70 protein-coding genes are annotated in these 83195 nt (G+C 60.2%); 48 read left to right on the plus strand and 22 right to left on the minus strand.

Annotated elements, in window-relative coordinates; all coding sequences use genetic code 11:
* Positions 1 to 128 precede the first annotated feature (128 nt).
* The 3 genes from PHU01S_RS14270 to PHU01S_RS26695 are packed head-to-tail and all read right to left on the minus strand — an operon-like array spanning position 129 to position 3665.
* The gene (locus tag PHU01S_RS14270; RefSeq protein WP_164763071.1) at positions 129 to 1766 is read right to left on the minus strand and encodes a response regulator; all 1638 of its coding nucleotides are present in this window, start codon (positions 1764 to 1766) and stop codon (positions 129 to 131) included.
* Complete coding sequence (locus PHU01S_RS14275) at positions 1741 to 2757, minus strand: sensor histidine kinase (RefSeq protein WP_307721807.1); 1017 nt, start codon at positions 2755 to 2757, stop codon at positions 1741 to 1743. Before PHU01S_RS14275 ends, PHU01S_RS14270 begins: the two co-directional genes overlap by 26 nt.
* Positions 2712 to 3665 (minus strand): hypothetical protein, encoded by a 954-nt coding sequence (locus PHU01S_RS26695; protein WP_246029235.1) that lies wholly within the window; start codon positions 3663 to 3665, stop codon positions 2712 to 2714. Before PHU01S_RS26695 ends, PHU01S_RS14275 begins: the two co-directional genes overlap by 46 nt.
* A gap of 216 nt (positions 3666 to 3881) precedes the next feature.
* Here PHU01S_RS26695 and PHU01S_RS14280 point away from each other — a divergent pair, with 216 nt between their 5' ends.
* The 3 genes from PHU01S_RS14280 (at position 3882) to PHU01S_RS14290 (ending at position 8009) form a co-directional block, all read left to right on the plus strand.
* Complete coding sequence (locus PHU01S_RS14280; RefSeq protein ID WP_048746705.1) at positions 3882 to 4823, plus strand: ABC transporter permease; 942 nt, start codon at positions 3882 to 3884, stop codon at positions 4821 to 4823.
* On the plus strand, positions 4823 to 5785 hold the full coding sequence (locus PHU01S_RS14285; protein WP_232313054.1) for a carbohydrate ABC transporter permease: 963 nt from the start codon (positions 4823 to 4825) through the stop codon (positions 5783 to 5785). Before PHU01S_RS14280 ends, PHU01S_RS14285 begins: the two co-directional genes overlap by 1 nt.
* Positions 5786 to 6512: 727 nt before the next feature.
* Positions 6513 to 8009 (plus strand): ABC transporter substrate-binding protein, encoded by a 1497-nt coding sequence (locus tag PHU01S_RS14290; protein WP_048746707.1) that lies wholly within the window; start codon positions 6513 to 6515, stop codon positions 8007 to 8009.
* Positions 8010 to 8493: 484 nt separating this feature from the next.
* Here PHU01S_RS14290 and PHU01S_RS14295 read toward each other — a convergent pair whose 3' ends face one another.
* The 7 genes from PHU01S_RS14295 to PHU01S_RS14325 form a co-directional block, all read right to left on the minus strand.
* Positions 8494 to 8982: a hypothetical protein gene (locus PHU01S_RS14295; RefSeq protein ID WP_127508117.1), complete on the minus strand. Its 489-nt coding sequence runs from the start codon at positions 8980 to 8982 to the stop codon at positions 8494 to 8496.
* An 80-nt stretch (positions 8983 to 9062) separates the two neighbouring features.
* Entirely contained in the window at positions 9063 to 10397 is a 1335-nt protein-coding gene (locus PHU01S_RS14300) for an MATE family efflux transporter (protein ID WP_127508119.1), read from the minus strand.
* Positions 10394 to 11179, minus strand: a complete 786-nt coding sequence (locus PHU01S_RS14305) for an ABC transporter ATP-binding protein (protein WP_246029236.1) — start codon at positions 11177 to 11179, stop codon at positions 10394 to 10396. The genes PHU01S_RS14300 and PHU01S_RS14305 overlap by 4 nt, the downstream gene beginning before the upstream one ends.
* The gene (locus PHU01S_RS14310; protein WP_021877546.1) at positions 11163 to 11993 is read right to left on the minus strand and encodes an ATP-binding cassette domain-containing protein; all 831 of its coding nucleotides are present in this window, start codon (positions 11991 to 11993) and stop codon (positions 11163 to 11165) included. Before PHU01S_RS14310 ends, PHU01S_RS14305 begins: the two co-directional genes overlap by 17 nt.
* The gene (gene nikC, locus PHU01S_RS14315) at positions 11993 to 12808 is read right to left on the minus strand and encodes a nickel transporter permease (protein ID WP_049868081.1); all 816 of its coding nucleotides are present in this window, start codon (positions 12806 to 12808) and stop codon (positions 11993 to 11995) included. The genes PHU01S_RS14310 and nikC overlap by 1 nt, the downstream gene beginning before the upstream one ends.
* Positions 12805 to 13749: a nickel ABC transporter permease gene (nikB, locus tag PHU01S_RS14320; RefSeq protein ID WP_127508121.1), complete on the minus strand. Its 945-nt coding sequence runs from the start codon at positions 13747 to 13749 to the stop codon at positions 12805 to 12807. Before nikB ends, nikC begins: the two co-directional genes overlap by 4 nt.
* A gap of 1 nt (position 13750) precedes the next feature.
* Positions 13751 to 15100 carry an ABC transporter substrate-binding protein gene (locus tag PHU01S_RS14325; RefSeq protein ID WP_246029237.1) on the minus strand — a complete coding sequence of 450 codons (1350 nt, stop codon included), beginning with the start codon at positions 15098 to 15100 and terminating at the stop codon, positions 13751 to 13753.
* Positions 15101 to 15136: 36 nt separating this feature from the next.
* Between PHU01S_RS14325 and PHU01S_RS26700 the strand changes: the two genes are divergently transcribed.
* From PHU01S_RS26700 to PHU01S_RS26910, 4 genes are all read left to right on the plus strand, one after another.
* On the plus strand, positions 15137 to 15424 hold the full coding sequence (locus PHU01S_RS26700; protein WP_246029238.1) for a hypothetical protein: 288 nt from the start codon (positions 15137 to 15139) through the stop codon (positions 15422 to 15424).
* A gap of 141 nt (positions 15425 to 15565) precedes the next feature.
* On the plus strand, positions 15566 to 16894 hold the full coding sequence (locus PHU01S_RS26345; RefSeq protein ID WP_218032454.1) for a discoidin domain-containing protein: 1329 nt from the start codon (positions 15566 to 15568) through the stop codon (positions 16892 to 16894).
* A 96-nt stretch (positions 16895 to 16990) separates the two neighbouring features.
* A complete protein-coding gene (locus PHU01S_RS14335; RefSeq protein ID WP_048747231.1) occupies positions 16991 to 17329 on the plus strand; it encodes a hypothetical protein in 339 nt (112 codons plus the stop codon).
* A gap of 189 nt (positions 17330 to 17518) precedes the next feature.
* The gene (locus PHU01S_RS26910) at positions 17519 to 17641 is read left to right on the plus strand and encodes a hypothetical protein (protein WP_021877552.1); all 123 of its coding nucleotides are present in this window, start codon (positions 17519 to 17521) and stop codon (positions 17639 to 17641) included.
* A gap of 284 nt (positions 17642 to 17925) precedes the next feature.
* On the opposite strand, the gene PHU01S_RS14340 is transcribed toward PHU01S_RS26910, so the two are convergent.
* Positions 17926 to 19074 (minus strand): DUF4179 domain-containing protein, encoded by a 1149-nt coding sequence (locus PHU01S_RS14340; protein ID WP_127508125.1) that lies wholly within the window; start codon positions 19072 to 19074, stop codon positions 17926 to 17928.
* The gene (locus PHU01S_RS26160) at positions 19071 to 19595 is read right to left on the minus strand and encodes an RNA polymerase sigma factor (protein WP_048747229.1); all 525 of its coding nucleotides are present in this window, start codon (positions 19593 to 19595) and stop codon (positions 19071 to 19073) included. Before PHU01S_RS26160 ends, PHU01S_RS14340 begins: the two co-directional genes overlap by 4 nt.
* Positions 19596 to 19855: 260 nt before the next feature.
* On the opposite strand from PHU01S_RS26160, the gene PHU01S_RS14350 reads away from it, so the two are divergent.
* The 7 genes from PHU01S_RS14350 to PHU01S_RS14380 all read left to right on the plus strand — a co-directional run bounded on the left by PHU01S_RS14350 (position 19856) and on the right by PHU01S_RS14380 (position 27498).
* Positions 19856 to 21463, plus strand: coding sequence for a phospholipase D-like domain-containing protein (locus tag PHU01S_RS14350; protein ID WP_048747227.1), 1608 nt, complete (start codon positions 19856 to 19858; stop codon positions 21461 to 21463).
* Positions 21464 to 21629: 166 nt separating this feature from the next.
* On the plus strand, positions 21630 to 22238 hold the full coding sequence (locus tag PHU01S_RS14355; RefSeq protein ID WP_048747226.1) for a DUF2087 domain-containing protein: 609 nt from the start codon (positions 21630 to 21632) through the stop codon (positions 22236 to 22238).
* Between the two features lie 152 nt (positions 22239 to 22390).
* The gene (locus PHU01S_RS14360) at positions 22391 to 24019 is read left to right on the plus strand and encodes a spore germination protein (protein ID WP_174806370.1); all 1629 of its coding nucleotides are present in this window, start codon (positions 22391 to 22393) and stop codon (positions 24017 to 24019) included.
* Positions 24012 to 25103 (plus strand): GerAB/ArcD/ProY family transporter, encoded by a 1092-nt coding sequence (locus tag PHU01S_RS14365; RefSeq protein WP_048747224.1) that lies wholly within the window; start codon positions 24012 to 24014, stop codon positions 25101 to 25103. Before PHU01S_RS14360 ends, PHU01S_RS14365 begins: the two co-directional genes overlap by 8 nt.
* Positions 25096 to 26316 (plus strand): Ger(x)C family spore germination protein, encoded by a 1221-nt coding sequence (locus PHU01S_RS14370; protein WP_127508127.1) that lies wholly within the window; start codon positions 25096 to 25098, stop codon positions 26314 to 26316. The genes PHU01S_RS14365 and PHU01S_RS14370 overlap by 8 nt, the downstream gene beginning before the upstream one ends.
* A gap of 25 nt (positions 26317 to 26341) precedes the next feature.
* Positions 26342 to 26545 carry a CLC_0170 family protein gene (locus tag PHU01S_RS14375; RefSeq protein WP_049868075.1) on the plus strand — a complete coding sequence of 68 codons (204 nt, stop codon included), beginning with the start codon at positions 26342 to 26344 and terminating at the stop codon, positions 26543 to 26545.
* A gap of 356 nt (positions 26546 to 26901) precedes the next feature.
* Positions 26902 to 27498, plus strand: coding sequence for a spore coat protein (locus PHU01S_RS14380; RefSeq protein ID WP_048747251.1), 597 nt, complete (start codon positions 26902 to 26904; stop codon positions 27496 to 27498).
* A gap of 243 nt (positions 27499 to 27741) precedes the next feature.
* Here the strand turns inward: PHU01S_RS14380 and PHU01S_RS14385 are convergent, their stop codons facing one another.
* Entirely contained in the window at positions 27742 to 28767 is a 1026-nt protein-coding gene (locus PHU01S_RS14385) for a LacI family DNA-binding transcriptional regulator (RefSeq protein WP_048747218.1), read from the minus strand.
* A 340-nt stretch (positions 28768 to 29107) separates the two neighbouring features.
* Here PHU01S_RS14385 and PHU01S_RS14390 point away from each other — a divergent pair, with 340 nt between their 5' ends.
* The 7 genes from PHU01S_RS14390 (at position 29108) to PHU01S_RS14420 (ending at position 36831) form a co-directional block, all read left to right on the plus strand.
* Positions 29108 to 30436, plus strand: a complete 1329-nt coding sequence (locus PHU01S_RS14390) for an ABC transporter substrate-binding protein (RefSeq protein ID WP_127508129.1) — start codon at positions 29108 to 29110, stop codon at positions 30434 to 30436.
* Between the two features lie 16 nt (positions 30437 to 30452).
* Positions 30453 to 31328 carry a carbohydrate ABC transporter permease gene (locus tag PHU01S_RS14395; protein ID WP_049868072.1) on the plus strand — a complete coding sequence of 292 codons (876 nt, stop codon included), beginning with the start codon at positions 30453 to 30455 and terminating at the stop codon, positions 31326 to 31328.
* Positions 31315 to 32154, plus strand: coding sequence for a carbohydrate ABC transporter permease (locus PHU01S_RS14400; protein ID WP_048747216.1), 840 nt, complete (start codon positions 31315 to 31317; stop codon positions 32152 to 32154). Before PHU01S_RS14395 ends, PHU01S_RS14400 begins: the two co-directional genes overlap by 14 nt.
* Positions 32155 to 32181: 27 nt before the next feature.
* On the plus strand, positions 32182 to 33120 hold the full coding sequence (locus PHU01S_RS14405) for a DUF1861 family protein (protein ID WP_053086991.1): 939 nt from the start codon (positions 32182 to 32184) through the stop codon (positions 33118 to 33120).
* 43 nt (positions 33121 to 33163) lie between these two features.
* On the plus strand, positions 33164 to 34225 hold the full coding sequence (locus tag PHU01S_RS14410) for a BtaManbiosPhlase (RefSeq protein ID WP_021877567.1): 1062 nt from the start codon (positions 33164 to 33166) through the stop codon (positions 34223 to 34225).
* A gap of 313 nt (positions 34226 to 34538) precedes the next feature.
* Positions 34539 to 35342 (plus strand): AAC(3) family N-acetyltransferase, encoded by an 804-nt coding sequence (locus PHU01S_RS14415; protein WP_127508131.1) that lies wholly within the window; start codon positions 34539 to 34541, stop codon positions 35340 to 35342.
* Between the two features lie 70 nt (positions 35343 to 35412).
* Positions 35413 to 36831 carry an amino acid permease gene (locus PHU01S_RS14420; protein ID WP_048747214.1) on the plus strand — a complete coding sequence of 473 codons (1419 nt, stop codon included), beginning with the start codon at positions 35413 to 35415 and terminating at the stop codon, positions 36829 to 36831.
* A 71-nt stretch (positions 36832 to 36902) separates the two neighbouring features.
* Here PHU01S_RS14420 and PHU01S_RS14425 read toward each other — a convergent pair whose 3' ends face one another.
* The 3 genes from PHU01S_RS14425 to PHU01S_RS14435 form a co-directional block, all read right to left on the minus strand.
* The gene (locus PHU01S_RS14425) at positions 36903 to 37661 is read right to left on the minus strand and encodes a YqcI/YcgG family protein (RefSeq protein WP_127508133.1); all 759 of its coding nucleotides are present in this window, start codon (positions 37659 to 37661) and stop codon (positions 36903 to 36905) included.
* Positions 37662 to 37737: 76 nt separating this feature from the next.
* Complete coding sequence (locus PHU01S_RS14430; protein ID WP_048747211.1) at positions 37738 to 38361, minus strand: LysE family transporter; 624 nt, start codon at positions 38359 to 38361, stop codon at positions 37738 to 37740.
* A 176-nt stretch (positions 38362 to 38537) separates the two neighbouring features.
* Positions 38538 to 39131: a DUF1989 domain-containing protein gene (locus PHU01S_RS14435; RefSeq protein ID WP_127508135.1), complete on the minus strand. Its 594-nt coding sequence runs from the start codon at positions 39129 to 39131 to the stop codon at positions 38538 to 38540.
* A 201-nt stretch (positions 39132 to 39332) separates the two neighbouring features.
* Here PHU01S_RS14435 and PHU01S_RS14440 point away from each other — a divergent pair, with 201 nt between their 5' ends.
* The 23 genes from PHU01S_RS14440 to PHU01S_RS14555 all read left to right on the plus strand — a co-directional run bounded on the left by PHU01S_RS14440 (position 39333) and on the right by PHU01S_RS14555 (position 65989).
* Entirely contained in the window at positions 39333 to 39797 is a 465-nt protein-coding gene (locus tag PHU01S_RS14440) for an acyl-CoA thioesterase (protein WP_048747243.1), read from the plus strand.
* A gap of 183 nt (positions 39798 to 39980) precedes the next feature.
* Positions 39981 to 41174, plus strand: a complete 1194-nt coding sequence (locus tag PHU01S_RS14445; protein WP_053086990.1) for an MGDG synthase family glycosyltransferase — start codon at positions 39981 to 39983, stop codon at positions 41172 to 41174.
* Between the two features lie 457 nt (positions 41175 to 41631).
* Positions 41632 to 43419 carry a cache domain-containing sensor histidine kinase gene (locus PHU01S_RS14455; protein ID WP_127508137.1) on the plus strand — a complete coding sequence of 596 codons (1788 nt, stop codon included), beginning with the start codon at positions 41632 to 41634 and terminating at the stop codon, positions 43417 to 43419.
* Positions 43416 to 44945 carry a response regulator transcription factor gene (locus tag PHU01S_RS14460; RefSeq protein WP_127508139.1) on the plus strand — a complete coding sequence of 510 codons (1530 nt, stop codon included), beginning with the start codon at positions 43416 to 43418 and terminating at the stop codon, positions 44943 to 44945. Before PHU01S_RS14455 ends, PHU01S_RS14460 begins: the two co-directional genes overlap by 4 nt.
* 91 nt (positions 44946 to 45036) lie before the next feature.
* Positions 45037 to 46365 (plus strand): extracellular solute-binding protein, encoded by a 1329-nt coding sequence (locus PHU01S_RS14465; RefSeq protein ID WP_048746773.1) that lies wholly within the window; start codon positions 45037 to 45039, stop codon positions 46363 to 46365.
* A 64-nt stretch (positions 46366 to 46429) separates the two neighbouring features.
* Positions 46430 to 47305: a carbohydrate ABC transporter permease gene (locus PHU01S_RS14470; protein ID WP_127508141.1), complete on the plus strand. Its 876-nt coding sequence runs from the start codon at positions 46430 to 46432 to the stop codon at positions 47303 to 47305.
* A 19-nt stretch (positions 47306 to 47324) separates the two neighbouring features.
* Positions 47325 to 48200, plus strand: a complete 876-nt coding sequence (locus tag PHU01S_RS14475; RefSeq protein ID WP_021881044.1) for a carbohydrate ABC transporter permease — start codon at positions 47325 to 47327, stop codon at positions 48198 to 48200.
* A gap of 319 nt (positions 48201 to 48519) precedes the next feature.
* Positions 48520 to 49107, plus strand: coding sequence for a DUF5317 domain-containing protein (locus PHU01S_RS14480; RefSeq protein ID WP_021881043.1), 588 nt, complete (start codon positions 48520 to 48522; stop codon positions 49105 to 49107).
* Between the two features lie 862 nt (positions 49108 to 49969).
* The gene (locus PHU01S_RS14485) at positions 49970 to 51193 is read left to right on the plus strand and encodes a bifunctional diguanylate cyclase/phosphohydrolase (protein WP_246029239.1); all 1224 of its coding nucleotides are present in this window, start codon (positions 49970 to 49972) and stop codon (positions 51191 to 51193) included.
* Between the two features lie 158 nt (positions 51194 to 51351).
* Entirely contained in the window at positions 51352 to 52524 is a 1173-nt protein-coding gene (locus tag PHU01S_RS14490) for a serine hydrolase domain-containing protein (protein ID WP_127508145.1), read from the plus strand.
* A 278-nt stretch (positions 52525 to 52802) separates the two neighbouring features.
* On the plus strand, positions 52803 to 53123 hold the full coding sequence (locus PHU01S_RS14495; RefSeq protein ID WP_021881040.1) for a DUF3870 domain-containing protein: 321 nt from the start codon (positions 52803 to 52805) through the stop codon (positions 53121 to 53123).
* A 200-nt stretch (positions 53124 to 53323) separates the two neighbouring features.
* Positions 53324 to 54148, plus strand: coding sequence for a D-aminopeptidase DppA (gene dppA, locus PHU01S_RS14500; protein WP_127508147.1), 825 nt, complete (start codon positions 53324 to 53326; stop codon positions 54146 to 54148).
* Between the two features lie 37 nt (positions 54149 to 54185).
* Entirely contained in the window at positions 54186 to 55118 is a 933-nt protein-coding gene (locus PHU01S_RS14505) for an ABC transporter permease (RefSeq protein WP_127508149.1), read from the plus strand.
* A 2-nt stretch (positions 55119 to 55120) separates the two neighbouring features.
* Positions 55121 to 56041 carry an ABC transporter permease gene (locus PHU01S_RS14510; RefSeq protein ID WP_127508151.1) on the plus strand — a complete coding sequence of 307 codons (921 nt, stop codon included), beginning with the start codon at positions 55121 to 55123 and terminating at the stop codon, positions 56039 to 56041.
* A 224-nt stretch (positions 56042 to 56265) separates the two neighbouring features.
* A complete protein-coding gene (locus PHU01S_RS14515; RefSeq protein ID WP_049869710.1) occupies positions 56266 to 57282 on the plus strand; it encodes an ABC transporter ATP-binding protein in 1017 nt (338 codons plus the stop codon).
* A 230-nt stretch (positions 57283 to 57512) separates the two neighbouring features.
* Positions 57513 to 59126, plus strand: a complete 1614-nt coding sequence (locus tag PHU01S_RS14520) for a peptide ABC transporter substrate-binding protein (protein ID WP_048746780.1) — start codon at positions 57513 to 57515, stop codon at positions 59124 to 59126.
* Positions 59108 to 60106 carry a S66 peptidase family protein gene (locus PHU01S_RS14525; protein WP_048746765.1) on the plus strand — a complete coding sequence of 333 codons (999 nt, stop codon included), beginning with the start codon at positions 59108 to 59110 and terminating at the stop codon, positions 60104 to 60106. The genes PHU01S_RS14520 and PHU01S_RS14525 overlap by 19 nt, the downstream gene beginning before the upstream one ends.
* Positions 60107 to 60141: 35 nt before the next feature.
* Positions 60142 to 61248: a mandelate racemase/muconate lactonizing enzyme family protein gene (locus PHU01S_RS14530; RefSeq protein ID WP_049868056.1), complete on the plus strand. Its 1107-nt coding sequence runs from the start codon at positions 60142 to 60144 to the stop codon at positions 61246 to 61248.
* Positions 61245 to 62258, plus strand: coding sequence for a C40 family peptidase (locus PHU01S_RS14535; RefSeq protein ID WP_127508153.1), 1014 nt, complete (start codon positions 61245 to 61247; stop codon positions 62256 to 62258). The genes PHU01S_RS14530 and PHU01S_RS14535 overlap by 4 nt, the downstream gene beginning before the upstream one ends.
* Before the next feature lie 355 nt (positions 62259 to 62613).
* Positions 62614 to 62934, plus strand: coding sequence for a HesB/YadR/YfhF family protein (locus PHU01S_RS14540; RefSeq protein ID WP_307721806.1), 321 nt, complete (start codon positions 62614 to 62616; stop codon positions 62932 to 62934).
* A 28-nt stretch (positions 62935 to 62962) separates the two neighbouring features.
* On the plus strand, positions 62963 to 64096 hold the full coding sequence (locus tag PHU01S_RS14545) for an N-acetylmuramoyl-L-alanine amidase family protein (protein WP_048746758.1): 1134 nt from the start codon (positions 62963 to 62965) through the stop codon (positions 64094 to 64096).
* A gap of 17 nt (positions 64097 to 64113) precedes the next feature.
* Positions 64114 to 65421: a DNA recombination protein RmuC gene (locus PHU01S_RS14550; protein ID WP_049868051.1), complete on the plus strand. Its 1308-nt coding sequence runs from the start codon at positions 64114 to 64116 to the stop codon at positions 65419 to 65421.
* Positions 65422 to 65437: 16 nt separating this feature from the next.
* Entirely contained in the window at positions 65438 to 65989 is a 552-nt protein-coding gene (locus tag PHU01S_RS14555; RefSeq protein ID WP_048746779.1) for an SLOG family protein, read from the plus strand.
* 96 nt (positions 65990 to 66085) lie between these two features.
* On the opposite strand, the gene PHU01S_RS14560 is transcribed toward PHU01S_RS14555, so the two are convergent.
* A complete protein-coding gene (locus PHU01S_RS14560) occupies positions 66086 to 66445 on the minus strand; it encodes a winged helix-turn-helix transcriptional regulator (protein ID WP_048746754.1) in 360 nt (119 codons plus the stop codon).
* A 141-nt stretch (positions 66446 to 66586) separates the two neighbouring features.
* Between PHU01S_RS14560 and PHU01S_RS14565 the strand changes: the two genes are divergently transcribed.
* Positions 66587 to 67807, plus strand: coding sequence for an MFS transporter (locus PHU01S_RS14565; protein ID WP_048746752.1), 1221 nt, complete (start codon positions 66587 to 66589; stop codon positions 67805 to 67807).
* A gap of 186 nt (positions 67808 to 67993) precedes the next feature.
* Positions 67994 to 68836 (plus strand): aldo/keto reductase, encoded by an 843-nt coding sequence (locus tag PHU01S_RS14570; protein WP_127508155.1) that lies wholly within the window; start codon positions 67994 to 67996, stop codon positions 68834 to 68836.
* 102 nt (positions 68837 to 68938) lie between these two features.
* Here the strand turns inward: PHU01S_RS14570 and PHU01S_RS14575 are convergent, their stop codons facing one another.
* Positions 68939 to 69931 carry a phosphotransferase family protein gene (locus tag PHU01S_RS14575; RefSeq protein WP_127508157.1) on the minus strand — a complete coding sequence of 331 codons (993 nt, stop codon included), beginning with the start codon at positions 69929 to 69931 and terminating at the stop codon, positions 68939 to 68941.
* Between the two features lie 130 nt (positions 69932 to 70061).
* Between PHU01S_RS14575 and PHU01S_RS14580 the strand changes: the two genes are divergently transcribed.
* Together PHU01S_RS14580 and PHU01S_RS14585 are read left to right on the plus strand one after the other, a co-directional pair.
* On the plus strand, positions 70062 to 71279 hold the full coding sequence (locus tag PHU01S_RS14580) for a hypothetical protein (RefSeq protein WP_127508159.1): 1218 nt from the start codon (positions 70062 to 70064) through the stop codon (positions 71277 to 71279).
* Between the two features lie 661 nt (positions 71280 to 71940).
* A complete protein-coding gene (locus PHU01S_RS14585) occupies positions 71941 to 78903 on the plus strand; it encodes a glycoside hydrolase family 3 N-terminal domain-containing protein (RefSeq protein WP_127508170.1) in 6963 nt (2320 codons plus the stop codon).
* Positions 78904 to 79032: 129 nt separating this feature from the next.
* Here the strand turns inward: PHU01S_RS14585 and PHU01S_RS14590 are convergent, their stop codons facing one another.
* The 4 genes from PHU01S_RS14590 to PHU01S_RS14605 form a co-directional block, all read right to left on the minus strand.
* Positions 79033 to 79548 (minus strand): phosphoesterase, encoded by a 516-nt coding sequence (locus PHU01S_RS14590; RefSeq protein ID WP_048746742.1) that lies wholly within the window; start codon positions 79546 to 79548, stop codon positions 79033 to 79035.
* A 155-nt stretch (positions 79549 to 79703) separates the two neighbouring features.
* Positions 79704 to 80660, minus strand: coding sequence for a class I SAM-dependent methyltransferase (locus PHU01S_RS14595; protein ID WP_127508161.1), 957 nt, complete (start codon positions 80658 to 80660; stop codon positions 79704 to 79706).
* Positions 80661 to 80753: 93 nt separating this feature from the next.
* Entirely contained in the window at positions 80754 to 81332 is a 579-nt protein-coding gene (locus PHU01S_RS14600; protein WP_049868041.1) for a winged helix-turn-helix domain-containing protein, read from the minus strand.
* A 37-nt stretch (positions 81333 to 81369) separates the two neighbouring features.
* Positions 81370 to 82650, minus strand: coding sequence for an MFS transporter (locus PHU01S_RS14605; protein ID WP_127508163.1), 1281 nt, complete (start codon positions 82648 to 82650; stop codon positions 81370 to 81372).
* Positions 82651 to 83195: the final 545 nt, after the last annotated feature.

Raw genomic sequence — 83195 nt, forward strand, 5'->3', positions numbered from 1 at the left:
TTCCGCTTAAGCATCCCGCTTAGATTTCGAGTGAGCCCCGTGCTTTCTTGCATTCGGCACTTTGCTTCGAGCTCCGCCCGCATGCAGCATCCAGTCCATATGATTTTCGGCCCCAAGCGGCGGAAGTCCTACACCAGCCTGCGAAATTGGGACGGAGGAACGCCGACGAGCTTTTTGAAATGCTTGTAGAAATGCGCCGTATCCCAGTAACCGACCGCTTTGGCGATGTCATGGGTTTTCATCCCCGTGCCGCGAAGCAGCTCCATCGCCTTGTCGATCCGCACCCGGTGCAGGCAGTCGGAGAAGCTGTGGCCGGTCTCTTTGTGGATGAGCTGGCCGAGATAGACCGGATTGACATGGTAGGCGGCGCCGAGCGTTTTGAGCGAATAGTCGTGCATGTAAGAAGTCTGGATTTCAGCCAGAATCTGGCGCACGACCGGGCTTTGCTCCTGCCTGGCGCCAAGCGCCTGCAAGGCGGTCCGGGCGATTCGCCGCACCTGCTCCTTGAGCTCCGCGAGGGAATTGCAGCGGTACAGATCGGCGGCGGCTCCCTGAAAGGGAGGAAGATCCCCCTGCTGAAGCGCATCCCCTGCCTGCCGCTTCAATTCCAGCACCATCTCCGCTGCACCCAGCCGGACATCCTCGGGCCGGACATGGGAGCTGCCGGCCAATTCATCCAGGTCTCGGCTGATTTTCTCCAGCAAAGCCTCCTCGTCCAGCGCTAGCAGCAGCCTGCCGTACGTTTCGATCTGAATGGAGGGGCGTGCCGGACCGCAAGACGGATCCTCGGAAACGGCTGCAACCTCCTCATAAGCGAGAAGCATCTTCTCCGGATGAAGGAGAGCGTACTCCAGAGAGGTCTGCGCCTTGCGGTAAGAAAGCGGGGCTTGGCCGAAGCCTATCTCCGCCGTACCCGCTCCGATGCGCAGAGGACGGCGGATCGGCGACCCCAGCTCCCGCCTAAGCGCCAGCAGCATAGAATGGGCCTGCCTCAGCGTTCCGGCCTCTGCGTCCGGAAGTCCGAGCAGGATGACAAGGCGGTCGTTGTCGTCGAGGAACAGCAGATGTGGCCTGCCGGTCTGCCCCAGCCAGGCCGAGGCGGCGGAGCGGATATTCTCCGGGGAACAGGCTTCGGGCATCGAGCCGCCGGCAGGTCTGCTTGAGGAGGATGCTGCCGAGGCATCTCCAGCCGCAGCGTCACAGGCCTCTCCTGCAGCGTCCCATGCTGCAACGGCAGCAAGAACGCACGGGCTGTCCAGCTTGAGTCCCAGGAATTCCGCCCGCGCCTCCCATTGCTCGGCGCTGATGCGGCCGTTCATCCAGCGGTACATGATGTTGTCGCGGACAAGCTCCACCTGCTCGCCGGTGAGCGTTTCGATCCGGGCGCGGTTCAGCTTCTCCACCGTGGCGCGCAGCGTTTCGGCCAGCTCCGCCATGTCGATCGGCTTGAGCAGATAGTTTTCGATGCCCAGGCGCATGCCTTCCCTTACGTAGTCGAATTCGCTGTACCCGCTCAAAATGATGCATTTCAGAGCCGGATTCCGGCTGCGGCAGGCGCGGATGAGCTCAATCCCGTTCATCTCCGGCATGGAGATATCCGTGATCAGAATATCGACTGCCGCCTCGGAAGCTTCCATGTCCTGCAGCGCCAGAAGGCCGTCCTCGGATTCGCCGGCCAGCCTCAGCTGCAGGGAAGTCCAGTCGACGAGGCGGGCGAGGCCTTCCAGGATGAACGGCTCGTCATCTACGATCCAGACGTTGTACATGATCTTCCTCCTTTGCATAGAGGGGCAGGCGGAGCGTGATCCGCGTGCCTTTGCCCTTTTGGCTGGCCAGGCTGAGGCCGTAGCCGTCGCCGAATTGAAGCCGGATGCGCTCGTTCACGTTGCGCAGACCGATGGAAGACCCGGCAGCCGGACCGCTTACTGCTGGCGGCGGCGCTATGGACGCCCCGTCGGCGGGAGACGAGTCCACGGCTCCGCCATGCGAGCGTCCCGCGAGCTGCTTCTGGATGGCGAGCAGACGGTCGATCTCCATGCCTTTGCCGTTATCCTCCACCTCGATGATCAGGCAGGACTCGCCGTTCGCCTCTTCCTTCCGGGCGGAGATGTCGATCCGGTTATCCGGCGACTTCGGGTTGAACCCGTGCACGACGGCGTTCTCCGCCAGCGGCTGCAGGCAGAGCTTCAGCAGCGGAGCTTCGCGGAGGCCATCCTCGATCTTGATGGAATAGTGGAGCTTGTCACGATGACGAATGCGATGCAGCTCCAGGTATTGGCGGCAGTAAGCCATCTCGTCCTCCAGCCTGACAATCGTCTCGGGCCGCACGGAATAACGGAAGAGGGAGGCGAGCACGAACGTCATTTCGCCGACGTCGTCGGCTCCCTGGATCATGGCGCGCATCCGGATCGCCTCCAGCGTGTTGTAGAGAAAATGCGGGTTGATCTGCGCCTGCAGCGCCATCAGCTCGGCCTGCTTTTGCCTGGCATCCGACACATAGACCTGATCGATATAGGCGCGCAGCTCCTCCAGCATGCCGTTGAAGGTCGAGGAAATCTCGCCGAGCTCGTCCTGGCTCCCCACCGGCACCCGAATCGAGAGATTGCCCTGCTTGGCCTGCTTCATCGCCCGGATGAGTATCCTTGTTCTGCGCGCGTGCCGGTAGACGGCGCCGTAAGCGAGACCGATCATGATGAGGATGCCCAGAGCGGTCAGCGTGAACAGCTTGAGCTTGAGCCCCTTGTACTGCCGCTCCATCTCGGCGGCCGGCACGATCGCGCCGACGAACAGATTGCTTCGCGGCGTCCAAAGGGCGGACGTATAGGAAGCCCGGTCGAGCTTGGCGTACCCTTGGGAAGCGAGCAGCGGCTGCATGTGCGGATAGCTGCCATGCCACTTGCCGGAGGAGTCGAACAGCACCTGCCCGTTCGGATAGAGGACGAGCTGGGAGCCCATCGCGGTGCCGGGATCGCTGCGCAGCAGGTTTCGAATGCCCTCGGCGCTGTAAGTGACGAGCAGGGCGCCTTCATTTTGCAGCGTATCCGGATCGTTGATATCGAAAGGAAGGTATAATCGCCGCTGCCAAGACCGAGGATCGAGTTCAGCCCGGCCGTTCGGGAGCTTGCCGTCCGGCTGCCGCGCATGGCGTCGATCGCACGCTGAACGTCGTCTCCGTCGCGGCTGATCCAGCTGATTCCCTGCGTGTTGCTGCTGTTGAACACGAAGAAGAAGCGCTGGCTGCGGCTGTACAAGGCGATCTGGCGGATGTCGTCCTTCTTCTTCATCTGGGCCCGGACATAGGTCTCGATGTTCCGGTCCTCCGAGCCGCCGGAGGCGATATATTGGTTCAGCCGGTTCTGGATATAAGAAGGAAAGTCGTAGCGGAGGCAGTAGAGCAGATCGCTCAGCACCGGCTGGTTCTGATAGAGAGTCAGCATGATGTCCTGCGCCTGGTCGAGCCGCTGGTCCAGGTAGCGGCTGACGCTGCCAGCCGTCTCGGCCTGCAGCCCGCGCTCCTTGCCCAGCACGGAGTCCCGCGAATAGCTGTACACAAGCGCTCCCAGCGAGCAGAAGGTGACGATCGTGACGAGGGAAAAAACGAGGATGATGCCGTTGAACAGCTTGGAACGGAAATAGATATGGTAGATTTCGGTCAGTTTGGCCAAGTCCGGTTCCCTCCAGCGTCAGTATGCAGCCAGCCTTACCATAGCATGAAGGGGATAGGCGGGCAATGGAATCGGAGGCGCCGGGAAGCGGCTTGGCGGGATTACCTTTAATCTGTACATCAAAGCTAAAGTATCGTCTCTACTTGGGCGCAAATTTGCCGTGCTACAGTTGAAGGGCCGGTAATACCGAGGCAAACTTCGGAAGGGGGACAACACATGAATAGGCTTGCAACCGCATTCCGGGATCTACGGCGGAACGGCGCGTTCCTCCTGATGGTGCTGCCGGGAGCCGCCTGGTTCATCCTGTTCTGCTATCTGCCGATGCCGGGGGCGATCTTCGCTTTCAAGGAGTTCCGCGTCGATCTTGGCGGCGGATTTTTCGGAGCGATCTTCCGCTCGGAATGGGTCGGATTCAAAAACTTCGAATTCCTGTTCAAAGCCCATGACGCTTATATCATTACGAGAAACACGGTTCTCTACAATCTCGTGTTCATCGTCCTCGGTCTCGTCTGCTCGGTCGCGATGGCGCTGCTGCTCTTCCAGCTGACGCAGAAGCGGCTCGCCAAGCTGTACCAGACGGCGATGTTCATGCCTTATTTCCTTTCTTGGGTCATCGTCAGCTACTTCACGTTCAGCTTCCTGAGCGTGGACAAGGGCGTCGTCAACCAGCTGCTCGGCACGCTCGGCGTCCAGCCGATCGACTGGTATTCCGATCCCAAGTATTGGCCGTACATCCTCGTGTTCATGAACCTGTGGAAGGGAGTCGGCTACTCCAGCGTCATCTATCTGGCGGCCATCGCAGGCATCGACAAAACCTATTACGAGGCGGCGATGATCGATGGAGCGAGCAAATGGCAGCAGACCTTGCGCATTACGCTGCCGCTCATCCGGCCGATGATGATCATCCTCACGATCCTGGCGGTCGGCGGCATTTTCCGGGCGGACTTCGGCTTGTTCTTCCAGATTCCGCGAGATTCCGGAGCGCTCTTCCCGGTCACCAACGTCATCGATACGTATGTCTACCGCTCGCTCAAGGTGCTGGGAGACTTCGGCATGAGCACCGCAGCCGGCCTGTATCAGTCCGTCGTCGGCCTGATCCTCGTGCTGACCACGAACAAGATCGTCAAAAAAATCAATGAAGAGCAGGCGTTGTTCTGATGAGCATGATCCCGAAAACCGCAGGCGCCGCCGCTGTGCCGGCCGGAACGAGCCGCCGCAGCCGCGACTTCCACCGCCTCTCGCCGTTCTGGAACACCATTTTCCATCTCGTATCCGGGGGCTTCGCTCTGGCCTGCGTGTTCCCGTTCCTTTTCGTCGTCATCATTTCCCTGACGAGGGAGCAGTCGCTGCTCGAGGTCGGCTACCGGATCATTCCGGATGCCTTGAGCCTTAGCGCTTACCGCTATATTTTCCAAACGGGCGACCAGCTGCTGCAATCCTATCTCGTCACGATTACCATCACGGTGCTGGGAACGCTGCTTACGGTCGTGATGACGACTCTGTATGCGTACGCATTATCCCGAAAAAGCTTCAAGTACCGCGGTTTCTTCTCGTTTCTGGCCTTCTTCACGATGCTGTTCAGCGGCGGCCTCGTGCCGACGTACATCGTCGTGACGCAGTTCCTGCACCTCAAGGATACGCTGTGGGCGCTCATCCTGCCGATGGCGATGAACGCCTTCAACATTCTCGTGCTGCGCACGTTTTTCCAGACGATGGTGCCCGATCCGATCATCGAGTCCGGCAAAATCGACGGAGCGGGGGAGTTCCGCGCGCTGTTCAGCCTCGTGCTGCCGATCTCGCTGCCCGGACTCGCCACGATCGCCCTGTTCAGCACGCTGGGCTACTGGAACGACTGGTTCAACGCGCTGCTCTACATCGACTCCAACCAGCTCGTTCCGCTGCAGGCGCTGCTGATGCGGATCCAGAACAGTATGCAGTTCATCATCCAGAACTCGTCGCTGCTGAGCAGCGGCCAGAGCAAGGAGATGATCCGCTCGCTGCCGCAGGAGACGTCGCGGATGGCGATGGTCGTGCTGGCCACCGGCCCGATCGTGCTGGCGTATCCGTTCTTCCAGCGGTATTTCATCCAGGGGCTGACGATCGGGGCTGTGAAGGACTGAGCGGCTGCTTCAGGCTGCTCGGATCAAAGGCTGAAGAACGTTTGATGCCGCTCGCGCCGGGGCTGAAGACGGAGTGATGCCGCTCCGCGCCAGGGCTGATGACAACGTGCTGCCGCTCCGCGCCAGGGCTGGTCGGAGTGATGCCGCTCCGCAGGCGGATGGCCGTTCCGATCGCTGTTGAAGTCCGGATTTCCTCGATTAGATGAAATTCAAGGTGGAAATCCGGCCTTCAAAGGCGAACGCTGACGCTTCTCCACGGCCATCTCGCCTGCTCCGGGCATCCGCTTCAGCCCAATAGGCATCGGCCGTCGCCGCGCAGCCCGCTCCGGCTTTACGGATTCGTGCCGCAGCCGTCGTCGCGCAGCCACGCTCCGGCAATAGGAAGCCGAAGCTTATGGCACTCCTCCGACACTTGCACTCTGCCGACCGGAACACAAGGGGCCTTCGCCGAGCCTGTTCCCGGCCGCTATCGGACATACGATCCGCTATTTGGCCGATTCGCACGGAAATGGACTTTTATCGGACATGAGATCCGTTATTTGCCCGGAAAAGGGCGATTTAGGTGCTGGAAGAAGGAAATAGCGGAACGTATGTCCGATAGATTCGGCGTCAAGGGTGGAGAAGCGCCCGAGATCTCGGAAAGCAGCCGATTCAACGAATATTTGCGGCCGCCCTCTGTACCGGGTGTCCCTGAATAGATAATCTTATACTTACGGGGGATGAGAACATGAAGAAACGGATGGGAATCATGGCCCTGCTCCTGCTGGCGGGAGCTGTAGCCGGCTGCTCCGGCGGCAATAGCAATAATAGCGGCGGCAATGCCGCAGCGGGCAATACCGGAGCGGCGGCCAACGCCGGAACGCCGAAGGCGGACGAGAAGCCGGTCAATCTGGTCTGGTACACAATCGGCACGCCGCCGAAGGATCTGGCCGCCGTCAACGATGAAATCAACAAGTATATCAAAGACAAGATCAACGCCACCGTCGAGATGAAGATGCTGGACTGGGGCGATTATTCCCAAAAGATGCAGATTACGATCAATTCCGGCGAAAATTATGACATCGCTTTCACCAGCTCATGGGCCAACGATTATTTCGCCAACGCCAAAAAAGGCGCCTTCTACGAGCTGGACGGCCTGCTCGACAAGCAGGGCGCAGGCATCAAGCAGGCGCTGAACCCGGCCTTCCTCGAAGGCACCAAGGTGAACGGCCACAACTACGGCGTGCCGACGAACAAGGAGCTGCCGCAGCAGCGCGTATTCCGCTTCAACAAGACGTATGTCGACAAGCTGGGACTGGACATCAGCAGCGTGCGCACGATCGACGACCTGGAGCCGCTGCTCAAAACGTTCAAGGAAAAAGAACCGGGCATCGCTCCGATTCCGGCCAAAATCGCGGAGTTCCTGCCTTTCGACCTTCCCGTCAACGATCTGCCGTTCATCGGCGTGCCGCTGAAAACGACGGATTACAAGCTGATCAACGTCTGGGATACGCCGGAAGCGATGAGCTATCTCAAAACGATGCACAAATACTATGAAGCCGGCTACCTGCCGCGCGACGTAGCGACGCAGAAGGATGCAGGCGATTACTTCAAGACGGGCAAATGGCTCGTGGACGTCGCCGACGCCCAGCCATACGCCGACAACCTGTGGTCCGCCGACGCCGGCTACGAAGTCGTTTCGAAGCCGATGCAGGACCCGATTACGTTCAACTGGTCGGTAGCAGGTTCCCTGCAGGCCATCAATGCCAAGTCCAAGCATCCCGAGAAAGCGATGGAGTTCCTGAACCTGCTGTATACGGATGCGAATCTGATCAACCTCGTCGACTTCGGCATCGAAGGCAAGCACTACAAGAAAACGGGCGAAAAGGTGAAGGAGACGATTCCGGACAGCGGCTACGGCTTCCCGGCGTTCTCCGTCGGCAACATGATGCTGACGTACCTGAATCCGACCGATCCGGCCGACAAATGGGAAAAGTTCAAGGAATTCAACGAGTCCGCGACGAACGCTCCGCTGCTCGGCTTCCAGCTCGATACGAGCAGCATCACGACCGAGCTTGCGAACTTGAAGAACACGAAGGAAGCCGTCTACAACGGCCTGTTCTCGGGGACGCTTGATCCGGAGAAGAATATCGCCCAGATCAACCAGAAGCTGAAAGACAACGGCCTCGATAAAGTGATGGCCGAGGTCCAGAAGCAGATCGACGCCTGGAAAGCGTCCAAGTAAGTCCCCTTTATATTCGAAGAGGCGCCACGAAGCTCAAAGGCAGCCATCTCGTGAATGCCAGGAAAGCGTCCAAATAACCTTGCGTAATAAATAAACAGGCGTCCTGAAGCCAAGCTGGCTCGGGGACGCCTGTTTTTTGTCTTCCCAATATTCGCGGCAGAGGTTATAGGGGAGTTACTAGAGAATTCGAGCGGCCGTCGAGGCCGGGTCCGAGGAGCAGGCTGAGCAGCAGGAACCCGAGATTTAAGAGAAAAGGCTGAGCAGCAGCAAGCTTAGCAAGGTTGGGGGCACAGCAGCCTGCCCAAGTCGGGAAGCCAACTTTTTATTTTTTGCGAGCCTCCGGGAAACCGGAAAAAGACAGCTCCCGAAGATGCTAGAGGCTGTCTTTTTTTTGTATGAATCCCTCAAATCCTTAACTCCTCAATTCCTGTTCTTGGTCCTCAGTCTTACCGTCCTTGACTCTCATTCCTACTGTCATTGACTCTCAGTCCTGCCGTCCTCCACTCTCAGTCCTGCCGTCCTTGAACTCCTCCGTCTCCCCGCTCTGAACCCGCCAGTCCACGAGAACCAGAGCGTTAACGATCAGCACATAGACGGGGTATGCGAACATCGCCCCCAGAAGCATCAGCCCGATGGCGGGGTTGGGCTTGTCTCCCGGATCCGCAATCGGGAAGAAAGAGGCGAACGCATAGAAAAACAACGCCGAATAGGGAAGCCACAAAAGCGCGGATATATAGCGGCTGCGCTTTTTCCCGAATTTCCTCCTCGTCCAGACATAAGCGAGCACGGTCACGGCAAGCCAGAGGGCCGCAGGAAAGCCTTCTGTGATAAGACTCATCTGCGACCGGCTCCAGCCGGTGAGCCGTTCGATCCGATAGTAGTTGGCGCCAAGCTCGAAATAGATCGTGAACGGCAGCGCATAAAGCGCGCTGGCCAGGTTGAGCCTCAGGAAGCCCAGAGTGAATCTCTTCATGGCGTTCTCTTCTTTCTCCCTTATATTCCCTGTCAGCATTGACGATTGGGGAGGGGAAAAAGACGATCGGCCAAGCTTTCTCAAAAACGAGAGGCTTCTGCAGGACGCTTTTGCAATCCGGGCAGATACAGGAGCAGAAAGACCGATCGCGCGGCGGCGAAGACGGTGAAGGCCGCCCATAAGCCGTCATTTCCCCAGGCAGGCAAGAAGAGAAGGGAGCCGGCTGCAAATGCGGCCAAGGAGAGCAGCATGGAGTTTCGGATCGGACCCGTCTCCGTCAAGCCGGTAAAGACGCCGTAGAAGGTAATTCCCGCTCCCGCTGCGGCGGGAAACAGCGTCAGCCAGCCGCTATAGGCGAGCGCGCTGCGGATTACCTCGGGGCTGCTGGCGAAGAGAGGAATCAGCGCCTCCTTGAACGTCTGGTAGAGCAGCGTCATCAGCAGCGCCGCCGCAGCTGTCCAGAACCAGGTGAGCCGAATCGTGCGGCGCAGCAGCGCGGCATTGCCGGACCCTTTGGCTTGGCCGGCATACAGGCTCCCGGCGTTCCCGATTCCGTCATAGAGATAGGCCATGAAATAATGGATCTGAAGCAGGATGGCGTTCGCGGCCAGAAATGTCGTGCCTAGAGATGCGCTCGCCGCCGTGAAGCCGTTGATCATTCCGAGCAGGCACAAGGTTCGGATGAACAGATCGGCGTTGGCCCGGAACATCCCCGCCCATCCGCCTGCTCCAAGGGCCGCCGCCGCGCCCGGCAGGCTAAGCCGGAAATGGGGAGAACGCAGCACAAAGGCCAGGCCGAGCAGCAGGGAGCCGCTCTCCGCGATCAGGAGGGCCCAGGCCGCGCCGGCCGCTCCCCAGGACAGCGTCTGCACGAACAGCAGGGCCAGCACGAGATTGAGCATGTTGGCGCCGATTTGGAGGATCAGCGTTTGGCGGATATGAGCCATTCCGAGCAGCCAGCCCAGAATCGCGTAGTTGGCGAGCGTCACGGGAGCGCCCCAGACGCGGATGCCGTAGTATTGCCAGGCGAAGCGGGCGACGTCGGGATCGGGCTTGTACAGTGCGATAAAGCCGGAGAAGATCGGCTTTTGCAGCAGGATGAAAGCGAGGCCGAGCAGCAGGGAGACCGCCAGCGGGCGGATGAGCTGGGCGGAAGCCCGCTCCATGTCACTGCTTCCCCGGGCTTGCGCCGCAAACCCCGAGGTGCTGACCCTCAGGAAGCCGAACAGCCAGTAGAGGGTGTTGAATAAAACGACCGCCAGAGCTGTGCCCCCAAGCACGGCGGGATCCCCGAGGTTCCCGACGACCGCGGTGTCGACCATGCCCAGAAGAGGCGTTGACAGCGTTGCGGCCGTGAGCGGGAGGACGAGCCGCAAGTAAGCGCGGTGTCCGGGAAGGGAAGAAGGGTCGCTCATTCCTGAAAGACCTCCAGCAGCAGCTTCGTGTAGTCGTGGCGGACGTCGTCGAACAGCTCGTTGTTGCGGAACCGGTCGACGATATGCCCGTTTCGCATGACCATCGTCTCGTCGCTCATGAAGTGGACGGCCGCCAGATCATGGGAGATGAACAGGCAGGACAGCGACAGCTCCTTCCGCAAGTCCTTGAGCAGATCCAGAACGGCCGCCTGGGTGGTCATGTCGAGGCTGGCCGTCGGCTCGTCCAGCACGAGGAAGGCCGGAGCCGAGCTGATCGCTCTGGCGATGGCGATCCGCTGCTTCTGCCCGCCGCTCAGCTCATGGGGATAGCTGCCCATGGTCGAGGCAGGCAGGCGCACCAGCTCAAGAAGCGCTGCGGCGGCTGCCTCCCTTCCCGGCGGTACGCCGTCCAGGATTGCAGGGCGGAACCCTCTCCGCTGGTCAAGCGGCTCCAGGAGGGAGTCGATGATGCGCAGGCGCGGATTGAGAGAAGCGGCGGGATTCTGGAAGACGGCTCCCATCTGCGGCCGGACTTGCATGAGCTTGGCTCTGGAGGCTTTGGCAAGCGGCTCGCCCCGAAACGCAATTTCGCCTTCATCCCAACCGCTCAAGGTGAGCAGGCAGCGTGCCAGCGTGCTTTTGCCGCTGCCGCTTTCGCCGACGATGCCGAGGCATTCGCCTTTCTTCAGCTCGAAGCTGACGTCATGCAGCACCGCTTTGCCGCCGTAATTTTTGCGGACGTTCCGGACGGTCAACAGGGGGGCATTATCGTGGATGGTCAAGAGGATCTTCTCCTTCCAGGCCGGCGGAGGCGGCCAGCCGCTCCGGCATCTCGCGCCGCAGCGGGGGAATGGAAGCGATCAGCCGCCGGGAATAAGGATGGGCGGGATGCTCCAGCACCTGGCGGGCGGACCCGGTCTCCACGATGCTTCCCGTCCTCATGACCGCGATCCGGTCCGCATGCCTTCGGGCATGCCTCAAGTCATGGGTGATCCAAATAATCGAGATGCCGAAGCGGGATTTGGCGGCGTCGAGCAGTCCCAGCACTTTGCGCGAGGAGAGGCTGTCCAGCGCTGTTGTAGGCTCATCTGCAATCAGCAGCTTAGGACGCAGCAGCAGGGCGGCGGCGATGGCGGCGCGCTGGAGCTGGCCGCCGCTCAGCTGGTAAGGATAGCTGCCGAACACCCGCTCTGCAGGGAGGCCCGCCTGCTCCAGCTCCTCCAGGCATCGCTGCCTGCGGTCGCGGGCAGCAAGGGATAAATGGGCTTCGAGCAGCTCCGTCAGCTGGGAGCCGATCGTCAGGAACGGGGTGAACGTATTCCGGTAATCCTGGAACACGTAGCTGATTTCGCTGCCGAGCAGCCGGCGCCGAGACTTGGCGTCCAGGCGGAGCAGCTCAAGCCCGTTCCAGAGAATCGATCCGCTGCATGACAGCGGCCGGGGCAGCAAGCCTCCGATGGCGGCTGCGGTCAGCGACTTGCCGCTGCCGCTTTCCCCGGCGAGCCCGAGCCATTCCCCGTCCTGCAGCTCGAGGCTCAGCGAGCGGACCAGCTCCTGGCTTCCGCTGCGGATGGAAAGCTTCGATATCGCGAGCATTATTCCGCTCCTCCTTTGAGCTTGACGTCGTACCGGTCGCGCAGCCGGTTGCCCGCGAAGCCGGCGAGCAGCACGGCGGCCATGACGGCCAGGCCGGGTGCGAGCATCAGATGGGGCGCCGCATGGAAATAGGCGCGCCCTTCGCTCAGCATGGAGCCCCATTCCGGCGCCGGCGGCTGGGAGCCGAGGCCGAGGTAGGACAAGGAGGCCATCAGCAGGATGATCTTGCCGAGATCCGCGGCCGCGAGCGCAGCGACATGGCCCATTGCATGCGGAAGGATATGCTTGAGAACCAAACGGACCGGCGAGAGGCCGCTGAGCAGAGCCATGGCGGCGTAGTCCTTTTCTTTTTCTGCCAGCGCCACGCTGCGTGCGAGACGGGCATAGCGGACCCATTTCACAGCGATGACGGCTATGAGCATGGACATGAGCCCGGGTCCCAGAAGCGCGCTCAGAATGATGGCGGACAGGTAATCGGGAAACGTCATGAAGCCGTCGATGATCGGCTTGAAGATGCTGTCCGTACGGCCGCCCTTCATCCCGGACAGCAGTCCGAGGGGCACGCCTATGGCGATGGAGACGAGCAGGACGGCCAGGCCGATCCCGATGGTGGGACGGGCCCCGGCGATGATTCTCGCCAGCAGGTCGCGTCCCAGATGGTCCGTGCCGAGCCAGTGCTCCGTTCCCGGCGGCAGCAGGCGTTCTCCCATGGAGATCTCATACGGATTCCAGGGAGTGGGAGAAGGAATTGAGAATAGGGCGACAGCCGCTGCGGCAGCAATCAGCATGCCGGCGTTTCGCATGGTTGTGTTCATGAATGGCGAAGCTCCTTTCGTGCCAGTTCGGGATTGGCAAGCCGGCAAGCCGCCTCCGTCGAACGGTTGACGAGAAGGATGAACAAGGCGGCGAACAGCACATAGCCCATGATGACGGGATAGTCGCGGGCAGACACCGCATCGACGATCCATTTGCCGATGCCCGGGTAATTGAACAAGGTTTCAATGACGACCGTTCCTCCGAGCAGGCTGGCCAGGCTTTCGCCGAGCAGCGTCAGCAGAGGGACGAGGCTGTGCCGCAGCTGATGCCGGACAAAGATGCGGAAAGGATGAATGCCGCGAGCCCGCGCCGACAGGATGAACTCCTGGCTCCCGCTTTCGATCAGGCTGGAGCGGATCAGGCCGACGTAGAGGGCTGCCATGGACAGGCCCAGCGTTGCGGAAGGCAGGATGAGAGAGGCGATTCCCTCGCTGCCCATCGGGGGAAGCAGCTGAAGGCGAACCGCGAACAGATCGATCAGCAGCAGTCCGAGCCAGAAGCTGGGCATGGAAGAAACGGCTGCCGACATATAGCGGCTCATCCGATCCAGCCATCGGTTCCGATGCCTGGCGGCGAGCGCTCCAAGCGGCAGGGAGACGAGCAGCATGACGAGCAGCGAACCGGCTGCAAGCGCCAGCGTGTTCGGGAGCTTCTCGGCGAATTCGGCCGCGACCGGCCGTCCGCTCAAGTAGGAGGAGCCTAAGTCCAGCTTAAGAAGCTGGGACAGCCAAATGCCGTACTGGCGGTACAGCGGCAGATCGAGTCCGAGCTCCTTACGGATTCCTCCCATCTGGTCCTGGGTCGCCGCCATCTCGTCCACCCGCAGGATGCCCCGGACGGGATCTCCCGGCACAAGCTTCAGCAGGCAAAAGCTCAGGAAGGTGAGGCCGAGCAGGAATACAAGCAGGCGCAAAACTTTTCTGGCGATGGACGCAGCCATGTCAGCTCGCGACGTCCAGGTCTTTGGTGAGCAGATAATACTCGCTCATCGTCGTTTTCCAGCCTAGGACCTTGCCGCTGTAGACGACAACGATATTGGGATGGACGATGAACGAGTTCAACGTCTCGCTGTCCGCGATAGCCATCGCCTGGCGGCTGCGCTCGAGCCGCTCCGCGGCGTCTACGGTCTCATTGAGGGTGCCGATCGCTGCCTGCAGGCCGGGATGATCGATGTGGCTGTAATTCAGAGCGCCTTCCGGCAAATACCCGCTGTTCAGGAAGTAGGCGGCTTCGCCTCGCGGCGCCGTGACGAGGCTGTAGGTAGCCAGGTCCCAGTCGTCGTTGGCGGAGAGATATTCATCCATGTTCTCCGCCTGGCGTATTTCCAGCTTGATGCCGAGCTCGCCTGCATGGGCTTGGACAAGCTGGGCGATCAGCGGCAGCTCGGCTCGGGAGGAGTAGGTGAGAAGGCGGAAGGAGAGAGGTTTGCCTTGATCGGACACCTTGCCCCCCTCGACGGTAAAACCTGCTTCCCGGAATGCCTCGCGAGCCAGATCGAGGCTGAACGCCTTGGGCCTGTAAGCGGGAGAGAATGGCGCTTCGGCCGGGAAGGCGCCGGCAGCCGGCGTAGCCTGGCCGGCCATGATGTCCTTGGTGATCGTCTCGCGGTCGATGAGATGATCGAACGCTCTGCGCACCTGCTCCTGCGCCAGATGTCGGTTGCGCATGTTGTACATCAGGAGGTGGGTTCTCAAGCCGGACCGGGATTCCACCGTGAGGGAAGGGTCGCTTTGAAGCTGGGCGAAGCTCTCCAGCGGCGGACGGAAGACGATATCGGCGCTCCCGGCCTTGATCGCCATCAGCCTCGCGTTGGCGTCCGAATTGAAGAGAATCTCGGCATGATCAAGCTTGACCGGACCGCCCCAATAGCCGGTGTTCCGGTCGACCTTGAGGCTGCTGCCGGAACGGAAGTCGGCAAGCTTGAAGGGACCGGTGCCGACCGGGTTCGAATCCGTGGAGGAGGGAGCGACGATGGCGGTGTTGGGGTGCACAAAGCTGGAGGGAAGCTCCAGATTGGGGGTTTCCGTCACCAGCTTCAGCAGCTGGCCGTCGGCATGGATTTCGCGAAGGCTAAGCGTGTTCCGGACAGCCGGATTCAGCTCCTGGGCCCGCTCCAGGGAAAGCTTGACCGCTTCCGCGTCGAGCGGCTGTCCATCGTGGAAGGCCGCTCCCTCCCGGATATGGAATGTCCAGTGCTGGCCGTCCTTGCTGCTCCAGTCATCCGCCAGGCCGGGCTGCAGGCCGAGCTCGTCGCTGATGACGACCAGCGTTTCGGCGATGCCGGCTCTCACGGCGATGTAAGTCGTATCGGTATGAGGGTCGATAGCATGGCTCTGGATATTAAAGAGAAGGCGGAGGCTCTTGCCGAAGGCTTGTACCCGTTCGGAGCCGCCTGTCCCGGCTTCCTTGGCATCGGAGCAGGCGGCAAGCAGCAGGAGGAAAAGGATAAGAGAAGGAAAGAGAAAAATCTTTTTGAGCATAAAACAGGCATCCCCTTGCTTGTAATCGTATTTTTTACTATTAAGAATCGCGATGGTTCTCATTATAGGGAGAGCGGCACCCGCTGTAAACCTTTTTTAGCGATATCAACTATCCTTTATACATCGGAGATTTAATTTGGCAACTGGCCGCGCGGAAGATCGGCGGTTACGGTAGAAGAGGAAGGGCAGAGCTCTTCCGCCGCGCTTCAAGCATCTGCAAGCGGTTTCATGAATCGATGGAGATCTGCGGCAAACCCATCCAAAGGAGGAAGATTGATGATGAACAAGCGCATGTTGAACTGGCTGGTGATGGCGGCGCTGCTGCTGAGCCTGACGGCTGCAGCGGCAAGCGTGCCGGCGAGGGCTGCCGCCGCCGCGGGCGGCGAGTCTGTCATCTATGGCGGAGGACCGTTCTACAGCGGCGGAACCGCGACGATGAACGACCTCAAGGCATCCGGCTTCACGACCGTCATGCTGTGGACGATCCACGTCAACGCGAACGGCGACCTCGTCTACAACGATCAGCTGGTGGCATCCGGCGGATCGTACGTAGGCAAGGCTTCCTGGCCGTCCGAGCTGGCCTCGCTCAAGCAGGGGACGACGGGAGTGAAGCGGATCGAGCTGAGCGTCGGCTCCGCGGCGGTGAACGACTTCCACAACATCCAGAGCCTCATCGCCTCCCAGGGAACAGGAAGCGGCAGCATTCTGTACCGCAACTTCGCCGCGCTGCTGCAAGCGACGGGTGCGGATGCGGTCAGCTTCGACGACGAGGATCTGTACGATTCGGGCACGACCGTTTCCTTCGGCAAGATGCTGACCGGATTGGGCGTCGGCATCACGCTCTGTCCCTACAACAACCAGACCTACTGGAAGAACGTCAAAACCGGAATCGGCGCCAAGGTCGACCGCATCTATCTGCAGGTATACGACGGGGGAGCCGGCAACAGCCCCGCTGCCTGGAGCAGCGCGCTCGGATTGACCGTCATGCCCGGCCTCGACAGCAAGACGCCTTCCTATGGCAATACGCCGGCGCAGGTGCAGAGCCGAATGGCGGGCTGGAAGAGCAGCGCCGGCATTGCGGGCGGATTCATGTGGCTCTACGACGATATTCTCAAATACTCGCAGTACGGCTCCGCGGCGGATTATGCGGGCGCGATCAACAGCGCCGTAGGCGGCTCCGCTGGCAACGGCTCGCTGACGGCCGGCGGCACCGCTTCGGCCAGCCAAGGCGGCAGCCCGTCCGGCGAGGACGTGTCCAAGGCGTTCGACGGGGCGAGCGGCACCAAGTGGCTGATCTTCGCCGGCAGCGGCTGGCTCCAGTATCAATTCGGCGGAGGCAATGCCTATGCCGCCCGCCAGTACAGCCTCACCTCGGCCAACGATTTTCCGGCCCGGGATCCGAAGAGCTGGAGTCTCCAAGGCTCGAACGACGGCAGCAGCTGGACGACGCTCGATACGCGCAGCGGGGAGACGTTCGCCTCCCGCTTCCAGACGAAAACCTATGCAATCTCCAATACGTCCGCCTTCAAGTATTACCGGCTGAACGTGACCGCCAACAACGGCGGCGCGGAGCTGCAGCTGGCGGAGCTCGGATTGTACGCCTGATTGTACCTGAACGGGGATGAGAGCGGCGGATGATGGTAGTATTTTGTAAATTCTCCTGATATAGTGGTTCTATCAGACTATAGGGGGAATACCTTCATGCCTGCATCCCGCACCATGAAATGGCTGACGGGGGCCATGGAACTGGTCCTCGGCATTCCGCTTGTCGGAGCCTTCATCGTGATCGGCTTCGGTTATGTGCCTTTATTCGTCATGCTTATTCTGCATATCATTACCTTCGCCTTGTCCAAGAGCAATGGCGAATCGAGCAGCAGCTCCATTCTCGGCATCATCACTTCGCTGATCGCCTGGATTCCGTTTGTCGGCATGTTCATGCATCTGGCGACCGCCATAACGCTGTTCGTCAGCGCGTCCAGGACATTCGTTCCGAATCCGCCCTCGCATCCTCCCGTACCGCCGCCGCCGAGCAGCTTCTAGGCGCGAGGTTCAGCAAGAAACTCCCTTCGGCCGAAGGGAGTTTCTTTTGTTTAAAGCAGCGTCTTTAGAAGCCGGATGGCGGCATCCGTTGATTAGGATGCATGCCTGGAAATCGGAGTTAACGCGGCGGCGGCTTAGCATTTCAGCCTCCCGGAACTACCATCGCTACCATAGAGGGGGGGATGAACGATGAAGCCGATCAGCAGCCGGTTTTCCATAGTAGAGGCAGCCGCCGACGAGGGCCTCTTCAGCTTCCACGACCATCCGAATCCGGCCTGCGAGATCGGCCGTGGCATCGAGGACGCGCTGTAGGCCGAGCTGCGGGCGGCGGCCCAGGCTGCCTTGAAGGGTCGCCTTGCGGCGGTGACCATCGAGGGTTTGCAGGCCAGCATTCTGGACGGGTCTGGTTGACGGCTGTTTCAGCGTATAGAGGATAAAAAGAAAAACGGTTCCCAAGCTGCGGAAGGCAAAAGGTACGGTCAGTGGAATGATAATGGGCGCATGCTAGATGATGAAGATGCGCTAGAATATTGGCTCTGGGCGCGCTGTTTACAAAAAAAACCGGCAGAGCGGCTTCGCTCGTGCCGGACGCATCCCTATTTAAGGTTGATTACTCTACCTGTAATAACGCCTTTTTCGTCTCTGGCAAATTGAAGCGCCATGTAATTGCCGTTCGCCTCGCTGAATTGTACGGCGTCCGAATAGCCCGTTTGGCCTTCAGTAAACAGCATGTCCGCAGATAATGCAGACTTCCAGCCGTCATATTCATAGATCGCTCTGCCTAAGTCGTCATAAGTCACTTCTTTGACGGATTCGGGTATGATCTCGCCATCGGGTATTTTATTCTTCAACTCATCCATTTTTTTGACCATATCCGCTTCAGCGTCATTGGATGCGGTCTCCGGATCCGCTCCGGTTTTTGGGGATGGTTCGTTCCGCATTTTCTTCAGATAGGCCTCGGCCTTGGCGTGATCGGCCTTGGCTTTGTCCAGAGGCAGGTCAAACAAAATGGAAGTCCCTTTATAATCCGCATTAGGCTTCACTTCGCCTGTGCTTTCGTTATACGCGAACGCTTCGCTGTTATAGAAGCTTTCGCCGCTGCTGACAGCCAAATAGACACCTCTGTCGGCGAACATCTCCAATCCGTCGCATTCAATCAATCTGTACATAATCCCGTCTATAACAGTCTCGCTGTAACCGCCATGCATCGTCATGATATTAACCTGCCATGGCTTCTGGCCTTTAATCAAAGGGGATACGAAGAATGGCACTTTGCCGTATTCCGCGTCGCTTGTAGCCGGCATAGGCTTGCCATCCTGTCTGGTGATGGACAAAACCGCATAGGTTCTGGCCGGATTGACGGTTTGTGCAGAGCTGTTCATCTCTTCGAGCCCCGCTCCCGAGACGATCCCGTGCAAGGTGTAGCTGTAGTCGCCGGAAGCGACCGTTTGATTGATTTCGATGGCATCTTTGCTCTCAAACGCTTTGGCCAAAATATCTTTTCCCAAGTGTTCCGCAACCTGCTTGGGGTTGAAAAATTGAGTAGCGGCAACAGCCGTTATCGACATGACCAGCGTGCATACGGCAACCAGCACGGCTATGGAAATCCTTTTTCTGAATACAGGCATTCTTCTGCTTCTCTCCTTTATCCGGTTCAACATTCTTTCATTCAATTCCTCATCGGGCTCCGCTGTCGAAGCCAAAGCTTCCTTGAACAACCGGTCCCACTTCTCGGACTCATTCAAAGGGACTCAACCTCCAACATTTTTTTTACAGCCTCCCGGGCTCTAGACAGCCTGCTTTTTACCGTACCGGACGGAATTCTGAGCGCCGATGCGACCTCATCAATGGACATTTCCGCTGTATAATGCATATAGAGCGGAATTCTCAACCGATCGTCCAGCCTGTCCGCCGCCGCTTGTATCATCCCGCGAAGCTCCTGCGACAGGACAGCATCTTCAGGCGTCTCATTGCTGTAGGGCCAAGAGTGCTTGTCCACAGCCTCATTGAGCTCCGCTATAGGCGCAATTCTCTGCCTTCGAGCCCATTTCCGCCGGTTGTTTTTACGCAATCCAACCGCAATAGAAATCAGAAATCCCTTTGGATTTTGGCTTGCGTCCAATTTGTGGCGCACTTCAATCGCCTTCAGGAACGTTTCCTGATAGAGATCATCCGTGTCTGCCTTATTTCCCGCAAGCTTGTAGCAAAATCCGTATATCGCTTTGCCATGCAGCTGTACAAGATTACCCAGTGCTTCAATATCCAAGTAGCTGCTCCCTTCTGAATGGCCATTCACATCTATATGGTCCTAACAATGAGGCGGGTTCATTATTTATTGCCGACTCATTGAATTTCCACTTTAATCCATGATCATGCACGGGAGAAGCGCCTCCCGCTATCCTTCTGAAAAGTGCTTGCAGGCAAGAAATAATTTCCAAGCCTCTCCGAGCTGGGACAGGTCCCCGATTTCCGTTTAATATTCTCTATCGGCATCCAGGCTCGGCCACTATCGGAGGCGAATAAACGATGGAACAGAAACGAATCGCGGAAAAGGCATGGGACGAAAGACTGCGGCGCGGGATGGTGGATTTCTTCAACTGCCTGCTGTCCGGCAGCTTCGACAACGGCGCCGTGGAGGACGCTGAGGATGCGGCGCGCCTCGCACGGGAACTGCTCGACAGGACCGGGGCCGTGCGCTGGCGGCAGGAGATTCTGGGAGGCTTTCTGACCGAATGCAGCCAGCTGAACCTGCTGCCCGGCGCCACGGAGGATGGGCTGGAGAGAATCGCTTATGAGGTGAGCGGGATGCGGCTTGAGAATCTCAGCCTGCTTGCTCCCCATACGACACAGGGAAACCGCGCCGAGGCGTTCGTGAACGGGCCGGACAGCCTGGAGATGATTCTGGAGGAAATCGCGGGAGCGAAGCGCTACATCCATTTCTCCGTCATGCTCTTCTTCAACGACAAGTCCGGCAATCGGGTAGCTGCCGCTCTGGAGGCGGCTTTGAAACGCGGCGTTCAGGTGCGTCTCATGGTCGATGCGACGCTGAGCGCGTTGGGCTACGACCATAACCTGGAATATGGCCGCTTCCCGCTCCTCAAGGAAAGGCTGGAGGCGGCTGGCGCGCAAGTCGTCAACACATTTGAGAGCTGCTGTCCCAAGGAGGCGTGGCCGGCGAAGCGCAGGGAGCTGGCGGAGAGGGGCGTGCCGGACAGCAGCCTGTATGTCCATGATTTCGCCCAAGCCCAGGCAGAGACGGGGCTCAACATCATCAACCACCGGAAATTCATCGTGCTGGACGGTCATACGCTTATACTCGGCAGCCTCAACGTAGGCGACCAGTACTTGGGCGACACGCCGATCATCGCAGAGGGGAATGTCATTGCCGGCGGCCGTCGGATGGGAATTCCGGGCAGCCCGAAGGAATGGCATGACGGCTGCTTCCGGATCCGGGGAGAGGCGGCATATTCCGCGAACCGGATTTTCGCCGCTCAATGGGGCGTAGCGACAGGGGATTCGTTCGATCCCGGGGATGAATTCTATTGCCCCTCCTCGGCGAACAGACGATATGGAGACGAGGAATGCACGCTGGTCGCCAGCTTTGCCGGCAATCCCGCGAACCTGATCCAACGGTATCATCTTGACCTGCTGAAGCATGCCGGGGACGAGACGGTCATCGTGAATCCTTACCTCATCGACGACGAGTTCTGGAAGGCGCTGCAGAGTCTGGATGAGGAGAGGGCGGCGCATATAGCCATCTGCAACCCGCTCCATGTCAACGATCATCCCACCAATCTCGCTGCCGTCCGAGGCCATATGCGCCTCCCTTTCGAGAAGGGCGTTTCCTTTTACGATTACAGCGGAACGGAACGGTTTTCCCATTGGAAAGTCGCTTACGACCGCAGGTCGGATGCGGTGTTTCACGGCTCCTACAACTTGAACGAGCGCAGCGCCTGCCATGACTTTGAGCTTGGCGTCCTGGTGAGAGGCGGCGCCTTCGCAAAGACGGTCAGAGAGATGATCGGCTACGATCTCGGCGTATCCCGCAAGGTCGAGGATGCCGGGGAGTTTTTCAAGCACCCGGCTCTCCATCCCAGCACCTACCTCAACAAACTCACGAGCAAGTTCGCTTGAACAGTTCATCCGTATTGAAGCCTCCGCTTCGGGCCACATCCTGAAGGAGGCTTTTTTATCGTTCCTGTCCTCGTGGGGAGCTCACCATCAGCTCTTGACGAAGGTAATAAATTCGACTAATATCTAATTAGATTATGATTAAATTACAGGAAAGGAGCTGGTCTTCATGCAGCTGGAGAAAGTGGTCGCTTACCACAAGGCTCTGGCCGATCCGACGCGCATCCGGATGCTGATCCTGCTGGCCGAGGGCGAGCTGAACGGGCAGGCGCTCGCCGAGAAGCTGTCGCTGACGCCGGCGACGATCACCCATCATGCGGCCAAGCTGCGCGAGGCAAGCCTGATCAACGAGCGGCGCGACAAGAACACGATTTATTTTACGCTCAACGACTACTTCATCCGCAGCGGAGCGCAGGGAGCCGCGAGCTTGATTTACCGCCGGACGGCGGACAGCCGGGAGGAGAATCCGATGATGGACGAACGAGCGGAGAAATTCCGCAGCGGGGTGCTGAAGAACTTCTTTGACAAGGACGGCAGGCTGAAGAGCATCCCGGCCCAATTGAAGAAGAAGCTGATCGTGCTGGAGCATCTGGCGGACCGGCTGGAGGCGGGGCGCAGCTACGAGGAGAAGGAGATCAATGCCTTCATCAAGGAGGTTCACGACGACTTCGCCACGATCCGGCGGGAGTTCATCATGCATCAATTCCTGTTCAGGGAAAAGGAAATCTACGAGCGGAATCCGGTCGAGATGTGGCCCAGGTGGGAGGCCTTGTCCTGAGCTTTTCCCCGTTCCATCCTTCCTTCAAGGCTTCGGACAAAACGTCCGAAGCCTTTTTCGGTTCTCCTTCCTTGGCTGGAAAAGGGTACATACCCCGGAATCGGCTGGATATACTACCGGTACTTGCACATTCGGGGAAGGGGAGAAGGGCGATGGGAAGCTGGCAGGGCAAATCCAATCTGTTCAAGCGTACCGCTTCCGTTCAAATCAAAGACCTGACGCTGAGGAAGTATGAGGGCATGCAGGCATCCGCGAGACTCGACGAGATGCTCCGCATGCTCAAAGAGGTTTTCGGGGATACGGACGATATCGCGATCCGGCAGTTCCGCATTTTCGGAAGCTTCAACGCCGCTGCCGTCTTCCTGGAGCCGATGGTCGACCAGGACCGGATCAACCGGGACATCCTGCAGCCTTTGATGACGGCATTGAAGGACGGACAAGCGGAACAGCTGCATGCGAGCCGGATCGCCGATTACGCGCTCCATGATTGTCTGCATGCGGCGGATGCAAGCGCCGAGATTTCGATCGTCCCGATGCTTCTCGCGGTCACCTCGGGAGAAACGCTCATCTGCATCGACGGGAGCCACAAGGCGCTGATCGTCAACACCCGCGACATCAAGAAACGGGCGATCGAGCAGCCCCAGACCGAGCAGGTCATACGCGGCCCGCGCGAAGGCTTCATCGAGTCGCTCGATACGAACATCGCGCTCGTGCGATCCCGCCTCTCGACGACCGACCTCAAGGTGAAGATGGCTCCGATCGGCAGGCGCGGGAATACGAATGTCGCCGTCTGTTATTTGTCGAGCATCGCGGATCCAGCTATCGTCGAGCGCGTGCTGGGCCGGCTGGCCAAAATCGATACGGACGCCATCCTGGACGCCGGTTATATCGAGCAGTTCATCGAGGATCAGCCGTTCTCCCCGTTTCCGCAAATCCAGAACACGGAAAGGCCGGACAAAACCGCGGCGGCGCTGCTGGAAGGGCGGATCGCCATCCTGAGCAACGGCTCTCCGTTCGCGCTCATCGTGCCTTGCTTTTTCAGCCAGTTCTATCAGACGCTGGACGATTATACGGAGCGGTTCCTCATCGGCAGCCTCATCCGGATAATCCGGCTGGTGGCGCTTGTCACCTCCCTCATTTTTCCGGCTCTTTATGTATCGCTGATCTCCTTCAACCCGGAGCTGATTCCGACCGACTTCGCCGTGGCGGTGGCGGGAGGCAGAGCCGGCGTTCCTTTCCCGACGGTGATTGAGGTGCTCATGATCGAAATATCGATGGAGATTCTCCGGGAAGCGACCATCCGTCTTCCCCAGGTAATCGGCGGCGCGCTCAGCATCGTCGGCGTGCTCATCATCGGACAGGCGGCCGTCTCGGCCGGCTTCTCCAGCCCGATCACCGTCGTCATCGTCGCCTTTACGACGATCGGCTCGTTCGCAACGCCCGCTTACAATGCGGCGATCGCCTTGCGGATGCTGAGGTTTCCGCTCATTATTCTGGCCGGCTCGTTCGGCTTGTTCGGCGTGCTGATCGGACTGCTCTTCATCGCGAACCATCTGCTCGCCATGGAATCGTTCGGCGTCCCCTATATGGCACCGTTCGTGCCTGGCAATTGGCAGGGCTTCAAGGATCTGCTCCTGCGCGGCCCTATCTGGTGGATGAGGAAGCGTCCTTCGCATCTGCACACGCTCGATGCCAACCGGCTGCCGCCCGATGCTGCGGACGCGCCGATGCGGAGAACGCTGCAGTATGCCGGCGAGGAGGATACCCGGGCCCATGAGTGATACGCTGTCGATCTCTTCCATTCGAATGGCCGCGCTCGTGACGAGCGCCAATGTCGGCATCGGCGTCCTGACCTTGCCGCGATTCGCCGCCGTAGGGGCCGAAAGCGGAGCTCCGCTGTTGACCGCAGCAGGAATTCTCTGCGGCACCATGTCTCTGCTGCTGCTGGCCTATCTCTGCAGCCGGCATCCCGGAGAGAACCTGATCTTTTTCAGCGAGAAGCTGGTCGGCGCTCCGGTCGCGCGAGTCATGAACGGGCTGCTGATCCTGTATTTCCTGCTCGTGTCCGGCATATCGCTGCGGCAGTTCGGGGAAGTCGTCGTGCTTGTCCTGCTCCAGAAGACGCCCATGCAGATCGTCGAATGCATGCTTTTGCTCGTCGTGGCCTTGTCGGCCCGGCGGGACCTGATCAAGTTTTCGTTCGTCCATTCCTTCTACCTGCCGTTCATTCTGCTGCCGGGCCTCTTCATCGTGCTGATCGCGACCCGCAGCATCGATCCGAACAATCTGCTGCCGCTGATCGGCAACCATCGCGGAGACTGGCCGAACGAATCGGTGAAGATCGCCTCCTTGTCGCAAATGTCCTTCGTGTTCTGCCTGCTCGTGCCGCTCATGAAATTCCCCAAGCGGGCGGCATCGTCCGTCGCGATCGGCGCCGCGGTCGGCGGCTCGCTTTATCTGCTGGTCGTCCTGACGACGGTGGGCATGTTCGGAGCCGAGGAGACGAAGATTCTGACCTATCCGACGCTGGAGACGGCGCGCAGCGCGTCGATGGGCGTCGGACAGCGGCTGGATGCGCTGTTCCTGATCATCTGGGTCATCTCGATCTATACGACCATCTATGCGACCTATTACTTCTCCGTCCATGCCAGCCGCGATCTGTTCCGCCTCGAAGACCATCGCATGCTCGCTTCCTTCTATATGCCGGCCGTGTACGCCGTGTCGATGATTCCGCCCAACATCCATGTTCTATACTCCTTGTGGGACTTGTCCGGGCGCTACGGATTTTTGCTGACGGCAGCGTATCCCTTGCTGCTGCTGGTCATGTCGTTCATCCGGTCGGGAAGGAGGCGGGCCCATGCCTAGCTGGAGGCGCATGCCGGCCTTGGCGCTGGCGGCGGCGATCGCTTTGCCCCTATTGAGCGGCTGCTGGGACCGGCAGGAGCTGGAGGATCGCGCTCTTATTCTCGGCATGGCGATCGATGAGGTGAATGAGGCTGCAGCCGGCGACCACGAGCATACGACTCATCTGCATGAGCCCAAATCGTTGCGGAACCACCGGATTCTGGTGACGGCCCAGATCGCCATTCCCGGCAGGGTGCCGCTCGGTCCGGGAGAGAGCGGCGGCGGCAAGCAGGGAGGGCTGCCCGTATGGGTCGTGAAGGTGACGGGTTATTCCATCGACGATGCGCTCAACAACCTACAGCAGGAAATCGCCAATCCGCGCAGCCTGATCCATCTGCGGATCATCGTCGTCAGCGAGAAGATCGCCCGCAGAGGGATGGAAGACATCAACGACTACTTCCGCCGCAACTCGGAGGTGAGGCGCTCCACCTGGATCGTCGTCTCGGATATCGAGGCGAACAAGCTGATGAACGTGGCGCCGCCGCTTGAGCGGGTCCCTACCCTCTATTTGCTGTCCATGATTGAAAAGTCGGTGGAGATGGGCAAATTCCCTCCCCAGTACTCCGGCAACTTCTGGAGCGCCGAATCGCGCCTCGGACAGGACGAGTTCCTTCCTTACGTATCCATTCGCCAGAAGGAGAACATCCTGCTCAAGGGGATGGCGCTGTTCCGCGGGGGCAAAATGGTCGGCCATTCGGAGCCGATCGAAATCGGCAGCTACATGGCCATCAAGGGGCTCAATCCGGGAGGCTATTCCATCCTCGGGGATGTGCCGGGCATAGGCGCGATCATGCTCAAAAGCAACCGCCGCATCGCCCAGACGAAGGTATCCATTCGGAACGGCAAGCCTCACGCGCATATCGTCGTCCATCTGGACACCAGCATCGAGGAGAAGATCGACGGCGAATCCGAGCGTTATACGGCGGAGGATTTCGACCTGATCCGCAACCACATGGGGAAGGAGGTTTCCTACTTCCTGCTGGAGTTCATTCGCAAAACCCAGCGTTACCGGAGCGATCCGTTCGGCTTCGGGGAAATGTTCCGCGCCCGGGAGCCCGCGTACTGGAACAGCGTCATCAAATCCAAGGAGGATTGGGAGCGGGAGTACGCAGGCATGACATTCGAGCTGGAATGCAAGGTCGCAATCCGCAGGGAAGGGCTGAAGCTCAATTGATTCCGCGCAAGGAGGCTTGGACCGAATGCTCGATTACAACTACAGCCTCGTCGTGTTCGTCATCCTGAGCCTGTTATGCGGCCTGTTCATGCTTACGGCGGATTTGCGGATGTACGAATGGCTGGGCAAAAAGAAGGAAGGCGGCTGGACAAAAGGGCTGGCTTGGATTCAACTCGGCTTTGCCGCGGCCGGAGCGGCCGTCCTGGCGCTGTACCAGCTTCTGTTGTGAGCCTCGGGACAGCGGCCTGAATTCGGTGCCTTTGGGGAGTCGAAGGAATCATGACGCCCGGCTTTCTGGATGAATGGAATGCATCTCAGGCGGGAGGCGGCTCTCCCGAATAGGGAGGATGCTTTTGGCTCATCTTAACCAAGCCTGAATTACACATGGAGGAGGAAATAACCTTGAACAATCAGCCCTACCAGCCTCAGTTCCAGCCCATGAGCCAGCCTGGACAGCCGTCGCAGCAGCATTCGTTCGCGCAGCCGTACCAGCCGCATGCGCAGCAAGGCTATCAGCCGCATGCGCAGCAAGGATTTCAGCCGCAGCAGTCCCAGACCGCTGCGCCTTCAGTCCCTCAGCAGCAGATGAATTTGAACCATGGCGGACATGAGTTTTTCGACATGCATGAAATTTTGTCCGGCATGATCAACGTCCTCGACCAGTTCATGATTTTCCGCGGCTTCGTCAAGGATCAGGAGCTGCTCGGCATTTTGGACCGCCAGTACAATTTCATCCTCTCCCAGTACAACCTGACGGCCGAATGCTTCGCGACGGGTCAGAAGCCGCATCAGGAAACAGGCACGTACATGATGCAGCTGCAGCCGACGAACGTAACCTTCGGCATCAAGCCTTCCCAGCCGAAGAAGCCGAACCAGTCGCTCGCGGACGTCAAGGATGCCGGCATCAGCGGCCACATGCTCGGCCTGATCAAGTCAACCGGGTCCTTGCTGGCCATGGCCTCTCCGGAGATTACGAATCCGGTCGTGCGCCGCGTCGTCGCTTCCCAGATCCAGAACTATGTAGAGATGGCCTTCGAGATTTTCCTCTTCCAGAACAAGCATGCCTATTATCAGGTGCCGCAGCTGAAGCAGAACGACATGCAGTCGATGCTCGGCTCCTACGTTCCGGCTCCCGGCCAGCCTCAGATGCCGGCTCCGAATTCCTTCAGCCGCTACCAGTAGCTCATTCCCGGAAAAGGAAGACGGCTCATGCGATGTCGCATGAGCCGTCTTGCCGTTGGTTCGGAGAGGGATCGGACGTTGAGGGCTCCGGATGCCGGCTTCAACGGCCGGCGAACAGGCTGCCCGAAGCATTCATTCCGTATACGCCGACCAGCAGTAGGATGATGACGCTTGCGGCTGCGGCCGCAAGCAGCAAATAGAAAGGCTTGATTTCGTTCATGGCTTCGGTTCCTTTTGGTCCGCTCAGCGGACGGGAGGATTCCCGGTAGACTCCCGGATGAGCAGCTTGGTATGGAGCAGCGTCTCGGCGTACGGCATGCCGGGATCCTCCAGTCTGGCCAGCAGCCGCTCGACCGCGCACCTGGCGTAGAGCGGAAGATCGACATCAACCGTCGTGATGGGCGGTGTCGCCAGCCGGGACAGATAGCCGTTGTCGAAGCTGACGACGGAGGCGTCCTCGGGCACGCGCCGCCCGAGCTGCTGCAGCGCCGAGCTGACCATGAAGCCGTACCCGTCGTTGACGCAGAACCAGGCGGTAGGCCCGCCGTTCAGCCCTTCCAGCCGCTTGCGGATCTCGTCGCTGTCCTCGGCCGCATCGGTCAGCAGCCAAGCCTCCTTCAACCGCAGGCCGAGCTCGAAGGCTGCAAGCCTCATCCCTTCCAGCCGCTCGTAATAGCTCGGAGAGAAGGAGATGTTCCCGACATAACCGATGTCGCGATGTCCGAGTCCGTACAGATGCCGGACGGCTTCGTAGGCGCTGAACCGGTTGTTGGTCAGGATGCAGTCCGCCTGCAGATCGGGATGATGGTGGTCGATCAGGACGGCGGGAATGTCCGTATCCAGCACGGCCTGGATATAGGGAGTCGTAATATGGGACAGGATGAGCACGCCGTCCACGGCCCGCTGCTGAATGAACGGCGGGAGAGTCAAGGACGCGGCATCGTTCGGGCTGATGGACTGGATGACCAGCTCGCAGCCGATCTTCTTGAGCTCCCGGTCGATGCTCAGGTAGATGTCGCTGAAGAAGCTTTTCATGGAGAAGGCATAGTCGGAAGCGATGAGCGCGATCGTCCGCGGCTTCGCCGCCGGGCCGGCTTCCTCCGTGTTGCCCCTTCGGGTATACGTGTAGCCCATCTCGTCGGCCGTCTTCATGATGAGCCGGCGGGTCTCGTCGCTAACGCCGGGCTTGCCCGTCAAAGCTTGGGAGACCGAGTTCTTGGACAGATTAAGCCTGTCGGCGATGTCCTGCATCGTTATTTTCGATTTCAAAAGGGTCAGCCTCCGTTGTGCTCGCCCTTCGGGCCATATGCCCGACGCGCAGCCGTTCGTCTATCATTGTTTCCGCAGCGGGGCGGGAATGTCAAGCTTCGGCGGGAGGAAAATACATATCGAAACGGATCGCAATCCCGCTCTATAATTGTAACGTTACAAAATAAAATAGTAAAGTAAATAATGCGGAAATAGAATGACTTTATCGTTTTGTAACTTGACTTGACGCGAATTATGCTCCATAATGAGTCTCACAAGCGCTTTCATTTTCAGTTTTGCTCATTGACAGCTGGATGACAGAGAATGATTTTAACATGACAAGTTAGGGAGGCCATGCAGAATGAAAAAGAGAATCCCAATGGTTTTATCCGTTGCTTTGATCGCGGGCATGCTGTCCGCCTGCTCCACCGGCCAGAGCGGCCAAAACGAATCCGGCTCGGCGTCCGGAGAAGGCGTGACGACGATCGAGTTCTGGGCGGCGCCGAATCCGACGCAGCAGGCTTACTGGCAGGAGATGGCCAAGGCGTATGAAGCCCAGAACGGCAAGGTCAAGATCAACGTCAGCGCGATCAAGGAATCGCCGACCTCCGAAGCCAGCATCCAGGCCGCGCTGGCGGCCAAGAGCGCGCCGACGATGTCGGAGAACATCAACCGCGGCTTCGCGGCCCAGCTGTCGAGCAGCAAGGCGCTTGTGCCGCTGGATACGCTGGAAGGCTACGACGACCTGCTCAAGGGACGCAGCATGAGCAAGACGATCGAGCCTTGGAAGTTCGCGGACGGCCATCAATACGTGCTTCCGATCTACTCCAATCCGATGCTGTTCGGCTGGCGCCTCGATATTTTGAAGGAGCTCGGCTACAACGAGCCGCCGAAGACGTACGGCGAAGTGCTGGAGCTGACCAAGAAGCTCAAGGACAAATACGGCGACAAGAAATACCTGTGGGCGAAGCCGGATCTGGCCGATCCCACCGCCTGGAAGCGCTGGTTCGACTTCTACATGCTGTATGACGCCGCGTCGAACGGCAACAAGTTCATCGAGGGCGACACGTTCACCGGGGACGAGAAAGCCGGCATCGAAGTGCTGACGTTCGTCGACAGCCTGCGCAAGGAGAAAGGGCTGCTGGCGCGGCAGGTAACCGATCCGTTCGAGAACGGCACGGGGGTCTTCACCGATATCGGTCCGTGGACCTTTACGACCTGGGCGGAAAAATACCCGAACCTGAAGTACAACGAAACCTACGCGCTGACGATGCCTCCGGTGCCTGACGGCGCCGATCCGGCCCAGAGCAAGACGTTCGCCGATACGAAGGGGCTTGTCATCTACGCTTCCGCGACGAAGGCGCAGCAGCAGGCGGCGCTTGATTTCGTGAAGTGGGTGTACAGCGACGCCAAAAACGACGCGGCCTGGTTCAAGCAGACGAATCTGCCGCCGGCCCGCGACGATCTGTCGACCAACGAATCGTTCAAGGCGATCCTGGACGAGAGTCCGCAGCTGAAGCCGTATGCGGAGAATGTGCCGAATGCGGTGCCGCCGATGGACAACGCCAAGTACAACGACCTGCAGACGATCATCGGCACGGAGGCTTTCAACAAAGTGGTCAAGGGCGAAATCGCGCCTGCCGAGGGCTGGGCGGCGATGAAGGCTGCGCTGGAGAAAGCCCTGAAATAAGGGAGGTTCCGCTGTCATGGACCAACGCAACAACAAGCTGGGCTGGATGTTCGCCAGCCCTTACCTCATCTACTCGCTGATCTTTTTCTTTGTGCCGCTCTTATGGTCTTTATTCCTGTCGTTTACGAACTGGGACCTCATCGCCCCGACGTTCAATTTCGTGGGGATCAGCAATTTCCTGGACGCGCTGCAATCGCCTGCCGTCCATGCGGCATTCTGGAATACGTACAAATTCATGATGATCTTCGTTCCGCTCGTCACCGTGATGGCGATCGGCGTCGCCGTCGTCGTCCATGGACTGCCCCGGTTCAAAGGGCTGTTCCTGATCGGATTTTTCCTGCCGTACCTCAGCTCGGGCGTCGTGTCCGCGCTGATCGTGAAGGGGCTGCTCTCCTACACGAGTCCCGTCAATGAATTCCTGAGAGGCATCGGCATGGATATCAACTGGCTCGGCTCTCCCTTCTCGGCGCTGTTCGTCGTCGGCCTGATCCTCGCCTGGAAGTTCACCGGCTATTATGCGCTCATCATCACATCCGGCCTCGAGAGCATCGATAAGGAAGTGTACGAGGCCGCCGCCATCGACGGGGTCAAGGACAGCCAGCGGTTCTGGCGGATCACGCTGCCGCTGCTGTACCCGTCGCTCTATACGACGCTGATTCTGGCGTTCGGCGTGACGTTCGGCATCTTCACCGAGGTGTACCAGCTGACCGGCGGCGGTCCCGGCAACGCGACGAACACCTGGCAGATGGAGATCTTCAAGCAGGCATTCTCGAACATGCAGGTCGGCTACGCCTCCGCGGTCGCGCTGCTGGCGTCGCTGGCGACGTTCGCCTCGATTTTCGTGATCCGCAAAATTCTGGAGATATGGGGGAAGCGGAATGGTTGGGTCTAATAAACGCAGCGGCGCCAGGCGGGCCGTCCGTTACTCGCTCGCCCTCGCGCTCCTGCTCGTCATGGTTTATCCCTATCTGTACATGGTGCTCAGCTCGTTCGCGGACTGGACGCAGATCGACAAGAAGCTGTTCCCGACGAGCTTCACGCTCAAGTCCTACGAGTGGCTGTTCAGCGGCGGCGAGACGGGCGTCACCCGTCCCTGGCTGAACGCGTTCATGAACAGCATCATCGTCTCGGTCGCCTCCACGGCGCTGATGATGCTGTTCGGCATCATGGTCGCCTACGCGCTGTCCAAGCTCAATTTCTTCGGCCGCAAGGCGATGAACAACTTCGTCCTGTTCCATATGTTCTTTCCGGCGATCATCCTGCTGGTGCCGACGTTTCTGGTCATCCAGCGGGTCGGCCTCTACGACACGTATCTGGGCCTGATCATTCCGAAGGCGGTCAGCCTGTGGGCGATCTTCATGTACACGAACTTTTTCAAGGCCGTTCCTTCCGTCTTCATCGAGGCGGCCAAGCTGGACGGGGCATCCGATCTGAAAATCATGTTCCGCATCATGCTGCCGATGTCGAAGTCGATCACGACTGTCATCTTCCTGTTCCTGCTCATGGAGCGCTGGACCGAGCTGCTGTGGGACATGATCGCGGTCAAAAGCGATTCGATGCTGACGCTGAACGTGCTGCTCTCGCAGATGTTCGGACCGTACGGCTCCTATCCGGGACCGCTGTACGCCGCTTCGACCATCCTGACGCTGCCGATCATCGTCATGTTCCTGATCTTCAGCAAGAAGTTCCAGGAAGGCATGCAGTTCAGCCTCAAATAAACATCCCATGCAGGGAGGAAACCTTCTATGAATACTCGGAAGCTTGAGCCGTCATCATGCCGCGAGCTGCTGGCGGAATACCGGGCATCGGGCGCGCGGGCCGAGGCGCCGGAGCGGATTCCGTTCGCGGAAGTCGGGGAGAAGGATGTCTACAACATTGCCGCTCCGCTTCTGGACAGCGGCCGGGAAATCATCCCGGGCCGCGTGGAATCCCGGGACAGCGAGCATTCCATGGTCGTCTTCTTCGCGGAAGAGGGCGGACGGTGGCTGCCGCTGGAGGGGGCTCCGGTGCTGGAGCTCCAGGACCCGTTCCACTGCCGCATCGGCGGGAAGCTCATCGTCGGAGGCGTGGAGATCTATCCGCATCCGGACAACGAAGGCGCGCTGATGTGGCGGACCGTCTTTTACCGCGGCAGCGGACTTTCGGATTTAGAGCCGTTTTTCAAAGGACCGGACGGAATGAAGGATATCCGCCTGGTGGAGCTTGCCGATGGAGAGGTCGGGGTTTTCACCCGGCCCCAGGGCCGGAAGGGCGGCCGCGGCAAGATCGGATTCGCGAGGGCGTCCTCTCTGGACGGGCTTACGCTTGAGCTGATCGAGGATGCGCCGCTGCTGGAAGGCCAGTTCGCGGAGGGAGAATGGGGAGGGGCCAATGAAGCCCATCTGCTGCAGGACGGCCGGATCGGCGTGCTCGGACATGTCGCCTGCTTCGACGAAGCGGGGGACCGCCACTATTACCCGATGGCGTTCGTGTTCGATGCTGACGGCGCCGGCTGCTCGAAGCTGAGCATTATCGCCGAGCGCAGCGTCTTTCTGCCCGGTCCGGCCAAGCGGGCGGACCTGCAGGATGTCGTCTTCAGCGGGGGGCTGCTTCGCAGAACAGACGGCACGGCGGTTTTATACGCGGGCATCAGCGACGCGGACGCGCAGAGGCTGGTCATCGCCGACCCGTTTGCCGGCTTGTAAGCTTTGGCCGCATTACTAGTTAAGATACAAAGGAGTTCATGCCATGAATAGCTACCGTTACGAACAGAATCCGCTGGTGACCCCGGCGGACGTGAAGCCGCATCGAGAGGATTTCGAGGTCATCGGCGCCTTCAACGCAGGGGTGGCGGAATATGACGGCGAAGTCATCCTGCTGCTGCGCGTGGCGGAACGCCCGATCAGCGAGGATCCGGAGGCGGTGCTGGCTCCCGTCTACAACAGGGAAAAAGGCGGCCTGGACCTCATACCGATCCGCAAGGACGACGAGCGCTACGACTTGTCCGATCCGCGCGTCATCGTGCGCAAGGAGCATGCGCCGGCCTTCGAATACCTGACCTCCCTCTCGTACCTGCGCATCGCGCGCAGCCGGGACGGCAGGAGCTTCACGGTCGACGAGGAGCCGTTCATTTATCCGACGCAGCCCCTGGAGATTTTCGGCGTTGAAGACCCCCGCATCACGCAGATAGGGGACACCTACTATATCTATTTCTCGGCCGTGTCGCCCGTCGGCATCGGGGAATCGCTCGTCTCCACGAAGGATTTCAAGAGCGTCACGCATCACGGCATGATCTTCGGGCCGGACAACAAGGACGTCATCATCTTCCCCGAGCGCATCGGCGGCAAGTATTACGCCCTTCACCGCCCGACGACCAAAAGCTGCGGCCGCCCCGAGATGTGGATCGCGGAATCGGACAACCTGCTGTACTGGGGCAACCACCGCCATCTCATCGGGCTGCGCGACGGCATGTGGGACAGCGGCCGCATCGGAGGCGGAGCCGTTCCGATCCGGACGGAGCGCGGCTGGCTGGAGCTGTACCACGGCGCGACCAAGGATCACCGGTACTGCATGGGAGCCGTGCTGCTCGACCTGGACGATCCGTCCAAGGTGATTGCCCGCTCCGGCAAGCCGATTCTGGAGCCGGAGGCGGATTACGAGCGGGACGGCTTCTTCGGAGGCGTCGTCTTCTCCTGCGGCGCTCTCGTCGACGGAGACCGCGTCCGCATGTATTACGGCGCAGCCGACACGTCCATGGCTTGCGCGGAGCTCAGCCTGACGGAGATTCTGGACAGCCTGGAGCCGGTCTGAGCGCAGGCTTGGCCTTGCCCGGATCTGGACCCGCGTCTCTGCAAGGAGACGTCAAAAGCATAACATGCAATAAGTTTTGCCCCTTTTCGTTCCTAGGCCAAGCCAAGGATTCTTGCTGGACAGCACCAGCCCCGGCGTATGCCGGGGCTTTTTTATTCCCGCAATCGTTTTTATTCTCCTCATCGGATCGGCTTAAACCGTTCTTGCCCCTGCGAAGCGGGCCGTACTCTGGTACACTGGCGAAAAGAACGAGTCGAGAAGGCAAGGGGGATGGACTCCCGGCTTGCCGATCCCGCATATGGAGGCTGCACCCATGATCAACGAAAACGAAATGCCCCTTACAAGCAGAGACATAAGCGAAGGGCTGCGAAAAATAGGAGTGGAGGAAGGGATGCTGCTGCTGGTCCACTCCTCCATGAAGGCATTCGGCCGCTGGGTCGTCGGCGGGCCGGAAGCGGTCGTGCTTGCCCTCGAGGAAGCCGTCGGGGACAGCGGCACGATCGTCATGCCGGCCCAATCGTCGGATTTGTCCGAGCCCTCCTATTGGATGCGCCCGCCGGTTCCGGAATCATGGTGGCCGCTCATTCGGGCCGAGATGCCCGCCTATCGCCCGGACTTGACGGCTACCCGCGGCATGGGCGCCGTCGTGGAATGCTTCCGCCGTCAAGAGGGCACGCTGCGCAGCGCCCATCCGCAGGTGAGCTTCGCCGCCCGCGGACCGCTGGCGCAGACGATTCTGGAACCGCATCTGCTGTCGCCTGCCCTCGGCGAAGGCTCCCCTCTTGAGCGGATGGCCGAGCTTGGCGGCCGGGCTCTGCTGCTTGGGGTCGACCACGAACGAAACACGACGCTGCATCTGGCCGAGCATCGCGCTTCTTACCCCAACAAGGAGATGCTCAGCCAAGGCTCTCCCATGCTGAGGAACGGCGTCAGGGAATGGGTGGTTTTCGAGGACCTTGCGTACCGCGACGACGACTTCAACGTCGTCGGCGAAGCCTTTGAAAGGGATTGCCCGCTGGCCGCCAGAGGGCGGATCGGAGATGCGCTCGTGCGGCTGCTGCCGCAGCGGGAGCTGATCGACTACGCGGCGGCCTGGATGGAGGCCAACCGGTACTGACCGCGCGGCCGGCCAAGGATAGTTCCGGCGGATCTGGACCATCCTACCTCCATAAGGGAGGCTTGAAATCATGTCCGAACATCTCAAGCGTCCTCGGGCTGCCGCCGCCGGAGGGGCGGGCTCCGAAGGGGGCGCAAACGGCCTTTCTTGGTGGAAGCTGTCGCTGTTCGGAGCGGGCTGCACGATCGGCACCGCTTTTTTTCTCGGCACCGGCATCGCCGTCCGCCGGAGCGGCTTCCTCGTGCTGCCGATTTTTCTGGCTGCTGCCGCGGCCACTTATTTCGTCTATGAGGCGCTTGCTTCCATGACGGCCGAGCAGCCGGAAAAGGGCTCGTTCCGAGCGTATGCCAAAAAAGCGTACGGAAGATGGGCCGGCTTCAGCACGGGCTGGATCTACTGGTCTTCCGAGCTGCTCATTCTCGGGGGCTCCCTGACAGCTCTCGGGCTGTTCACGCGGTACTGGCTTCCGGCTGTTCCGCTATGGGTTTTTGCCGCAGGCTACGCCGTGCTGGCGCTCGCCGTCGTCGTGCTGGGGTCCAAAGGAATCAACACCGCCGAGAACCTGTTCGCCGTCGTGAAAATCGCGGCCGTCGCCATGTTCATCGCCGTCGCCGCCTTCATGCTGCTGAGCGGCAGAACGTCCCCGGCGGCAAAGCCGGCGGAGTGGAGGGGGCTGCTGGAGGCCGGCGGCTGGAAAGGCGCCTGGAGCGGACTTCTATACGCCTTCTACGCCTTCAGCGGCATCGAGGTGATGGGTTTCATGGCTGCCGGACTGAAGCGGCCTGCGGATGCCCCCAAGGCGGGCCGCATCATGCTGCTCGGCATTGGAATCCTCTATCTTCTTTCCATCGGCCTTGCAATTGTGGTCGTGCCGCGTTCGGATATGAATTCCTCGGAAAGCCCGTTTGTCCAGACGCTCGAGGTGATGAGGCTGTCCGTGCTCGTCCATATGCTCAACGGGGTGCTGATCGTCGCCGGATTCTCGATCCTCGTCGCCTCTCTGTACGGCGTATCCACGATGCTGGTGTCGCTCGCATCGGACGGAGACGCTCCGCGCTGGCTGACGCGGACGGCGGGGGCCCGGCGCCTGCCATGGGCGGCGCTGCTCGTCAACGCGGGCGGCATGACGGTCTCCGTCGTGCTTGCCCTGCTTCTGCCCTCGACGCTGTTCGAGCATCTGGCGACAGCCGGCGGCCTGGTGCTTCTCTATGTATGGATGTTCATCGTCGCGACTTATCTGAAGCTGCATAAGCCGGGGCTTCCGGGATGGATCAAAAGCGGGACGGCGCTTGCCCTCATGGCGGCCGCCGCCTCCGGCTCGCTGCTGGAGCCGGCAGGCCGGCCAGGCTTCTGGGCCAGTCTGGCGATTGCCGCGGCGGTGGGCGCCGTCACGCTGGCCATGTCGAGACGCTGGAAGGGCGGACAGCCGCAGCCAGGCGAGGAGAAGCGTTCCGAGGGCGACGCTTGCGGGGAGACGGCTTCATCCTGAGGCGGCGAACGTTTCGTCTTCTCGCCTGAGCGCTCAAGACCCGCGAGAATGCTTCCTTGCGGAATCCGGATCTAGTCGCCGGCAGGCAGCTTGATTTTGCCGCTCAGGAACGGGCATTTCGACAAGGCGCTGTCGTCGTCCCGCAAATAGTATTGCTGCCATTCCTGGTTGTCCTGCTGGCCGTACCATTTGAGCGACGGATGGGCGGGGATGCCGTCGTAGTCCGCCAGCTTCCTGCGGATGATTTTTTTCATGTTGCGGCCGAAGGGCGTGGAGTCGTTGATTTCCCGGAAAACCCAGCGCGGCTGGAAAGCTGCGAGAAAGCCGGAAAAGGAGCGGCTGCGCCGGACCACATGGGCCGGAGTGGCGCAAAAGGCGAAATAGGGCTCTCCGCCGAAGCAGAATTCCCATTCGTGATGCCCGGGATCCCGGGGAATCGATTCCGGCCAGGGTGCCGGGTCCAGCCTGGAAGCGCCGCTGAGAAGAGACCAGAACAGCTCCTCGTAGGTTTCCACGGACGCGCTCTCCAGCAGATCCTCGGGAGTGCGGAAGAAGATGACCAGCGAGGCGTATTTGCCCGTTTCCCCGGACAAGGGACCGTACTGCGCAAGCAGATCGGCGACTTCGCGCGCCGCCGCTTCCGTACGCGGGTCGGGAGCGAACCCGAACCGCAGATTGTCGGTCAGGAAGCCCTGCCTGCCCGGCACGCAAGGATAGGAATTGTCGTCGTCGGCGATCATGGAAGCAAAGCTCAGGTAGGCTTCCCTTTCCCACTTCTCCAGTGACATTGAGTGATGTTCAAGCCAGCTTTTCGCATGCAGTTGTGCCATCCGTCCTTGCCATCCTCCTTTGATACGTCGCTTCATCGTATGTAAGGAGTGGGAGTTGGGTGAACGTCCCGGCATTCTAGGCCGTCAGCTGGAGGAAGGCCTGCCAGCCGAAGTAAAGGCCGAAGCCGATCAGCGACAGCCCTGCCAGGGAGGAGATGCCTTGCAGGACGCGGCTGCTGGCGAATCGCCGCAGCGAGCTTGCGAGTGCGGCCATGACGACGTCCCAGAGCAGGATGCCCGCGAAAATTCCGGTGCTGTGCAGGAGCAGCAGAGAGAGGCCCTCATGGGAGCTCCCGGCGATCAGGGAGCCGTAGATGCCGAGCCAGAACAGGATATTGAGCGGGTTGAGGAGCGCCATCAGGAAGCCGGAGCGGAAGGATGCGGCTCTCGTCGTTTCCTCATGGAGCGGACCCGGCAGCGAGGGGGAAGCGGCCTTCAGCGTCTCGAGACCGGTGTACATGAGCACGAAGAAGCCGAAAGAGAACAGCAGCGTGCGCATGAAGCCGGTCGCCAGGAAGTTCGCCACGCCGAAATAAATCAGCAGCATGTACAGCGCGTCGGCAGCCATGGCGCCGATTCCGACCAGCCATGCATGGGTGAAGCCGAACCGGGCTCCCTTGTCCAGCTGGGCGGCGTTGATGGGGCCGATCGGAGCCGACAGGGACAGACCCAGCAGCACATAGGCCAAAAAGGCGTTCATCCGAAATTCACCTCCAGAGGAAATAGGCTTGCCTGCAACGGGTACAAGTCATCCTATTCCTATTCGGAGGCTTATTTTTGTAGAAGGACAAATAGGGGCGCCGGAGCGGCGTCCCTGGAAACAGTTCGATTCAACGACTCCCATGTGTCGCCCGGCCGATCCATCGATCGCCGTGATCAGTCGACAACTTCGACGCGGATCGGCGTGCAGGCATAGCTGTTGCAGGCGCTTTCCGAGCAGGGGCAGGCAGAGACGGCGACGATCAGATCCATTTCCGCCCTCAGCTCCACCGCGTCGCCCGCCTTCGATAGCGGACGCTCGACGGAAATGCTGCCGTCCGGATGGATGACGGTGTTCATGAACACGTTGAACGCGTAATGCTGGTCCGGCTCCGGCAAGCCGTACGGCTCCAGTGCCCGGGTCAGGTTTTCATGGCAGCTGGCGTGGTTTTTCTTGCCGTACAAAAACTCGTACATCTCCGGACGGCAGGAGGCGTTGATGAAATCGTGGACGCCGACGTCGTCGGCGACAACGGTCAGGATCGGACGGTATTTGTTGGAGTAGAGAATATCCCCCGGACGGACCTTCATCTTATGGAGGGCGTCCATCGTCACGTTGGGATCGATCCTCTCGGTCGTGTCGTCAGCGCGGTAAGCGACGAAATCGGCCACCTGCTCGCCCTCGACATCCGTCACCCGGATGACTTGGCCTTTGTTTACTTTGAAGCCGATTCCTTCTCCGGCTGGAATCAGCCAGTGGCTCTGCGGCATGCTCGGTTCACCCTTCCTATGGTCATCTAGTCAGTATGGCTGTAAGGCGATCGGGGCATGCATCGGGACGCCCGGACCGTCGGCAGCGGCGGAAAAGTTGTCTGTCCGGCACGCGGCGTGATATCCTGCATGATAGACCTATCGTTTCCGGCAGAGGCGAGAGCGTGGACCGGAAGGATGCTGAAAGGGGCATTTCGCATCATGAGCAAGGGCGCATTCATGGGGGAAGACAGGCAAGCCTGGCTGGAATCGTTTCAATTTTCCATCCCGCTGAAAATCCGTTATTGCGAGACGGACATGCTGGGGCATGTCAACAACGTCAGCTACTTCATGTATTTCGAGCAGGGCAGGATCGAGTACGTCGAGAACCTGGGGCTGACCGACGAGCTGTTCAGCGACAAGACGGTATCCGTCGTGGCGGATCTCGAATGCCAGTACCTGGGCCAAATTTATCTCCGCGACCAGCTGCGGCTGCATGTGAAGACAGCCAAGCTCGGACGCTCGTCCATGGACATCCATTACGCGCTTACCGTCGGGGAAGAGCTCAGGGCCGCGGGACGCGGCACGGTCGTGCTGATCGATACGGCCAGCGGCCGCAGCACCGCCATCCCGGATCATGTGCGGGAGGCGCTCCGCTCCTTCGAGGGCGAGGGAATGACCGATTAACCGGACTTCGGTCCAGGACAGGAACATTCCACAGACGGTATGCCTCAAGCGCCCCATCGCGGTAAGCTGGTTCCAGACGACATCTTGCGGGCAGGGCATGCGGAAGAAGACTATTTCGGCCGAACGAGCCGTATGTATAAGCGGAAGCTGCCACCGGCTAAGATCTTGAAGGAGGAACCCCCTTTGGTACCTATAAGCCAGCAGAGGATCCTGGTCTTGACCGGGACGCTGGGCGACGGCCACAACCAGGCGGCCGGAGCCATCGCGGAAGCGGCGGCGCGGCAATATCCCGACGCTGTTGTCCGGGTCGTGGATTTCATGCAGTGGACGCATCCCAAGACGCATTCCGTAGGCAGATTCTTCTACATGCAGGGCGTCAAAGGCTTGCCGTCCTTGTACGGATACCTGTACCGCGCCACCCGCGACGAGAACCGCCTGTCCGGGATGTTCAAGCAGATGCGCACGTTCCGCTCCGGGAGGATGATGGAGCTGCTGGAGGAATTCAGGCCCTCCGTCGTAGTCAGCACCTTCCCGCCCGCTGCAGCGGCGATGTCCCGTCTCAAGACGGCCGGGCTGACGTCGGTCGCCACGGTGACGGTGATGACCGATTACGCGCGGCACAGCTACTGGCTCCATCCGGGCACGGACCGGTACATCGTCGGCTCCGAGTCGATCCAGCGCTCCCTGACGGAGCTCGGCATACCGGCTGGAGCCGTATCGGTCACCGGCATGCCCGTCCGCTTCTCCTTCGGACGCGCCTACGACCGTCTGGAGCTGCGGCGCAAGCATGGGCTCAGCCCCACCCTGCCGGTCGTTCTCGTCATGGGCGGGGGCGACGGCCTGATCGGACGGCGGCTGCTGACGCTGCTGGATTCCGCCGAGGACATGCCGCCCGCCCAGTACGTCTTCGTCTGCGGCCGCAACGAGAAGCTGCGCCGCCAGCTGGAGAAACGGCTGGAAGCGATGGGCGGACCGCATCGGATCCTCGTGACAGGCTTCATCGACTATGTGCACGAGCTCATGGCCGCAGCCGACGTCATGGTGACGAAGCCGGGCGGCCTCACCGTCTCCGAGGCTCTGTCGCAGGAGCTGCCGATGATTCTGTTCAAGCCGATTCCGGGACAAGAGCAGGAGAACTCGGCTTATCTGACGCGGCTGGGAGCCGCAGTGGAAGCCCGCTCCAAGTCGGACCTCATGCGTAGGCTGCGCCAGGTCATCGCGGAAGACGCGCTGCGCGCCCGCCTGCGCAAGAACGCATCGCTGAACAAGCCGGAGCATGGCGCGGATCGGGCCGTGCATGCGATCATCCGGATGCTCGGCCAATCGGCCGAAGGCGCGGACGCCGCAGCTCTTCGCTTGGCGGCTGCCCATGCGTGACAGCTGCACAAGCTGGAGACGTTGCTCAAGCATGACGGTCGGGCAGGCATGAGAATGCGGCAGGCATGACCGATTGCTGCGCACGCATCCGGAGATGCAAAAGCTCAGCTGCGCATCCATCCGAAGCTGCAACAGCTCAGCTGCGCAGACATCGGAAGATACAAGAAGGAATTCGGCCATCGGCCCGGATTCCTTTTTTTGATTTTTGCTGTCGGCGGCATCGTGTTTTTGTACTGATTTCGCCTGCCGTCTGCTTTATTTTTCAGGATGGCTTGCCTGATCAAAAATGTATGCGCTATCATAACAATTGTGACGAAAACGCTCAAAACGATGTCAGATTTTCCGATATTTATTGGAAATACGAGGAAAATTGGCATCGAAATGTTCTGGCGCTCGTCCAAATCCTTGACTATGATGGTAGAAAACATCCCAAAACTCGCCTGGGGGAATCGGCAGCATGGAAAACTGGCTCGGCAAATCACTCAAACACAAGCTATCCCTCCTGACGATTCTAGCCGTGCTCGTGCCGCTGATGTCGCTCGGACTGCTGTCCTACTCAATCGCCGAGGGGCTGTCGGAAGAGAAAGCCAAGATCGACGGCATGAAGACGCTGGATCTGCTCCAGGCTTACCTGGACAACATGGTCGCGGACGTGGAGAACATGTCGCTCTTCCTGATCGGCAACGAGAATGTCCAGAAGGATCTGCAGGCCGGACAGCGCGATGCGCGCAAGCAGACCGCCATCATCAGCTTTCTGACCGATCTGGCCTTCTCCAAGCCGTATATCAGCAACATCACCATCGACGGATCGGGCGGAAGCTCGCCCGTGAGCATCCGCTCCGTCGTCTCCTCCGGCCTTGACCGCCTTGCGGCCGAGGACCCGGAGCATTACGGCCCGCATGCCAAATGGTGGTCGTCCGTCTACGTGCAGACGACTTCCCTGGACAGCCAGCAGGTGCTGACGATGTCCCGGCCGATCCGCAGCACGACGCGTTACGACAAAGTCATCGGCCAGCTGCGAATCAGCCTCGACCAGTCGGTCATCGCCCGCCAGCTGCGGCAGTCCGAGCTGGAAGGCTCGGGCTCGGTCGTGCTGCTCGACGGACAGGGCCGGATTATGGCCGGACCGCCGCGCTGGGAGACGAACCGCCCCCTTACGGATTATTTGCCGGGCTTGACCGGGCTGGACGGAGAGAGCGGCGTGCTCACTTACGGCCAGAACGACACCCGTTCCACCGTCCTGTACCGCTCGCTCGGCAGAGCCGACTGGAAGCTCGCCGGCATCATCCCCTTTCAGGAGTACCGCTCCCAGAACCGCTATTTCCTTACGCTCACCGCAATCTCGGTATGCATCGCCCTCCTGTTCGTCATTGTCGTCGTCGGCTTCATCGTGCGCAAGGTGACCGGGCCGCTCTCCTCGCTGACGAGGCAGCTGCGGGGCGCGAATCCCGAGGAGCCGCTGCCTGTAATTCCGGTCACAACAATCGACGAGGTCGGCCAGCTGGTCATCAGCTACAATCGGCTCAGCAGCCGCATCGTCAACCTGACGGAGGAAGTGAAGCGGAGCGAGAGCATGAAGAAGGAAGCGGACATGCTGGCGCTGCAAGCCCAGATCAACCCTCATTTCCTTTACAACACTCTGTCTTCCGTCCAGTGGATGGCGCTGATGAACAAGGATGCCCGCACGGCGGAAATGGTCGGCTCGCTCAGCGACTTCCTCCGCTTCAGCCTCAACAAGGGGCAGGAATACTGTACGGTGTCCCAGGAAATCAGCCATGTGCAGAGCTATATCAAGGTACAGTCGATCCGTTATCCGGAGCGGTTCTGGTTCCGCACGGAGGTGCCTCAAGAGCTGCTGGAGCGCCGGATGCTGAAGCTGCTGCTGCAGCCGCTGATCGAGAACGCCCTGCTGCACGGCATTCTCAAGCGGCCCGAGCCCGGAGGCATCGAGGTCATCGCCGCTCCCGTCGAGGAGGGAATCCGCTTCACGGTCCGGGATGACGGAGTCGGCATTGAGCCGGCGAAGCTGGAGGAGCTGCGGGGCCTGCTCGTGAGCCGGCTGCTGCCGGGCTTCGATACGGCGACCGGGGGAGAATACGGCAGCTACGGGCTGCGCAACGTGCACAACCGGCTGCTGCTCCATTATGGTCCGGGCGCAGGCCTGCAGGTGGAGAGCCGCGTCGGAGAAGGGACAGTCGTCATGTTCGTGCTGCCGGAGCCGGCCGAGGAGGAGGGAAGCGGATGAAGCTGCTCATAGTCGACGATGAAGTCATCATCCGTACCGGTTTGAGCACGGTCATTCCTTGGGCGGAGAACGGCTTCAGCCTGCTGCCCGCAGCGGCTTCCGCGGAGGAAGCGCTGATGCGCATCCCGGTGGAGAGGCCGGAGCTGATTCTCACCGACATCCGCATGACGGGAGCAAGCGGCCTCGAGATGAGCTCGGAGGTGTTCGCCTCTTATCCGGATACCGAGGTCATCGTGCTGTCCGGTTATGATGAATTTACTTATGCCCAGCAAGCCATCAGGCAGGGCGTGAGCGAGTATCTGCTCAAGACGAGCGGTCCGGACGAGATTTTGCAGGCGGCGCTGCGGGCGAGAGACCGGCGCCGCAGCAAGTTGGAGCGCGAGGAGAGCAGACGGATGCAGTCGGAAGCCTATTACGGGCAGCAGATCTCCCGCCTTCTGGGAGGAGGGCGGCCGGAGCCGGAGCTGCTGGAGCAGACGTTCGACTGGCATCCCGCCCTGCGCGCTGTCGGCCGGAGCCGCGGCCTGCAGCTATGGCTGCTCGGCTATGCCGGTCCGGCCGCTGCGCGCGGACTCGCCGAGGAGGCGGTCCAGCAGCTGGCCGGCCTTCTGGGCGTCCCTGCCGCCGCGCATGAACGGGGCTGGCTGCTTGCGGCCGCTGTCCGCGATGGGCAGGAGCTCGTTCCGCAGATGCGCTCCATCGTCCGGAAGGCTGCGGCGGCCGGAGTGCCGCTCCATGCGGCCGGCGGCGAAGTCCAGCCGGGCTGGGACGGCATGGAGGCGGCGAGAAGGACAGCGCTGCATGCGTATTCAAGCCGCTACCTGGCCGGCAGCGGCGGCGTCGTCCTGAATGCCGAGGTGAGCGGGCGCGAGGGCATGCGCACCGTATGCTCTCCGGAGGAGGAGAGGGAGATCGCGCGCATGCTTCAAGCCGGTAGGGCGGAGGCGGTGGAGCAATGGACCGATCGTCTCCTGGAGAGCATCCGTTCCGAGGGGAAGGCGACGCCGGCTTCCGCAACCGCTTATTTCCACTCCGTGCTCATCGCCGGCTGCCGCTGGCTGGACCGCAGCGCGGAATCCGTCGGGGCGGAGCCGGCTGCTCCACTGGAGGGCCTGGAGATCAGCGGCCTGGAGGAGCAGCCGCGCGAGACGCTCATCACCTGCCTGCTCACGCTGGCGAGCCGGTACAGGGAGCTGGCTTCCGGCGGCCACGGAGCCGTCAGGCGAGCCTGCGAATACATCCGCGAGCATCTCAGCAGCAGCCTGTCGCTGCAGCAGGTCGCCCGGCATGTCCACATGAATCCGACTTATTTCAGCGAGCTGTTCAAACGGGAGGCCGGACTCACCTATCTGGAGTTCGTCACGGCCGCGCGCATGGAGCGGGCGCGGGATCTGCTGCTGCATACGCCTGCCAAGGTCGCGCGCATCGCCGCGGAGGTCGGGTATGAGGACGCCAAGCATTTCAACAAGCTGTTCAAGACGCATAGCGGCTGCACGCCGACCGAATTCCGCCAGGCGGGCAGGTGAAGAATGCCCCCCCTGCTCCCGAAGGATCCCCCCTGCTGAGGCGGGGCCCCCTGGCTTATACTGAGGTCAATTCATGACAGGGGGAATGGTTATGAGAAACATAAGCAAGCTTGGAATCGCCGCCGTCACGGCCATGACGCTGCTCACCGCGTGCAGCGGCGGCACGAACAATGAAGCCTCCTCCAAGAACGGGGAAGGGGCGGACGCCGGCAAGAAGACCAAGCTCACCGTATGGCATAATTTCGCCGGGGACGACGCCCGCGCCAAGACGGTCCGAGCCAAGATCGAGGAATTCGCCGCCAGCCATCCCGACGTCGAGCTCGACGCTCAAGCCATTCCTCCGGACGGATACCGCCAGCGGCTGAGCACGGTCGCCGCCGCGGACGAGATGCCGGATGTGTTCCTCTCCTACTCCGGCAGCCACATCAAGGGCTTCCAGGAGTCCGGGCTCGTGCAGCCGATCAACGAGCTGCTCGACAGCAAGCAGGAATGGAAGGACAACTTCCTGCCCGGAGCCTTCGACGGCTCGACGATCGACGGCAGCACCTATCTCGCTCCGCTCGCCATGTCGGCGACGTCCTTCCTCTACTATAATGCGGATCTGTTCAAGCAGAACAACGTCGCCGTTCCGAAAACCTGGGATGAGCTGATGGCAGCCGTCGCCGCCTTCAACAAGGCCGGCATTACGCCGATCGCGCTCGGCAACAAGGCGCCATGGGTCGCGCAGTCGACCATTCTCGGTTCTCTGGCGGACCGCGTGACGGGAACCGAATGGTTCAAGAAAGCGGTCGCGCAGGATGGAGCCTCCTTTGCCGATCCGCAGTTCGTGGAAGCTCTGGGCTATTTCAAACAGCTCGTCGACGCGAACGCTTTCGCCAAGGACGCCAATACGATCGACAATACCCAGGCGGAGCAATACTTCGTGCAGGGCAAGGCAGCCATGATGGTGAGCGGCGCATGGACGCTGACGAATCTCGCCGCGACCAGCGAGGACGAGCTGAAGAAGATCGACATCACGGTGCTTCCTTCCGTTCCGGGCGGCAAAGGCGAGGCGAACACCATTACCGGCGGCGCCGGTGCCGGCTTTGCGCTCAGCAAAAAGGCGGAGGGCGACAAGAAGCAGGCCGCGCTCGACTTCATTTACGCGGTGAGCGGACCGGAGACGCAGAAGGCGATTGCCGAAAGCAACTCTATGATCATGTACAAGACGGAAGTCGACCAGTCGAAGGTCACCTCCCTCTATTACAAGGCGTTCGAGCTCGTCAAGACGATCGGCATCACGCCGGTCTACGACGCCTACCTGTCGGCCGAAGCGGCGGAGGCCATCAACAACGGCCTGCAGGAGCTCATGATGGGCGGCAAGCCGGAGACGGTCGCCCAGAATCTCCAGGATGCCCAAGCCCGTTCGCTCAACCCATAACCGCACAGTCGGAGACCCGTGCCCGCAGCGGGTCTCTTTTTTGCACAAAGGAGGCTGACAACCCGTGCCGACCCCACTTCGCAGCAGAGGCTTCATCGCGGCGGCGCTGCTGCCCGCACTGATCGTATTCATCCTGTTCGCCATCGTGCCGATTCTGTGGTCCGTCTATTACGGCTTCTTCCAATGGAAAGGAATGGGCCAGCCGAAGTTCATCGGATTCGGCAACTATTCGGCCATGCTGCAGGATCCCGTCTTCTGGAGGGCTCTGAAAAACAACTTGATCCTCGTCGTTTCCGCCATTGCCGGGCAGATTCCCATCGCGCTCGTCGGCGCGCTGCTGCTCACCGCGAACGGCTGGTTCAACCGGCTGATCCGCTCTGCGCTGTTCATGCCGATGGTGCTGTCCACCGTCGTCATCGGGATGATCTGGGGCTATATCTACAACTCGCAGTTCGGCCTGCTGAACGAGGCGCTCTCGCTGCTGGGGCTCGAGAGCTGGACCCGGGCGTGGCTGTCCGATCCCAAGATCAATATGTACGCCGTCTCCATTCCGATCAACTGGAGCAACATCGGGCCTTACTTGATCATCTTCATTGCCGCCCTCCAAAACATCTCCTCGGAAATCCACGATGCCGCCGCCATCGACGGCGCTTCCGGCTGGCGCAAGCTGCGTTCGGTGACGCTTCCGATGGTATGGAGCACGGTCGTCGTCACGCTGGTGCTCTGCATCGCAGGCAGCCTGAAGGCGTTCGACCATGTCATCGTGATGACGGGCGGCGGACCGGCCAAGTCGACGGAGCTGCTCGCCACTTATATGTACAACAACACGTTCGCCGTCTACCGCTACGGGTACGGCTCCGCCGTCTCCACCATGATCATCGTCATCAGCCTGCTGCTCATCGCGCTCAACCTGCTGGTCACCCGCCGGAAGAACGGATGAGGGAAGAGGAGGACTCCTAATGAAGGCAACTGCTGCTCCTATCCGGCCCGAGGCCGTCGGAAAGCCTCGGGCCGGCTCCGCCGCCGGGCGATTCGCGGTGAAGCTTGCCCTGCTGCTCTACGCGGCGGGCACGCTGTATCCGCTCTACTGGCTGTTCATCAGCGCGCTCAAGACCAACGACGAATTTTTTGCCCATCCCTATGCGCTGCCGCAGAAATGGGTGCTCTCCAATCTGTCCCGCGCTTGGGAGCTCGGGCATATGGGCCGCGCCATGGTCAACTCCGTTGTCGTATCGGTGCTGGCCGTCGCCCTGACGCTGCTGCTCGGCACGATGGCCGCCTATGTGCTTTCCCGCTTCCGCTTTCCGCTGTCGCGGGCGGCGACGGGGCTGTTCGTGCTCGGCATGCTGATTCCGATCCACAGCACGCTCGTGCCCTTGTTCATCGTCATGAACAAGGTCGGGATGCTCGATACGTACGCTTCCTTGATCCTGCCTTACACCGCCTTCGAGCTGCCGATCGCGATCTTCGTGACGATCGCTTATCTGGCATCCATCCCGCGCGAGATCGAGGAGGCGGCGCTCATCGACGGCTGCGGCTGGTGGGGCATCTTCTTCCGGATGATCCTGCCGCTGTGCAAGCCCGCGCTCGCCACGGTGGCGATTCTGGCTTTCCTGCGCTTCTGGAACGACTTCGCGTTCGCGCTCGTGTTCATCAACTCGCAGGCGCTCAAGACGCTGCCACTCAGCCTCGCCCTGTTCTCCGACGGCTTCGGCACGGATTACAGCCTGACGATGGGGGCGATGGCCATTGCCGTGCTGCCGACCATCGCCGCTTATCTGGTCTTCCAGGAACAGATCATGAAGGGCATGACGGCGGGTGCCGTCAAAGGCTGATGAAGAATCGTTCTTAATATGGAATTTTATGTATAAAAACGAATATTCAATAGGCCTAATGGTATAAATTATTCATAAAATTAGGTCAATGGATGCAATAAAAACCGGTTCCATTTGGTTGGGAACCGGTTTTTTAATGTGAAGTCAATAGGACCTCTGTGCAAAAAAAGATAGGTTATGCTACTTAGTTCATATTGACGGGTTGTCTTTATGCATTCTATAATGGCAATGATCAAATGCAAATGTTGGTAATTGTAGAACTTTACTGCAATATTGATATTGTCGTCGATTGCCGTAATCTTCTGAAGGGGAAACTGCTATGGTCTATGATGGCATCCTTATCGGCCTTGTCGTCGGATTTATCCGGGCAGGCTGGAAGAGCGGCTTGATCGCTCTCGGCAATATCCGAATTAAGGGCGGCTGGGTTTTTCCGCTGCTGCTTATTGTCCAGTTCGGTTTGTTCTATCTGCAAGATTATGTGTCCTTTTTCGCTCGTTTCAACTCCTACTTTTATATGCTCGTTTATGTTGCAGGGCTTTCTCTACTCTACGTAAACCGCTCTTACAAGGGAATAAACTTGCTTTTTATTGGTGTCTTTCTGAATTTCCTGGTCATGCTGGTGAACGGCGGACGAATGCCGGTGTCGCTGGAGGCTGCCTCCGTACTTGATCCTCATTTTATTGAAATGCTGAAGAACGGAGACGTACTGTACAAGCATATTCTTCTGGATAGTTCAACTAGACTCCCGTTTCTGGGAGACATCATACCTTTGGGTCCTCCTTATCCAAGAAGGCAGGCCATCAGTATTGGAGATGTAATCATGAATATAGGTATCTTCTTCTATATTACATCGCAAATGTCTTCCCAAAAAACCCATGAAAAGCAGCCTCGTACAGAAGCGGCTTGATCTTGAAAAAGGGGCTTTGAAGCATGAAGGGAGGTGACGAATATGAAAAAAGTCAATGTTAAAGTCATTCTCTTTAATCTTGCCATCATTGCTTCCCTGGGAGTTGCGCTGACTTCGGGACTTAAAGTATTCTAATAGCTTAAAAAAGGAGACAGAATGATCGTTCTGTTTCCTTTTTAATATTTACCCGTTAAGAGGGAGAGCCAGGATGAAACAGTTGAAAGCTATCGCGGTTATACTTAAAACGCCCTCATACCTCTATGTAGTCCTGCTATCTTTAATGGGTAGTCTATTATTGCTTTCTTACTTTCTTCCTGTCGGAATTGCCATTTCTAACGACAGATGGATCACGATTTACGCCATGACTGCAGGAGTCGTCTTGCTTGATTACTTTATGTTTCAACTCCCGCCTGAAGGGCACCGTCAATCCATGGACTCCACTATTTTTTTGGCGACCGTATTTGTATATGGAGTAGAGCCGGCACTGTTGACTTTGGCCATAAGCACCTTTTTTATTGTTTTCAATCATAAGGATACCAAGTGGTGGAAACATTTCCTTAATCTCGCTATGTATACTTTTATGATTGTTGGGGCTAATTACATCTACTTGCGGTTCGGCGGCGAGACAGGCACTTTTGAGACTTCTTTCCTGCCGGCATTCATTGTTTCGCTTGCGGCCTACTTCTGTATAAACGTCCTTTTGATTGGAACCTATTATTTTTTGGTCTACAAAGGAAGACTTGTCGAAATCCTGCGAATGTTTATCAAGGAAGTTCTCTTTGCCTATCTCAGCATTTTGCTGTTATCAATGATTCTGGTTATTTTGCTTATTTATACCAGTCTTTTCGGCCTATTTCTGTTCTTGATTATCGCTACGCTGCTGTCGCACGTCTTCAAACAGCTTTTCCTCATGTACCACGAAATCAACGACAAAGCCAACAAGGACCAGCGGACAGGGCTGTACAACCACAGCTACCTGGAAGAGAAGCTGGATGACTTCATAAAAACCTACCGCGAGGATGGGAATGTTTTCTCCTTCGCGATGCTGGACCTCGACGACTTCAAGAAGTACAACGATCTCTACGGACATCCGCAAGGAGACAAGCTGCTCAGCTTCGTCGGCTCCATCATCAAGGCGGAGTGCGAGCCTTTTGGATTCGTCTGCGCCCGCTACGGCGGAGAGGAATTTGCGGTCATCATGCCGGCGTACGGCAAAAACGAAGCGCGCAAGTTCATCAACCAGCTGCGCAAGACGGTGAACAATTCTCCGTTCGAAGGCGTCGAAATCCTCCCGCACGGATGCGTGTCGTTCTCGGCCGGCGTCATGGAGATGAATGCCGATACGTACGAGAAGTCGCAGCTTGTCGGCTTGTCCGACCGGGCGATGTACATCTCCAAGTCCAAAGGCAAGAACACGGTGACGATCTACGGCGAGCAGACCTATCTGCCGCAGAAGTTCGAGCATGAAATCAACGAGCTGGAGCAGCAGATCCGTGTATTCCTCTCCAAGGATGTCTACACGTTCAAGCATTCCAAGAGGGTGTTCTCCTACGCGGTGGACATGGCGGAGAAACTCGGCCTGAACGAGGAGGAGAGGCGCACGCTTATTCTGGGCGCGCTTATCCACGATATCGGCAAGCTGGAGATTCCGAGGGAAGTGCTGACCAAGAGGGCGAAGCTGTCCAAGGAAGAATGGGAGCTCGTCAAGCAGCATGTCACCTTCGGCAAGGAGTTTCTTCTCGCATCGGGAACCTATTCGGATCTCGTGCCGCTTGTCGAGCTGCATCATGAACGCTATGACGGGACGGGTTATCCGCATGGGCTCAAGGGGACGGAGATCCCGAAGCTGGCGAGGCTGCTTTGCATCATCGATTCCTTTGACGCGATGACGACCGAGCGTCCTTACCAGCGGACCCGTACGTTCGAGGAGGCCGTGGAGGAAATCCAGGCCTGCTCAGGATCGCAGTTCGATCCGGAGCTCGCCGTTCCGTTCATCGCCTATGTCAACCACCGGATCGAGCAGGACGATATCCCCGAGGAGATCATCCAGCAGCTCCGCGAGCAGCAGGAAAGAGAAGGAGCTTGATTCGCTGGCCGTTTGCCGATGAGGCAAACGGCCTTTATTATTTTCCTTTAGCCTATTGACGTTTTAGGGGACGAAAAGTCATAATTTAATAGAATGTAAACGCTATACAGGTCTCCTGGACGACAAACGCAACTTCAAAAGGAGGCTGAACGCATCGCATGAGCAAGCCTGACAAAGTAGCCTTGAGGCTGCAGGAAACGATGGATCGCCGCCGCATCGTCGGCATGGCCTGCGCGTTTCTCATTCGCGGGCGGCTCGTCTGGAGCGGCGGTCTGGGACTGGCGGACAAGGAAAGAGGCTTGCCGGTGTCGGACAAGACGATCTTCCGCATCGCATCCATCTCCAAGACGGTCACAGCCGCTGCGCTGCTTCAGCTCGCCGATCGCGGGTTATGCGGCTTGGACGACGACGCAGGCAAGCTTGTCGGCCTTCCGCTCCGCCATCCGGCCTTTCCCGGCCAGCCGGTTACGCTGCGGCAGCTGATGACCCATACGTCGGGACTGCGCGACGAGTATGCCGGCTTCGCGGCCGCTTCCCGTCAGGATCCCATGATTCCGCTCTCTGAACTGATCGTTCCCGGAGGACAATGGCATCCCGCCAAGCTGTGGGGGGACAAGCCGCCGGGGGATCCGTCCGGTTATGAATACTCCAACCTTGGCGCGATTGTCATGGCGACGATTATCGAGCGGCTGAGCGGCGAGCGCTTCGACCGCTATTGCCGCAAGCATCTCTTCGAGCCGCTCGGCATGCGGGATTCCAGCTTCAACCTGCAGGATTTCGAGGAGCCCGACCGAATCGCCGTCCTCTATGAGTACGATGCCGATGCCGGCGACTATGTTCCGGCCGCAGACGCATTTCGCGGTTGTCTGCCGGAGCGGACGGACCTGCGGGATTATGTTCCCGGCGCCAACGGATCGTTGTTCGGCCCGCAAGGCGGCCTCCGGACGACAATCGCGGATCTGTCCCGCTGGCTGGAGATGCTGGCCGGCAAGGGCGAGCGCAGCGGAGTCCGGATTCTCCGCAAGGAGACGGCGGAGCAGATGCAAGCCCGGCAATGGTCCAGGGTTCCGCAGGAAGGCTTCTACCGGGAAGGCGGCCTGCAGCTCCAGCGGACGCATGATCTCATGCCCGGCAGGCTGATGATCGGCCATCCCGGCGACGCCTACGGGCTGCGCAGCGGAATGTATTTCGATCCCGAAGCCGGAATCGGCCTGATTTATGCCATGAACGGGCTGGACGACGCCAAGGAAGGCCATGTGTTCACGGCGGCGGAGACCGAGTTGGCGGCCGCGATGGCCGAAATATTCCTGCGGAAGAAGAATCAGCGTTAACGGCGTCTTCACCGGGAGCCTGCAAGGCGCATTTCCGGCACAGCATGGACCCGGAGCCTGCTAGGCCGCCTCTAGGAGCAGACGCCTCTAGGAGCAGCTTGAACCGGGAACATGGTTGCCGTTAGAAGGGCATAACATGTCGGCGCGTGTCTGTGGTCGCAGTCAACGCCGGGCCGGCATGGGCCAATAGCAGGATTTCTTATTTACAACCCGCTCGAGTCGATGTTAGAATAATTAACATCCAGCGAGCGCATGAAGCAGACAAGGGAGAATGACGGATGCCTTTCGACAAAAACACGCTGTATCTCATAGGCGATGCCCAGTCATCCGTGAACAATCCGATTACCCAGCAGTACAGCGCTTTTTTCATCGGGCTCGTCGTTGGGAAGGAATCCGGGATCATCATCGATGCCGGCTGCTCCTCCACCATTCCGCTTACTTCGGAGTTCGTCCGCTCGATCTTCATCGGCCACTCCGTTCTGGACGTGGAGCTGGTAGCCGAGGAAATCCGGAGCAGGTACCACGGCTCTTCACAGAAGGCATTGATCGTCGCCTTCAAGGACGCCTCCAAAAAATTCAAATCCACGCTCATCGACTAGAAGAGCAGGCCTCCGCGCCTACTTCCGGTCAGCGTACGCTGCTTTATTTATCCGTATGGCGGGACATTCCGGCATGCACGTAAATAAAACCCAGCCAACGGATCCAGGGACAAGCATGTCCCCGGCTGTTGGTCTGGGTTTTTTTCATACTCTGTATCAAAACCGAACCGATCATTTCTTATATTCCGGGAGGATGGCCAATGAAGCTCTATATATCGGTAGACATGGAAGGCATAACAGGGCTTGTAGACAGCACGCACGTCGATTCGAGCCAGCGCAGCTATCCCCGCGGCCAGGTCATCATGACGGACGAGGCGAATCATGTCATCGGCACGGCATTCGACGAAGGCTGCTCCGAAGTGATTGTCAACGACAGCCAATCCAAAATGAACAATCTGCTGATCGAAAGGCTGCATCCCGACGCCCAGCTCATCACCGGAGACGTCAAGCCGTACTCCATGGTGCAGGGGCTAGACGCTTCGTTCGGCGGCGCCGCCTTCCTCGGCTACCATACGATGGCGGCAACCCGCGGCGTTCTCAGCCATTCGATGATTTTCGGCGTGACGAAGATGTACATAGGGGATACAGCCATCGGCGAGCTCGGCTTCAACGCCATGGTAGCCGGCTATTTCGGCGTCCCCGTCCTGCTCGTGGCCGGCGACGACGAGACGGCGGTAGAAGCGGAGGCGCTGCTGCCGGGGGTGACGACGGCAGTCGTCAAGAAGGCGATTTCGCGCACGGCGGCTCTGTGCCTGACTCCGGACAAGACCGGACAGCTGCTGAGGGAAAAGACGAAGGAGGCTCTCGACAACCGCTCCCGCGTCAAGCCGCTGGCTTCGCCGGAGCGGCCGCATCTGTCGATCGAATTCGCGAACTACGGACAAGCCGAATGGGCGAGCCTGATGCCGGGAACCCGAATCGAGGGCAGCAGCCCGGTCGTTTCCTTCCAGGCCAAGGACATTCTCGAAGCCTACCGGGCCATGCTGGTCATGATTGAGCTGGCGACAAGGACCAATTACTGCTAAGACGTTTTGCCAGACCGATTAAGGGGAGTGACAGAAGGTGGCATCTTACATCCTGAAGCGGCTTGTCTCCATGCTGGTGACGCTGTGGCTGATCGTCACGGTGACCTTTTTCCTCATGCATTCCGTGCCGGGGTCTCCGTTCGATAAGGACGGCAAGAACAGCAATCCGACGGCCGTGCAGAACATGATGGCTTATTACCATCTGGACGAGCCGGTCGGCGTTCAATACGTGCTTTATCTGAAGTCTCTACTCAAGCTGGATCTCGGTCCGTCGATCGGGCATTTTCCCGACAGCGTGAATTCGATGATCAGCCGCGGTTTCCCCGTTTCCTTCCAGCTCGGCATGATCGCGATCCTGTTCGCCATCGTCGCCGGCATCGCGCTCGGAACGGTCGCCGCCCTGTACAAGAACCGGCTGATCGACCAGGCGGCCATGGTGCTCGCTGTGCTCGGCATCGCCGTGCCGAACTTCGTCGTGGCGACGCTGCTGATCAAATACGTGGCCGTGGAATGGCATCTGCTGCCGGTCGCCATGTGGGGCACCTGGCGCCACACGGTGCTGCCGGGGCTGGCGCTGGCTACCGGTCCCATCGCCATCATTGCCCGCATGACCAGGGCCAACATGGTGGAGGTGCTCACCTCCGACTATATCGAGACGGCCCGCGCCAAAGGACTGCATCCGTTCGTCATCGTCACGAAGCATGCGCTGCGCAACGCGGTGCTGCCGGTCGTCACCCTGCTCGGGGCGCTGATCGCCAACGTCCTGACGGGAAGCTTCGTCATCGAGAAGATTTTCGCCATTCCCGGCATGGGCAAGTATTTTGTGGACGGCATCAACAACCGCGATTATTCGGTCATCATGGGCACGACCGTGTTCTACAGCGCTCTGCTGCTGTTCATGATGTTTCTCGTCGATATCGCCTACGGCCTCATTGATCCCCGCATCAAGCTGCACCGGAAGGAGCGCTGAGCATGAACGTACCGGATTCCCTGTTTGTCCCGATGAACCGCTCCGCCGTGGATGCGGAAGCGATCGTTCGGCCCCGCCTCGGCTTCTGGAAGGAATCGTGGAACCGGCTGCTGGCCAACAAGCTCGCGTTCGCCGGAGCCGTCATCATCATCCTGCTCGCCCTGCTCGCTTCGTTCGGCCCGATGTTGACGGACCAGAGCTACTCCAGGCAAGTCCTCACCGATGCCAACATGAGCCCGTCCGCCGAGCATTGGTTCGGCACGGATGACCTGGGCCGGGACGTATTCGCCCGCATTCTCTACGGAGCCCGCATCTCGCTGTTCATCGGCCTGATGGCCACCCTGATCGACGTCGTCATCGGCATCGTGTACGGCGGCATCGCCGGGTACGTCGGGGGCCGCGCAGACAACCTGATGATGCGCTTCGTAGATATGCTGTACGGCGTTCCCTACCTGCTCATCGTCATTCTGCTCATGGTCATCATGGGGCCAGGCCTGCTGACGATCATCGTCGCGCTCAGCGCGACAGGGTGGATCGGGATGGCCCGCGTCGTCCGCGGCCAGGTGCTGACGCTGAAATCTTCGGAATACGTGCTGGCTTCCCGTTCGATCGGCTCCAGCGGCTGGCATATCATCCGCAAGCATCTGCTGCCCAACGCGATGGGCGTCATCATGGTGCAGATCACCTTCTCCGTGCCGTCGGCCATCTTCGCGGAAGCTTTCCTCAGCTTCCTCGGCCTCGGCATCCAGCCGCCGCTCGCGAGCTGGGGCGTCATGGCGAGCGATGCTCTCGGCGTCATCCTCTCCGGCCATTGGTGGAGGCTGTTCTACCCGGCATTCTTCATCTCCATGACGATGCTGGCGTTCAATCTGGTCGGCGACGGCCTGCAGGATATCTTCAACCCTAGGCAGAGGAGGTCATGAGCATGTGGAGACGATCCCGAAAAGCGTCGATATCCGCGGTCGCGGCTCCTGAAGGCCTGGCCAGGGAAAAGGAAAGAGAAACGGTTAGGGAAGACCGCCTGCCAGAGCGGCCGCCCGCAATTTACGACGGCCGGACGGCAGCGCCGGAACCGGCGGCGACGGAAAAGCCGGCCAGCCGGGAGCCGAGGGAAGCTGCCGAGGGCAGGGCGCCCGGCAAAACCCTGATGGCCGTCGAAAATCTGCGAGTCAGCTTCCGGACCCACGGCGGAGAGGTGCAGGCGGTGCGCGGAGTCGATCTCCAGCTTCGCGAAGGCGAGACGCTGGCCATCGTCGGGGAGTCGGGCTGCGGCAAAAGCGTCACCGCCCGCAGCCTGATGCGGCTGCTGCCGGAACAGACGTCGAAGCTCGGCAAGGACTCTCGCATCGTCTGGAAAGGCGTTGACCTGACGCGGCTCAAGGAAAAGGAGCTGCGGAAGCTGCGCGGCGCAGAGATTTCAATGATCTTCCAGGATGCGATGACGGCGCTCAATCCGACGCTCACCGTCGGAGAGCAGCTGATCGAGAGCATCGCCCTGCACCGCAAGGTGCCGAGATCGGAAGCGCGCAAAATCGCCGTGGAGATGCTCGGCCTGGTCGGCATTCCGAGTCCGGAAACGCGGCTGAAGCAATATCTGGGCGAGTTCAGCGGCGGGATGAGGCAGCGCATCATGATCGCGATCGCCGCCTCCTGCAATCCGTCGCTCCTTATCGCCGACGAGCCGACGACCGCGCTCGACGTGACGATCCAAGCCCAGATTCTGGAGCTGTTCCGGATGCTGCAGCAGAAGACCGGCGTGTCCATCGTGCTGATCACTCATGATCTGGGCGTCGTCGCCGAAACGGCCGACCGCGTCTGCGTCATGTACGCCGGCGAGATTGTGGAGTCGGGCTCCGTGCGGGAGCTGTTCCGCAGGCCCCGGCATCCGTACACGAGAGGGCTGCTGGCCTCGATGCCCCGGCTCGACCGGGACCGCTCGCGCCAGCTCGAGCCGATTCCGGGCACGCCGCCGGATCTGTTCGCGCCGCCGCCGGGCTGCGCCTTCGCGGCCCGATGCCCGCATGCGATGGAAGTGTGCCGGCTGCATCATCCCGCCTCGACACAGGTGGGCGGCAGCCATTCGGTATCCTGCTGGCTGGAGGATCCCCGGGCGCAGCAGGCTCCGCCGTCCTCTCCGGCCGGACGGTCGGCCGCAATCGGCTAGCCGTTCGGCGAGCTGACAACCGGGAGCCGCTTGTTCCGAATCATTTTAGCCCCTTTTTATTCGGGGCCAAGGGGGGAGAAGGGGAGCGCCAGGCCTGCGGCAGACAGATTAGAGGCAGGCCGTCTGACCAGATGAGACATCGGCGATATGACTTCGATTGCGGCCTCAGCGACGCAGTATCGACTTGTATCCCACCATTCGAATCAAAGGGGAGAGCCACAACCATGTCCATGAAAAAAATGTCTGCTGCGCTGATCAGCTGCGTGCTGCTGGCCGGAACGATACTGGCCGGCTGCGGAGACGGCAACGATGGAGGCGGCACCGGAGAAGCCTCCGGCAAGATTCTCCGCTACAACAACAGCAAGGAGCCGACCTCCCTCGATCCGCCGATCGGCTTCGACCAGATTTCCTATGACGTGGTGAACAACGCCTTCGAGGGGCTCACCCGCCTGGGCAAGGATCAGAAGCCTGAAGCGGCGATGGCGAAGGAATGGAAGATGTCCGACGACGGCCTGAAGTACACCTTCACCCTGCGCGACGGCATCAAATGGTCCAACGGCGATCCCGTGAAGGCGTCCGACTTCGAATATGCCTGGAAGCGGCTGCTGAACCCCGACACGGCGTCCGATGCGGCCTTCCTCGCTTATCCGATCGCAGGCGCGGAGGCGTACAATTCCGGCCAAGGCTCCGCCGACGCCGTCGGCATCAAGGCGACGGACGACAAGACGCTTGAGGTCACGCTCGCCCATCCGGCGGCCTGGCTGATCCAGATGACGGCAAGCCCGGCCTTTTTCCCGGTCAACCAGGCCGTTGTCGAGAAGAATGCGAAGTGGGCGGGCGAAGCGGCGACGATCGTCGGCAACGGACCGTTCACGATTACGGAATGGAAGCATGACGACGAGCTGAAGATGGTCAAGAACAAGGACTACTGGGATGCATCCAGCGTGAAGCTGGGCGGCGTCACCTATAAAATGGTCAACGATACGAATACCGCCTACCAGCTCTTCCAGTCCGGCGAGCTCGACACGACCGGCAGCATTCCGTCCGATATGGCCGACAAGCTGTTCGAAGAGAACAAGGTCAAGGTCGAAGAGGCGGCGGGCACGGCGTTCTACCGCTTCAACGTCACGATGGAGCCGTTCAACAACATGAACATCCGCAAGGCGTTCGCCGAAGCGGTCGACCGCCAGCAGCTTGTCGATCTCGTGCTTCGCCAGAAGCACAAGCCGGCCGTCGCCTTCGTGTCCCCGGGGCTCGAGGATGCGGCCGGAGGCGACTTCCGCGAGAAGGGCGGAGATCTGCTGAAGTTCGACGCGGCCGATGCCAAGGCGCTGCTCGCCAAAGGCATGCAGGAAGCCGGCTACTCCAAGCTTCCGGACGTCACGCTGACCTACAGCACGAACGACATCAACCAAAAGGTCGCCCAAGCGATGCAGGCGATGTTCAAGGACAATCTCGGCGTCGACGTCAAGCTGGAGAGCAAGGAAAGCAAGGTGATGGTCGCCGAGCAGAAGAAGCTGCAGCTGCAGCTGTCCCGTTCTTCCTTCCTGCCTGACTTCGCGGATCCGATCAACTTCCTGGACGGTTTCCAGTCGGACAATCCGTTCAGCCGCACAGGCTGGAAAAACGCCAAGTACGACGAGCTGATCAAGGGCGCTTACCAGCAGAGCGACGAGAAGAAGCGCTATGAGATGATGCATGAGGCCGAAGCGATCCTGATCGACGAGGCTCCGATTTTGCCGCTGTACTTCTACAACACGGTCAATCTGGAGAGCGACAAGCTGTCCGGCGTCGTGCGCCATCCATTCGGCTTCATCGACTTCAAATGGGCGGAGCTGAAGTGAGCCGTCCGGGCCTGATCCGCCCGCGCAAGCTGCAGCCCGGCGACACGGTCGGGATTCCGGCTCCGGCAAGTCCGGGCGACCGGGAGCAGGCGGAGGCTGCCGCAGGTTACCTGCGGCGCCTCGGCCTGAACGTGAAGCTCGGCCGGACGCTCTCGCTGCGCCGCGGTTACCTGGCCGGAAGCGATGAAGAGCGCGCCGAGGAGCTGAACGGGCTGTTCGCGGATCCGGACATCGCCGCCATCATCTGCGCGCGCGGCGGATACGGCACGGCACGCATCGCGGACCGGCTCGACTACGGCATGATCCGTCGCAATCCCAAGATTTTCTGGGGCTACAGCGACATTACGTTTCTTCATTCGGCGATCGGGCGGCTAAGCGGCCTGGTCACCTTCCACGGGCCGATGATGATCGACTTGAAGGAGCTTCCGGAAGGAGAGGACGGAGCCGGCCATGCCCGTCCCCATCCGCTGACGCTGGAAGGGTATAACCGCCTTCTAGCTCCGCATAGTGTTCACTATACGGAAGAGATCGCTCCCCTGCGGGTGCTGGTTCCGGGCGAAGCGAGCGGCCCGCTTGCCGGCGGCAATCTGTCGCTCCTCGTCAGCACGCTGGGAACGCCGTACGAGATCGATACGAGGGGCAGGCTGCTGCTGATCGAGGACATCGACGAGGAGCCTTACCGCGTCGACCGGATGCTGTGCCAGCTGAAGCAGGCCGGCAAGCTGGACGATGCCGCCGGCATCGTCGTCGGCGACTTCCATAACTGCGAGCCTTCAAAGCGCAAGGAGTCTCTGAGTCTGGACGAAGTTCTGGCGGAATACATCGTGCCGGCCGGCAAGCCGGCCATGGCGGGCTTCCGGATCGGACACTGCTCGCCGAATATCGCCGTTCCGCTTGGGGTGGAAGCTGTACTGAACACGAGCGGCCGAAGCCTTGTTTTCAACGAATCCGGATTCTCGGACGGCGCAGAGCCGGCTTAGAGCATCCCGGCCAGCCGCATGAGGAGGACAACAGCATGAACATTGAAAGCATACAGGTGATGAGGCAGTCGACCCCTCTCCACAAGCCGTTCAAAACCGCGCTCCGCACCGTGCATGACCAGGAATCCATCCTGGTCCGGATCCGGGACCGCGACGGCCGCGTCGGCTGGGGAGAGGCGCCGTCCACGATCGTCATTACCGGCGACAGCCTCGAGAGCATCGAGTCGGCGATCCGGCTTACGTTCGCTCCGCTGCTCGTCGGGCAGAGCCTGCTCGGCTACGAGCGCCTGCTGCAGAGCGTGCACGGAGCGATGGTCGGCAGCAGCAGCGCGAAGGCCGCCGTGGACATGGCGATCTACGACTTGGTCGCCCAGCATTGCGGCTTGCCGCTGTACCAATTTCTCGGCGGCTACAAGGACCGCCTGGAGACGGACTTCACGGTCAGCGTGAACTCGCCCAAGGAGATGGGCGAGGATGCGGCCAGCTGCGTCCGGGAAGGCTTCAACGTGCTCAAGATCAAGGTCGGCAAGGACGACGTGCAGGAGGATATCGAGCGCATCCGCGAAATCCGCAGCCGCGTCGGCGGCGGGGTGAAGATCCGCCTCGACGCCAACCAGGGCTGGCAGGTGAAGGATGCGGTCCGGGCGATCCGCCGCATGGAGGATCTCGGGCTCGACATCGAGCTGGTGGAGCAGCCGGTCAAGGCCCATGACATCGAGGGGCTGAAGGCGGTCACCGACGCGGTCCAGACTCCGATCATGGCGGACGAGGCCGTCTTTTCGCCGGCGGAGGCGCTGCGCGTGCTCCAGATGCGGGCGGCCGATCTCATCAACATCAAGCTGATGAAGTCCGGCGGCATCTACAAAGCCCAGCTTATCAACGGCATGGCGGAGCAGTACGGCGTGGAATGCATGGTCGGCAGCATGATCGAATCGCGGGTGGCGGTAACGGCGGCGGCCCATCTGGCGGCGAGCAAAAAGAACATCACCCGATTTGATTTCGACGCTCCTCTGCTGCTGAGGAGCGACATCGTCGACGGAGGTGTCCGTTACGACGGCCGCGTCATGACGTTCCCGGATGCGCCGGGACTCGGCATCCGCGACGTGCGCGTCGCCGCCAGTCCGGGAGCGGCGGTATCATGAGCGCGGCCTTGAGGGAAGCGCGTGCGGCGGTTCCTGTCGCGACGGTATGGACGAGACCGGACTCGCCGCGGAAGCTGGATGCTCCGGCGCTGGCAAATCCGGCCGACCTGCGCGGCTGGCTGTCTTCAATGACGGTGGACGACCGCCTGGACCTATGCGACAACAATCGGGTGCAGACGCAGCTGCTCTATGGCGAGCGCGTGCTCGTGGCCGAGGAGAAGGAGGGCTGGGCTCGTGTATTCATTCCGGGGCAGAGCAGCTGCAAGGAGCCGCTCGGCTATCCCGGCTGGGTGCCTCTGGCGCAGCTGGCCTTCCCTTCTCCGGGAGCGTTTCCGGACGGAGCCTGCCGAAGCGGCAAGGACCGGCAGGAAGGGGAACGGGCATCGGGCCGCTGCGCCGTGGTCACCGCCGACACCGCCTGGCTGCTCGATTCCGATCCCGATGAGGCTGGAGGAGGGGCGCCGAAGCGCCTCATGGAGCTGAGCTATCTCACGCGGCTGCCGGTCGCGGAGGATGACGCCGAAGGCTTGACGGTGCTGCTGCCGGAAGGCGGCAAGGGCTGGCTCCAGCGCGGCGATGCCGATGTTGCGGCGATCAGCCGTCCATCGGCCGGCGGCCGCGGCGATCATGCCGGCCGCTTCGTCGTGGAGCAGGCGCGCCGCTTTCTCGGCCTTCCCTACCTGTGGGGCGGCATGTCGTCGCTCGGCTACGACTGTTCGGGCCTGGCGTTCAGCATGCACCGGGCGGCCGGCATCGCCATCCCGAGAGACGCCTCCGACCAGGCTCTGGAAGGGCAGGCTGTCGACCGGGAGGACCTGACTCCGGGCGATCTGCTGTTCTTCGCTTATGAGGAAGGCAAAGGGAGAGTCCACCATGTCGGCATCTACGCCGGCGGCGGGCGGATGATCCATTCGCCCCGGACGGGGCGCTGCGTGGAGCTCGTCAAGTTCGACGAGAACTATGAGCTGTACCGCGAGCATTGCGCTTCGCGGCGTTACTGGAACCAATAGGACTTGCAGGTCCGGCCTGCTGCCTTTCGGCGGCGGCCGGGCTTTTTTCATCTGCGGAATTCATTGCTGCGGCTGGCGCTCTTGGACTAACGCTGGAGGCATTGATTTTACTTTTCTATCGACATCAGCTCCACTTCGATGGGCATTTTGGCGTAGCCGGGGTAATTTTCGACATTCAATTCGGCGCTGCTTCTAGCTGCGTCATCTTCATTTCATCCCCTATTTATTAGACCTGCGGGGAAGAGAAACGGTTTTCCGGCCGCTGGATTTTATTTCCTCCGGGTTAGAAACTTTTCATCCGGTGGCCCGATTGGGCTCCCTTTGTTATACTAATGGCAAATCTAGCAAACACTTAATGATAGAGTGGAAGGAAAGGGGAGCCGCCCATATGAAGCTGACGGTCGATCCGGAAGCGGCCCGCTGGTATAAGCAAGAGCTGAATCTTCACGAAGGCGACCAGCTGCGCGTCTTCGTGCGCCTGGGAGGCTGCGGCAGCGTGCAGCCGGGGCTGTCGCTCGGAATCATGAAGGACGAATCGCGCCGGCCCGGCTTGCGTCAGGAGGAGGAAGGGCTCGTTTTTTTCATGGAAGAGGACCAGCTCTGGTATCTCGACGGGAAGGAGCTACATCTGCGCTATGACTCCGCGCAGGATGAGGCTTTCATGGATGTCTACTAAATCGTACTGCCGGAAGGGAGCGCATGGAATGAGAAGATGGCTGGTTGTCCTGATGGCCGCCTTGGTGTTGGCGGCTGGCATGCCTGTCGGACCGCCCTCGGCCGCGGTTGCAGCGGCAGCGGTATCGTACAAGGTTGCGACCAAATCGCTGCCTGTCCTCAAGGAACCGGATCAGAAAGCAGCCGTCAAAGGATATTTGACCCAAGGAGCGACGGTTCAGGTTACGGACGAACAATTCGGCTGGATGAAGGTGAGCGGACAGGGTCTCACCGGATGGGCAGCGGGCCACTACCTGGTCAAGTCGGCTTCCGTCGGAACGTCGGGTTCGGCATCGAGCGTGTCCCTGTCCGGCGCTGCCGGCCAGAAGTCGAGTGTCATCACGGGAAGCGGAGTGCGGGTGCGCAGCGGCCCCGGCACCGGTTATTCGGTCGTCGGGAGCGTTACGACCGGCGACCGGGTGACCGTGCTCAAAACGTCCGGGCAATGGAGCAGCGTCAAGACGCCGGGCGGGCTGGCCGGCTGGGTCAGCAGCCAATACATAAGCAGTTCAAGCGGAACTCTGGTGAGCACGGGCGGAGGCAGCGGCCCCGCCGCCGGCAGCGGAATCGGCAGCCTCAAGGGAAAGCTGATCGTCATCGATCCCGGCCATGGCGGCAACGATCCCGGCATGATCGGCACGACGCATAAGACCGAGGAGAAAGACCTTACGCTCAGCACATCCAAGCTGCTCGCCGACGAGCTGCGGGCGAGGGGAGCGAGCGTCATTCTCACCCGTACGAAAGACAGCGAGAAGCCGTCGCTCCCGGACCGGGTCCGGATCGCGGAGCAGGCGTCGGCGGACGCTTTTGTCAGCATTCATTACAATTCTTCCCCTACCAAGGCTTCCGGCACGCTTGTGTTCTATTATTCCAAGAACAAGGATGTGCCGCTTGCGAGAGCGGTCGAAGGCCCGCTTGAGGGGCTGAGCCTCGGCACGAACGGCATTTCGTTCGGAGACTATCATGTGCTGCGGGAGAACAGCCTGCCGTCGGTGCTGCTGGAGCTTGGATTCCTCAGCAACGCCAAGGACGAGGCGGAGGTACGGACGGAGAAGTACCAAAAGGAAGCCGCTGCCGCGATCGCGCAAGGCTTCGAAGCCTATTTCGCCCGCAAATCAACCTGAGAGAAGGATAAACGCCCATGAATTATGCCATCCTGGGATTGCAGGCCGTCATTCTGGCTGCCGTCGCGCTGCTCTATCTCACACGCCCAAGGAGCCGCTCCGGGACAGACCCGTCGCTGCTGCGGGAGCTCGACCGGATCCGGGACGACGTCCGCAGCTACACGGCGGAGCATGCGGCGCAAGGCCGCCAGGAGGCTGCGGCTGCGGCGCGCCAGAACCGCGAGGAGCTGGCGGCTTCCATGAACGCCATGAACCGCACGCTCATGGGCAACATGAACGACATGGCGCTGCAGCAGAAGCATCTGCTGGACAGCTTCTCCGAGCGGCTCGCGGAGCTGACGCGAGTGAACGAAACGAAGCTGGAAATGATGCGCGGCACGGTGGAGGAGAAGCTCCGGCATCTGCAGGAGGACAACAACCGCAAGCTGGAGCAGATGCGCGCCACTGTCGACGAGAAGCTGCATGCGACGCTGGAGCAGCGGCTGGGCGAATCGTTCAAGCTCGTCAGCGACCGGCTGGAGCTCGTGCATCAGGGACTCGGCGAGATGAAGAGCCTGGCGAACGGCGTCGGCGATCTGCGAAAGGTGCTGACCAACGTCAAGACGAGAGGCACGCTCGGCGAGATCCAGCTCGGCAACCTGCTGGAGCAGACGCTGACGGTGGAGCAGTACGACCGCAACGCCGCCACGCGGCGCGGCAGCAGCGAGCGGGTGGAGTTCGCCGTCCGCATTCCCGACAAGCACAATTCCAATCAGATCATCCATCTGCCGATCGACTCCAAGTTCCCGATCGAGGATTATCAGCGTCTGCTGGACGCCCTGGACGCGGACGACCATCTCGCCGCGGCGGAATGCTCCAAGCAGCTGGACGCGCGCATCAAGCAGGAGGCCAAGTCGATCCGCGACAAGTATATCGATCCGCCGAATACGACCGACTTCGGCATCATGTTCCTGCCGGTGGAGGGGCTCTTCGCTGAGGTGCTCCGCCGCCCCGGCCTGTGGGAGCAGGTTCAGCGCGAGTTCCGGGTCGTCATCGCAGGCCCGACGACGCTGACCGCGCTGCTGAACAGCCTCCAGATGGGCTTCCAGACGCTGGCGATCCAGCAGCGCTCGAGCGAGGTATGGCAGGTGCTCGGCGCCGTGAAGACGGAGTTCGGCAAGTTCGGAGATCTGCTCGACAAGACGCAAAAGAAGCTGCAGGAGGCGAGCAACTCCATCGACGCGGCGGCGGTCCGTTCCCGGGCGATCGAGCGCAGGCTGCGCAAGGTGCAGGAGCTGCCGGCCGGAGAGGCGCCGGACCTGCTGCTGGAGGCCGCATCGGAATGAGGAGGCTGCCGTGAGCATCGCCAATCTGCTCGTGACCGGGTACCGGGCGCATGAGCTGAACATTTTCTCGCAAAAGCACGAAGCGATTCCGTTCATCCGCAAGGCGGTGGAGAACCGCCTCGTTCCTTTATTGGAGGACGGACTGGAATGGATCATCTCGCCGGGGGGCTATGGCTTCGATCTGTGGGCCTGCGAGGCCGCGATCGGGCTCAAGCGGGATTATCCGCAGCTCAAGATATCGATTCTGACGGCGTACGCCAATCCCGACGAGAAGTGGAAGGAAGACCGCAAGGCCTATTATGAAGGCATCCTGCGGCAGGTCGATCATCATGTCAGCGTCAGCAAACAGCCCTATGAGGGAGTATGGCAGCTGACCGCGCGCGACAGCCTGCTGCTGCGCAAGACCGACGCCATGCTGCTGTTCTACGACGAGGAGATGGGGGAAGGCAGTCCGAAGTATTTCAAGGAACGGGCGCTGCGGAAGCAGCAGGACGAGGACTATCCCCTGTTCACGATTACGGCGGAGAGCATCCAGAGCATCGCGGAGGAAGAACGGCTGGCGGATTGACCGACAGAAAAAAGGCTGGAGCATGCAGAACTTCTGCGGCTCCGGCCTTTTTCGATTGGAAATGAAATGTTCTGCCCGAACGGTTGCTGGCCGGATTCATCGCGGATTCAGGACGCTTTCCTCCAGCGCCTCGAACCGGTTGCCGTACGTCTTCTCCAGATGGCGGTCGCCCCATTCGCATAGCGAGGTCAGAATGGATTGAAGGGACTTGCCATAATCGGTCAGCTCGTATTCCACCTTCGGCGGCACCTGGTTGTAGCTGATGCGGTTCACGATGCCGTCCTGCTCGAGCTCGCGCAGCTGCTGCGTCAGCATCTTCTGCGTAATGTTCGGCATGAGCTGGCGGAAGTCGCAGGTCCGCTTCTTTCCATGCGTCAGATGGCACAGGATGACGGTCTTCCATTTGCCTCCGATGACGTCCAGCGTGGCCTCGACCGCGATATTGTATTTTTTCATGGTTGCGGTTTCACTCTCCTTGCTTCGCAAAAGGAACTAAAAAGTAGCTATGGTACTTGAAAGTGCGTTCTGTTCAAATTGTTGTTACAGTTCCATAATAGCATTTACCGGCACGAGATAACATCAAGGAGTTGAATTCAAGTGCAATCAAGCTCAAGAAAAAATACGCTGGCGCTGCTTTCGCTTGCTATCAGCGCCTTTGCCATTGGAACGACGGAATTCATCAGCGTAGGACTGCTGCCGATGATTTCCGGAGATTTGGACATACCGGTCACGATGGCCGGATTGACCGTGACGCTGTACGCGCTCGGGGTCATGTTCGGCGCCCCGGTGCTGACATCGCTGACGTCGTCCATTCCCCGCAAGACGCTGCTGATCGCCATCATGCTGGTCTTCATCGCCGGCAACAGCCTGGCCGCCTTCTCGACCGGCTTCGGCATGCTGCTCGCGGCCCGGGTGCTGTCGGCGCTCGCGCATGGCGTGTTCATGTCGATCGGTTCGACGATCGCCGCCGATCTGGTTCCGGAGGACAGGCGTGCCAGTGCAATCGCGGCCATGTTCACGGGCCTTACTGTCGCGACGGTGACGGGAGTTCCGCTCGGGACCTTCATCGGCCAGCAGCTGGGATGGCGTTCCGCTTTCATCGGCATTGTGCTCATCGGAATTATCGCTCTCGCAGCGGCATGGGTGCTTGTGCCCGCTCAAGGCTTGCGTCAGGGAGAAAGGACGCCGCTGAAGGAGCAGGTCAAGCTGTTGACGAGCGGCAGGCTTGTGCTGGCCTTCCTCATCACGGCGCTTGGTTATGGAGGGACGTTTGTCGTCTTCACTTATTTATCCCCATTGCTCCACGAGATAACCGGATTCAAGGAATCCGCAGCGGCGCTGATTCTGCTTCTGTACGGAATCGCCATTGCCATCGGGAATCTCATCGGGGGAAAAGCGGCCAACCGCAGGCCGCTGCCGGCCCTGCTCGCCATGTTCGCCGTACAAGCCGTCATCCTGCTCGTCATGATGGCGGCGCTGCCGCATAAGATCGCCGGACTGATCGCGGTGTTCGCGATGGGGCTGTTCGCCTTCATGAACGTGCCGGGACTCCAGCTCCATGTCGTGCAGCTGGCGGAGCGTTACGCTCCCAAGGCGGTCGATGTCGCTTCGGCCGTCAACATTGCCGCATTCAACGGCGGCATCGCGCTGGGAGCTTGGCTGGGCGGCATGGTGACCGACCATATGGGGTTGATCCATACCACGTGGATGGGAGCTATCATGGTGGCGTCCGCAGTTGTTTTGACCGCATGGAGCCTGCTCTTGGAGAAGAAAAGCTCGAAGGTTGAAGCGATGGCTGCCGAAAGGCAGACGGTCTAAGCTTCAGGCAGTGTTGAAGTTGAATTGCGTGCTGGAAAGCAGGAGCAGTCATGCAAATGCAGCCATAAAGAGCAGTCGCGGCTAGAGCAGTCATGCAAGTGCAGTCAGGACACGGGAGCAAGAGCCAAAGACCGAGGTTGCATTGCACAAGGATGCATGACAGCAATCAAGGAAAGGGAGATGGGAATGAACGCATTTACGAATCGAACGGTTGCACTGGCCAACGGGGTCGCCATGCCTTGGCTCGGCATGGGGGTATTCAAGGTCGAGGAGGGGCAGGAGCTCGTCGAGGCGGTCAAGGCCGCCGTTCGCCTTGGTTATCGGAGCATCGATACGGCCGCTGTCTATGCCAACGAAAGCAGCGTCGGGCAGGGCATCCGGGAAGCGCTGGAGGAGAACGGACTGTCGCGGGATCAGTTGTTCGTCACCTCGAAGGTATGGAATTCCGACCTCGGCTATGAGGAGACCTTGGCCGCCTATGAGGCCAGCTTGAGCAAATTAGGATTGGATTATCTGGATCTGTACCTGATTCATTGGCCCGTTGCCGGGAAATACAAGGATGCTTGGCGGGCTCTCGAGACGCTGTACAAGGATGGCCGTGTGAAGGCGATCGGCGTCAGCAACTTCCATGTCAGCCATCTGGAGGATTTGATGAAGGACGCTGCGGTGCGCCCGATGGTCGACCAGGTCGAGTTCCATCCGCTGCTGTCGCAGCCGGAGCTGCGCCGTTTCGCCAAGGCGCAAGGCATCCAGCTGGAAGCCTGGTCGCCGCTGATGCAGGGCCAGCTGCTGGATCATCCGCTGCTGTCGGACATTGCCTCCAGACACGGCAAATCCGTCGCGCAGGTCCTTATTCGCTGGGATCTCCAGCATGGCGTCATCACGATTCCGAAATCGACGAAGGCGGAGAGGCTGGCCGAAAACGCAGCCGTCGACGATTTCGAGCTGACGCCGACCGAGATGGAGTCCATCGACGCTCTCAACGAGAACCGCCGCGTTGGCCCGGACCCGGACAACTTCGATTTTTAAGCACGAAAACATGCTCCGCAGACGGAAGGTGGAAACCTTCCGCTGCGGAGCGTTTTTGTTGAAGGGGCGAGCCGAAGGGCAGGACGCCGGCGAACGGACGCCCTAGATCACATTCTGCCGCCCTTCCTCGGCCCGGTCCATCGTGAAGCCGATCAGTCGCCGCAGATCCGCCGTGCGGATGGGAGCATGCTCCCCGGAGCGGCTCAGCAAGTCGCATAGCGCCACCATATCCTCCAGCAGCGACAGCTCCCGCCACCGCTCCGGCAGGAAGCCTCCGCCTGACCGGTAGCCGGCGGCGAAGGCTTCCTCGGCCGCGGTGCCTCGAGGCTCGTAGCGGAGCCAGTTGCCGATGTCCGCCATGGCGCTGCCGGCATAGGCGAATTCCCAGTCGAGAACGGCCGACAGCTCGCGGCGGCCGCCTGTCCTCACGCCAAGCACGTTCAATGCGTTGTAGTCGGAATGGACGAGCACGGGCAACATGGCATGCAGGTCGAGAAGAGGCGAGAAGCTGACGCCGAAATGATCGAGCCTCCGCGTCGCTTCCGTTCCAAGCAGGCTTCCTGCTGCCGCCTCCAGGCAATGCGCGATGAATTGCCGCCAGCCCTCTCCGTTCAAGGCGAGCGGCTCGCTGACCGCAAGCTCCCCGTCCAGGAAGCCGGCTTCCTGGAACCGGATGTCATGGATGGCCGCCAGCGTACGGCCGGCTGCATGATGCCATTCCGACTTGGCATCCATGCTGCCGGAGCGGAGCTCGTCCGCGAGCAGCACGCCGGGCATCCATTCCATGATCGCCCAAGGAGCAGGATAGAGAGAGCCGCTCCAGTCGGAAGCCAGGAGGCGCGGCAGCGGAAGGCTTCCAGCGAGCAAGCGGGAAATGGACGCTTCCTTGCGCGCGACCACAGCATTCTGCCTGTAGATTCTCAGGGCGTAGGAACGCCCTCCCGAATCCAGTTTGTACACGAGGTTGCTGAGCCCGGCTCCGGTGCGTTGAGGCGTGCAATGCCGCAGCTCCGGCAAGGCGGCTGCAGCAAGCTCGCGGATGATGTGCGGCTCCGGCTCGGGCGGCGTTTCTCCTCGTTCCCAATTTTCCTTCATACGTCGGGTCTCCCCTTTCAAATCCAAATTGCAGTCATCTCACCAACAATCCTGCAAAAGCATAAAGTAGGCATATGCCAATATCGAGATGGAGTGAGAGCCTGTGCTTGAACCGTTTTCTGCTGACGGCGTGTCCGAACATTCCCCTGTGGAACCGTTCCCTGAACGGTTCCGGCTGCTTGGGCAGCAAGGAGCCGGCTTGGCGTTGACGGCGGCTGTTCCGCTCGGCATGCCTGCCAGCTTCGACAGCCGAGGCCTCTTCGGCAGGTTTGGGAGCTTCGGTTCGAAGGAAGGCAAGGGAGCGCCGGGAGGCAAGACCAAGTCCGTGCCGAAGCCGCTGGCCAAGTTCCTTCCGAAGGAGCTGCTGCAGGTTGATGCGCTGAGTCCCATCTCGATTCAGGTCATTTTCAGCAGGCCGCTGGCGGACGAGGAGCTCGAGGCGGATACGGCGAGGGCCTCGTTCAAGCTTGGAAGCGATCTGGAGCTGTCCGGTACGCCCCGCCTGAAGGCGGGGACGAAGGCCAGCTACATCGTCCCGACTGCTCTGCAGCAGCCGGGCAAGCGTTACACGCTCTCCTATCGGGGCGGCGACAAGCTTGGCTTCAAAGCCGGCGTAGACCGCCTCTTCTTCCGTTATGTGCGGCAGATCTCGTACGACACCATTGAAGTGGTGCCGCTTCTCGCCGACGGCGTCGCCGATTGCGGGATGGTATGCGCGGATGAAGCCGGGACGGACTGCTCGGGCCCGCTGCTGAAGCTGAATCCGGACAACGTGAGCGGCGGCAGGCACTATCAGATCGTGCCGCCTTTGGAGGGAAAGACGGTACGGGTGTGCCCTGCAGGAGGCTTGCCTCTCCTTGCCGGATATGTGGAGAGGACACAGCTCGAAGGCGGCGTGCAGGCCCCGCAGTTTCGCCTGCCCGAAGGGTATGCGTTCACTCCGGGACAGCTCTATGCAGCGGATATGGATTGGGGCCGGATCGGCCGGGACGAGTTCGCGGGGAGCGCCTGGCAAGCGCTCAAGATCAAAGGAGTCCGCTTGATCGAGCCGGATCTGATCCGGGTCGAGCTTGCCGCCGACCCTGGTTGCGATCTATTCGCCGGACGCATGCTGCAGCTCGCCTGCCATGGCGAGGCGTCCAAGCGGGCTTCGTACGTTCCGGGCAGCAGAGACGGCGCGGCGGGCGAATTCCGGCTGCTTCCGGGCTGGAGCCTCCAGCCGGGCAAAACGTACCGCGCCGCCCCGATCGGGCCGTGGGCTGCCTGTCCGCCGGAAGGCATGCCGCTCCAGTCGCTCGCTCCAAGTATAACAGGGACGGCACCGAGGGCGAAGTCCGGCGCTCGATGAGGATGGCCATGCCGAGGCGGTTATATGGGTTATTTTCATTGGGATTTCCAATCCCCTCCCGGATAGAGGAGTTCGACAAAAGCGGGTCTTTCGTCGGACTCCGGTTGAAGGTTCGACAGGCGCGCGCATAGTTCCAAGGCTTCCTTTCGACAAGAGAGCAGGACCTCGGATTGACACGATGTAACCGATTTCATAAGGCATTGAGGCAAAAGACCTGCCAAACATCGCACCGTAATCCCCGCTGCCGAAGGGGGAATGGTCTGCATTCCGGGAGTTTGGTCCCTTGCCTCCTTAATGGCCGCGACTCTATAGTGAAAGGGATACTTGCCGCGTTTGCTCTTCTTCGCGAGACTGCCCTGACCGCTTGAGCGGCCTTAGTGACATGGTTGTCCCGTTTGATGGACGCTGCTGCCGCCTTGTTTGACCGATGGAGCATCGCCTGGATCGAGGGTTGCTCTGTCGACGCGTTTGATGGGATAGCAGGGGTACTGAAGAGACAAGCCGCTTCAAAATGGAAACGCTTACGAAATAGGCGGAATTGTTTTGGACGCGAAGGGGAAAGCCGGCCGGCAAAGTAATTCGGATTCATTCCGCAAAATGTAATCGATAACATTTAAGGCATTATTCATTCACAGGGAGGTTCAAGCCATTCATGCCAACGATGAAAAGAACCCAGGCCGATAAGTCCAGAAGCGGCCGATTCAGCCGCCGATCTCCGTCCGTACGCCGCCCGGCGGTACGGTGGCTGGCTGGAGCGACGGCCGGCTCGCTGCTGCTCGGCCTGCTGCCGCTGCATGCCGCCGCCGCCCCGGCAGATCCGGCGTCGCTGCCGGCTTATTACAATCCGTCGAAACCGACGGCAGAACGCGTCGCGGACCTGCTACGCCGGATGACGCTGGACGAGAAGGTCGGCCAGATGGTCCAGGCGGAACGGGCATCCGTCACGCCGGAGGATGTTCTGGCCTACGGGCTCGGCTCGGTGTTCAGCGGCGGCGGCTCGTTCCCGAACGGCAAGCTGGCCGACAGCACTCTTGAGCAGTGGACCAAGCTGTACAACGGCTATCAGGACGGCGCTCTGTCGACGCGTCTCGGCATTCCGCTCCTGTACGGCGTGGACGGCGTGCACGGCCATAACAACGTCAAGGACGCCACGCTGTTTCCTCATAATATCGGCCTGGCTGCGACGCATGACGCCGAGCTGGCCGAAAAGGCGGGCGCTGCGGCAGCGGCGGAAATCCGCGCCACCGGCATCAACTGGACGTTCGCGCCGACGCTCGCCGACGTCCAGAACATCTCCTGGGGCCGGACCTACGAAGGCTTCGGCGACGATCCGGCTGTTGCGGCGGAGCTTGGAGCGGCTTACATCAAGGGGCTGCAGGGCGGGAAGCCCGGGGACTTGCAGCGGCCGGACAAGGTCGTCGCCACGGCGAAGCATTTTATCGGGGAGGGTTACACCGACAACGGCATCAACCAGGGCAATGTGACGCGGTACTCGGAGGAGCAGATCTGGGCGCTTGAGAAGCAGGTGTACGAGGCGGCCGTCCGAGCGGGCGTCGGCACGGTAATGGCTTCGTACCACAGCATTCAGGGCCTCAAGATGCATGCCAACCAGCGGCTCCTGCAGGACAAGCTCAAGGGAGAGCTCGGGTTCAAGGGCTTCGTCGTCTCCGACTACAACGCGATCGACCAGATTACGAAGGACTGGCAGGGCAACGCCGTCAGCGGCTTGAAGGCCCAGGTCAAGACGGCCGTCAACGCGGGCGTCGACATGATCATGGAGCCGGACAAGTGGAAGGAGGTCGTGACCGACCTCAAGCAGCTGGCCGAGGAAGGCGGAATCTCACAGGCGCGGATCGACGACGCCGTGTCGCGGATCCTGACGGTGAAGTTCGATTCCGGCGTCTTCGAGCATCCGAAGTCCGACCCGGATCAACAGGCCGCATTCGGCTCGGCTCAGAGCCGGGCGGTCGCTCGCGAAGCGGTCGCGCAGTCGCTTGTGCTGCTCAAGAACGATGTCGTTCCGGGCGAGGACGGCTCCGAGTCGCCGATTATGTCCCAGCTGTCCGGAATGAAGGATATTTTTGTTGCCGGCAAGGCGGCGGGCGATATCGGCAGGCAGGCAGGCGGCTGGTCGATCACATGGCAGGGCAGCGCCGGGGCGATCACCAAAGGCACGACGATTCTGCAAGGCTTGCAGAAGGCGGCGGAGTCCGGCGGCAAGAAGGTGACCTACAACGAGCATGGCCGCGGCGCGAAAGGCCATGACGCGGCCATCGTCGTTGTCGGTGAGATGCCGTATGCCGAATCGGACGGGGATACGTCCAACCTTAACCTGAATACAGAGGATCTGGCCACGCTGGCCAACGTTCGGGCTGCCGATCCGGAGCTGCCGATCGTTCTCGTGCTCGTCTCGGGCCGCCCGATGACGATCGGCGACCAGCTGAAGGACATCCAGGGGCTGGTAGCCGCCTGGCTCCCCGGCACGGAGGGCGATGGAGTCGCGGACGTGCTGCTCGGGAGCAAGGACTTTACGGGCAAGCTGCCGTTGAAATGGCCGTTCAGCCTGAGCGCCTACGATCATGCCGGCGATTCCGGGCAGTTCCTGTTCAAGACGGGGTACGGCTTGACCAAGTCGCAGCCGACTCCGGATGATCTGCCGCAGCCTCCGGCTCAGCCGGACACGAGCATTCCGGTTCCGGGCGTCGTGCAGGCGGAGGATTACAGCGCGATGAGCGCGCCGGGAGCGGTGCAGACGGAAACTACCCAGGATGAAGGCGGAGGCAAGAACGTCGGTTATATCGATGCCGGCGACTGGCTCCAATACGAAGTCAATGCGCAAAGCGGCCTGTACGACGTCGAGGTGCGCTACGCCTCTTGGGGAGATTCATCGGGCGTCAAGATTCTGGACGGAACCGCCAAGGAGCTCGGCTCCGTGAAGCTGCCGAAAATCAACAGCTACCAGGACTGGGGGACGGCCGTCCTGCGTGGCGTTCCGATAGCCGCCGAAGGCAGGCAGAGCCTGCGCATCCTGTTCACGGGGGGGAGCATGAACCTCAACTGGCTGAAGTTCTCCCGCACGGGAGACGCTCCGGCTGACGGAGGCCAGCCCGGCACCGGGGAGCCGGGGGACGGCACGGTGCCGGAGGTGATTCAGGCGGACGCGGTGCAGAGCTGGACGACGAGCGAGCGCGATCCCGGCAATATCCAGTGGTATTATGCGGACCGTTCCAAGCCGGAGGACAAAAAGCTGGAGCAGCAGCAGCCTCTCGATATCGTCCGGCCGAACGAAGCCGCTGGAACGGTCCTTTCCCTCGATCCGGATGTGACTTATCAATCCATGGTCGGCATCGGCTCGTCGATGGAGGAATCGACGGTCGGCAATCTCGCCAAGATGTCGGCGGACAAGCGCAAGGAGCTGCTGGGCAAGCTGTTCGATCCGGCGGAAGGGGCGGGCATGAGCCTTGTGCGCGTGACGATCGGCACGGCCGATTTCACCGGGCAGCCGTTCTACACCTATGATGACATGCCGGCAGGACAGACCGATCCGGGCCTGGAGCATTTCTCGATTCAGAAGGACCGCGACCTGCACATCATTTCCACGCTGAAGGAAATCCAGGCAATCAACCCGGACGTGAAGTTCTTCGCTTCTCCGTGGAGCGCGCCGGGCTGGATGAAAACGACGGACAGCATGATCCGCGGAGAAATCAAGGAGGAGTATCTGCCGGTCTATGCGGACTATCTCGTGAAGTTCGTGCAGGCTTACCAAGCGGAAGGCATTCCGATGGAAATGCTGACCGTGCAGAACGAGCCTCTGCTGGAAATCGATTATCCGAGCACGAAAATGTCTTGGCAGCAGCAGGCAAGGCTGATGGTGCTGCTGCGCCAGAAGCTGGATGCGGCGGGCTTCGGACACGTCGGACTGCTCACGTACGACCACAATCCGGGCGACACGATGGCTTATCCCGCCCAGCTTCTGCGCGACAAGGCCGCATACGCGGCAGTGGACGGAACGGCTTTCCACGATTACGGCGGAGAGCTGAGCGAGATGACCAAGCTGCATGACCTGTTCCCGGACAAAAACGTCTACTTGACCGAACGCGCGGTCTGGGGCACGAAGGGAGCCGACCGCATCGCCCAGTACTTCCGCAATTGGGCGCGCAGCTACAATTCCTGGGTCGTCATGCTCGACAGTGACATCAAGTCGCATCAGTGGGTCGGCACGCCGGATCCGACTCCGGTCATCCAGGATTCCTCGGACCGCGACAACTACTGGATCGCTCCGGAGACGTACCTGATGGGCCAATTCTCGAAGTTCGTCCTCCCTGGCTACAAAAGGATCGAGAGCGATTACGGCTCCTCCGGCACCGTGACGAATGTCGCCTTTGTCAGTCCGGACGGACGCAAGGTCGTAACCGTCGCAATCAACCAGACCGACAAGGACCAGCCGATCAAGCTCATGAGCGACGGCACGCAGATCTCCGCGGTCGTTCCGGCCAAGGCGGTCACCACGTTCTCGTGGATTCGTCCCGAGCTGGGCCGGACCGCGCCGGGCAGCTTCCGCGCGGCGGACTTTGACCGCGCTAGAGGCGTCTATCAGACCGATACGGTTACGGGCGAAGTATATGGCCTCAATGAAGGCGAGTCGTCCGAGCCGGCTTCCTTCACCTACGACCTGACGGTCAAGAAGGCCGGCAGCTACTTCCTCGATCTCGGTTATGCCGGACAGCCTTCCGGCGCTTCTGCGGCCATCTCGATCGACGGCTCGGATGCCGGGACCTTGACGGTGACGCGCGATACTTACGCAGGGCCGAATCCGTACGGCTATGCGCGGGTCAAGCTGGCGCTGCCCGCCGGCGAGCACGCTCTGGGCGTGACGGCGGAAGGGACCGGCTACAGCTTGCGCGACATTCGCTTGACGACGGCCGGCAATAGCGCCGCCGCCCTGCCGAAGCGGATTCAAGCCGAGCAGGCGGACGAGTCCTCCGGCGTTCTCATCGAAGACGGAGCGGCCGGTACGGTTCCGGGCAGCTGGCTGGATTACCGGGTCAGCGTGCCGGAGGACGGCGCTTATCTGCTGACCTACCGTTACCGGACCCGTGGCGGAGACTCGGCCGCCGACGCTTCCTGGAAGCTGGACGGAGGAGGAGCTGTCCAACAGGATTCCCTCGCCGCGTCCGACGAATGGACGACGCTGACCTCGGCCATTCCGCTGTCCAAGGGGGAGCATACGCTCCGCCTGTCCGTTGGCGGAACGAACGTATCGCTGGACTGGATCGAGATCGGTCCGCGCATCGTCCGCAAGGACAACCCGCCGCTTATTCCGGTTCCGGGCACCGCAAGCGCGCTTGATTACGCCGCTATGAGCGGCCCTTCCGAGGGCGCGGGGGGAGCGGCGGATGGCCATAAGCTGACCGGCATCAAGGCTGGCGACTGGATCGACTACAAGCTGGATGTCCCGGAAGCGGGCAGCTACACCTTCACGCTTGAAATGAGCTCTCAAGCCGGCGGCATGGGCGCGTTCGATCTCAAGCTCGGAGACGCTGTCCTGGCGTCGTACGACGTCCCGCAGATTTACGGGAACTGGGTGAAGAGCCGCAAGACGGCCGCGCTGCCGCAAGGCGAAATCACGCTGCGCCTGGCCGCGAACGTGGAGGGCTTCGAGATCGGGGCGCTGGCCATCGAGCCGCTCCACCTCTTCGCCGCGGACGCTGGCGGCATCCTGAACATCGAGGCGGAGAGCTACTTCGATTCCGGACGCAATGCCATCGAGACGAATAAAGCGGCCGGAACGGCCAACGTGGGCTACACGAATGCGGGCAATCTGCTGCGTTATCGGGTGGACGTCCCGCAGGACGGCAACTACAAGGCGACCTACCGCTACGCGACGAAGCAAGGAGGAGTATCCGCTGCCCTGTTCGCGGACGGCGAGCTGAAAGGCACCGCGGCGCTGCCGTCCACAGGCGATTGGGGCGCGTACAAGACCGTCTCCCATATCGTCTCCCTCAAGGCGGGCGTGCAGGAGATCGGCGTGCTGGACCAGGGAGACGGCTTCAACATCGACTGGATCCGGCTGGAGCCGACGTCCGAAGAGAACCGGCCGGCGCTCAGCCGGGCAGCGGTTCCGTCCGCTTCCCTGAAAGCGGGCAAGTATGACTCGCCGCAGGAGCTGCTGCTGGCGAGCGCGACCGATGGCGCGACGGTGTACTATACGCTGGACGGTTCGCTGCCTGCTCCGGACAACGGTATCGCAGCAAACGGTCCAATCGCGGTATCCGGAACCGCCGTCATCCGCGCAGCCGCTTTCAAGGATGGCTTGCCGGGCAGCTTCACGGCCGCATTCACGTATGTAACCGGCAAATCGCAGCCAAGCGCGACGCCATCGGCGACACCGAGCGCGACACCTTCGACGACGCCGAGCGCGACACCTTCGGCGACGCCGACGCCTTGGCCGCCATACTGGCCGACTCCGTCGCCAACGCCATCTCCATCGGCGGCCCCTTCCGGAGCGGACATCACGACCGCCGTTCCTGTTCTTGATCCCGCATCGGGAATAGCCGCTGCCTCCATCGGCGCCGATGAGCTGAAGCGTGCGGCAGGTATGGGAGCGGCGGGCATCTCGATTCAAGTTCCCGCCCTGTCGGGAGCAAGAGGGTACCGGATCTCCATACCGGCGGCCGCTCTGACAGACGGCAAAGCCGCGCTTGAGATTCGAACGGCTGCCGGGATCGTGACGCTTCCGGCGGAAATGCTGAAAGGGTACGGAGATCCCGCATCCGGAACCGTGGAGCTCGAAATAGCCCGGATCCAAGGCGCGGCAAGCCCATCCGGCGTACGAATCACCCTCTCGGCTGCCGGCAAATCTCTCCTCTGGCGCGGCAAGCTGCAAGCGGTAGGGGTCAAGCTGCCGTACTCGGCAGGCGTGGAACAGTCCGCACATCCGCAGCGCATAACGGTGCGGATGTCGGACGAAAAAGGTATCGCCGCAGCGGTGCCGACCGCCCGCTACAGAGCGGGCTCGGGCACTGTCGAGTTCCAGACTTCGCTGCTTGGGGATTTCCAGATTGAATATGTGGTCAAGGAATTCAAGGATACGGTTCATCTGACATGGGCAGCCGAAGCTATCGACGCTCTGGCCGCCAAGGGCATCATCCGAGGAACAGGAGCTGAAGTCTTCACGCCAGCCGCGAATGTGCGCCGGGCCGACTTCGTCCTCATGCTCGTGAAGGCGCTCGGTCTTCGCGGTGAAGCAGGAGCTTCCTTCGCGGATGTTCCGGCGGGCTCCTATTACGAGGAGGAGGCGGCAATCGCCAAATCGCTTGGGATCGCGGCAGGCAGGGAGGATGGAAGCTTCGATCCTATGGCACCGATAAGCAGGCAGGAAATGATGGCAATGGCAGCCAGAGCCCTGAATTTGGCAGGCCGGCCGCTGCCGGAGGCGTCCGTCTCCGATCTTGACGGCTACAACGATCGGTCCGCTGTAGCGGCGTATGCGGCTGAAGCCGCAGCGGCGCTCGTCAAGGCGGGACTGCTGAGAGGGGATGGCAGCAGCCTGAACCCGGCAGGCCTGACGACACGCGCAGAGGCAGCCGTGCTGATCTATCGTCTGTACGCTTGGATGGACTGACCCGTCCAAGGAGAAAAAGCTTCCCGGCCATTGCGGCCGGGAAGCTTTTTTTATCCCTTCCAAGCGGAAGCGGCAGGAGGAGAGTCGGGCTGTCCGGCACGCCGATGCAGACAGCAGGCAGGTCCGTATTCATGTGGACCGATCTTCCCCGGAAGCAACGAAGTCAAGCACCTGTGCGAAGGAGACGGGACGATAGTCCCAATGCTCGACCGAGACGTTGAAATAACTGCGCCCGGCGTATTTTTGACCATGGATATGTCCGTGCACGTTCAAATAAGGCATGCTGCGGTTCATGTACATGGGCTCGTGGCTGAGGAAGTAGAAGCCTCGGTATACGATCGGCTGCTCGTGCACTTCGTCGAAGCCGGCCTCAAGCCACCATTCGCGGCTCCGGTCGCGGTCGTGGTTGCCGAGGATCAGATGCTTGTACCCGTTCAAGGCGCCGACGATTTCCCGGGTTCTGCCCAAGCCGCCAAAGGAGAAGTCTCCCAGATGGTAGACGGTATCTCCCTCGGAGACGGCCTCGTTCCAGCGTTGGATCATGGCGGCATCCATTTCCCCGGCATCGGCGAACGGCCGGGATTCATAATCGATGATTTCCCGGTGTCCGAAATGATGGTCCGATGTGACAAATATTTCCGGCATGGCTGTTCCTCCCTTATCGGCTGCATGCGCTATGAAGCGATTGTTTCCATCTTCGCCTAGATGTATAAGTCCGGCAAGGTACGTCCATGATGCGCAGCATGCTGTCGTCCTCCGCAATAAAGGCGGAAAAGCCGCAGGAAACGATCCTGACGGCTTTATTTAGACGGCTTCCGTTTTCCGGCACGCTTGCTTCGGTTGGGCTTATTTCGGGCAGGCGGCGTTTTCTTGGGGCTGCGCGCCGCTCGCTTTTTTCGCCTGGAGGAATCGTGGCGACGATTGGACGGCGGAGACTGCTGAGCAGCCGGAGAAGCGGCTTCCTCGGGAATGGATGCCGAAGCCGAACCGGCCTCGCCCGCCCGCATTCCGTCCAGGAGCAGATCCATCGGACCCGTGTATAAAAACGGCTCGCCGCTTTTTTCCTCCTGCGGCCGAAACCGCTGGGAGTCCACGTAAGCAGGCTCTTCAAGAGGCTGCGCGGCCATGATCGAAATCTCTTCATCCGAAATCTGTTCTTTGACGACGACCAGATGGAGCATCATTTGGTAGGCGACATTCATCTGGCTCTGACGAAGCAGGGAGAGCTCATGAGGCTCGTAAAGCCCGTCGTAGGGTGGGAAGTAGAAAAATTCCAGCTTCAGCAGCCTCAGATCCAGCTCTTCGCTTTCCCCTTCGGCATTTTGCTGCTCGGCATCCTCTTCCTCGATCGGCAAGACGACGGCTTCTTCCATCAAGGACCAATTCCGGCTGCCGGAAAGCTTGTATTCGTCCGGATCGACGTAACAGACCGGATGGCGCGTCCAGTAGCGGGGAGCGTGCTCATTCAGCAGCTGACGATACCGGCGGTTCGCGATGTGCGCCGAGACATGGGCATACGGAACGACGATGCACACGACGGCGCGGTGACGGCATACTCGGTAGATTTCGCGCAGCACAAAATCCGCATCCGCGGCATATTGAAGGCTGTTGGAAGCCATGACGAAGTCGACGGTTCCAGCCTCGAACGGAAGCGGGGAATCGAAATCATGAACGAGATCGACGCCATCATAGGGCAGCTTGTCGATCCCGTGGCATCCTGGATGCTTGATCGTCCCGCAGCCCAGGTCTATTTTCACATTACCTCATCCTTCGCGTAAAGCGGTTCATACAGTCTATTCACGAAGGAAGCTTGCCGTCTATGCGGTAGTCCATGGCCTTCAGCTTGGGCTTTATTTGCTTTTCAGTCCGTCTTCGCTCACCGCTGAAAGGGAAAGGAAAAGATGGTATTCCGCTTGTTCGCTGCGAGTCCGCCTGGAGTGGGTCTGCGCGAATTCAATGGCCAGTTTCAGGAACTCCTCGGCTTCTTCCTTGGTCAGGTAAACGTCCGAGTTGGAAAGGGTGCCGGTTCTTTTCCGTCCGGCTTCAGAACTTGCCAGATATTTTTCCTTGGCTGCGTCGAACATATTCGAGGCGAGCTTCTGGGACTCGGATCGGAAAATTTCCTTGATGGACTCGTCATCCGCCTCGTCCCGGCTTATATTGACGGTTCCGTCGTAGGCTTTATAGAATTTCGCTGTAATTCCGTTGATTTGCTTCGTCTCGACCAGCTCCAGCAGGCCGATGCTTTCAAGCTTGCGCGCATGATAATACACTTTGGCCGGAACCTCGCCCATTCGGTCCGCAATTTCCTTGATCGTTGCCGGATGGTCGGATTTATGAAAGAAATTCATGATTTTCATCCGGTATGGATCGGAAAAAATTCGGATTTCCTCGATCGTCTTGAGTACCTTCGTTTCGATAAGGGCCACTCCTGTCTGCTGCTTCGTACATGCTCGCCTTATTATACTATAATTTCATGAAATTCTTTTGGGTTAAAAGCAGCAGGCCGGGAATGATCATGATCAGGCCGGCAAGGAGATAGAGGGTTTGAACGGGCAGATGCTGGCCGGCAAAACCCGTTGCCACGGAACCGAGCGGAATGAGCGAGGAGCCGATCATCCCGGAAAGAGCGCCGATCCGGCCAAGCATGTTTTTTGGAGTCACCTCCATCATATAGGTGGACACGGGCGTTCCGATCATGGGGACCGCGAATCCGCCCAGGATGGAAAAGGCGGTGACAACGGCAAGCGGCTGCCATTGGATCAAAGATGGGAGGATAAATAGCGCCTGGCTGACGCCAAGCAGCAAGCAGCCGAAGACGATGAAAGAGCTTTTGCGATAACGAGCGCCGTAGGCGCTGATCAGCAAGCCGCTGGCGATCATGCCGCACATGAATCCGATTCCCATGATGCTTTGGCCCGACGGACCGGAATGCAGAACTTCTTTGACATATACCGTCTCCAAGACGTTATGGGGGGTGAGGCATACATTGAGCACGGCGGCGGTGAGCATCGTCAGCATGATCAGGCGGTGGGACCTCACGAATGCCATGCCTTCCTTGAACTGGCTCCAATAGGCTGCTTCGGAGGATGCGGCCGTTGAGGAAGGAGCCGCAGGGGGGTGGTCTTCAGTCGGAGAGATTCTCATGAATGCCAGTACCGCGGCAGCCGTGAAAAAGGTGCAGGCATCGATCAGGATGGCTCCTGACAAGCCGAAGGCGGCAATCAGGGCGCCTGCCGCCGCTACGCCGGCAAGCTCGGCTGTTCGCGAGGACGAAGCGCTTAGAGAGTTGCCGCTTAGCAGCAGCTCTTTGGGCAGCAGCCGGGGAACCACAGACATTTCCGCCGGGCCTGAAAAGCACTCGAAGGAGGAGTTCATGAAGGTGAAGATGAACAAGTGCCAAGGCTGCAGCCAGCCTTTCCAGTAGAGAAGAGCGGTCAAGGCTACGATTGCCCCGCGCGCCGAATAGGAGGTGATGATGACCGTTTTTTTGGACCAACGGTCGACGAGAACTCCCGTAAACAGGCTGAAGACGATGCCTGGAATGAAATTGATGGCGAAGAGGGTACCCATGAGGAGCTTGGAGCCGGTCAGCATATAGACCATCCAGCTGTAGGCGATGGAGTCGAGAGAGTCTCCGAAACGCGAAATGACTCGGGCCGTCAGCAGGAATAAAAAGGGCGTATGCTTTTTCAAACCTCTGATGCCTTGAGTCGGGGCCGCAGCTGCAACGGCGGGGATGCTCATCGTCAACACTCCATTCAATTTTTATGAACATGTAATTAAAATTAACGTTAAATTAATTTTAATGACGTGAGCCCGAATTTGCAAGCCCCCTTTTTGGAGGCTTGTCTTATATGCAGGCAGCAGCTGCAGCCATTCGTTCGTGAATTCGAACATGCTGGAGAAAGAAAGGACGATGAGGTACAGACGAATTCAATAGGGGAAGTCAATGCGGTGCAGCTGACCTATTAAGAGTGGAGTCAGGAGCGGATTTTAATGAAACGGACGGGTACGGGGATGAGAATTGAACTCGGATGACGGGTCCAAGGATCGAAGAATCAAAAGGGAAAGGAGGAGCGGAAGGAACGATTAATTCCTATAAATGAATACATATAGTAGAAGGAAAAATTCAGGACGCTCAGGTTTATAGAGGTCGCATCATCTTTTTTTGATTTTTTTTCGAAAAAGGGTTGCGCAAATCGGCATATGCATGGTATATTATAATTCCGGCCGAGAGATACACGGCACGGACGCGAAAAACGGACAAGCAGTACCGGCGATCGCAAGTG

This window comes from Paenibacillus humicus NBRC 102415 (assembly GCF_004000905.1).
In the GTDB taxonomy this organism is placed as follows: domain Bacteria; phylum Bacillota; class Bacilli; order Paenibacillales; family Paenibacillaceae; genus Paenibacillus_O; species Paenibacillus_O humicus.

Bases quoted from the DNA above. Each gene is read 5' to 3' on its own strand.
- PHU01S_RS14270 (WP_164763071.1), bottom strand. From the start codon at position 1,766: ATGTACAACGTCTGGATCGTAGATGACGAGCCGTTCATCCTGGAAGGC.
- PHU01S_RS14275 (WP_307721807.1), bottom strand. From the start codon at position 2,757: ATGGAGCGGCAGTACAAGGGGCTCAAGCTCAAGCTGTTCACGCTGACC.
- PHU01S_RS14280 (WP_048746705.1), top strand. From the start codon at position 3,882: ATGAATAGGCTTGCAACCGCATTCCGGGATCTACGGCGGAACGGCGCG.
- PHU01S_RS14285 (WP_232313054.1), top strand. From the start codon at position 4,823: ATGAGCATGATCCCGAAAACCGCAGGCGCCGCCGCTGTGCCGGCCGGA.
- PHU01S_RS14290 (WP_048746707.1), top strand. From the start codon at position 6,513: ATGAAGAAACGGATGGGAATCATGGCCCTGCTCCTGCTGGCGGGAGCT.
- PHU01S_RS14295 (WP_127508117.1), bottom strand. From the start codon at position 8,982: ATGAAGAGATTCACTCTGGGCTTCCTGAGGCTCAACCTGGCCAGCGCG.
- PHU01S_RS14300 (WP_127508119.1), bottom strand. From the start codon at position 10,397: ATGAGCGACCCTTCTTCCCTTCCCGGACACCGCGCTTACTTGCGGCTC.
- PHU01S_RS14310 (WP_021877546.1), bottom strand. From the start codon at position 11,993: ATGCTCGCGATATCGAAGCTTTCCATCCGCAGCGGAAGCCAGGAGCTG.
- nikC (WP_049868081.1), bottom strand. From the start codon at position 12,808: ATGAACACAACCATGCGAAACGCCGGCATGCTGATTGCTGCCGCAGCG.
- nikB (WP_127508121.1), bottom strand. From the start codon at position 13,749: ATGGCTGCGTCCATCGCCAGAAAAGTTTTGCGCCTGCTTGTATTCCTG.
- PHU01S_RS26700 (WP_246029238.1), top strand. From the start codon at position 15,137: ATGGCTCTGGATATTAAAGAGAAGGCGGAGGCTCTTGCCGAAGGCTTG.
- PHU01S_RS26345 (WP_218032454.1), top strand. From the start codon at position 15,566: ATGATGAACAAGCGCATGTTGAACTGGCTGGTGATGGCGGCGCTGCTG.
- PHU01S_RS14335 (WP_048747231.1), top strand. From the start codon at position 16,991: ATGCCTGCATCCCGCACCATGAAATGGCTGACGGGGGCCATGGAACTG.
- PHU01S_RS26910 (WP_021877552.1), top strand. From the start codon at position 17,519: ATGAAGCCGATCAGCAGCCGGTTTTCCATAGTAGAGGCAGCCGCCGAC.
- PHU01S_RS14350 (WP_048747227.1), top strand. From the start codon at position 19,856: ATGGAACAGAAACGAATCGCGGAAAAGGCATGGGACGAAAGACTGCGG.
- PHU01S_RS14355 (WP_048747226.1), top strand. From the start codon at position 21,630: ATGCAGCTGGAGAAAGTGGTCGCTTACCACAAGGCTCTGGCCGATCCG.
- PHU01S_RS14360 (WP_174806370.1), top strand. From the start codon at position 22,391: ATGGGAAGCTGGCAGGGCAAATCCAATCTGTTCAAGCGTACCGCTTCC.
- PHU01S_RS14365 (WP_048747224.1), top strand. From the start codon at position 24,012: ATGAGTGATACGCTGTCGATCTCTTCCATTCGAATGGCCGCGCTCGTG.
- PHU01S_RS14370 (WP_127508127.1), top strand. From the start codon at position 25,096: ATGCCTAGCTGGAGGCGCATGCCGGCCTTGGCGCTGGCGGCGGCGATC.
- PHU01S_RS14375 (WP_049868075.1), top strand. From the start codon at position 26,342: ATGCTCGATTACAACTACAGCCTCGTCGTGTTCGTCATCCTGAGCCTG.
- PHU01S_RS14380 (WP_048747251.1), top strand. From the start codon at position 26,902: ATGAATTTGAACCATGGCGGACATGAGTTTTTCGACATGCATGAAATT.
- PHU01S_RS14390 (WP_127508129.1), top strand. From the start codon at position 29,108: ATGAAAAAGAGAATCCCAATGGTTTTATCCGTTGCTTTGATCGCGGGC.
- PHU01S_RS14395 (WP_049868072.1), top strand. From the start codon at position 30,453: ATGGACCAACGCAACAACAAGCTGGGCTGGATGTTCGCCAGCCCTTAC.
- PHU01S_RS14400 (WP_048747216.1), top strand. From the start codon at position 31,315: ATGGTTGGGTCTAATAAACGCAGCGGCGCCAGGCGGGCCGTCCGTTAC.
- PHU01S_RS14405 (WP_053086991.1), top strand. From the start codon at position 32,182: ATGAATACTCGGAAGCTTGAGCCGTCATCATGCCGCGAGCTGCTGGCG.
- PHU01S_RS14410 (WP_021877567.1), top strand. From the start codon at position 33,164: ATGAATAGCTACCGTTACGAACAGAATCCGCTGGTGACCCCGGCGGAC.
- PHU01S_RS14415 (WP_127508131.1), top strand. From the start codon at position 34,539: ATGATCAACGAAAACGAAATGCCCCTTACAAGCAGAGACATAAGCGAA.
- PHU01S_RS14420 (WP_048747214.1), top strand. From the start codon at position 35,413: ATGTCCGAACATCTCAAGCGTCCTCGGGCTGCCGCCGCCGGAGGGGCG.
- PHU01S_RS14425 (WP_127508133.1), bottom strand. From the start codon at position 37,661: ATGGCACAACTGCATGCGAAAAGCTGGCTTGAACATCACTCAATGTCA.
- PHU01S_RS14430 (WP_048747211.1), bottom strand. From the start codon at position 38,361: ATGAACGCCTTTTTGGCCTATGTGCTGCTGGGTCTGTCCCTGTCGGCT.
- PHU01S_RS14435 (WP_127508135.1), bottom strand. From the start codon at position 39,131: ATGCCGCAGAGCCACTGGCTGATTCCAGCCGGAGAAGGAATCGGCTTC.
- PHU01S_RS14440 (WP_048747243.1), top strand. From the start codon at position 39,333: ATGAGCAAGGGCGCATTCATGGGGGAAGACAGGCAAGCCTGGCTGGAA.
- PHU01S_RS14455 (WP_127508137.1), top strand. From the start codon at position 41,632: ATGGAAAACTGGCTCGGCAAATCACTCAAACACAAGCTATCCCTCCTG.
- PHU01S_RS14460 (WP_127508139.1), top strand. From the start codon at position 43,416: ATGAAGCTGCTCATAGTCGACGATGAAGTCATCATCCGTACCGGTTTG.
- PHU01S_RS14465 (WP_048746773.1), top strand. From the start codon at position 45,037: ATGAGAAACATAAGCAAGCTTGGAATCGCCGCCGTCACGGCCATGACG.
- PHU01S_RS14475 (WP_021881044.1), top strand. From the start codon at position 47,325: ATGAAGGCAACTGCTGCTCCTATCCGGCCCGAGGCCGTCGGAAAGCCT.
- PHU01S_RS14480 (WP_021881043.1), top strand. From the start codon at position 48,520: ATGGTCTATGATGGCATCCTTATCGGCCTTGTCGTCGGATTTATCCGG.
- PHU01S_RS14490 (WP_127508145.1), top strand. From the start codon at position 51,352: ATGAGCAAGCCTGACAAAGTAGCCTTGAGGCTGCAGGAAACGATGGAT.
- PHU01S_RS14495 (WP_021881040.1), top strand. From the start codon at position 52,803: ATGCCTTTCGACAAAAACACGCTGTATCTCATAGGCGATGCCCAGTCA.
- dppA (WP_127508147.1), top strand. From the start codon at position 53,324: ATGAAGCTCTATATATCGGTAGACATGGAAGGCATAACAGGGCTTGTA.
- PHU01S_RS14510 (WP_127508151.1), top strand. From the start codon at position 55,121: ATGAACGTACCGGATTCCCTGTTTGTCCCGATGAACCGCTCCGCCGTG.
- PHU01S_RS14515 (WP_049869710.1), top strand. From the start codon at position 56,266: ATGGCCGTCGAAAATCTGCGAGTCAGCTTCCGGACCCACGGCGGAGAG.
- PHU01S_RS14520 (WP_048746780.1), top strand. From the start codon at position 57,513: ATGAAAAAAATGTCTGCTGCGCTGATCAGCTGCGTGCTGCTGGCCGGA.
- PHU01S_RS14525 (WP_048746765.1), top strand. From the start codon at position 59,108: ATGGGCGGAGCTGAAGTGAGCCGTCCGGGCCTGATCCGCCCGCGCAAG.
- PHU01S_RS14530 (WP_049868056.1), top strand. From the start codon at position 60,142: ATGAACATTGAAAGCATACAGGTGATGAGGCAGTCGACCCCTCTCCAC.
- PHU01S_RS14535 (WP_127508153.1), top strand. From the start codon at position 61,245: ATGAGCGCGGCCTTGAGGGAAGCGCGTGCGGCGGTTCCTGTCGCGACG.
- PHU01S_RS14540 (WP_307721806.1), top strand. From the start codon at position 62,614: ATGATAGAGTGGAAGGAAAGGGGAGCCGCCCATATGAAGCTGACGGTC.
- PHU01S_RS14545 (WP_048746758.1), top strand. From the start codon at position 62,963: ATGAGAAGATGGCTGGTTGTCCTGATGGCCGCCTTGGTGTTGGCGGCT.
- PHU01S_RS14550 (WP_049868051.1), top strand. From the start codon at position 64,114: ATGAATTATGCCATCCTGGGATTGCAGGCCGTCATTCTGGCTGCCGTC.
- PHU01S_RS14560 (WP_048746754.1), bottom strand. From the start codon at position 66,445: ATGAAAAAATACAATATCGCGGTCGAGGCCACGCTGGACGTCATCGGA.
- PHU01S_RS14570 (WP_127508155.1), top strand. From the start codon at position 67,994: ATGAACGCATTTACGAATCGAACGGTTGCACTGGCCAACGGGGTCGCC.
- PHU01S_RS14575 (WP_127508157.1), bottom strand. From the start codon at position 69,931: ATGAAGGAAAATTGGGAACGAGGAGAAACGCCGCCCGAGCCGGAGCCG.
- PHU01S_RS14585 (WP_127508170.1), top strand. From the start codon at position 71,941: ATGAAAAGAACCCAGGCCGATAAGTCCAGAAGCGGCCGATTCAGCCGC.
- PHU01S_RS14590 (WP_048746742.1), bottom strand. From the start codon at position 79,548: ATGCCGGAAATATTTGTCACATCGGACCATCATTTCGGACACCGGGAA.
- PHU01S_RS14605 (WP_127508163.1), bottom strand. From the start codon at position 82,650: ATGAGCATCCCCGCCGTTGCAGCTGCGGCCCCGACTCAAGGCATCAGA.